The sequence below is a fragment of the Kitasatospora sp. NPDC034035 genome, from assembly GCF_055575755.1.
Genome location: NZ_JBVISA010000009.1, coordinates 1 through 115,343, shown reverse-complemented (window position 1 = coordinate 115,343; position 115,343 = coordinate 1). Strand labels below are relative to the sequence as shown.

83 protein-coding genes and 1 pseudogene (1 of these 84 running past the window's edge) are annotated in these 115,343 nt (G+C 74.0%); 36 read left to right on the top strand and 48 right to left on the bottom strand.

Annotation, left to right across the window (positions count from 1 at the left end; genetic code table 11):
• On the bottom strand, positions 1-511 hold the 5' portion of the coding sequence (locus ACZ52J_RS15195) for a universal stress protein (protein ID WP_465618929.1). Its footprint begins 368 nt before the window's first position; 511 of the gene's 879 nt are visible here — the first part of the coding sequence; the start codon lies at positions 509-511; its stop codon lies off the left edge, out of view.
• Positions 512-868: 357 nt separating this feature from the next.
• On the opposite strand from ACZ52J_RS15195, the gene ACZ52J_RS15190 reads away from it, so the two are divergent.
• Positions 869-2,566: a sensor histidine kinase gene (locus tag ACZ52J_RS15190; protein ID WP_465619228.1), complete on the top strand. Its 1,698-nt coding sequence runs from the start codon at positions 869-871 to the stop codon at positions 2,564-2,566.
• A 138-nt stretch (positions 2,567-2,704) separates the two neighbouring features.
• Here the strand turns inward: ACZ52J_RS15190 and ACZ52J_RS15185 are convergent, their stop codons facing one another.
• The 4 genes from ACZ52J_RS15185 to ACZ52J_RS15170 form a co-directional block, all read right to left on the bottom strand.
• Positions 2,705-4,975 carry a hypothetical protein gene (locus tag ACZ52J_RS15185; protein WP_465618927.1) on the bottom strand — a complete coding sequence of 757 codons (2,271 nt, stop codon included), beginning with the start codon at positions 4,973-4,975 and terminating at the stop codon, positions 2,705-2,707.
• Entirely contained in the window at positions 4,972-5,667 is a 696-nt protein-coding gene (locus tag ACZ52J_RS15180) for an ABC transporter ATP-binding protein (protein WP_465618925.1), read from the bottom strand. Before ACZ52J_RS15180 ends, ACZ52J_RS15185 begins: the two co-directional genes overlap by 4 nt.
• Positions 5,668-5,891: 224 nt before the next feature.
• Entirely contained in the window at positions 5,892-6,266 is a 375-nt protein-coding gene (locus tag ACZ52J_RS15175; protein ID WP_465618923.1) for a hypothetical protein, read from the bottom strand.
• A gap of 313 nt (positions 6,267-6,579) precedes the next feature.
• Entirely contained in the window at positions 6,580-7,317 is a 738-nt protein-coding gene (locus ACZ52J_RS15170; protein ID WP_465618921.1) for a response regulator, read from the bottom strand.
• A gap of 610 nt (positions 7,318-7,927) precedes the next feature.
• On the opposite strand from ACZ52J_RS15170, the gene ACZ52J_RS15165 reads away from it, so the two are divergent.
• On the top strand, positions 7,928-9,787 hold the full coding sequence (locus tag ACZ52J_RS15165; RefSeq protein ID WP_465618919.1) for an AfsR/SARP family transcriptional regulator: 1,860 nt from the start codon (positions 7,928-7,930) through the stop codon (positions 9,785-9,787).
• Positions 9,788-9,806: 19 nt separating this feature from the next.
• Here ACZ52J_RS15165 and lanKC read toward each other — a convergent pair whose 3' ends face one another.
• The 3 genes from lanKC to ACZ52J_RS15150 all read right to left on the bottom strand — a co-directional run bounded on the left by lanKC (position 9,807) and on the right by ACZ52J_RS15150 (position 13,942).
• A complete protein-coding gene (gene lanKC, locus ACZ52J_RS15160; protein ID WP_465618917.1) occupies positions 9,807-12,377 on the bottom strand; it encodes a class III lanthionine synthetase LanKC in 2,571 nt (856 codons plus the stop codon).
• Positions 12,378-12,432: 55 nt separating this feature from the next.
• On the bottom strand, positions 12,433-13,653 hold the full coding sequence (locus ACZ52J_RS15155; protein WP_465618915.1) for an MFS transporter: 1,221 nt from the start codon (positions 13,651-13,653) through the stop codon (positions 12,433-12,435).
• Positions 13,654-13,756: 103 nt separating this feature from the next.
• Positions 13,757-13,942, bottom strand: a complete 186-nt coding sequence (locus ACZ52J_RS15150) for a hypothetical protein (protein ID WP_360503011.1) — start codon at positions 13,940-13,942, stop codon at positions 13,757-13,759.
• 357 nt (positions 13,943-14,299) lie between these two features.
• Here ACZ52J_RS15150 and ACZ52J_RS15145 point away from each other — a divergent pair, with 357 nt between their 5' ends.
• Genes ACZ52J_RS15145 through ACZ52J_RS15135 form a run of 3 tightly spaced genes read left to right on the top strand, consistent with a single transcriptional unit; the run spans position 14,300 to position 18,826 of the window.
• Positions 14,300-17,416, top strand: coding sequence for an adenylate/guanylate cyclase domain-containing protein (locus ACZ52J_RS15145; RefSeq protein ID WP_465618913.1), 3,117 nt, complete (start codon positions 14,300-14,302; stop codon positions 17,414-17,416).
• Complete coding sequence (locus tag ACZ52J_RS15140) at positions 17,413-18,291, top strand: S8 family peptidase (RefSeq protein WP_465618911.1); 879 nt, start codon at positions 17,413-17,415, stop codon at positions 18,289-18,291. Before ACZ52J_RS15145 ends, ACZ52J_RS15140 begins: the two co-directional genes overlap by 4 nt.
• Complete coding sequence (locus ACZ52J_RS15135; RefSeq protein WP_465618909.1) at positions 18,275-18,826, top strand: GAF domain-containing protein; 552 nt, start codon at positions 18,275-18,277, stop codon at positions 18,824-18,826. Before ACZ52J_RS15140 ends, ACZ52J_RS15135 begins: the two co-directional genes overlap by 17 nt.
• A gap of 14 nt (positions 18,827-18,840) precedes the next feature.
• Here the strand turns inward: ACZ52J_RS15135 and ACZ52J_RS15130 are convergent, their stop codons facing one another.
• The 7 genes from ACZ52J_RS15130 to ACZ52J_RS15100 all read right to left on the bottom strand — a co-directional run bounded on the left by ACZ52J_RS15130 (position 18,841) and on the right by ACZ52J_RS15100 (position 25,084).
• On the bottom strand, positions 18,841-19,722 hold the full coding sequence (locus ACZ52J_RS15130; RefSeq protein ID WP_465618907.1) for a Vgb family protein: 882 nt from the start codon (positions 19,720-19,722) through the stop codon (positions 18,841-18,843).
• Between the two features lie 81 nt (positions 19,723-19,803).
• Positions 19,804-20,895, bottom strand: a complete 1,092-nt coding sequence (locus tag ACZ52J_RS15125; RefSeq protein WP_465618905.1) for an AI-2E family transporter — start codon at positions 20,893-20,895, stop codon at positions 19,804-19,806.
• An 80-nt stretch (positions 20,896-20,975) separates the two neighbouring features.
• The gene (locus ACZ52J_RS15120; protein ID WP_465618903.1) at positions 20,976-22,073 is read right to left on the bottom strand and encodes a winged helix DNA-binding domain-containing protein; all 1,098 of its coding nucleotides are present in this window, start codon (positions 22,071-22,073) and stop codon (positions 20,976-20,978) included.
• Positions 22,070-22,780 carry a glycerophosphodiester phosphodiesterase gene (locus tag ACZ52J_RS15115; RefSeq protein ID WP_465618901.1) on the bottom strand — a complete coding sequence of 237 codons (711 nt, stop codon included), beginning with the start codon at positions 22,778-22,780 and terminating at the stop codon, positions 22,070-22,072. The genes ACZ52J_RS15120 and ACZ52J_RS15115 overlap by 4 nt, the downstream gene beginning before the upstream one ends.
• A complete protein-coding gene (locus ACZ52J_RS15110) occupies positions 22,777-23,250 on the bottom strand; it encodes a hypothetical protein (RefSeq protein ID WP_465618899.1) in 474 nt (157 codons plus the stop codon). Before ACZ52J_RS15110 ends, ACZ52J_RS15115 begins: the two co-directional genes overlap by 4 nt.
• 46 nt (positions 23,251-23,296) lie before the next feature.
• Positions 23,297-23,713, bottom strand: a complete 417-nt coding sequence (locus ACZ52J_RS15105; RefSeq protein WP_360502987.1) for a TOBE domain-containing protein — start codon at positions 23,711-23,713, stop codon at positions 23,297-23,299.
• A gap of 126 nt (positions 23,714-23,839) precedes the next feature.
• Positions 23,840-25,084 (bottom strand): ROK family transcriptional regulator, encoded by a 1,245-nt coding sequence (locus ACZ52J_RS15100; protein ID WP_465618896.1) that lies wholly within the window; start codon positions 25,082-25,084, stop codon positions 23,840-23,842.
• Between the two features lie 153 nt (positions 25,085-25,237).
• On the opposite strand from ACZ52J_RS15100, the gene ACZ52J_RS15095 reads away from it, so the two are divergent.
• The 8 genes from ACZ52J_RS15095 to ACZ52J_RS15060 all read left to right on the top strand — a co-directional run bounded on the left by ACZ52J_RS15095 (position 25,238) and on the right by ACZ52J_RS15060 (position 32,451).
• On the top strand, positions 25,238-26,476 hold the full coding sequence (locus ACZ52J_RS15095) for an MFS transporter (protein WP_465618894.1): 1,239 nt from the start codon (positions 25,238-25,240) through the stop codon (positions 26,474-26,476).
• Between the two features lie 205 nt (positions 26,477-26,681).
• Positions 26,682-27,239 carry an RICIN domain-containing protein gene (locus ACZ52J_RS15090; RefSeq protein WP_465618892.1) on the top strand — a complete coding sequence of 186 codons (558 nt, stop codon included), beginning with the start codon at positions 26,682-26,684 and terminating at the stop codon, positions 27,237-27,239.
• A 201-nt stretch (positions 27,240-27,440) separates the two neighbouring features.
• A complete protein-coding gene (locus ACZ52J_RS15085; RefSeq protein ID WP_465618890.1) occupies positions 27,441-28,001 on the top strand; it encodes an RICIN domain-containing protein in 561 nt (186 codons plus the stop codon).
• 26 nt (positions 28,002-28,027) lie between these two features.
• Positions 28,028-28,723 (top strand): TVP38/TMEM64 family protein, encoded by a 696-nt coding sequence (locus ACZ52J_RS15080; RefSeq protein WP_465618888.1) that lies wholly within the window; start codon positions 28,028-28,030, stop codon positions 28,721-28,723.
• 136 nt (positions 28,724-28,859) lie between these two features.
• On the top strand, positions 28,860-29,375 hold the full coding sequence (locus tag ACZ52J_RS15075) for a DinB family protein (RefSeq protein WP_396287958.1): 516 nt from the start codon (positions 28,860-28,862) through the stop codon (positions 29,373-29,375).
• Positions 29,376-29,658: 283 nt separating this feature from the next.
• Entirely contained in the window at positions 29,659-30,051 is a 393-nt protein-coding gene (locus ACZ52J_RS15070) for a cell division protein SepF (protein ID WP_360502971.1), read from the top strand.
• Between the two features lie 154 nt (positions 30,052-30,205).
• Positions 30,206-30,832, top strand: a complete 627-nt coding sequence (locus ACZ52J_RS15065; RefSeq protein ID WP_465618885.1) for a TetR/AcrR family transcriptional regulator — start codon at positions 30,206-30,208, stop codon at positions 30,830-30,832.
• On the top strand, positions 30,829-32,451 hold the full coding sequence (locus ACZ52J_RS15060) for an MFS transporter (protein WP_465618883.1): 1,623 nt from the start codon (positions 30,829-30,831) through the stop codon (positions 32,449-32,451). Before ACZ52J_RS15065 ends, ACZ52J_RS15060 begins: the two co-directional genes overlap by 4 nt.
• Positions 32,452-32,598: 147 nt before the next feature.
• Here the strand turns inward: ACZ52J_RS15060 and ACZ52J_RS15055 are convergent, their stop codons facing one another.
• The 3 genes from ACZ52J_RS15055 to ACZ52J_RS15045 all read right to left on the bottom strand — a co-directional run bounded on the left by ACZ52J_RS15055 (position 32,599) and on the right by ACZ52J_RS15045 (position 37,650).
• Positions 32,599-35,124, bottom strand: a complete 2,526-nt coding sequence (locus ACZ52J_RS15055; protein ID WP_465618881.1) for a SpoIIE family protein phosphatase — start codon at positions 35,122-35,124, stop codon at positions 32,599-32,601.
• Between the two features lie 148 nt (positions 35,125-35,272).
• Positions 35,273-35,893 (bottom strand): TetR/AcrR family transcriptional regulator, encoded by a 621-nt coding sequence (locus ACZ52J_RS15050; protein ID WP_360502962.1) that lies wholly within the window; start codon positions 35,891-35,893, stop codon positions 35,273-35,275.
• Positions 35,894-36,051: 158 nt separating this feature from the next.
• On the bottom strand, positions 36,052-37,650 hold the full coding sequence (locus ACZ52J_RS15045; RefSeq protein WP_465618879.1) for a 4-coumarate--CoA ligase family protein: 1,599 nt from the start codon (positions 37,648-37,650) through the stop codon (positions 36,052-36,054).
• Between the two features lie 211 nt (positions 37,651-37,861).
• Here ACZ52J_RS15045 and ACZ52J_RS15040 point away from each other — a divergent pair, with 211 nt between their 5' ends.
• Positions 37,862-38,491, top strand: a complete 630-nt coding sequence (locus tag ACZ52J_RS15040) for a hypothetical protein (protein ID WP_465618877.1) — start codon at positions 37,862-37,864, stop codon at positions 38,489-38,491.
• The gene (locus ACZ52J_RS15035; protein WP_465618875.1) at positions 38,478-39,179 is read left to right on the top strand and encodes a class F sortase; all 702 of its coding nucleotides are present in this window, start codon (positions 38,478-38,480) and stop codon (positions 39,177-39,179) included. Before ACZ52J_RS15040 ends, ACZ52J_RS15035 begins: the two co-directional genes overlap by 14 nt.
• 22 nt (positions 39,180-39,201) lie before the next feature.
• On the opposite strand, the gene ACZ52J_RS15030 is transcribed toward ACZ52J_RS15035, so the two are convergent.
• Genes ACZ52J_RS15030 through ACZ52J_RS15015 form a run of 4 tightly spaced genes read right to left on the bottom strand, consistent with a single transcriptional unit; the run spans position 39,202 to position 45,819 of the window.
• Entirely contained in the window at positions 39,202-40,374 is a 1,173-nt protein-coding gene (locus tag ACZ52J_RS15030; protein ID WP_360502951.1) for an acyl-CoA dehydrogenase family protein, read from the bottom strand.
• A gap of 31 nt (positions 40,375-40,405) precedes the next feature.
• Positions 40,406-42,382: an acetyl/propionyl/methylcrotonyl-CoA carboxylase subunit alpha gene (locus ACZ52J_RS15025; protein WP_465618873.1), complete on the bottom strand. Its 1,977-nt coding sequence runs from the start codon at positions 42,380-42,382 to the stop codon at positions 40,406-40,408.
• Between the two features lie 24 nt (positions 42,383-42,406).
• Positions 42,407-44,005, bottom strand: coding sequence for an acyl-CoA carboxylase subunit beta (locus ACZ52J_RS15020; RefSeq protein WP_360502945.1), 1,599 nt, complete (start codon positions 44,003-44,005; stop codon positions 42,407-42,409).
• Positions 44,002-45,819: an acyclic terpene utilization AtuA family protein gene (locus ACZ52J_RS15015; protein WP_465618871.1), complete on the bottom strand. Its 1,818-nt coding sequence runs from the start codon at positions 45,817-45,819 to the stop codon at positions 44,002-44,004. Before ACZ52J_RS15015 ends, ACZ52J_RS15020 begins: the two co-directional genes overlap by 4 nt.
• Positions 45,820-46,034: 215 nt before the next feature.
• Here ACZ52J_RS15015 and ACZ52J_RS15010 point away from each other — a divergent pair, with 215 nt between their 5' ends.
• Entirely contained in the window at positions 46,035-46,448 is a 414-nt protein-coding gene (locus ACZ52J_RS15010; RefSeq protein ID WP_465618869.1) for a VOC family protein, read from the top strand.
• A gap of 168 nt (positions 46,449-46,616) precedes the next feature.
• Positions 46,617-49,013 (top strand): ATP-binding cassette domain-containing protein, encoded by a 2,397-nt coding sequence (locus ACZ52J_RS15005; protein ID WP_465618867.1) that lies wholly within the window; start codon positions 46,617-46,619, stop codon positions 49,011-49,013.
• Between the two features lie 113 nt (positions 49,014-49,126).
• On the opposite strand, the gene ACZ52J_RS15000 is transcribed toward ACZ52J_RS15005, so the two are convergent.
• The 4 genes from ACZ52J_RS15000 to ACZ52J_RS14985 form a co-directional block, all read right to left on the bottom strand.
• Positions 49,127-49,651 (bottom strand): GNAT family N-acetyltransferase, encoded by a 525-nt coding sequence (locus ACZ52J_RS15000; protein ID WP_465618865.1) that lies wholly within the window; start codon positions 49,649-49,651, stop codon positions 49,127-49,129.
• A 158-nt stretch (positions 49,652-49,809) separates the two neighbouring features.
• Entirely contained in the window at positions 49,810-51,678 is a 1,869-nt protein-coding gene (locus ACZ52J_RS14995; RefSeq protein WP_465618863.1) for an endonuclease/exonuclease/phosphatase family protein, read from the bottom strand.
• Positions 51,679-51,914: 236 nt separating this feature from the next.
• Positions 51,915-52,871, bottom strand: coding sequence for a Gfo/Idh/MocA family protein (locus tag ACZ52J_RS14990; protein WP_465618861.1), 957 nt, complete (start codon positions 52,869-52,871; stop codon positions 51,915-51,917).
• A gap of 160 nt (positions 52,872-53,031) precedes the next feature.
• Complete coding sequence (locus tag ACZ52J_RS14985) at positions 53,032-53,574, bottom strand: TetR/AcrR family transcriptional regulator (RefSeq protein ID WP_360502927.1); 543 nt, start codon at positions 53,572-53,574, stop codon at positions 53,032-53,034.
• Positions 53,575-53,681: 107 nt separating this feature from the next.
• Here ACZ52J_RS14985 and ACZ52J_RS14980 point away from each other — a divergent pair, with 107 nt between their 5' ends.
• Positions 53,682-53,885, top strand: coding sequence for a hypothetical protein (locus tag ACZ52J_RS14980; protein WP_465618858.1), 204 nt, complete (start codon positions 53,682-53,684; stop codon positions 53,883-53,885).
• A 203-nt stretch (positions 53,886-54,088) separates the two neighbouring features.
• Here the strand turns inward: ACZ52J_RS14980 and ACZ52J_RS14975 are convergent, their stop codons facing one another.
• Positions 54,089-55,000, bottom strand: coding sequence for a LysR family transcriptional regulator (locus tag ACZ52J_RS14975; RefSeq protein ID WP_360502921.1), 912 nt, complete (start codon positions 54,998-55,000; stop codon positions 54,089-54,091).
• 228 nt (positions 55,001-55,228) lie between these two features.
• On the opposite strand from ACZ52J_RS14975, the gene ACZ52J_RS14970 reads away from it, so the two are divergent.
• Together ACZ52J_RS14970 and ACZ52J_RS14965 are read left to right on the top strand one after the other, a co-directional pair.
• On the top strand, positions 55,229-56,674 hold the full coding sequence (locus ACZ52J_RS14970) for a hypothetical protein (RefSeq protein ID WP_465618856.1): 1,446 nt from the start codon (positions 55,229-55,231) through the stop codon (positions 56,672-56,674).
• Between the two features lie 256 nt (positions 56,675-56,930).
• Positions 56,931-58,529, top strand: a complete 1,599-nt coding sequence (locus ACZ52J_RS14965) for a TolB family protein (protein ID WP_465618854.1) — start codon at positions 56,931-56,933, stop codon at positions 58,527-58,529.
• 281 nt (positions 58,530-58,810) lie between these two features.
• Here the strand turns inward: ACZ52J_RS14965 and ACZ52J_RS14960 are convergent, their stop codons facing one another.
• Together ACZ52J_RS14960 and tdh are read right to left on the bottom strand one after the other, a co-directional pair.
• A complete protein-coding gene (locus tag ACZ52J_RS14960) occupies positions 58,811-60,004 on the bottom strand; it encodes a glycine C-acetyltransferase (protein WP_360502912.1) in 1,194 nt (397 codons plus the stop codon).
• A 30-nt stretch (positions 60,005-60,034) separates the two neighbouring features.
• On the bottom strand, positions 60,035-61,063 hold the full coding sequence (tdh, locus tag ACZ52J_RS14955) for an L-threonine 3-dehydrogenase (RefSeq protein WP_465618852.1): 1,029 nt from the start codon (positions 61,061-61,063) through the stop codon (positions 60,035-60,037).
• A gap of 636 nt (positions 61,064-61,699) precedes the next feature.
• Here tdh and ACZ52J_RS14950 point away from each other — a divergent pair.
• Positions 61,700-63,061, top strand: a complete 1,362-nt coding sequence (locus ACZ52J_RS14950; RefSeq protein WP_465618850.1) for a serine hydrolase domain-containing protein — start codon at positions 61,700-61,702, stop codon at positions 63,059-63,061.
• Positions 63,062-63,172: 111 nt separating this feature from the next.
• On the opposite strand, the gene ACZ52J_RS14945 is transcribed toward ACZ52J_RS14950, so the two are convergent.
• The gene (locus tag ACZ52J_RS14945) at positions 63,173-64,234 is read right to left on the bottom strand and encodes an ATP-dependent DNA ligase (protein WP_465618848.1); all 1,062 of its coding nucleotides are present in this window, start codon (positions 64,232-64,234) and stop codon (positions 63,173-63,175) included.
• Positions 64,235-64,376: 142 nt separating this feature from the next.
• Here ACZ52J_RS14945 and ligD point away from each other — a divergent pair, with 142 nt between their 5' ends.
• Complete coding sequence (ligD, locus tag ACZ52J_RS14940; protein WP_465618846.1) at positions 64,377-65,384, top strand: non-homologous end-joining DNA ligase; 1,008 nt, start codon at positions 64,377-64,379, stop codon at positions 65,382-65,384.
• A 43-nt stretch (positions 65,385-65,427) separates the two neighbouring features.
• The gene (locus tag ACZ52J_RS14935; RefSeq protein WP_465618844.1) at positions 65,428-66,120 is read left to right on the top strand and encodes a GNAT family N-acetyltransferase; all 693 of its coding nucleotides are present in this window, start codon (positions 65,428-65,430) and stop codon (positions 66,118-66,120) included.
• On the opposite strand, the gene ACZ52J_RS14930 is transcribed toward ACZ52J_RS14935, so the two are convergent.
• The gene (locus ACZ52J_RS14930; RefSeq protein ID WP_465618842.1) at positions 66,106-66,615 is read right to left on the bottom strand and encodes a ubiquitin family protein; all 510 of its coding nucleotides are present in this window, start codon (positions 66,613-66,615) and stop codon (positions 66,106-66,108) included. The two genes, ACZ52J_RS14935 and ACZ52J_RS14930, sit on opposite strands and share 15 nt — an antisense overlap.
• A 40-nt stretch (positions 66,616-66,655) precedes the next feature.
• Complete coding sequence (locus tag ACZ52J_RS14925; protein WP_465618840.1) at positions 66,656-67,855, bottom strand: 8-amino-7-oxononanoate synthase; 1,200 nt, start codon at positions 67,853-67,855, stop codon at positions 66,656-66,658.
• A 316-nt stretch (positions 67,856-68,171) separates the two neighbouring features.
• On the opposite strand from ACZ52J_RS14925, the gene ACZ52J_RS14920 reads away from it, so the two are divergent.
• The gene (locus ACZ52J_RS14920) at positions 68,172-68,684 is read left to right on the top strand and encodes a hypothetical protein (RefSeq protein ID WP_465618838.1); all 513 of its coding nucleotides are present in this window, start codon (positions 68,172-68,174) and stop codon (positions 68,682-68,684) included.
• Between the two features lie 63 nt (positions 68,685-68,747).
• Positions 68,748-71,240 (top strand): DEAD/DEAH box helicase, encoded by a 2,493-nt coding sequence (locus ACZ52J_RS14915; RefSeq protein WP_396287965.1) that lies wholly within the window; start codon positions 68,748-68,750, stop codon positions 71,238-71,240.
• A 142-nt stretch (positions 71,241-71,382) separates the two neighbouring features.
• Here ACZ52J_RS14915 and ACZ52J_RS14910 read toward each other — a convergent pair whose 3' ends face one another.
• Complete coding sequence (locus ACZ52J_RS14910) at positions 71,383-72,261, bottom strand: hypothetical protein (RefSeq protein ID WP_465618836.1); 879 nt, start codon at positions 72,259-72,261, stop codon at positions 71,383-71,385.
• 270 nt (positions 72,262-72,531) lie between these two features.
• On the opposite strand from ACZ52J_RS14910, the gene bioB reads away from it, so the two are divergent.
• The 6 genes from bioB (at position 72,532) to ACZ52J_RS14880 (ending at position 81,005) form a co-directional block, all read left to right on the top strand.
• Entirely contained in the window at positions 72,532-73,767 is a 1,236-nt protein-coding gene (bioB, locus tag ACZ52J_RS14905; protein ID WP_465618834.1) for a biotin synthase BioB, read from the top strand.
• A gap of 30 nt (positions 73,768-73,797) precedes the next feature.
• On the top strand, positions 73,798-75,102 hold the full coding sequence (locus tag ACZ52J_RS14900) for an adenosylmethionine--8-amino-7-oxononanoate transaminase (protein WP_465618832.1): 1,305 nt from the start codon (positions 73,798-73,800) through the stop codon (positions 75,100-75,102).
• Positions 75,099-75,833, top strand: coding sequence for a dethiobiotin synthase (bioD, locus tag ACZ52J_RS14895; RefSeq protein ID WP_465618830.1), 735 nt, complete (start codon positions 75,099-75,101; stop codon positions 75,831-75,833). Before ACZ52J_RS14900 ends, bioD begins: the two co-directional genes overlap by 4 nt.
• A 77-nt stretch (positions 75,834-75,910) precedes the next feature.
• The gene (locus tag ACZ52J_RS14890) at positions 75,911-76,357 is read left to right on the top strand and encodes a hypothetical protein (RefSeq protein ID WP_465618829.1); all 447 of its coding nucleotides are present in this window, start codon (positions 75,911-75,913) and stop codon (positions 76,355-76,357) included.
• Positions 76,358-76,517: 160 nt separating this feature from the next.
• Positions 76,518-77,867 carry a serine/threonine-protein kinase gene (locus tag ACZ52J_RS14885; protein WP_465618828.1) on the top strand — a complete coding sequence of 450 codons (1,350 nt, stop codon included), beginning with the start codon at positions 76,518-76,520 and terminating at the stop codon, positions 77,865-77,867.
• A 201-nt stretch (positions 77,868-78,068) separates the two neighbouring features.
• Positions 78,069-81,005 carry an AfsR/SARP family transcriptional regulator gene (locus ACZ52J_RS14880; protein ID WP_465619226.1) on the top strand — a complete coding sequence of 979 codons (2,937 nt, stop codon included), beginning with the start codon at positions 78,069-78,071 and terminating at the stop codon, positions 81,003-81,005.
• 295 nt (positions 81,006-81,300) lie between these two features.
• Here the strand turns inward: ACZ52J_RS14880 and ACZ52J_RS14875 are convergent, their stop codons facing one another.
• The 4 genes from ACZ52J_RS14875 to ACZ52J_RS14860 form a co-directional block, all read right to left on the bottom strand.
• Complete coding sequence (locus ACZ52J_RS14875) at positions 81,301-81,699, bottom strand: hypothetical protein (RefSeq protein WP_465618827.1); 399 nt, start codon at positions 81,697-81,699, stop codon at positions 81,301-81,303.
• An 87-nt stretch (positions 81,700-81,786) separates the two neighbouring features.
• On the bottom strand, positions 81,787-82,185 hold the full coding sequence (locus ACZ52J_RS14870) for a hypothetical protein (RefSeq protein ID WP_465618826.1): 399 nt from the start codon (positions 82,183-82,185) through the stop codon (positions 81,787-81,789).
• A gap of 450 nt (positions 82,186-82,635) precedes the next feature.
• Complete coding sequence (locus ACZ52J_RS14865; protein WP_465618825.1) at positions 82,636-83,637, bottom strand: ArsR/SmtB family transcription factor; 1,002 nt, start codon at positions 83,635-83,637, stop codon at positions 82,636-82,638.
• A 227-nt stretch (positions 83,638-83,864) separates the two neighbouring features.
• Complete coding sequence (locus ACZ52J_RS14860; RefSeq protein WP_465618824.1) at positions 83,865-84,542, bottom strand: helix-turn-helix domain-containing protein; 678 nt, start codon at positions 84,540-84,542, stop codon at positions 83,865-83,867.
• 165 nt (positions 84,543-84,707) lie between these two features.
• Here ACZ52J_RS14860 and ACZ52J_RS14855 point away from each other — a divergent pair, with 165 nt between their 5' ends.
• Positions 84,708-86,144, top strand: a complete 1,437-nt coding sequence (locus ACZ52J_RS14855) for an aminopeptidase P family protein (protein WP_465618823.1) — start codon at positions 84,708-84,710, stop codon at positions 86,142-86,144.
• Positions 86,145-86,212: 68 nt separating this feature from the next.
• On the opposite strand, the gene ACZ52J_RS14850 is transcribed toward ACZ52J_RS14855, so the two are convergent.
• The 7 genes from ACZ52J_RS14850 to paaK form a co-directional block, all read right to left on the bottom strand.
• Complete coding sequence (locus ACZ52J_RS14850; protein ID WP_465618822.1) at positions 86,213-86,371, bottom strand: hypothetical protein; 159 nt, start codon at positions 86,369-86,371, stop codon at positions 86,213-86,215.
• Positions 86,338-86,775 carry a GNAT family N-acetyltransferase gene (locus tag ACZ52J_RS14845; protein ID WP_360504004.1) on the bottom strand — a complete coding sequence of 146 codons (438 nt, stop codon included), beginning with the start codon at positions 86,773-86,775 and terminating at the stop codon, positions 86,338-86,340. The genes ACZ52J_RS14850 and ACZ52J_RS14845 overlap by 34 nt, the downstream gene beginning before the upstream one ends.
• Positions 86,776-86,878: 103 nt before the next feature.
• Positions 86,879-87,550, bottom strand: a complete 672-nt coding sequence (locus ACZ52J_RS14840) for a class I SAM-dependent methyltransferase (protein WP_465618821.1) — start codon at positions 87,548-87,550, stop codon at positions 86,879-86,881.
• 89 nt (positions 87,551-87,639) lie between these two features.
• On the bottom strand, positions 87,640-88,908 hold the full coding sequence (locus ACZ52J_RS14835) for a sugar ABC transporter permease (RefSeq protein WP_465619224.1): 1,269 nt from the start codon (positions 88,906-88,908) through the stop codon (positions 87,640-87,642).
• Positions 88,909-88,979: 71 nt separating this feature from the next.
• Positions 88,980-89,759 (bottom strand): ATP-binding cassette domain-containing protein, encoded by a 780-nt coding sequence (locus ACZ52J_RS14830; RefSeq protein WP_396287959.1) that lies wholly within the window; start codon positions 89,757-89,759, stop codon positions 88,980-88,982.
• A gap of 67 nt (positions 89,760-89,826) precedes the next feature.
• Positions 89,827-90,945 carry a sugar ABC transporter substrate-binding protein gene (locus ACZ52J_RS14825; RefSeq protein WP_465618819.1) on the bottom strand — a complete coding sequence of 373 codons (1,119 nt, stop codon included), beginning with the start codon at positions 90,943-90,945 and terminating at the stop codon, positions 89,827-89,829.
• A 231-nt stretch (positions 90,946-91,176) separates the two neighbouring features.
• Positions 91,177-92,511 carry a phenylacetate--CoA ligase PaaK gene (paaK, locus tag ACZ52J_RS14820; RefSeq protein ID WP_465618817.1) on the bottom strand — a complete coding sequence of 445 codons (1,335 nt, stop codon included), beginning with the start codon at positions 92,509-92,511 and terminating at the stop codon, positions 91,177-91,179.
• 287 nt (positions 92,512-92,798) lie between these two features.
• Here paaK and ACZ52J_RS14815 point away from each other — a divergent pair, with 287 nt between their 5' ends.
• The 3 genes from ACZ52J_RS14815 to ACZ52J_RS14805 all read left to right on the top strand — a co-directional run bounded on the left by ACZ52J_RS14815 (position 92,799) and on the right by ACZ52J_RS14805 (position 96,359).
• Positions 92,799-94,442 (top strand): hypothetical protein, encoded by a 1,644-nt coding sequence (locus tag ACZ52J_RS14815; protein ID WP_465618815.1) that lies wholly within the window; start codon positions 92,799-92,801, stop codon positions 94,440-94,442.
• A gap of 34 nt (positions 94,443-94,476) precedes the next feature.
• Positions 94,477-94,839, top strand: a complete 363-nt coding sequence (locus ACZ52J_RS14810; protein WP_465618813.1) for a hypothetical protein — start codon at positions 94,477-94,479, stop codon at positions 94,837-94,839.
• A 356-nt stretch (positions 94,840-95,195) separates the two neighbouring features.
• Positions 95,196-96,359 carry an ROK family protein gene (locus tag ACZ52J_RS14805; RefSeq protein WP_465618811.1) on the top strand — a complete coding sequence of 388 codons (1,164 nt, stop codon included), beginning with the start codon at positions 95,196-95,198 and terminating at the stop codon, positions 96,357-96,359.
• Between the two features lie 133 nt (positions 96,360-96,492).
• Here ACZ52J_RS14805 and ACZ52J_RS14800 read toward each other — a convergent pair whose 3' ends face one another.
• Positions 96,493-97,266 carry a GntR family transcriptional regulator gene (locus ACZ52J_RS14800; protein WP_465618809.1) on the bottom strand — a complete coding sequence of 258 codons (774 nt, stop codon included), beginning with the start codon at positions 97,264-97,266 and terminating at the stop codon, positions 96,493-96,495.
• 321 nt (positions 97,267-97,587) lie between these two features.
• On the opposite strand from ACZ52J_RS14800, the gene ACZ52J_RS14795 reads away from it, so the two are divergent.
• Entirely contained in the window at positions 97,588-98,391 is an 804-nt protein-coding gene (locus ACZ52J_RS14795) for an exodeoxyribonuclease III (RefSeq protein ID WP_465618807.1), read from the top strand.
• On the opposite strand, the gene ACZ52J_RS14790 is transcribed toward ACZ52J_RS14795, so the two are convergent.
• The 3 genes and pseudogenes from ACZ52J_RS14790 to ACZ52J_RS14780 all read right to left on the bottom strand — a co-directional run.
• Positions 98,379-98,570, bottom strand: a complete 192-nt coding sequence (locus tag ACZ52J_RS14790; RefSeq protein WP_465618805.1) for a hypothetical protein — start codon at positions 98,568-98,570, stop codon at positions 98,379-98,381. The genes ACZ52J_RS14795 and ACZ52J_RS14790 overlap by 13 nt on opposite strands.
• A 51-nt stretch (positions 98,571-98,621) precedes the next feature.
• Positions 98,622-102,059, bottom strand: a pseudogene (locus tag ACZ52J_RS14785) (type I polyketide synthase); the annotation flags it as partial.
• A gap of 124 nt (positions 102,060-102,183) precedes the next feature.
• A partial coding sequence (locus ACZ52J_RS14780) for a type I polyketide synthase (RefSeq protein ID WP_465618803.1) occupies positions 102,184-115,343 on the bottom strand: 13,160 nt, incomplete at its 5' end.

Below are 115,343 nucleotides of genomic sequence, written 5' to 3'. Positions count from 1 at the left end.
AGGCCGACACCTCCTCCGCCGGGCTGTGGCCGTCGACGCCGACCACCACCTCCTCCGCCGCCGCCTCCACACCCTCCTGGGCGTCGCGCACCACGACCACCGGCACCGGGCTGCGCCCGGCCGCCGACCTGCTGACCGAACCGAGCAGCAGCCCGGTGAAGCCGCCGAGGCCGCGCGAACCGAGCACCAGCAGGTCGGCGTCCGCGGCGGCGGCCACCAGGCCGTCGACCGGCGCGTCCAACACCGCGTCGGTCTCCACGGCCAGCTCCGGGTGGCGCCCGCGGATCTCCTCGGCCGCCGCGGCCAGGGTCCGCTGGACGGCGTCGGGCAGGTCGTCGGGCTCGGCGTAGGAGGACACCCCGTCGGTCAGCCACGGCCACGCGTACACCAGCCGCAGCGAAGAGCCCCGGCGCACCGCCTCCGCCGCAGCCCAGTGCACGGCGGCCGTGCTCTGCTGCGAACCGTCGACTCCGGCCAGCACGGTCGACGTCGACTCGCTCCGCTCGCTCATGAACGTTCCTCCAGGTGTCGTCAGTCGGCGGTTCGGCACCGGACACGGCGCGCGCTGACGCCTCGTCCGCTCCTCCCCATCCTGGCAGCGGCGCCCGGCCCCACGACAGAGGCCGCAGGGCCCTCGGCCACGGGACGAAAGGCCCGCCCGACGGAGCCTACGACCGACCCCGCCGTGCACCCCGCCGACACCCGGGCACTACCGTGAACGGGACATTCCCGCTGGTCGGACGGCGCCCGCGCCGGGCGGGGGCGGGGGCAGAGGTGGGCCGGTCGACGCAGGGCCGGGTCGGGGCGGGACACGAGGAGGACAGCGGTGGGCGGAGCGGACGGCGGCGCGGCGGGTGGCGGCCCTCGGATGCCCCGGCTGCGCCTGGACGAGCTGCTGGAGGAGCTCCAGTGGCGGATCGACGCGGCGCGCGGCACGCAGAACCGGGTGCACAGCCTGCTCGAGGCGGTGCTCGCGGTCGGCCGCGAGCTGGACCTGGCACAGGCGCTGCACCGGATCGTCGAGGCCGCCGTGGACCTGGTGGACGCCCGGTACGGCGCGCTGGGGGTGATCGGGCCGGACGGGCACTCGCTGTCGCAGTTCCTGACGGTGGGTCTGACCGACGAGGAGATCGCCGAGATCGGCCCGCCGCCCTCGGGCCGGGGCATCCTCGGCGAGCTGATCCGCGAGCCCCAGCCGCTGCGCTGCCCGGTGCTGTCCGACCATCAGGCCTCGGTGGGCTTCCCGTCGAACCACCCGCCGATGCACACCTTCCTGGGGGTGCCGGTGCGGGTGCACGGCGAGGTGTTCGGCAACCTCTACCTGACCGACAAACGCGGCGGGCTGGACTTCGACGAGGACGACGAGGCGGTGATCGCCACCCTGGCGGTCGCGGCCGGGGTGGCGATCGACAACGCCCGGCTGTACGAGGAGGCGCAGCAGCGCCAGCGCTGGCTGCGGGCGAGCACCGAGATCACCCGCAGCCTGCTGTCGGGCGCGCCGCGCCTGGAGGTGGTCGAGCTGATCGCCCGGCGGGCCCGGGAGATCTCCGGCGCCGAGCTGGCGGACGTGTCGGTGGTGCTGGCCGGCCCGCGGGAGCGGGCCGAGGAGCTGACCGTGGAGGTCGCGCTGGGCGGCACCCCGTCGGCGCGGCTGGGGGTGACGGTGCCGGTGGACGGCACGCTGTCCGGCGCCGCGTACGTCTCCGGTTCGCCGGTCACCAGTGACGAGCCGGCCTGCGACGCGCGCTTCCCGGCCGGCCCGGCGGGCCGCTTCGACGGGTTGGGCGCGGCGGTGGCGGTGCCGCTGGGCACCGGCGCCGGGTACGGGCGGGGCGTGCTGCTGCTGGCCCGGGCGCAGGGGCAGCCGGCTTTCGGGCCGGAGGAGACCGGCCCGCTGCTGGGCTTCGCGGACCAGGCCGCGCTCGCTCTGGAGTTGGCCGAACGGCGGCGCGACGCCGAGCAGTTGAACCTGCTGGAGGACCGTGACCGGATCGCCCGGGACCTGCACGACCTGGCGATCCAGCGGCTGTTCGCGACCGGGATGACGCTGCAGAGCGCGGGCCGGCTGATCGAGAGTCCGGCGGCCGCGGACCGGGTCGCCCGGGCGGTGGCGGACCTGGACGAGACCATCAAGATCATCCGCTCGACCATCTTCGGCCTGCGCGCCCACAGCGAGCCCGACCACGGCCTGCGCGCCCGGGCCACCCGGGTGGTCACCGAAGCGCAGGGACCGCTCGGCTTCGCACCCCGACTGAGCATGGAGGGCCTGCTGGACACCGACGTGCCGCAGGAACTGGCCGAGCACGTGGTGGCCGTCCTGGCCGAGGCACTCAGCAACGCCGCCCGGCATGCCCGCGCCTCCCGGGTCGAGGTGACACTGCGCGCCCTCGCCGGGCGGGTGGTGCTGACCGTCACGGACGACGGCGTGGGCGTGCCCGAGGGCGGACGGCGCAGTGGCCTGCACAACCTCGCCGAGCGCGCCGCCCGGGTCGGCGGGTCCTTCACCGTCGGCCCGGGCGAGGACGGCGGAGCCCGGCTGGTGTGGGAGGCCCCGATCGGGCCGTGAGGCCCCCGTGGGAGGGCCGGAGGGCGGGCGTTCTCCCGCCGGAGCCGGTCCCGGTGCGATCGGCTCCGACGAGAGAAGAACATGACGCCTGGGGAGTTGGCGCTGCGTCCAGCTCCCTGCCACTCAGGCCCCGGCCGGTCAGTCCCCCGTCGGTGTCCAGCGCCTGCCGAGGCCGGCCGCGGCGGTTCCGGCGGCGGCGGCGATGACGGCGGCGAGCAGCGCGGCCGTGCCGAGCAGCACGCCGTAGTCGGTGAGCGACCGGGCGGGGGTGGCGAGCATGGCGGGGGTCTGGATCCGGGGCAGGGCCAGCACCGTGTCCAGGGCGATCGCGAGCAGGACGGCGGTCAGGACCGGCAGGCCCAGCAGGTGCCGGGCGGCGGCCCGGACCAGCGTGCCGTCACCTCCCAGGGGTGTGAGCGGCGCGACCGCGGTGGCGAACTGGAGGGCCTCCGCCAGGGCGCCGAACCCGATCGCGAGCAGCAGCACCAGGGCGCCGGCCCCGCCGAGGAAGGTCACCCAGCGGGCCTGGTGGGCGCCGGCCGCGGATTCGTCGCGCTGACCGGGGACGTCGACGTTGGCGGTCACCCCGAGGTGCCGGTACGCGGCGGCCTTCACCGCCGGGACGTCCAGCGGGCTGTCGCTGTCGCGGTCGTGGTCGCCGATGACGGCCAGCCAGAGCGAACCGTCGTCCCGTAGACCGGCGAGCGCCCCGGCGCGCACGGTCACACCGGCCGGCGTGGCGCTCCCCCGGTCGTCCAGCACGGCCTCGCGCAGCCGCCGGTCGAGGCTTCCGGCGGGGACGGTGGCGCTTCCGCCCCCGGCGGGGCAGGGCAGGGCGAGCGCGGTCAGTTCCGCGCAGGGTGCCTGGATCAGCAGGCTGCCGGCCGGGCCGGAGCCGAAGGAGACGGTGTGCGCACCGGGCGGGAGCGCGGCGAGGAAGCGCTGGTCGGGTCGGGCGGCCGCCGAGGCCTGGATGACCGCCGCCCTGCCGACCCCGGCCGCCGCCACCCGGGAGGGGCCGCCGGAGGACATGGTGGTGTAGTCCGTGAGCAGTTGCGCCTCGCCGAGCAGGCCGACGCAGATCAGCAGGGCGCTGGTCAGCCTGGTCACCAGGCCGGGGTTGGCGGCGGCCGTCCGGGCCGCGATCAGCGCGGGGCCGCGGCTGCGGCGGGCAGCGGCCGCCGCGAGCGGGCCCACCGCGCGGGAGACGCCCCAGGAGACGGCCGCGGGCAGCGTGGCGAGCAGTCCGGTGGTGGCCACGATGAACACCTGCGCGCTGAGGTGGCCCCCGTCGAACAGGGGGCCGGCGCACCAGGCGAGCAGGAGGAAGCCGCCGCACATCCCGAGCCCCGGCGCCCGGAGCAGCCCCTCCGTTCCCCGGCCCGGCCTGGCCGCCCCGGTACCGGCGGGCCGCGTCGGACGGCCGGTGCCGGTGGCGCTCCGCGGCCGGACCAGGACGAGGACGGCGCCGACGAGCGCGGTGGCGAGAACGGTGGTCGCGCCGAGCCAGGGCCAGGCCCGCCGTAGGTCCACGGCGGCCAACCGGTAGTGGATCCATGGCAGTTCGACGTCGACGGCCAGGAACGGCAGGAGCAGCACGGTGCCGGCCACGGCACCGGCCGCGACGGGCCGGACCGCCGCCGCGAGCACGGACTTGGCCCGATCACGGCGGCGTGCGCCGAGGACGGTCAGCAGGGCGAGCCGCCGGTCCTGCCGGACGGCGCCCATCCGGGCGGCGGCGACGGCCAGCACCAGGGCGGGCAGCGCGAGGAGGACCGCCATCGCGGCCGCCAGCTCGGCGGCCGGACGGACGATCCGGATGTCGCCGAACGCCGCTTTGGAGCCGTCGCCGTAGCCGGTGATGCCGACCCACCGCTTGGTGGTCGCGGCCATCTCGGGGGTCGGCCGGACGTAGGCGAGCCGCTCTCCGGGGGAGGCCAGGCCCTGCTGCGCGATGGTTCCGGCGACCGTCCCGTAGCGGTGGGTGAAGTCCTCCTCCGGCGGCCCGTCACGCAGGGCCGGGGAGAGCAGCACCTCGCCCGGGGCGGGCCAGTGGGCGACACCGGGGGGCAGGGGTGCGGCGTCGGTCAGCGGGGAGATCAGGACGACGGCGAACTGGCGCCCCCGGTAGGAGTCCCAGTGGCTGGTCCACAGGGCGGTGGAGTGCTCTCCCTCGGCGGCTATCACCGGGTTTCGGGCATCCGAACGGGTCTCGCGTCCGGTGTAGGCGGCCGTGGTTGCCACGAACGCGCCGCCGGTGAGGACCAGCACCGCCGTGGCGCAGAGCAGGGCGACGAACCGCGTCCACGCGCCCGCGCCCGCCCACTCCCCCGGCCGACCGGTCGGCCGGCCGTCCGGCCGCTCGACCCGAGGGGTGCCGCTCCCGCGCGGCCCGGGCCCGCCGTTCACCGGGCGCCACCGATCAGGGCGGAGTCCTCGACCAGTTTCCCTGCCCGGAGCAGCACGGTCCGGTCGGCGGCGGAGGCCACCGCCGAGTCGTGTGTGACGACCACCAGGGCGCAGCCGCGGCTCCGGGGCAGGTCGAAGAGCAGTCGCGTGATCCGGTCGCGGGCCGGTTCGTCGAGGGATCCGGTGGGCTCGTCGGCGAGCAGCACGGGCGGGGCGCCCATCAGGGCCCGGGCGATGGCGGTCCGCTGGCGTTCGCCGCCGGACAGCGCCGCCGTCGTCACGCCCGCGCGATGGGTCAGGCCCACGTCGGACAGCAGTGCGCGTGCCTCGGCCAAGGCGTCCCGCCGGGACCGGCCGGCCAGCAGACCGGCCAGGGCCACGTTCTCCACCGCCTCCAACTCCGGCAGCAGTTCACCGAACTGGAACACCATGCCGACCCGGTTCCGGCGGAAGGCGGCGAGACGGGCACCGCTCAGCCGGGGAACGTCCTCGCCGGCGACCCTGAGCTCGCCGGCCAGCGGCCGGGCCAGGCCGATCATCAGGGCCAGCAGCGAACTCTTGCCGGTACCGGACGGTCCCATCACCGCCACCGATTCGCCTGCCCCGACGGACAGTTCGGCCCCGTCCAGGAGTCGGCGGTCGCCGATGTGGTAGCTGAGCCTGCGGATGACGACCGGCGGTTCGTCAGTCATGTACGGTCCGGGCCTTTCGTAGCCGCTGTGTGTTCACGAATGGTGGAGTTCCGCCTCGGGCGGCGGGGGGGTGGGAATTCGGAGTTCAGTGGGCTGGGGGGAGTTGGGGTCCGGCGGGACGGGCAGCGCTACCCGCCCCGCCGGACGTCACCGGAAGGTCACCGGGACACCGCCGGGGGATCCCCGGGACGTCGCCGGGGATTCACCTAGGGGTCGCCCGGGGATCAGTGGTCGTCGGACCACCAGATGCTGCAGTAGTCCTCCGCTGCGGGCATGGACACGCAGGTCTTCATGTCCCAGATGACGCCGCCCGCGCCGCTGTAGCTGGTGGTGCCCTCACCGCTCTTGTTCCACAGCGAGTAGAGCTCGGTGCTCGGGTAGTTGCGGTTGTACCGGGTGTAGACGGGGTTGCCGTCCGCCTTGGTGTCCATCACCGCGGCCATGGCGTTCGGGGCGCCGGCGCCACTGCCGGTCCGCCACGAGTGCGAGCCCGTGGTGTAGCGGTCCATGTCGGCGTGGGCGACGCCCGCGCCACCGGCGACGACGGCAAGGCCGGCCGCCATCAGGCCGATCCGGGAAGCGGTTTGACGGAAGTTCATGACTCTTTCCTCCATGGGTGGTTCGGGCATTCCCCAGGGGCGCTCCTGCCGCGCCCTGCACACATCCGACGGATACCGGCGATCGAATGTGACGGCACGGAAGAGAAATTCGAAAGTTCGGGGAAGTACCACGGGAGGCAATGCATCCGTCACGGACAGCTACGCCAGGCGGCCGATGACGGCCGGGAGGGCGTCAATGATGTGGACCACCCGTCCGACGGCGCCCCGGGCCGACAGCTCCAGCGCCCGCTTCCGGTCGAGTTCACGGAGAGCGGGCAGGTCATCGGGCCGGCCCTACGAAGAGTGCCGCCCGTCAGCCCCGGCCGCCGCGCAGCGGGGACGGCCGCGCGGCGGCCGCGCGGCGCAGCTCGGTGGCGATCAGGGCCGCCTGCACCCGCCGCTCCACGCCGAGCTTGGCGAGCAGCCGCGAGACGTGGTTCTTCACCGTCTTCTCGGCGAGGTAGAGCCGTTCCCCGATCTGCCGGTTGGTCAGGCCCTCGCCGATCAGCGCCAGCACCTCCTGCTCGCGCACGGTCAGTCCGGGACCGGCGGTGACCGGCTGGGCGGGTTCGGCGTCGCTGCGCAGCCGGTTGAGCAGGCGGGTCGTCGCGCCGGGGTCGAGCATCGAGCGGCCGGAGGCGACGGTGCGGACGGCGGTGACCAGGTCGGTCCCGCTGATCTGCTTCAGCACGTACCCGGCGGCGCCCGCCATCACGGCGTCCAGCAGCGCTTCCTCGTCGTCGAAGGAGGTGAGCATCAGGCAGGCGAGGTCGGGCAACCGGGAGCGCAGCTCGCGGCAGACCGAGACACCGTCCCCGTCGCCCAGGCGGACGTCCAGCACGGCGACGTCGGGCCGCAGCGCCGGCACCCGGACCAGCGCCTGCTCGGCGGTCGCCGCCTCGCCGACCACCTCCAGGTCCGGCTCGCCGTCCAGCAGGTCGTGCACGCCTCGGCGCACCACCTCGTGGTCGTCCAGCAGGAACACCCGTACGGGTGCCGGGGCCCGGCACCCTCGGCCTTGGTCGCCATCGCGCGGCTCCACCTTCGTCACCCCCGCCCACTCCCAGCGGGGCCCCGGGGCATCATCGCCCACCGCGCGGCCGGGTCCCAGGGCCGAAGGGCCCCATTGCGTCGGGCTCGGTGGCTCTGCCAACACCTACCCAACACCCGCCCGGGACCGCCCCCGGCCCCGGGCCCCGCCCGGGACCTCCCGACCGAGACCTCCCGACCGGGAGCTCCCGGCCACACCCCCATCCGCTCGGGCTGCGCTCGCCCGGCTGCGGAGGCCCGGTCGAGAACCACCGGAACGCCGCCGTCCCGACGTCCCCGGACACCCGGCCGACGAACGCCCCCACACCACCCGCGCCCCGGGTCCCGCCGCCGCCCCGCACCCCGCCCGGCCTGCCGGAACGCCATCCGCACACCCCTACGGAACCACCCACCGATCCCATCCTCGGGCGCCCGAGCTGTGAGGGCGGAGTGCGCGAACCCGCCCGATTCCGTGCCCTTCAGTGCCGATCGACCGTCAAGTAGCCTGCGCGCACCGACGAACCGCCATCGCCGCTTTCGACGGACCGCCATCGCACCGCCCTCGGACCGCCCTCGAAGCGCCTTCGCACCGCCGAACGGTCACGCCCCGCCCTCGCCCCGGAGGTACGCCGATGCCCCTGGCCCAGACCGCCGCCCCCGCCCGGCTGCGCTTCTCCGTCCTCGGCCCGCTCGCCGGCGAGGCCGGCGGCCGCCCGCTGGCCCTCGGGCCGCTGAAGCAGCGGCTGGTGCTGGCCGTGTTGCTGAGCCGCGTCAATACGGCCGTGCAGGTCGACCTGCTCACCGACGCGGTCTGGCCCGAGGAGCCGCCGCGCACCGCCCGGAAGAACCTCCAGGTCTACATCTGCACCCTGCGCACCCTGCTCGGCCGTGAGGACGGTCCCGACCGGCTGGTCCACTCGGCCGGCGGCTACCTGCTGCGGGCGGCTGAGCCCGAGCTCGACCTCCTGCGGTTCCGCGCCCTGGCCCGGGCCGGCCGGGCGGCCGCCGACGGCGGTGCGCTGGCCCCGGCCGCCCGGCTGCTGCGTCAGGCCCTCGACCTGTGGCAGGGCGCGCCGCTCGCCGACCTGCGCTCCTCGCCCGCCGTCGAGGCCGAGGCCCGGCGGCTTGAGGCCCGCTGCCTGGGTGTTCACGAGGACTGGGCGGAAACGGAGTTGGAGCTGGGCAACGCCGCCGCCGTCGCCGAGGAGCTGGCCGAGCTCGCCGAGCGCCACCCGCTGCGCGAGCGCCTCCAGGCGGCCCGGATGAACGCGCTGCACCTCTCCGGCCGACAGGCCGAGGCGCTCGCCGTGTACGACACCCACCGTCAGCTGCTCGCCCGCGAGTTGGGCCTGGAACCGAGCCCCGCCCTGACCGCTCGCTACCGGGAGCTGCTCGCCCGTGGCCGGAGCGGGCCCGCTGCGGCCCGCCCGGAGCGCGGCGCCGCCCCGCACGGCGTCCTGCTGCCCGCCGACACCGCCGACTTCACCGGGAGGAGCGTCGAACTGCGGGAGCTGGTCGCCGAGTTGGGCGAGGCTAGTGGGCGCGTCACGGTGCTCTCCGGGCCGGCCGGCAGCGGCAAGACCGCGCTCGCCGTGCACGCCGGCCATCTGCTCGCCGACCGTTTCCCGGACGGCCGGCTGCTCGTCCGGCTGCGCACCGGCGACGGCGCCCCGCGCCCGCTGCCCGAGGTGCTCGCCGAACTCGCCACCCTGACGGCCCTCTCCACCCTCTCCACCCGATCCGGCGCCGCCCCCGTGGATCCCGCCCCGGCCGACCCCGGCCAGGCCGCCGCCCTGTGGCGGGCCTCGCTCGCCGGACGCCGGATGCTGCTGATCCTGGACGACGCCCCGGGCGAGTCCGTGGTCCGTGAGCTGCTGCCGGGCCACGGCCCGAGCGCCGTCCTGGTCACCTCCCGCAGCCAGCTCGCCGGCCTGGCCTCGGTGCACCGGATCACCGTCCCGCCGCTGGCCCCCGCCGAGGCCCTGGAGCTGCTCGGCCGCATCGTCGGCACCGGCCGGATCGGCACCGACCGTGCGGCGGCCGCCCGGATCGTGGACGCCTGCGGGCTGCTGCCGCTCGCCGTCCGGGTGGCGGGCACCCGGCTGGCCGTGCTGCGCCACCTCCCGCCGGCCGAGTACGCGGCGCGGCTGGAGGATCCGGCGGGCGCCCTGGACGAGCTGGTCGCCGGGGACGTCACCGTCCGCGCCCGCCTCGACTCCGGCTGGCGTGACCTCACCGACCAGGGCCGGCTCGCCCTCGCCCGGCTCGCCGCCCTGCCGCTGTCCCTGCTCTTCACCCTCCCGGAGGCCGCCGCCGCCCTCGGCCGCCCCGAGCGGCTGGCCCTGCGCACCCTGGAGTCGCTCACCGACACCGGGGCGGTCACCTCCCCCGTCGGCGAGGTCACCGCCCACGCCGCCCTCTACGCGCTCCCCCGGCTCACCCACCTGCACGCCCGCGAGCGCGCGGCCGCGCACCTGGACATCACCTCCTGACGCGCCGTCAACATCCTGATCACCCCAGCGTCAGCAGGTCCAGCACGTCCCCGCGCTCCTCCTCCAGCCCCCACAACCCCAGCAGCACGCCCGCCGCCCCCGTGTGCAGGTCCGCCGAGAAGCGCCGCAGCCGCATCCCCGGCACCAGCAGCCCCTCGGGCCGTGCCGCCAGGTGCCACTGCAGACGCGCCACCTGCCCGGCCACGGCCTCCGGCGTCCCGCCCAGCCGGTCCAGCGCCAGCGTCAGCCCGGCCCGCCCCCGGAACAGCCCGGGCTCCCGGATGAACCCGGGCGCGCAGACCTTCCGGACGTCCGCCAGGAACGCCTCCCCGCCGGGCAGTTCGGCCGCCTCCAGGTACTCCCGCAGCACCAGGGCGATCCCGCTGCTCCCCCGGTCCAGGTACGCCAGCCGCCGTCCGGCCTCCAGCACCTGCAGCGACCCGTCCGGCACCCGGACGCACTGCGCCGTCGCCCGTTCCAGCGCGAGGCGCGCCGAGTCCAGCAGCCACGGCTCACCGGTGCGGCGGTACAACCGCAGCTGCAGCAGCGCGATGCCCGCCAGCCCGTACAGCAGCCCGGCCGCCGGGGGCGCGTCCAGCCCGTCCACCGTCTCGCCCCGGACCACCGCCGCCAGCTCGCAGGCGTCGGCCAGCGCGTCCGCCGCCTCCCGCCGGCTGTCCAGTGCCTCCGCCAGCCGTAGCCGGGCGAGCGCGGCGCCGGCCCGGCCGCCGAACAGGCCGGCCTGGCGCGCCGGACGGGCCGTGCGCGCCCGGGCGACCAGTTCCTGCGCCGCCTCCGGCCGCCCCACCCGGGCCAGCACGACCGCGACGCCGAGCGGGCCGTCGTACAGCCCGGCCGTGCCCGGCCGCGCTCCGCGCCGGCGCAGCGCGGCGACCAGCCAGTCCGCGTACTCCTGCGGCCAGTCGGCGCCCGCGCGGTGCAGCGCGTACAGCACCCCGGCGGCGCCGTGGGCGACGCCCGTACCGCCGTCGGCGAACCCGGCCACGTCCCCGGGGAAGAGCCGGTCCGGCCGGTCCGGGGTGGCTCCCGCGTGGATGCCCGCGATCAGCTCGCGCCGCGCCGGGGTCCAGGAGGGGCCGTCCAGCAGCTCACGGCCCCGCCGCTCGCTCGCCGACTCCGTGCACGCCGTCAACGCCGTCCGCGCCCCTGCCGCTGCCCCTGCCCCTGTTCCTGTTCCTGGCCGCACCGGCCCCTCCTCCGGCCCGAGTCCGAACCACTCCCGCGCCCGCCGTTCCAGCGCCGCGAGCTTCCCCGGGTCGCGGTCGGCCAGCTCCAGCACCGGCATCAGCAGCATCAGCCAGGTCGCCCACAGCATGAACCGGTCCGCCTCGGCGCCGTCGAGGCCCGGCGGGATCCGCAGCCCGGCCGCGCCCGCCGTCGGCACCCGCCGGTCGTCCAGCTCCGCCGCGTACTCGAAGTCCACCAGCACCACCGAACCGTCCGGCCGGAGCATCACATTGGCCGGGTGCAGGTCCCCGAACCGCACGCCTCGCCCGTGCAGCGCGCCGAGCGCCCTCTCCAGCGCGGCGACCACCCCGCCGACCCAGTGCGCGTACTCGGCGCGCTGCTCGGCCGTGCAGTTCTGGTGCACCAGCGGATAGCGCCGGATCGCCTCGGTGAACAGCTGGACGCCCTCGATGTGCTCCTGCACCAGGAAGGTGTGCTCCCACACCGTCCGCACCTCGTGCAGCCGGGGCACGCAGTCCAGCCCGGCCAGCCGTTCCAGCGCCCACTGCTCGCGCCGCAGCCGGGTCGGCGCGTCCGCACCGGCGGCGTCCAGTCCGGCGTACGGGCGGGCCTCGCGCAGCACCACCCGCTCCCCGGTGCCCGGGCGCTCGGCCAGGTAGATCCCGCCGGCGCCGGAGAACTGCAGCACCTCGAGGATCCGGTACGGCAGGTCCCCGGCGGCCGCGTCCCGCGCGGCCAGGTGCGGGCGCAGCAGCTCGGGCGGCTCGACCCACTCCGGCAGCCGGAACACCGGCTCCCGCGAGTCCGGCACCAGTTCCCCGGCGGGGTCGCGCAGCGCGGGCACCGGCCGGCCGGTCTCGTCCTGGCACCACAGTTCGACGAACGCGCCGTAGCGTGCGTACACCGGGGCGGTGCCGATCCGCAGGTCGGTCAGCACGTACGGCCCGGGGCGCCCCTCCAGTTCTTCCGCCAACTCCGCTGCCAGCCGCGCGAATTGCTCATCGGATTCCGGGTAGACGGTGATGAACTTGCCGCCGCTGCCGCGCCCGGTGAACTTGCCGTTCGCCACCCGCAACGCCGCCGCGCTGCGCAGGAACTTGAACGCCACCCGGTGCGTCCGGCAGATCCGCGCGACGACGGCCAGTGTGCCCTCGGCGCCGCCCTCCACCGCCGACACGTGCAGCTTCCAGCCCTGCCCCGGCAGCCGGACACCGTCGGGCCGCAGCACCGTCCACAGTCCGCGCTGCTCGCGCCGCCAGCCGTCGGGCGGCTCGCCGAGCCCCAGCGGGTAGCGGCTCGCCCGGTCACGCAGCCGCCCGGGGGTGTCGTAGTACGTCGGGTCGGCGAGGCAGTACAGCTGGGTCTCGTGGGCGCCGGCCATGGCGCGCCTCCTCTTCCGGTTCCGGGCGGGCCTGGGGACGGGGTCCGGGGATGGGTCAGACGGCGGGGATCGGCACCGGCCCGCGCCGTACCGGCGGCGCCCAGGTGACCACGGCCGCGCAGACCGCGATGGCGATCGCCAGCAGGCCGAAAGTCCGGGTGCCGCCGAGGGAGCCGAGCAGGATGCCGCCCACCAGCGGGCCGAACGGCTGGATCAGGGTGGACAGGAAGCCGGCGGCGCTCTGCACCCGGCCGATGCGGTCCGGCGGCGCGGCGAGCAGCATGCCGGAGACGAAGCCGATGCTGGCGACGGTGGACAGGCACATGCAGGCCGCGCAGAGCAGCCCGATCAGCAGCGGCACCCTGGTCACGGTCAGCACCCCGGCCGTCAGCGCGGACGTCCAGCAGGCGAGCGCCACCAGGCTGCCGTCGCGCGCCCGGGCGCCGAGCCGGGGGGCGAGCAGCGCACCCGCCAGGGCCCCGGCGGCGGTGCAGGAGACGACCGTGCCGCCGCCGACCCCGGAGTGTCCGCCGTCGGAGGCGACGGCCAGGGTCGCGAACATCAGCGCACTGAACGCGAAGTTCATCCCCAGGCCGAAGATCAGCAGCAGGGTCCGCAGGTAGGGCTGCTGCCAGATGAAGGCCAGCCCGGCGGTCAACTCCTGCTTGCTGAACACCGATCCGCTCTTCTCGGCGGGCATCGAGCGGGTCCGCATCAGTGCCACGCAGATCGTGGACAGCAGCAGTCCGATGCCCTCGGCGAGGAACGGCAGCACCGGGTGCCAGGCGAACAGCGCGCCGCCGCCGAGCGGTCCGATCAGCCGGGCCGCGGCGCCGCGGGCCTGCATCCGCGAGGAGGCCTCCCGGGCCTGCTCGCGCGGCACCACGGCGCGCAGCAGGGCGCCGGCGGAGGGCCCGTAGACGCTGGAGATCAGTGCCCCGGCGGCGGCGACCGGCAGGACCAGCACCAGCGGGGCGTGCCCCCGCAGCACGGCGACGACCAGGGCGCTGACCGCGAGCAGGCTGCCGACGTCGCAGATCCGCATCAGCCGGCGCCGCTCGATCCGGTCGGCGAGCACACCGCCGGGCAGCATGGTGAGCAGCAGCGCGCCGACCGAGACGGTGCCGATGGCGCCCGCTCGGGCGGCCGATCCGGTCTCCCGCAGGACCAGCAACGGCAGGGCGATCGATGCGAGTTGGGAGCCGAGCGAGGCCAGCAGGCCGCCGACCCAGAGCAGCCGGAAGTCCCGGTTGCGGGCGAGCGGGGTGGGCTCCATGGCCGTCCTCCGGGGTGGGGGTGGTGGCAGATCGGGCCGGGGCGGCCCCGTGTCGACGGGACCGCCCCGGAAGCCTTGCGCTACGGCCGGCGACCGGTGCCGGTCAGGCAGAGGTCTCGGCGCCGCCGACGTAGCTGATCAGGCTGAAGCAGTTGCCGTCCGAGGACTCGGCGAGGACCTTCATCGACTGCAGGTCCAGGACGTTGGCGGCGTGCGCCTCGACCTCCGGGGTCTCCTCGCCGTTCTCGCCGATGTTCTGGTCGACGTTCTGGTCGATGTTCTCAGCCATGGTCGAACTCCCTTCCACAGGTAAGCCGTTACGGTGGCGACGGGCGGCTGCCCGCCGTGCCGACCACATGGTGGGCGGGGCCGGCTGCGCCCGGCTTCGGAGCCGGTTGGGCACCGGTATGCCCGCAGGTCTTGGATGCCACCGACGACGCCGCCCCACGCCACGGGGCCCGGCCCGACCCCGCCGAACCCCGCCCCGCCTGCGGCCATACCGGTCGCCAGGCGGTCCCGAACCGGGCCCGAAGCCGCCCCCGCAACCCTGACCCGGCACGCCCGAACGCCTCGCACGGCCGCGAACACCCGCATCGCCCGCGCCCCGTACGCCCCGCACAGCGGAGGACGACCGAAGGACGGCCCCATGCCCTGCCCACTCTGCGCCCAACTCGTCGCCACGAACGACCAGTTCTGCCCCTCCTGCGGCACACCGCGGGCCGCCGCCCTCGACCTGGTCGCCGAGGAGCGCAAGCTGGTCACGGTGGTCTTCTGCGACCTGGTCGACTCCACCGCCCTGTCCGGCGCGCTCGATCCGGAGACGCTGCGCGAGGTGATCCTGCGCTACTTCGAGCGGATGCACCGACAGATCGAGGCGCACGGCGGCACCCTGGAGAAGTTCATCGGCGACGCCGTGATGGCCGTCTTCGGCGTCCCGGTGATCCGCGAGGACGACGCCCACCGGGCGCTGGCCGCCGCGCTCGCCATGCTGGAGGACCTGGAGGATCTCAACACCGAGCTGGACGCCACCCTCGGGGTCCGGCTGGACGTCCGGATCGGCGTCAACACCGGTCAGGTGGTGGCGGGTTCGGACGCCTCGGCGCGTCAGGCGCTGATCTCCGGCGAGACCGTGAACATCGCCGCCCGGCTGCAGACCCAGGCCTCCCCCGGCCAGGTGCTGATCGGCCCGCAGACGCTGCGCGCGGCCGGCCCGGCCGCCCAGGTGGACGAGGTCGGCCCGCTGCGGCTCAAGGGCAAGGCCGAGCCGGTCACCGCCTACCGGCTGGTCGGCCTGGACGAGGACGACCCGGAGCTGCTGCGCCGTTTCGACGTCCCGCTGGTCGGCCGGGAGCGTGAACTGGCCGAGCTGGACGCCGCATTGGCCCGGGTGGCGGGTGGCTCGGGTGCCGAGCTGCTGCTGGTGGCGGGCGAGGCCGGGATCGGCAAGACCCGTCTGGTGCGCGAGTGGCGCGAGCGGGTGGGCCGGCGTACCGCGCGCTGCGGCACCGCCCGCTGCCGCAGTTTCGGCGAGCAGGGCGTACTGGCGCCGCTCGCCGAGGCCGTCCGCACCCTGCTGGACGAGCCGGAGGGCGCCGCTCCGGCCGAGGCGCTGGCCCGGCTGGACGAGGCGACCGCGCCGGGTGTCGGCGCCCGGCAGTCGCTGGAGCTGCTGGCCGCGATCCTGCGCGGACGCACCGTGGAGCGCCCCGCCGTCCTCGTCCTGGACGACTGCCAGTGGGCCGGTCCGGCGCTGCTGGACGCCGCCGAGCGGCTGACCGCCGCGCTCGGTTCGGCCCCCGTGCTGCTGCTGTGCCTGGCCCGCCCCGAGCTCCCGGCCGTCCGGCCGGAGGTGCCGACGCTGCCGGTCGGCGGCCTGTCCTGGGACGAATCCGCGCTGCTGGCAGCGCAGTTGACCGAGCTGAGTGCCCACCAGGAGGCGGTGCCCACCCGGCTACTGGAGCGCGCCGAGGGCAACCCGCTGCACCTGGAGGAGCTGCTGGCCGCCCTCACCGAGGCCGAGGGGCCCACCCTGGTCGACGAACTCCCGCCCGCCGGAAGGGCGTTGCTCAGTGCCCAGATCGACGGGCTGGAGCGCGACGAGCGTGCCACGCTGGACCTCGCCGCCGTGCTCGGCCGCGCCTTCACCGCCGCCGAGCTGGCCGAACTCGCCCACGGCGGCACCGACCAGGACGCTTTCGCCGACCCCGAGGACGATGTCTTCACCGGCCCGATCGACGGCCTGCCGGTCGGCCCGCCGGCCGACGGCGACGACACCCCACCCCGGCTGCACGCCGCGCTGGCCCGGCTGGCCGAGCGCCGCCTGGTCGAACCGACCGGCACCGGCTACCGGTTCAGCAGCGGCCTGGTCCAGGAGTCGGTCTACCAGTCGATGTCCAAGCGGGCCCGCGCCGAGCGCCACGAGCGCGCCGCCGACCTGCCGGCCGTCCGCTCCGCCGGGGACGCCGCCGTCGGCGGCCACCTGGAACGCGCCCACCGCTACCGGCTGGAACTCGGCCTGCTGGACGCCCGCACCGACACCCTGCGCACCCGCGCGGCCGCCGCCCTCGGCGCCGCCGGGGCGGGCGCCCTGGCCCGCGCCGACCTGCCCGCCGCCACCGACCTGCTGGAGCGGGCCGTCCGGCTGCACTACCCGAACGAGCGCGCCGCCGGCCCCGTCCTGCGCCGCCTCGGCGAGGCCCGCCTCGCACTCGGTCGCGCCGACGAGGCGCTGCCCGTCCTCGCCCAGGTGCGCGACGCGGCCGCCGACCCGCTGGACGCCGCGCACGCCCGGCTCGCCCTGGCCGCCCGGGGCCTGCCGCCCGGCCAGGACCAGCCCGCCGCCACCGCCCGCGCCGTGCTGCCGCTGTTCAGCGACACCGGGGATGACCTCGGCCAGGCCCGCGCCCGGCTGCGGCTGGCCGAGGAGCACCTGCTGGCGGGCCGGCACACCGAGGCCGGGCAGCTGCTGGACCAGGCACTCGACCAGGTCTCCCGCACCGACGCCGAGCTGGACCGGGCCGCCGTGCTGGCCGCGCTGGCCGCCGCGCTGCTGACCGGCCCCGAGCCCGTCCCGAACGCCACCTTCCGGCTGCGGGCCCTGCTCGCCGAGCACGGCACCGGCCGACGAACCGTCCGGGTCGCGCTGAACGGCCCGCTGGCCGTCCTGCTGGCCCTGCGCGACCGCCCCGCGGAGGCCGAGCTGCTGCTCGCCGAGGCCAACGGCCTGGCCGGGGAGCTGTCGCTGGCCGAGGCGATGGTCGCGCTGCCCGCGCTGACCGCCCAGGCCGCGGCCGCCACCGGCCAGTCCGGCCAGGCCCTGGACCTGCTGGCCGACGCCGCCGAGATCGCCCGCCGTCAGGGCACCGCCGCCCCGCTGCCGCGCCTCGCCCTCGCCACCGCCCGGGTCCTGCTGGACATCGACCGCCCGGCCCAGGCCGCCCGCCACCTGGACGGCGCGGACGCCACCGCCGCACTGGCGCCGGTGCTCGCCATCGAGCTGGACGCGCTGCGCGGCCGGCTCGCCGCCACCCGGGGCGAGGCCCAGCCGGCGCTGGACCTCACCGCGGCCGCCCTGCGCGCCGCCGAGGCCACCGAGTCGCTGCTGCTCCAGGCGCTCACCGCGCTCGACCGCGCGCACGCCCTGCTGCTGCTCGGCCGCTCCGCCGAGGCCGCCGCGGCCGCCGCCACCGCCCGGGACCGGTTCGCCGCCAAGGGCCACCTGCCCGGCGTACGGCGGGCCGAGCGGCTCGGGGGCACCCGGTGAACGGCCCGGCCGGCCTCACCTGGAGCCTGCGCGACCGCGCCCCCGCCGACCTGCCGGTGCTCGCCGACCGCCTCACCGACGACACCGACGACACCATCGGCAGTGACGGCGGCAACGGCGGCAACTCCACCGGCAAGGGCGTGCGGGTCTGTGTGGTCGACTCCGGCGTCGAGCCGGACCACCCGCTGGTCGGCCCGCTGCAGGGCTCCTGGGCAGTCGTCAAGGACCCGGTCACCCGGGAGCTGACCGTCCGCCCGGACACCGCCGGCGACACCTGCGGCCACGGCACCGCCTGCGCCGGCATCATCCGCCGCACCGCCCCGGACTGCGAGCTGTACAGCGTCCGGGTGCTCGGCGAGCGCTTCACCGGCACCGGCGACATGCTGATCGCCGGACTGCGCTGGGCCGTCCGGCAGGGCTTCGACGTCGTCAACCTCAGCCTCTCCACCACCCGGACCCGCTTCCTGGAGGAGCTGCACGCGATCGCCGACGACGCCTTCTTCGCCCGCACCGCGATCGTCGCCTCCGCCCACAACACCCCGGTGGAGAGCTACCCCTGGCGGTTCTCCTCGGTCATCTCGGTGGGCAGCCACCAGGAGGACGACCCGGCCCTGCACCTGTACAACCCGGCGCCGCCGGTCGAGTTCTTCGCCCCCGGCCAGAACGTCCGGGTGCCCTGGCTCGGCGGCGCCACCATCCGCACCACCGGCAACAGCTTCGCCACGCCGTACGTGGCCGGGCTCTGCGCCCGCATCCTGTCCCGGCGGCCGAGGCTGACCACCTTCCAGCTGAAGAGCGCGCTCTACCTCACCGCGGCCAACGTCCAGGTCCCGACCACCCCCACCCCGGAGGCGCCCGATGACCCTCAGCACTGACCCCGCCGTCGATCCGCTGGCCCGCGAGCTGCTGCAGTCGGTGGTGGACGTCGCCCGGGCGATCTTCGGCGCCCAGGCGGGCTCGGTCTGCCTGCTCGACGAGACGGCCGGGGAGCTGGTGTTCCAGGCCGTCTCGGGGCGCGGCGAGGAGTCCCTGGTCGGCCGCCGTTTCCCGGCCGGCCGGGGCATCGCCGGCTGGGTCGCCGCCTCCGGCGAGCCGATGGTGGTCGACGACCTGGGCGCGAACCGCACCTTCGACCGGGACTTCGCCCAGTCCACCGCGTACGTCCCGAATGCCCTGATGGCCGCGCCGCTCACCCACGGCAACCGGGTGCTCGGCGTCCTGGAGGTCCTGGACCCGGCCCCGCAGGCCCGCGCGAGCCTGCCCGAACTGGACCTGCTGGCCATGTTCGCCCGCCAGGCCGCCGCCGCCCTCCGGGTGATCGCCGACCGCGCCCCCGCCCCGCAGCCGGTCCCCGACCGCGCCGCCGCCCTCGGCCTCCTCGCCGACCTGGAGGAACTGCTGCGCCGCTGAGGCGGGTGCGGGCCTCAGCCCCGGGCCGGGGCCAGGCGGAGGATCTCGCCGCGCTCCAGCGCCGCGTACACCGTGCCGTCCGGGGCGACGGCGATGCCGTGTGGCTCGGCGCCCTCGCCCGGGATCGGGTGGCCGTCCAGCCGCCCGTCCGGGGTGAGCACCCCGATCCGTCCCGCGCCCCACTCGGTGAACCAGAGCCGGCCGTCCGGCCCCGCCGCGATGGCGTGCGGCTTGGCGGCCCGGTCGGCCAGCGGGTACTCCGTCACCTCGCCGTCCACGGTGATCCGCCCGACCAGCCCGCCGCCGATGCCGACGTACCAGAGCGCGCCGTCCGCCCCGGCGGTGATCCCGACCGGTGCGGTGCCCCCGGTGGGCAGCCGGTGGACGGTCACCTGCCCGTCCGTACCGACCCTCGCCACCGCGTCCGCCTGGTTGAGCGTGCACCACAGGGCGCCGTCCGGCCCGGCCGTGATCAGCGACGGAAACGCCCCGGCGACCGGCAGCGGGTACTCCGTCACCTCCCCGTCCGGCGTGCTCCGCCCGATCCGGTTCGCGTGCATCTCGGTGAACCACACCGCCCCGTCCGGCCCGGCGGCGATCCCGTACGGTCCGGCGTTCTCGCCCGGCAGCGCGAACGAGCCCGCCGTCCCGTCCCCGTCGATCCGCCCGATCCGGTGGTCCCGCATCCGGCTGAACCACATCGCCCCGTCGGGGCCGGCCGTGATCACCGCCGGCCCGCACCCGGGCGCCCCGAGCCCGTACCGCCGGACCGCCCCGTCCGCCGCCAACCGCCCGATCTCCCCGGCATGCACCAGCGTGAACCAGACGCTCCCGTCCGCCCCCACGGCCACCCCGTACGGCCCGGCCCCCGCTTCGGCCACCTCGAACAGTTCCATCCGCACCCCTCCCGGCACTATCGCGACTGCCGTCGCATTAGTGATGTTCACACAGGGACCGCAGGCCTGGCAACCGGCTTCTCACCCCCCGCCGCCCGCCCGCCCCGGGACGCCGCGCAGGACCGAGATGACACCCGTCGCCGCCGCGCAGACCGGGACGGCGAGCAGGGCGCCGATGATGCCCGCGATGCCGGAGCCGGCCACCACGGCGACCATGATGGTGGCCGGGTGCAGCTCGACGGTCCGGCTCTGGATGACGGGCTGGAGGATGTTGCCCTCGATCATCTGCACGGCGAGCACCACGCCGAGGGCCCACAGGGCCGTGCCGAGGCCCCCGTCGGCGAGGGCGACCAGGACGGCGACCGTGCCGGACAGGAAGGCGCCGACGAAGGGGATGTAGGCCCCCATGAAGACCAGCGCGCCGAGGCCGGGGGCGCCGGGCACGCCGAGGGCGACCAGGCCGATGGTGATGAAGCCCGCGTCGATCAGGGCGATCAGGGTGGTGCCACGCATGAAGCCGGCCATCGCGTCGAAGGCCCGCTCTGCGCAGGCGACCACGGTCTCGGCGCCGGGTCCGGGCAGGTAGGAGCGGATGGCGTCGGCGGTGCGGTGGCCGTCGCGGAGGAAGAAGAAGACCAGGGCGAGCGCCAGCACCCCGCCGGTGATCAGTTGGGTGAGCAGGCCGAGCCCGGAGAGCACACCGTTCGTCAGCGTCGAGACCAGCGAGTTGGTCTCGCCCTTGGCGTTGTTCAGGGCGTGCTGGATCTTCTCCCCGAACGGGCCGAGCCACTCGGCCAGCCGGTGCCCGGCCTGCGGCAGCGAGGTGGCGATCTGCGGGGCACTGTGCACCAGGGAGTTGACCAGCAGCGCGAGGACCCCGCCGACCGCCACGACCAGCACCATGCAGGTCAGCCCGGCGGCGAGGCCCCGACTCACGCCCCGCCCGACCAGCCAGGGCACCACCGGGTAAAGCAGTGAGGCTCCGAGCAGCGCCAGGACGAACGGCACGGTGGCGGCCCGCAGTTCGACCAGCGCGAAGACCACCAGCGAGGCGACCGCGATGAGCAGGATCACCGCCATCGCCCAGGCCGCCGCCTGTCGCAGCGCGGGCGGCAGCATCAGGTAGGGCCTGCGGTGGTCGGGCTGCCTGCCGGGCGGGCGCTCCACGGACACGGCCACCTCCGCCGGGGATCGTCGTTGGGTCCGAACCGACCCAGCTCAGCAGAGAATGTGACGATCTGCCCGTTGTATCGCTATTCGGGGTCCTCGATCAGAACCGCACCGCCCGCGCCCGCGAAGGCCAGCACCCGCTCCGCCTCGGCCTGCGCCGCCTGCCGGTCGGCCCGCCGCAGCGCCACGAACGGCTGCACGACGACCTCCTGCTCACCCGTCAGCCGCCAGGACCCGGCGACCATCCCGTCCACCAGCAGCGTCCCGAGCACGATCCCGTTCTGCGTCATGACCCGCCCCCGGTACTCCTCGGGCAGCACCCGGGTGCGGTCCGCGTGCGACAGCAGCAGATTGTCGAACGGCGCGACCAGCCGCACCGGCGCCGGGGTGTCCGCGTCCGGCCGGGGCGCCTCCGGCAGGTCGTACAGCAGCCGGCCCTGCTCGTCGCGGAAGGTCACCAGCCGCGGCGCGAGCCGTGCCAGCACCGGGGAGAGTCCGGTGCGGCCCGACCACTTCTTCAGGTCGGCCGCGGTGGCCGGGCCGAACGCGGCGAGGTAGCGCAGGACGAGGTCGTCGAGCACGGGCGCCGGGTCGAGCGGGCGGCCGAGCCAGGCTTCGGCGGTGGTGTGCGCGGCCGGGCCGCCGCGCCCCCACAGGCCGCGCGGCGGCACCTGGACGAGCGGCAGCAGGCAGCGGGCCGCCTGGGCGAGCACGGCCGGGTCGCGGTCCGGGCGGGTGGCGGCGAGTAGCGCGCCCAGCTGTTGGAAGGTGCGCGGCTGCTCCTCGACCAGCTCCCGGGCCTCGGCGGCGAGCGCGTCCGGGTCGAGCCCGGCGAGCCCCTTGCCGAAGGTGGTGCGCAGCCCCTGGTCCAGGACGGGCTGGAGCAGCGGGCGCAGCGTCAGGCAGTCGTCGGCGGTGACCAGGTGGATGGTGCCGCGCTGGAGGGCGATCCGGACCACCGACCGCTGTTCGATCAGCGTGCTCAGCGGCTCGGGTGTGAAGCCGTCGAGTCGGGCGAGCAGCCCGAGGTAGGGCGGCTGGGGTGCGGCCTGGGCCTGGAGGCCGGCGAGGTGGTGGACCATCGCGGCGGGTTCCAGGTCGGTGCGGGCGAGCAGGTGCTGACGGGCCAGCAGGGCGCGGCCCAGCTCCCGGGTGCCGAGCACCTGCCCGGGTTCGGTCACCGGCGGCCGTCCAGCACCGAGCGCAGTACGCCGATCCGGTTGGTGGTGATGGAGGCCACCCCGGTGTCCCGCAGTCGGCGCATGGTGCGGCGCAGGTCGGCGGTCCAGGTGGAGACGGCGAGTCCGGCGTCGGTCGCGGCGGCGGCGAACTCGGGGGTGACGAGGCCGAACGGCGGGTTGAGGTAGCGCGGGCGCAGGTCGTCCAGCAGGGTGCGGACGGGCATCCGCGGCTGTTTCCAGGTGAGCGCGATCTCGGCGTCGGGGGTCAGTTCGCGCACCGCGAGCATGGCGGTGACCGGGCCGCAGAAGGCGACCTGCCGTTCGGCGCCGAGTCCGGTGACCACGGACCAGGTGGCGGCGGCCGGCCCGGGGTCGTCCAGGTCGATCAGCAGTCGGCGGCCCTCGGTGGCGGTCACCGCCTTGATCGCCTCGGCGAGCGTGGGGATGGCGAGCCGGCCGTGCCGCAGCTCGTCCAGCTGCTCGGTGGTGACCCGGTCGATCGACCGCGGGTCGTTCCAGAGCCGTTCCAGGGTGCGGTCGTGCAGGAGGACGGGCACCCTGTCGCGGGTGAGCCGGATGTCCACCTCGACGGCGTCGGCGCCGGCGGCCAGCGCGGATTCGATCGAGGGCAGGGTGTTCTCGCGGTGGCGGTACGGGTCGCCGCGGTGGGCGACGGCCAGTACCCGGGGGCTGCGGTCGGTGGTCATCGGATCCTCTCCGCGAGCCAGGGGGTGAGGTTGTGGACGCCGACGTCCTCGCGGTGACTCGGCTCCCCGGGGACAGTGACGATCAGCGTGGTGGACGGCGGGAAGGCGCGCGCCCTGACGTGCACGAGGTCGGTCCAGACCGCGTCCAGGAAGCCCGGGACGCGGTCGCGCTCGACGTCGAAGGCGATGCCCTCGACGGTCACCGTGACCTCGTCGTGGGTGAACAGCCGGACGGCGACACGGGGGCGGCCGTCGAACTCCAGCAGCGCCTCGTGCGGAATCCCGTCGAACTCGCCGCCCGAGCCGCCGGAGCTGCCCGAGCCGACTGGCCCGGGCGGCCCGACCAGGCCGGCGAAGGTCTGGTCGCGGCCGATGTCGTGCCGGGCGCGGACGGTCCGGCCGTGCCGGTCCGCCACGGTCTGGATCGCGAGCACGGCGCTCTGGGTGGTCGGCAGGTGCGGGGGTGGCATCCGGGCCTCTCGGTCGGTTCGACGTCCGGGACTCGTCGGTGGGGCGTCAGCGCCGCTCGATCATCACATTGGTGGACTTGATGACCGCCGTGGCGGGTGCGCCGGGCACCAGGTTCAGCTCCTCCGCCGACTCCCGGCTGATCAGCGACACCACCCGGAACGGCCCGGCCTGGATCTCCACCTGCGCGGCCACGTCGCCGAGCACCACGTGGGTGACGATCCCCGGGAAGCGGTTGCGGGCCGAGGACGGGCGGCCCTCGGCCTCGGCGTTCTCCGGCCGGGCCAGCTCGCGGGCGAAGGCGGCGAGCTCGGCGCCGGGGATGATCCGGTGCCCGTGCTCGTCGCGCGCGGCGGCAAGCCGCCCGGCGTCCACCCAGCGCCGCATGGTGTCGGCGCTGACGCCGAGCAGCGCCGCCGCCTCGCCGATGCGGTACGGGTTCGCCGGCACCTCGGGCTGGCCCATGAGCGACTCCTGACGGTGGTTCGAGGAACAAGGGTCGTGGCGGAACGCGCCCCCGTCCGCCATCCTGCCGTACCGGGTACGGCAACGGGCAAGTCAGGGGCTGCTACCGCTCGAAACCAGGGGCCGCTACGGCTCGCCGAAGAGGTCCCGCCGCACCGCGTCCCCGGCGGTCAGCACCGCACCGGCGAGCACCGCGCCGCCACCCGCCGTACCGGCCCGCACCTCGGTACTCAGCGGGGAGAGCCGGGCCAGCCGCCGCTCGACCCGGCCGGCCAGCTCGGCGCCGCCGGCCCGGCCGATCTCCCCGCCGAGCACCACGCAGCCGGGGTCGAGCACGACGCACACGCTCGCCGCGCCGAGGGCGATCCGCGCGGCCAGCTCGTCCAGGAAGCGCCCGCCCGCCTCGCCCGCCTGGCCCGTGCCCGCCGTCGGCGCCGCCACCTCTGTCACCGCCGCCACGGCCGCCACCGCTGCCACCGCCGCGCGGACGACGGCCTCGGCGGCGGAGGCGTCCCCGGCCGGGTCGGCGGGCAGCCCGTGGGCGCGGGCCAGGTCGCAGATCGCCGCGCTGCCGACCAGGCCGTGGAAGCCGCCTTCGCAGCTGTCGGCGCTGGGCGGCCCGGCGGTCCCGGGGACGGGCAGGAAGCAGATCTCGCCGGTGCCGCCGGAGAAGCCGCGGCGCAGCCGCCCGTCCAGGATGACGGCGGCGCCGACGCTGTGGCCGAGCCACATCAGCACGAAGGTGTCGCGGTCGCGCGCGGCACCGACCCGGTACTCGGCCCGCCCGGCGAGGTTGACCTCGTTCTCCAGGATCACCTCGGTGCCGGGCAACTCCTCCAGTGCGGCGAGGAGTTCGGCGTGCCAGGTGGGGAGTTTGCCGGTGCTCTGCAGCCGCCCGGTGGCGGGGTCGACCAGTCCGGGGGCGCCGACCGCGACGGTGTGCAGCCGCTCGACGCCGGCGCCGCGCGCGGTCTCCAGCAGGGTGGCGGTGATCGCCGCGGCGGTGTCGGGCCCGCCGTCGCCGTCGACCGGGATCTCGGCGGTGGCGAGGACGTGCCCGGCGAGGTCGGCGACGACCAGGCTGACACCGCCGGAGCGGACGTCGAAGGCGGCGATGTGCGCCCGGGAGGCGACCAGTGCGTAGACCCGGGCGTTGGGGCCGCGCCGCTGTTCGCCGCGTTCGCCGACGACCGCCACCAGGCCGGTGCGCTGGAGGCGTTCGAGCAGGTCGGCGACGGTCGGCCGGGAGAGGCCGGTGAGGTCGCGCAGCTCGGTCGCGGTCAGGGGGCCCTGCTCGAGCAGGAGGTTGAGTGCCAGCCGGTCGTTGATCGCCCGGGCAGTGCTCGGCGTGGCCGTACGCGCGGTGGTCATGGCCGCTCATCCTTCCAGAGTGTTTCTATCAGGGTCCCTTCCTGATAGTTTATCGAATCGTCGACCGGCCGGCTGTACCTGCGTTTGACTGTCAGCAAGGCCACCCACAGGGCACTGTCGCGCCCCGCACCGCGCGACCGGGAGGGAACGCCGATGAACCGCACCACCGCACCCCCGCCGGACCCACGGCCGGAACCGCTGGCCGCCCCGCGCCGGGCGCGGGCGAGCATCGCCCTGGTCTTCGGCGTGCACGGCGCCGTCAGCGGCAGCTTCGTCACCCGCATCCCGTGGATCCAGGACCGCCTCGACCTGTCCACCGGACAGCTCGGCCTGGCCCTGGTCATGCCCGCCATCGGCTCCTCCCTCGCCATGCCGCTGGCCGGCCGCTTCGTCCACCGCTACGGCGGCCGGGCGGCGGTGCGCGGCCTGATCGCGCTCTGGTGCCTGGCCCTCGCCCTGCCCGCGCTCGCCCCCTCGCTGCCGGTGCTGTGCGTGGCACTGCTGGCGTACGGGGCCACGGCCGGCATGGCGGACGTCGCGATGAACGCGCAGGGCGTGGAGATCGAGGAGCGGCTCGGCCGCTCGATCATGTCCGGACTGCACGGGATGTGGAGCGCCGGCGGCCTGCTGGCCTCCGGCTTCGGCATCCTCGCCGCCCACCTCGACCTCGACGCCCGGCTGCAGCTGGCCGTCACCGCACTGGTCCTGCTCGCCCTCGCCCAGCCGGTCTGCCGCCGCCTGCCCGACCTGCGGGCGCACGAGGGCGCGGAGGAGCCGCCGAGGTTCGCGCTGCCACCGCGCAGCTCGCTGGTGATCGGGCTGGTCGGCTTCTGCGCGGTCTTCGCCGAGGGCGCCTCGATGGACTGGAGCGGCGTCTACCTGCGGGACGTCACCGGCGCCTCGGCCACTGTCGCCGCCGCCTCGTACACCGCCTTCTCGCTCACCATGGCGGTCAGCCGCCTCGCCGGGGACGCCGCGATCCGCCGCCTCGGCGCCGTCCGCGCCACCCGGATCGGCGGCGCCGTCGCCACCGTCGGCGGCCTGCTGGTGGTCGCCGCCGACAGCCCAGTGCTGGCCATCCCCGGCTTCGCCCTCATCGGCATCGGCATCGCCGTCATCGTCCCGCTCGCCTTCGCCGCCGCCGGCCGGATCGGCACCAACGCCAGCCAGGCCATCGCGGGCGTCGCCACCGTCACCTACACCTCCGGCCTGATCGCCCCCGCCGTCATCGGCACCCTCGCCGAGGCCACCTCGCTGACCGTCTCCTTCGGACTGGTCACTGCCCTCGTCTTCGCCCTGCTGCTGAGCGCCGGGGCGCTGCGCCAGGCCGAACGGCATTCCACCGGCAGAACCGCGACCGCCGTGGAATCGGACATGACGGCGAGTTCCTGAAGGAGTTCCCCGCCCGCACCGCCGACCCCCGGCCGACTGCCCGCACGACTTTCTCCGCCATCCGGGTGCTCCGCACAACCTCCTCGAACTCTCGGCGGTCGAACAGGCCGCCGCGGCCCGGGACTCCCGGCAACGCCTGCCGGGTTTCCTCGCCGGGTCGCGCCGGACCGCACCACCGCCGAACCGCACCACCGGAGGTCGACCGATGTTGTGCCGCACGCGGCTCGTCGCCGCAAGTACCGTCCTCGCCACCGCCGCCGTGGCCTTCACCGCCCCGGCGGCGCCCGCAGCGCCCGCCGCCGCCACCACCGCCACCACCGACTTCGGCCCTGCCGAGATCCGCACCGGCATGTACGCCGGGACGAACGACCTCTGCCTGGAGGTCGCCGACTGGCGCACCGACGACGGCGCCCCGGTCCGGATCTGGACCTGCACCGGCGGCGACAACCAGAAGTGGACCCAGACCGCCAACGGCTGGATCAACCTGCACAGCGGCAAGTGCCTGGAGATCCCCGGCTACAGCACCGCCTGGGGCACCCAGGCCGACCAGTGGACCTGCAACGGCGGCTCCAACCAGCAGTGGAGCGACCCGCCCGCCAGCCACCCCGGCACCCCGCGCCGCATCGTGAACGCCCACAGCGGCCTCGTCCTCGACGTCGCCGGCGGCGCACTGACCGACGGCACCCCGGTGATCCAGTGGGAGTACCTCGCCGGCGCCAACCAGTTCTGGCACTACAACCCCGAGAAGGACCCGTACAGCTGATCCCCCGGCCGGCCGGCGGCCACCGGAGAGCAGCACCACTCGCCCGCCCGTCGTCAGCCTGCCATCGGACACATCCGATGGCAGGCATCCATGGCCACCTCCCAGGCGAACCCGTGACCACGGTTCGCGTCCGGAACCGGTACGTCACCGAATAGGGTTTCGACGCACGTCGTCCCATGACCACGCTCCCAGGGGGAATCCATGACCACGTCGTCACGTGTCCGGCACCGCAGACCCGTCCCGCCCGCCGCAGCCCGCCGCGTGCTCGTTGCCGCCGCCGTCGGGCTCGCCACCGCCGCCGCGACCGTACTCGCCGCCCCGTCGGCCTCGGCGAGCCAGGCCGGGCAGTACCGGATCAGCAACGTCGCCACGGGCAAGTGTCTGGAGGTGGCCGACTGGCGCACCGACGACGGTGCCCCGGTCCGCCAGTGGACCTGCACCGGCGGGGCCAATCAGCAGTGGACGAGCGGACCGGGCTCAACGATCATCAACGTCCACAGCGGCAAGTGCCTGGAGGTCCCCGGGTACAGCACCACCGTGGGCACCCCGATCGACCAGTGGAGCTGTAACGGGGGGTCCAACCAGGGCTGGCGCGACGAGACCCTGGGCACCGGCTTCCCCCACGACTACCCGAACGTGAACAGCGGCCTCTGGCTCGACCTGTACGGCGGGAGTCCGGCGGACGGGACGCCGGTGATCCAGTGGCCGGGCAATAACAGGCCCAACCAGGCCTGGTTCACCAACGGCCCGGTGGCCCGGTAGCCCGCGGCCCCGGTTAGGCTCGGCCGGTGTCCGAGCCCGATGTCATTCCCGCACCCCCCGCCGCGCCGCGTTCGTCCCGGTGGCGGTTGGCGCTGCTGATCGTGCTGCTCGGCGCGGCGGCCGGGTCGCTCCTGCTGTGGAACCCGACGGAGCTGCTGTCCGGGGGGCTGGCGGACCGGATGCCCGGGTACTGGTTCGGGCCGCTGTTCGCCCTGGTGTACGCCGTGGGGACGCTCGCCTTCGTGCCCCGGCCGGCGCTCAACGCGGCGGCCGGGCTGCTCCTCGGCATCCAACAGGGCGTCGCGCTGGCGGTGCTCGGCACCACGCTGGGCGCCGCCCTGGCCTTCGGGCTCGGCCGGAGCCTCGGCCGGGACGCGCTGCGCCCGTACCTGCGCGGGAAGGTACTCGGCGCCCTGGACCGGCGGTTCACCGAGCAGGGGTTCCGCAGCGTGCTGGTGCTGCGGCTGCTGCCCGGCATGCCGTTCCAGGCGGTCAACTACGGCGCCGCCTTCTCCGGGACCCGCGCCCTGCCGTTCGTCCTCGCGACCGCGATCGGCGCGGTGCCGACCACGGCGGTGTACGTGACGGCGGCGGCCAGCTCGGGCAAGCCCGGGTCGGCGGCGTTCCTGCTGTCGGCGGGCCTGATCGCGCTGCTGGGGCTGGGCAGCGTGGCGGGGCTCTGGCGGGCGGCGAGGGCACGGCGCCGGGCGGCGGCCGCCTGAGCGGTCGGCCCGGATGTCGGCCCGCCAGTCGGCCCGGAAGACCTCCCCGGCCGACCTCCCGGTAGACCACCCGACCCGACGTCCGGCCGAACAAATCGTTCGCGCCCCTGCGGCCGCCGGCGCCAGGATGGCCCGCATGACCGGAATGAACCCGCGGGTGGACCCGCCGATGGCCGCCGACGAGGCCGCCACCCTCACCGCCTTCCTCGACTACCACCGCAGCACCCTCGCGCTCAAGTGCGAGGGGCTGAGCGACGACCAGCTGCGCCTGCGCTCCGTCCCGCCGTCCGGCCTCTCGCTGCTCGGCCTGGTCCGGCACATGGCCGAGGTCGAGCGGTACTGGTTCCAGGGGATCCTGCGCGGCGAGGAGGTCGCCACCGGCCACTACTGGACCAAGGCCGACCCGGACGGCGACTTCGACAACGTCGACACCGCCGACGTCGCGGCCGACTTCGCCACCTGGCGCGCCGAGATCGAGGCCGCCCGCCGGGCGGCCGCCGGCCTGCCGCTCGACACGGTCGGCAAGCGGCCGCGCCGCGGCGAGGAAGTGACGCTCCGCTGGATCCTCGCCCACATGGTCGAGGAGTACGCGCGACACAACGGCCACGCCGATCTTCTGCGCGAATCGGTGGACGGCGCGACCGGCGAGTGACCGGCCGCGCGAAATCGTTTCCGCATTGTTGACAGAAGGTCAATTACGCGGCGACCGCTACCGATATGGTCTACGCGCGCAACCGTACGGCGCTACGCCGCGTCTGCTCTCTTTGCCCGGGTCCGCCCGGGTTTCCGGCGCGGCACGACTCGTACGGGGGTCGCGAGCGGGCACGGGACCGGTGAACAGTGCGATACTCGGACAGTTCCGACGAGTGGATGACGTGTCAAAAAGCGACACGCGCCCCCGGGGGACCAGACGGGACGAGGCAGGGAGGCGCGGCATGGGAGCACTTCGCGACGAGCACCACAACGGGTGGCTGATGCCCTCGGGGAACTACCCGGCCGCGGTGTACGACGACGAGTGGGTGGATCAGGAGACGGTACCGGCCGTCGCCGCGCCCGCGAAGATCGTCTCCCTGCGGCCGACGGGCTTCGAAGCGGCCCGCACGGTCGGTGAGCACATCCGGGCGAGCATCCCGGTGGTCATGGACCTCACCGAGATGGAGGAGGCCGAAGCGAAGCGCATGGTCGACTTCGCCTCCGGGCTGATCTTCGGCACCCAGGGCGGCATCGAGCGGATCGCCCGCCGGGTCTTCCTGCTGACCCCGGCCGAGGTCGAGGTCATGGTGATCGACCGCCCGCTCGACGAGACCGGCTTCTACAACCAGAGCTGAGCCGCGGCGCCCATGGCGCAGCGGCACCCCTGACCGGGGACGGCACCCGCCGTCTCCGGTTTTTGCTGTCCGGACACGCTTCAGCCCGTGGATCATTTGAGACTGGAACTTCAATTCTGAGACATCCGTGTCTCATGTGAACTAGACTCCCCTCATGGCCACCGACCGCGACACCGTCCTCGAAGCCGCCGTCGGCGTGCTCTCGCGCCGCCCGACCGCCCACCTGGACGAGATCGCACGGGCCGCCGGCATCAGCCGCGCCACGCTGCACCGGCTCTTCCCGGGGCGCGAGGCGCTGATCCGCGAGGTCGGCCTGCTCGGCCTGCGCCGGTTCGCCGGCGCACTGGACACCGCCGGGGTCGAGGAGGGCGACGCCGAGGCCGCACTGCGCCGCCTGGTGGACGCCTCGGTCCCGGACGCCATGCTCTGCGCCTTCCTGACCGGCGAGAACCAGCTCTACGAGAACGACGAGATCAACGACCTCTGGGAGCTCCAGATCGCCCGGCTGCACGCGCTCTTCCTGCGCGGCCAGCAGCAGGGCGTGTTCCGCATCGAGCTGAGCGCCGCCTGGCTGAGCGAGGCCTTCTTCGACCTGGTCGCCGGCGTCGGCTGGTCGATCCAGGACGGCCGGCTCGCCCCGCGCGACGCCGCCTTCTCGCTCACCGAGCTCTTCCTGGGCGGGGCGCTGCGCAGACCGGACGCCGCCGCCCACGAGTCCACCACCCACAGCACCTCGGACCGCAGCACCTCTGACTGCAGACCGGACACCGATAAACCATGAGTACCCCGACCGCCCGCCAGCGCTGGACCGGCCTCGCCGTCCTCGTCCTGGCCGTCACCGTGGTCGCGCTGGACGCGACCGTCCTCTCCCTCGCCATCCCGTCGATCAGCGAGACGCTGCGCCCCAGCGGCACCCAGCTGCTCTGGATCGGCGACTCCTACTCCTTCGTCCTGGCCGGTCTGCTGGTCAGCATGGGCGCGCTGAGCGACCGGATCGGCCGCAAGCGGCTGCTGCTGGCCGGTGCCTCCGCCTTCGGTGCGGCCTCGCTGCTGGCCGCCTACGCGCCGAGCCCGGGCTGGCTGATCCTGGCCCGCGGGCTGCTGGGTGTCGCCGGGGCGACCATCATGCCGTCCACCCTGTCGCTGATCCGCAGCCTCTTCCCGGACGACCGGGAGCGGGCCACCGCGATCGGCATCTGGGGCGCGGCCGCCACGGCCGGTGCCGCGCTCGGGCCGGTGGTCGGCGGGGTGCTGCTGGAGCACTTCTGGTGGGGTTCGGTGTTCCTGCTGAACATCCCGGTGCTGCTCCTGTTGCTGGGCTTCGGCGTCTGGCTGCTGCCGGAGTCCAAGGACCCGAAGCCGGGCCGCTGGGACGTGCTGAGCGTCGTCCTGTCGATGGCCGGGGTGATCGGCGTGGTGTACGCGGTCAAGGAGGCGGCCGCGCACGGCGTGGTCCGCTGGGACGTGCCGGTCTCGTTCGTTGTGGGTGCCGCGGCGCTGACCGTCTTCGTCCGTCGCCAGCTGCGGCTGGAGACCCCGCTGCTCGACGTCCGGCTGTTCCGCGACCGGCGGTTCACGGCGGCCGTCTCGGCCTCGCTGATCTCCCTGGTCGGGCTCTCCGGTGTGATCTTCGTGGTCTCGCAGTACCTGCAGCTGGTCCGCGGCTACCACCCGCTCCAGGCGGGCCTGGCCGAGCTGCCGGCCTTCGCGGGCTCGGTGGTCGGCGGTCTGCTGACCGTCCGGGTGGCCCGGCGTTTCGGCGCCCGGAAGGCGCTGACGGCCTGTCTGCTGGCGATGGGTCTGGGCGTCGGCGTGCTCGGCTGGCTGGAGCAGGACACCACCTACCTGCTGCTGGCCGTGTCCTTCCTGCTGGTCGGAACGGCCGAGGGCGTGGTCTACACGCTCGGCGCCGACCTGGTGCTGAGCGCCGCGCGCGCCGACAAGGCCGGGGCCGCCTCGGCGGTCTCGGAGACGGCGTACGAGCTGGGCACCGCGCTCGGCATCGCACTGGTCGGCTCGGTGGTCGGCTCGATCTACGCGAGCGGGCTGGCCGTCCCGGCCGGGACGGACCCGGCGGTCGCCGCCCGGGCCGGCGAGTCGCTGGGCTCGGCGGTCGAGTCGGCGCAGGGGCTGCCGCCGGAGGTGGCGCAGCCGCTGCTGGCGAGCGCGAAGCAGGTCTTCGTCGGCGGCATGAACAGCGCCGGACTGCTGGCCGCCGCGCTGCTGGTCGGCGCGGCCGTGATGGCCTGGCGCCTGCTGCGCGGGCTCTCCGAGCCGGCCGGCGCTGCGGCAGCGACCGACGGGGCACCCGCCGAGGCGCCGGTCGGGGCACCCGCCGAGGCACCGGTCGGGGCGCCGGTCGACGCGCCCGCCGAGACCTCGGAGAAGGTCCACGCGTGACCCGCTCCCCCGTACCTCCTCGCCGTCCCGACGGGGGTACGGGGAACGGGCCTTCTCCGATGGCTTCCCTGTCGCTCCGCCGTCGCTCCCCTGCGGAAACGGCCGTTCTCCTCACGGGAACGGCCGTTCCTGCGTGGTCGGGCGCCGCTACTTCGCCCCGAAGGGCAGCTCCAGCTCGGCCCAGACGACCTTGCCGTCCCGGGTGAGCCGGCTGCCCCAGCGCTGGGCCAGCTCGCTGACCAGGAACATCCCGCGCCCGCCCTCGTCCTGCTCGGCGAAGGGGCGCAGCTGCGGGGTCTGGCCGCCGGCGTCGGCAACCTCGACGGTGAGCACCCGGTCGCGGAACAGCCGCAGCCGGCGCGGGGCGTCGGCGTGCAGCAGGGCGTTCGTCACCAGCTCGCTGACCAGGAGTTCGGCGTAGTCGGTGAGCGCGGTCAGGCCCCAGGTCTCCAGGGTGGCACGGGTGAAGCGGCGGGCCCGGCCGGGCAGTCGGCCGCCGCCGCTGAGCGGGAGGGTGGCGATCCGGTCGGCGGGCAGCGGCAGCACCCGCGCCATGATCATCGCGATGTCGTCCTCGGTGCCGTCGGTGACCAGGGCGCTGAGGACGGCGTCGCAGTTCTCCTCCAGGGTCCGGCCGGGCCCGGAGAGCGTGCGGGCGAGCAGGTCGATCCCGGTGTCCAGGTCCTGGCCGCGCCGTTCGACCAGGCCGTCGGTGTAGAGCGCGACCATGCCGCCCTCGGGGATGGTGAACTCGATCGACTCGAAGGCCACCCCGCCGACGCCCAGCGGCACGCCGGGCGGCACCTCGACCATCTCGGCGGTGCCGTCGGGGGCGACCCGGACCGGCGGCAGGTGCCCGGCCGAGGCGACCTGGACGGTGCGCTCCAGCGGGTCGTAGACCGCGCAGATGCAGGTGGCGAACTGGCCCTCGCCGATTCCTGAGGCGGTCTCGTCCAGCCGGGTGAGGACCTGCTCGGGCGGCATGTCGAGGGTGGCGAGGGTCCGGGCGACGGTGCGCAGCTGGCCCATCGTGGCGGCGGCCCGGATGCCGTGGCCCATCACGTCGCCGACCACCAGGGCGACCCGTCCGCAGGACAGCGGCACCACGTCGAACCAGTCGCCGCCGACCTCGCTGACCACGCTGCTGGGCAGGTAGCGGTAGGCGATCTCCAGGCCGAGGGTGCGGTGCACCTCCTGCGGCAGCAGGCTGCGCTGCAGGGTGAGGGCGGTCTCCCGCTCGCGGCGGTAGAGCCGGGCGTTGTCGAGTGCCAGCGCGGTGCGGGCGACCAGTTCCTCGGCGAGGGCGACGTCGGCGGCGGTGAACGGCTCGGGGTTGCGCATCCGGATGAACTCGGAGCCGCCGAGCACCATGCCCCGGGCGGTGATCGGCACCATCAGGTACGAGTGGATGCCCGCCGCCATCCCGGGGGCCACCCGGTCCTCGCTGGAGACCAGTCCGCGCAGCACCTCCTCGTCCACGTGGGCCCGCAGCAGCGGCTTTCCGCTGCGCAGGCACTGGGTGTAGCTGCGGTCGGGGGCGTACTCGGAGGTCTCGCCGACGACGTCGACGGCGCTCGCGAGCCCGGTCTCGTAGGACTCCCCGACGGCGACGGCGCGCAGGGTGGCGGTCCGGTCGGCGGGGATCGGGGTGGGCTCGGCGCCGCGCAGGACCGGCTCCAGCAGGTCGACGGTGGCGAAGTCGGCGAACCGGGGGACGACGGCCTCGATCAGTTCCTCGGCGGTGCGCTGGAGGTCGAGGGTGGTGCCGATCCGGGCGGTGGCCTCGGCGATGGTGGCGAGCCGTTCCTGGGCCCGGGCGGCGCGGGCCTCGGCCTGGAAGCGTTCGGTGACGTCGATGATCGAGGAGCAGACGCCGAAGACCCGGCCGGTGGGGTCCTCGAGGCGGAAGTAGGAGGCGGACCAGGCGCGGTCCCGCTTGGGGTCGCCGGGGACGCGGCCGTGCGAGCGGGCGTCCACCACGGGCTTGCCGGTCTTCAGCACCTGCCGCATGGTCTGCTCGATCTCGGCGCCGTTGATGCCGGGGAGCACCGCGGATATCCGGCGGCCGAGGTGGGCGGCGACCGGCACGCCGTTCATCCGGGCGAGCGCCTCGTTGAGCCGGACGTAGCGCAGGTCGGTGTCGTAGACGGCCATGCCTATCGGGGAGCGGCCGAAGATGCCGTCCAGTACCGCCAGGTCGGCCTCGACGGCGTGCAGGGCACGGCTGTCGGAGGCGGTGGCGAGGAGCAGCAGGGTGCCGGCCGGTCCGGCGACGGGGTAGGTGCGGAACTCCAGGTCGACGGTGTGGCCGTCGCGGTGGCGGACCGGGAAGACGCCGGACCAGCCGACGCCGCCCATGATCCGTTCGAAGAGGGCCAGTACCTCGGCGCGGTTGCCGCCGTCGGTGAGCAGCTGGGCGGCGTAGCTGCCGACGGCTTCCTCGGTGGTGTAGCCGAGCAGGGCTTCGGCGTCCTCGCTCCAGTGCAGGATCAGGCCGTCGTCCTGGAGCAGGGCCGTCGCGAGCGGGACGAGCCGATGGCCCTCGGGGCGCGCGCCTTCGAGGTGTGCGCCCTTGGGACGTGCGCCCTTGGGACGTGCGCCCTCGGGACGTGGCTGAGTGCCACCCGGTGCCGGGTCGGCGGCGTCGGTCGCGCCCCACTCGTGTCCGTGCATGATCAGGCAGCACCCCGGTTCGGCTCGTGCCCGGCCGGGTGGGCCTCGCGGTCCGTGCCGGCCGGGATTCTTCTCCAGACTGCACGGACATCGGCCGCCCGGCGACCCCTTGGTCAGAGGTTCTCCGGCCGCTCCGGGTGTACGGGCGTCATGGGCCTACCGGGCGCAGCGTACTCTCCAGAATGCCCGCCCACTGCCGGATCACTCCGGATCGTCGAAGGCTGTCGTCGGTGAGCAGGTTGGCCAGGCCCAGCCCGCGGGCGAGGTCCAAGGTGGCCTGCACCGATTCGCGCACGCCGGGGCGGGTCTCGTCGGCGTCCAGGAACTCCACGGCGGCCCGGTGGGCCTCCCGGCCGACGTGTCCCTCCAGGGTGATGATCCGCTCGCGCAGCGCCTCCTCGGTGGCGGCGGCGGTCCACAGGTGCAGGGCGGCGCGGAACAGCGGGCCGGTGTAGAGGCGGACGATCATGTCGACCACGGCGCGGGTGCGGTCGGGGCCGGCGGCCGGCAGCTCGTCCGCGTGGGCGCGGACGGCTGCCAGCCGCTCGGCGGTGACGTGCTCGACGGCCGCGGTGAAGAGGTCCTCGCGGGTCGGGAAGTGGTGCTGGGCGGCGCCCCGGGAGACGCCGGCACGCTCGGCGACGACGGTGACGGTGGAGCCGTTCCAGCCGCGTTCGGCCAGGCAGTCCACGGCCGCCGCGAGCAGCCGGGCCCGGGTCGCGCGGCTGCGGTCCTGCTGGGGGGTGCGGGCGGCGGCGTGGCTGGTCATGGCGGCGGGCGGCTCCTGTTCCGGTGGGGGCGCGGCGGGTCGATCCTCACAGACGGGCGCCGGTCTTCGCCCGCCGGGGCCCGGCCCGCCCGGGTCGGCGGCGGGCCCGGTGGGCGGCGGGCCCGGGGCGGCGGCGCACTCAGCCGACGGCGACGCACTCAGCTGACGGCGGCGCGCTCGGCCTCGCGGGCGCGCAGTTCGCGGCGGAGGATCTTGCCGGCCGGGGACTTGGGGACGGCGTCGACGAACTCCACCGCGCGGACCTTCTTGTACGGAGCGACCTGCCCGGCGACGTACCCGGTGACCTCCTCGGCGGTCAGGCCGCTGCCCGGGACGCGGACCACGAAGGCCTTGGGGCACTCGGTGCCCTCGGCGTCCGGGACGCCGATCACGGCGGCGTCGGCGATCTGCGGGTGGCCGAGCAGAACGGCCTCCAGCTCGGCGGGGGCGACCTGGTAGCCCTTGTACTTGATCAGTTCCTTGACCCGGTCGACGATGTGCAGGTAGCCGCGTTCGTCCACATAGCCGACGTCGCCGGTGTGCAGCCAGCCGTCGGCGTCGATGACGGCGGCGGTCTCGGCGGGGCGGCCGAGGTAGCCCTTCATCACCTGGGGGCCGCGGATCAGCAGCTCGCCGCGCTCGCCGGCGCCGAGGTCGCCGTCGGAGCCGTCCAGGGCGGTGATCCGCAGTTCCGTGGAGGGGACCATCCGGCCGACCGAGCCCAGCGAGGGGTCGCCCTCCCGTGGGGAGACCACGTGGGTGACCGGGGAGAGCTCGGTCATGCCGTAGCCCTGGAGCAGGTGCGGCAGGCCGAGGCGCCGGGCGCAGGCGTCGGCGAGCTCGCGGTCCAGCGGGGCGGCGGCGCACAGCAGGTACTCGACGGAGGAGAGGTCGAAGCGCTCCACGGCCGGGTGCTTGGCCAGGGCGAGGGCGATCGGCGGGGCCACCACCAGGGCCTGTACCCGGTGCTCCTCGACGGCGCGGCAGAACTGCTCCAGGTCGAAGCGGGGCAGCACGACCACGGTGGCGCCGCAGCGCAGCGGCTGGTTGAGCAGCGCCGCGAGGCCGTAGATGTGGAAGAACGGCAGGACGGCGAGCACCCGCTCGCCCTCGGCGGGGCGGTAGAGGGCGTCGCACTGGGCGAGGTTGGTGGCGATCGAGCGGTGGGTGAGCATGACGCCCTTGGGCAGGCCGGTGGTGCCGCTGGAGTAGGGCAGCACGGCGACGTCCTCGCCGGGGTCGATCGCGACCTCGGGGGCGGGGCCGGGCGCGGCCAGCAGGTCGGCGAGCGAGCGGTGGCCGTCGGCGCCGTCCAGCACGACGATCTCGGTCAGCGGGTGGCCCTGCTCGGCGAGCAGTTCGGCGGCCGTACGGGCGGTCGGCAGGAACGGGGAGACGGTGACCAGCCGGCGGGCGCCGCTGTCGCGCAGCTGGCCGGCGAGTTCGGCGGGCGTGGCCAGCGAGGAGACCGTGGTCACGGTGGCGCCGGCCCGGGTGGCGCCGTAGTAGGCCATCGGGTAGGTGATCGAGTTGGGGCTGAAGAGGGCGACCACGTCGCCCCGGCGCACGCCCGACTCGGCCAGCCCGGCGGCGACCCGTTCGACGGCGGCGGCGAGCTGCGCGTAGCTGACCCGCTCCCCGGTGAGGCCGTCGATCAGAGCCGGCCGGTCGCCGTACCGGGCCGCGGCGCCGAGGACCGCGTCATGGATCGGCAGGTCGACCACGGGGACGTCCGGGAAATCGCTGCGGAACACCAAGGTAAGCCTCCAGTAAGGAAGTTGACGCGGCAACAAAACCTGCGAGGGCGTGTTCAGGAGCATACGGACAGTCAGGGGGGAGGCTGGGCCATTGTGGGGAACCGGGGGCGGAGCTCGCGTGGCACAGTTGCTCCCGGGGGGCGCCCGCGCGGACGGTGTTGCACCACGGCCGCCCAGCCCAGGGCGGCCTCGGACCCTGGAGCACCCCACCGTGAGCACCACCTCCCCTCCCCTGCCCCCGGCCCGCCGGCTGCTCGCCGCCGCCGGCGCCGCCCTCGCGCTCACCCTCGGCGCGGCGCCGGCCGCGCTGGCCGCGCCGGGCGACAACGGTGACGTCAAGATCCACGACAGCACCACGCCGGTGGCCAGCCAGAACGACGACCCGAAGGTCTGCCAGTTCTACCTGGACGCCTTCAACTTCGACACCGTCACGCTGGTCAACTGGACGATCTCGCAGCAGCCGCCGACCGGCACCGCGCAGGTGCCGGCCGGGTCGATCGTGCTGGCCACCGGCACCGGCTCGACGCAGACGTACAGCCTGCCCGACGGGCACTACAAGCTCGAATGGACGTTCGTCGGCGATAACGGGAACGCGAAGCAGAAGGTCTTCGAGGTTTCCTGCGCCACCTCGTCGCCGTCTCCCTCGACCTCCTCCTCGCCGTCCTCGTCACCGAGCCACTCGCCCAAGCCCGGCCCGCACGGCGGGGTGGGCACCGGCGGTGGCGGCACCTCCGGGGCGAACACCGCCGAGGTGGTCGGCGGCGTCGCACTGGTAGTCGGCGCCGGCGGACTCACCATCCGCGCGATGCGCCGCCGCCCCGGGCGCAATGCCGAGTCCTGACCGCCCCACCCGCGCGCCGCGCGGCGGCCCCCTGCCCTGGCGGGCGGGGGTCGCCGCGCTGGCGCTCGCGGCGTGCGGCGTCTGGCTGGTCCACAACGGCACCACCGGCCGGAACGGGCCACCACTGCCGCCCGCGTCCTCGGCACCCGCCGCCTCGGCACCCGCCTCGCCGGCCGCCGCCCCGACGCCGGCCCCGGTTCCGGCCCCCGTGCCCGCGCCGCCGCTGCCGGCCTCGGTTCCGACCAGGATCCGGATCCCCGCGATCAAGGTCGACGCCCCGGTCACCGGCGTCGGGCTGACCGCCGCCCGGCAGCTCGCCACCCCGCCGATGGAGCAGCGCAACCTGACCGGCTGGTACCGGGACGGCGCCGCGCCCGGGGCCGCCGGGAACGCGATCGTCGTCGGACACGCGGACAACCACAGCGGGCCGGCCGTCTTCTACCGGCTCGGACTGCTGCGCCCGGGCGACACCGTCGAGGTGACCCGCAAGGACCGGCACACTGCCGTGTTCACCATCGACTCCGTCCAGGTGTTCCCGAAGAAGGACTTCCCGGACGCCCTGGTGTACGGCGCCGACAGCGCCGACCGCGCGGAGCTGCGGCTGATCACCTGCGGCGGGAAGTTCGACCGGAAGACCGGGTACGAGTCCAACACGGTGGTGTTCGCCCACCTGTCCTCCTCGCGGTGAGCAGCGGTCACGACGGCCCGGCTCAGTACGACTTCGGCAGGCCGAGGGTGTGCTGGGCGACGTAGTTGAGCACCATCTCGCGGCTGACCGGGGCGACCCGGCCGACCCGGGTGGCGGCCAGCAGCGCGCCCAGCCCGTACTCCTGGGTGAGGCCGTTGCCGCCGAGGGTCTGCACCGCCTGGTCGACGGTGCGGGCGGCGGCCTCGCCGGCGGCATACTTGGCCATGTTGGCGGCCTCACCGGCCGCGAGGTCCTCGCCCGCGTCGTAGAGCAGCCCGGCCTTCTGGGTCATCAACCGGGCCAGCTCGATCTCCACCGCGCACTGCGCCAGCGGGTGGGCCAGGCCCTGGTGGGCGCCGATCGGGGTGGACCAGACGGTGCGGGTCTTCGCGTACTCGACGGCCTTGCCGAGCGCCTGGCGGGCCAGGCCGAGGGAGAACGCGGCGGTGAGGACGCGCTCGGGGTTGAGGCCGGCGAACAGCTGGAGCAGGCCCGCGTTCTCGTCACCGACCAGGGCGTCGGCGGGCAGCCGGACGTCGTCCAGGAAGACCTGGAACTGCTTCTCGGGGGCGACGAGTTCCATCGGGATCGCCCGGTACTCGAAACCCGGGGTCTCGCGCGGGACGACGAACAGGCAGGGCTTCAGCTTGCCGGTGCGAGCGTCCTCGGTGCGGGCCACGAACAGGACGGCGTCGGAGTGGTCGATGCCGGAGACGAACACCTTGCGGCCGGTGAGCAGCCAGTCCTCGCCGTCGCGGCGGGCGACGGTGGAGATCCGGTGCGCGTTGGAGCCGGCGTCCGGCTCGGTGATGCCGAAGGCCATCTTGCGGCTGCCGTCGGCGAGGCCGGGCAGCCAGCGCTGCTTCTGCTCCTCGGTGCCGTAGCGGGCGATCACGGTGCCGCAGATCGCCGGTGAGACGATGAGCAGCAGCAACGGGCAGCCGGCGGTGCCCAGTTCCTCGAGGACGATGGCGAGGTCGGTGATGCCGCCGCCTCCGCCGCCGTACTCGGCGGGCAGGTTGACACCGAGGTAGCCGGCCTTGCCGGCCTCCGCCCACAGTTCGTCGGCGGGCTCGCCGGCCCGGGCCTTGGCGAGGTAGTAGGCGGAGCCGTAGCGACGGCCGAGGTCGCCGACGGCCTGGCGCAGGGCCCGGCGTTCGGGGGTTTCGAGGAGCTGACTGCCGATGGCGGACATGCGGTGGTTCCTTCCTCAGGCCTCTGGGGGCTCAGCCTCTTGGGGGCTCAACCTCTTGGGGGGACTTGACGACGGCCAGCAGGGTGCCGAGTTCGACCTGCCGGCCCGGGGTGGCGCGGAGTTCGACGAGGACGCCGTCGGCGGGGGCGGTGACGCGGTGCTCCATCTTCATCGCCTCCAGCACGAGCAGCGGCTGTCCGGCGGTGACGGTGTCCCCGACGGCGGCGGTGGTGCGCACGACCGTGCCGGGCATCGGGGCGAGCAGGGCACCGGGGTCGGTGCGGACGGTGGGGTCGGGGAAACGCGGGAGGGCGGTGAGCACGCTGCCGCCGGCGGGGGTGTCGACGTACACCCGGTCGCCGTGGCGGGCCACGCGGTAGGTGCGCCGCAGCCCGCCCTCGCGCAGCACGACCCGGTCGGGGGTGGCCTCGACCAGCTCGACGTCCGGGTGGTCCTCGGCCCGCAGACCGGTGCGGGTGAGGCGGTAGCGGACCTCGAACTCGGCTCCGTCGTCCGCCCGGTAGCGCTTGAGCGGCGGCTGGGAGGGCAGGTTGCGCCAGCCGGACGGGAACGCCGCCACCCGCCGGGCGGCGGCGTCGGCGAGGGCGGCGGCCAAGGCGGCGCGTTCGGCGCCCTTGGTGTCCGGCGCGGTGAGCTCGGCGCCGTGCTCGGCCAGGAATCCGGTGTGCAGGCACTCACCCAGGAACGCCGGATGCCGCAGCGCGCGGACCAGCAACTCCCGGTTGGTGGCGGGCCCGTGGATCCGGGCCCGGGCCAGCGCGTCGGCCAGTCGGCGGGCGGCGGCCGCGCGGGTCGGCCCCCAGGCGATCACCTTGGCGAGCATCGCGTCATAGTGCGGGGTGATCTCGCTGCCGGCCTCGACTCCGGAGTCCAGCCGCACGCCGGAGTCCGGGTGGATCCCCCGGCCGGTGAACTGCTGGTGCGGGACGGTGAGTTCGAGGCGGTGCAGGGTGCCGGTGGCGGGCTGCCAGTCCTTGGCCGGGTCCTCCGCGTACAGCCTGGCCTCGATCGCGTGGCCGTGCGTCGCCGGTGGCTCCGGCGGAAGCTTCTCCCCTTCGGCGACGGCGAGTTGGAGCGCCACCAGGTCCAGTCCGGTGACCGCCTCGGTGACCGGGTGCTCCACCTGGAGCCGGGTGTTCATCTCCAGGAACCAGAACCGGCCGTCCTCGGCGAGCAGGAACTCGGCGGTGCCGGCGCCGACGTAGCCGATCGCCCGGGCGGCGCTCACCGCGGCCGCGTGCAGCTCGGCGCGGACCTGCGCCGGCAGGCCGGGGGCGGGGGCCTCCTCGATCACCTTCTGGTGCCGCCGCTGCAGCGAGCAGTCGCGGTCGCCGACCGCCCGGACCGTGCCGTGCGCGTCGGCCAGCAGCTGGACCTCGACGTGCCGCCCGGCGGGCAGGTAGCGCTCGCAGAACACCTCGTCCGAGCCGAAGGCCTTGGCCGCCTCGGCACGGGCGGCCGCCAGTTCGCCGGGCAGGTCCGCGAGGCTCCGGACGACCCGCATGCCCCGGCCGCCGCCGCCCGCCGCCGCTTTGACCAGGACCGGCAGGTCGGCCTCGGTCGGCTCGGCGAGCGCGCCCAGGACGGGCACCCCGGCCTCGGCCATCAGCCGCTTGGCGGCCGTCTTGGAGCCCATCGCGGCGATCGCGGCCGGCGGCGGGCCCACCCAGACCAGGCCCGCGTCCAGCACGGCCTGTGCGAACTCGGCGTTCTCGGACAGGAATCCGTACCCGGGGTGGACGGCGTCGGCCCCGGCCGTGAGCGCGGCGCGGACGATCAGCTCGGCCCGCAGGTAGGTGTCGGCGGGCGCGGCACCCGGCAGCCGGACGGCCGCGTCGGCCTCGCGCACGTGCGGGGCGTCGGCGTCCGGGTCGGAGTGGACGGCGGTGGTCGCGATGCCGAGCTCACGGCAGGTGCGGAAGACCCGGCGGGCGATCTCGCCCCGGTTGGCGACCAGCAGATTGCCGATCGATGTCTTGGAAGTCATTCGTGGCTCCGTCACAGGACTGGCTCACATTCGGAAGACGCCGTAGCCACGCGCGCCCTCGACCGGCGCGTTGTGGATCGCGGACAGGCACAGGCCGAGCACCGTACGGGTGTCGCGCGGGTCGATCACGCCGTCGTCGTAGAGGCGGCCGGACAGGAACACCGGCAGCGACTCGGCCTCGATCTGCTGCTCGACCATCGCCCGGATCGCCGCGTCCGCGTCCTCGTCGTAGGGCTGGCCCTTCGCCGCGGCCGACTGCCGGGCGACGATCGAGAGCACCCCGGCGAGCTGCTGCGGGCCCATCACCGCGGACTTGGCGCTCGGCCAGGAGAACAGGAAGCGCGGCTCGTAGGCCCGGCCGCACATGCCGTAGTGGCCGGCGCCGTAGGAGGCGCCCATCAGGACGGACAGGTGGGGCACCGTGGAGTTGGCGACGGCGTTGATCATCATCGCGCCGTGCTTGATGATGCCGCCCTGCTCGTAGTCCTTGCCGACCATGTAGCCGGTGGTGTTGTGCAGGAACAGCAGCGGGGTGCTCCGCTGGTTCGCCAACTGGATGAACTGGGCGGCCTTCTGGGACTCCGCGCTGAACAGCACGCCCTGCGCGTTGGCCAGGATGCCGACCGGGTAGCCGTGCAGGCGGGCCCAGCCGGTGGCCAGGCTGGCGCCGTAGAGCGGCTTGAACTCGTCGAAGTCGGAGCCGTCGACCAGCCGGGCGATCACCTCGCGCGGGTCGAAGGGCACCTTGAGGTCGCCGGGGACGATGCCCAGCAGCTCCTCCTCGTCGTACCTCGGCGGCTCGGCCAGCGGGTCGGGGCCCGGGCCGGGCTTGCGGTGGTCGAGCCGGGCGACGATCCGGCGGGCCAGCCGCAGCGCGTCCGCCTCGTCCACCGCGAAGTGGTCGGCGAGGCCGGAGGTGCGGGCGTGCATCGCGGCGCCGCCGAGCGACTCGTCGTCGGCCTCCTCGCCGGTGGCCATCTTGACCAGCGGCGGGCCGCCGAGGAACACCTTGGCGCGCTCCTTGACCAGCACCGTGTGGTCGGACATGCCGGGGACGTACGCGCCGCCGGCCGTCGAGTTGCCGAACACCACGGCCACGGTGGGGATTCCGGCGGCGGACAGCCGGGTGAGGTCGCGGAAGAGGGCGCCGCCGGGGATGAAGATCTCCTTCTGGCTGGGCAGGTCGGCACCGCCCGACTCGACCAGGTTCACCAGCGGGAGGCGGTTGTGCAGCGCGATCTCGTTGGCGCGCAGGGCCTTGCGCAGCGTCCAGGGGTTGCTGGCGCCGCCGCGCACGGTGGGGTCGTTGGCGGTGATCACGCACTCGACGCCCTCGATCACGCCGATGCCGGTGACCAGCGCGGCGCCGACCTGGTAGTCGCTGCCCCAGGCGGCCAGCGGGGACAGCTCCAGGAACGGCGAGTCCGGGTCGATCAGCAGCTCGATCCGCTCACGGGCCGGCAGCTTGCCGCGCTTGCGGTGGCGCTCCAGGTACTTGGGGCCGCCGCCGGCCAGCGCCTTGGCGTGCTCGGCGTCCAGGTCGGTGAGCTTGGCGAGCATCGCGGCGCGGTGTTCGGCGTACTCGGGCCCGGCCGGGTCGACGCGGGTGGGCAGGACGGTCACAGCGGCCTCTCCGGGCTGTCGAGACGTACGGTCGGGCTGTCGGGTCGCGGTTCCGAGGTCCGGGGCGGTTCCGGGGCCAGGAACGGTTCCGAGGCCAGGAGCGGTTCCGGGGCCAGGAGCGCCGTCGGGATGTCGAGGTGGCGGGAGCGCAGCCACTCGCCGAGGGCCTTGGCCTGCGGGTCGAAGCGGTGCCGGGCGGCGACGCCCTCGCCGAGCAGGCCGGTGATGGTGAAGTTGACCGCGCGCAGGTTCGGGAGCAGGTGCCGGGTGACGTCCGACTGCTCTGCTTCAGGGAGGAGTTCGCGCAGCCTTTCCACCGTGAGGGCGTGCGCGAGCCAGCGCCAGCCGGCCTCGGTGCGGGCCCAGACGCCGAGGTTGGCGTCGCCGCCCTTGTCGCCGCTGCGGGCGCCGGCCACCAGGCCGAGCGGGGCCCGGCGGGTCGGCCCGGCGGTCAGCGGTTCGGGCAACCGCTGTTCGGCGGTGGTGACTTGGCCGGTGACCGGCGCGGGCGGGACGGCGATCCGGCGGCCGTCCGGCAGGACGGCGGCGTGCTCGACGGTCTTGGCGTCGACGTAGGCGGCGGTGAACACCCCGTACGGCGCGCCCGGTCCGGGTGGGGCGGTGAGGTGGAAACCGGGGTAGCCTGCCAGGCCCAACTCCACTGCTGCCTTGCCGAGTTCGCGGCCGACCCTGGCCGGGTCGGGGTCGCGGGCGGTCAGCCGGAGGAGGGCGGAGGCGGCTTCCTCGGTCGGGGCGTCCGGGTGGTCGGTGCGGGCGAGCGTCCAGCGCAGTTCGGCGGGGCGGGCCTCCGGCGGCAGGGCCGCGGCGAACTGCCGTTGCACCAGGGCGGCTTTGGCCTCGATGTCCAGGCCGGTGAGGACGAACACCACCTCGTTGTGGTGGCCGCCGAGCGAGTTGAGGCCGACCTTCAGCGTGGCCGGCGGGGCCTCGCCCCGTACGCCGTCGATCCGGACCCGATCCGGTCCCTCCTCGGTGAGCCGGACGGTGTCCAGTCGGGCGGTGACGTCCGGGCCGAGGTAGTGTGATCCGCCGGTCTCGTACAGGAGTTGGGCGGTGACGGTGCCGGTGGTGACGGCGCCGCCGGTGCCCGGGTGCTTGGTGATCACGCTGGAGCCGTCGGCGTGCAGCTCGGCGATCGGGAAGCCGGGGCGGGTCACGTCGTGCTCGCGGAAGAACGCGTAGTTGCCGCCGGTCGCCTGGGCGCCGCACTCCAGGACGTGCCCGGCGACGACCGCCCCGGCGAGGGCGTCGAGGTCCTCCGTTGTCCAGCCGAACCGGGCGATCCCGGGGCCGGCGACCAGCGCCGCGTCCGTCACCCGGCCGGTGACCACCACGTTCGCTCCCGCACGCAGACAGGCCGCGATGCCGAAGCCGCCGAGATAGGCGTTGGCGGCCAACAGGCCTGTCGGTAGGCCGAGTTCCTCCCGGCGCGGCAGCAGGTCGTCGCCCTCGACGTGCGCGACGGCCGTCTCGACTCCCAGCCGCCGGGCCAGCTCGCGCAGTTCGTCGGCGAGCCTGGCCGGGTTGAGGCCGCCCGCGTTCACCACGATCTTCACGTCGCGCTCGCGGGCCAGGCCGAGGCACTCCTCCATCTGCCGCAGGAAGGTCCGGGCGTACCCGCGCGACGGGTCCTTCAGCCGGTCCCGCGCCAGGATGAGCATGGTCAGCTCGGCCAGGTAGTCCCCGGTGAGCACGTCCAGCGGCCCACCGGTGAGCATCTCCCGCACCGCCGCGAAGCGGTCCCCGTAGAACCCCGAGGCGTTGCCGATCCGCAGTACCGCGCGTTCGCGCATCAATGCGCCTCCCCTGACGGTGAGTTGGCGGCACTCCCGCACGAGCGCCGTCGGGCAGCAGCGTGGCACCGCCCGAAGAAAAAAGCAATCATGCCTGCTTGTTTTCCTGAGATCACGGCCACCCGCCGCGATCACCCGGCTCCGGTTCGCCGCCCGCGGGGACCGATCAGTTTTCGAGAAGCACCCGGTCGGGGGCCGCGCCTAGCGTTGCGGTCATGAGCGACATCACCATTCACTGGTCCTTCCTTCCGCACACCGACCCCGAGGCCTCCCTCGCCTTCTACCGCGACCTGCTCGGCTTCGAGGTCCGCAACGACGTCGGCGGCGGCGCGATGCGCTGGATCACCTTCGGGGCGCCCGGCCAGTCCGGCGTCTCGGTGGTGCTGGAGCCCCCGGCCGCCGACCCCGGCGTCACCGAGGAGGAGCGCAAGACGATCACCGAGATGATGGCCAAGGGCACCTACGCCCGGCTCGTCCTGGCCACCGCCGACCTGGACGCCACCTTCGACCGGCTGAAGTCCGGCGGCGCCGAGCTGGTGCAGGAGCCCACCGAGCAGCCGTGGGGCCTGCGCGACTGCGCCTTCCGGGACCCGGCGGGCAACATGGTCCGCTTCAACGAGGTGCGCTGAACCGGTCGGCACCCCGACACCAGCCGAAGCCCGGCAGCCGTAGCCCCGACGGGCCCGCCCCCGGCACCGGCCGGACCGGACCCCCTCGATTCTGGTTGGATCGAGGGGTGCACCGCCGACCGTGACCGCGGGGACGGGCCCGCCCGATCGACAGGGAGAGACCGAACGATGCCCAAGAGGACGGACGCGCACCCCGCGTCGCACGCCGCCGACAGCCACGACCTGATCCGCGTCCACGGCGCGCGCGAGAACAACCTCAAGGACGTCAGTGTCGACCTCCCCAAGCGCCGGCTGACGGTGTTCACCGGCGTGTCCGGCTCGGGAAAGAGCTCGCTGGTCTTCGACACCATCGCCGCCGAGTCCCAGCGGCTGATCAACGAGACCTACAGCGCCTTCGTCCAGGGCTTCATGCCCACCCTGGCCCGCCCCGAGGTGGACGTCCTCGAGGGCCTGACCACCGCGATCATCGTCGACCAGCAGCGGATGGGCGCCGACCCGCGCTCCACCGTCGGCACCGCCACCGACGCCAACGCGATGCTGCGCATCCTCTTCAGCCGCCTCGGCACCCCGCACATCGGCTCGCCCAAGGCCTTCTCCTTCAACGTCCCCTCGATCAGCGGGGCAGGCGCGGTCACCGTCGAGCGCGGCGGCAAGACCGTCAAGGAGCGGCGCAGCTTCAGCATCACCGGCGGCATGTGCCCGCGCTGCGAGGGCCGGGGCAACGTCTCCGACATCGACCTCACCCAGCTGTACGACGACAGCAAGTCGATCTCCGAGGGCGCGATCACCATCCCCGGCTGGAAGACCGACAGCTGGTGGACCGTCGGCATCTACGCCAACTCGGGCTTCCTCGACCCGGACAAGCCGATCCGCAAGTACACCAAGAAGGAACTGCAGGACTTCCTGTACCGGGAGCCGACCAAGGTCAAGGTCAACGGCGTCAACCTCACCTACGAGGGCCTGATCCCCAAGATCCAGAAGTCGATGCTCTCCAAGGACAAGGACGCGCTGCAGCCGCACATCCGCGCCTTCGTGGAGCGCGCCGTCACCTTCACCACCTGCCCCGACTGCGAGGGCACCCGGCTCAGCGAGGCCGCCCGCTCCTCCAGGATCGCCGGGATCAGCATCGCCGACGCCTGCGCGATGCAGATCAGCGACCTCGCCGCCTGGGTCCGCGGGCTCGACGAGCCCTCGGTGACGCCACTGCTCACCACCCTGCGGCAGACCCTCGACTCCTTCGTGGAGATCGGCCTCGGCTACCTCTCGCTGGACCGCCCGTCCGGCACGCTGTCCGGCGGCGAGGCGCAGCGGGTCAAGATGATCCGCCACCTCGGCTCCTCGCTCACCGACACCACGTACGTCTTCGACGAGCCGACCACCGGCCTGCACCCGCACGACATCGACCGGATGAACAAGCTGCTCCTGCGCCTGCGCGACAAGGGCAACACCGTGCTGGTGGTTGAGCACAAGCCGCAGACCATCGCGATCGCCGACCACGTGGTCGACCTCGGCCCCGGCGCCGGTACGGCGGGCGGCACGGTCTGCTACGAGGGCGGTGTCGACGGGCTGCGGAGCAGCGGCACCGTGACCGGCCGCCACCTGGCCGACCGGGCCCCGCTGCGGGAGAGCGTGCGCAAGCCCACCGGGCACGTTGAGATCCGGGGAGCGAACACCCACAACCTGCGGGACGTGGACGTGGACGTGCCGCTGGGGGTGCTCACGGTGGTGACCGGGGTGGCCGGTTCCGGCAAGAGTTCGCTGATCCACGGCTCACTGTGTCGACAGTCGGGGGCTGCGGGCGAGGGCGTGGTCTCCGTCGACCAGGGCGCGATCAAGGGCTCGCGGCGCAGCAACCCGGCCACCTACACCGGGCTGCTCGAACCGATCCGCAAGGCCTTCGCCAAGGCCAACGACGTCAAGCCGGCCCTGTTCAGCGCCAACTCCGAGGGTGCCTGCCCGACCTGCAACGGCGCCGGGGTGGTCTACACCGACCTGGCGATGATGGCCGGGGTGGCCACCACCTGCGAGGACTGCGAGGGCAAGCGGTACCAGCCCGCCGTGCTGGAGTACCGGCTGGGCGGCCGGGACATCGCCGAGGTGCTGGCGATGTCGGTGACCGAGGCCGAGGAGTTCTTCGGCTCGGGCGAGGCCAAGCTGCCGGCGGCGCACCGGATCCTGGAGCGGCTGGCGGACGTCGGGCTCGGCTACCTCAGCCTCGGCCAGCCGCTCACCACGCTCTCCGGCGGCGAGCGACAGCGGCTCAAGCTGGCCACTCACATGGCGGACAAGGGCGGCGTCTACGTCCTGGACGAGCCGACCACCGGCCTGCACCTGGCCGACGTCGAGCAACTGCTCGGGCTGCTGGACCGGCTGGTCGAGTCCGGCAAGTCGGTCATCGTGATCGAGCACCACCCGGCGGTCATGGCGCACGCCGACTGGATCATCGACCTCGGCCCGGGCGCCGGCCACGACGGCGGTCGAGTGGTCTTCGAGGGCACCCCGGCCGACCTGGTCGCCGCCCGCTCCACGCCGACCGGCGAGGCCCTGGCCGAGTACGTCGGCTGAGACGCCGAGTACGTCGGCTGGGACTGTCGCAGGGCGGCAGCTGGGACTGTCGCAGGGCGGCGACTGGGGCTGGGCTGTCGCAGGAGGTCGGCTGAGGCTGCCGCAGGGCGGCATCAGCCCAGCGGGAGGGCCATCTCCAGGATCCGCGCCGAGGCGTCCAGCACGTACGGCGTCTCGCCCCCGGTGTACGCGAACCCGCGCCGCAGGTAGAAGGCGGCGGCGCGGGGGTTCGCCTCGTGCACCCCGAGGAGCATCCGGTCGGCGCCCAGGCCGCGCGCCCAGGCGAGGGCCGCGTCCAGCATGGCGTCCGCGACGCCGCGCTCGCGGCCGCGGTGCGCCGGGTCGACCCAGACGCCGATCAGGTCGACGGCGCCGGGCTGCTCCTTGGTGACGACCGACAGCATCGTGCCGACCCACTCCCCCTCGGCGTCGACCGCGACCAGGCCGACCTTGTCGGGTTCGTTGACCCAGTTCGTCCGGGCCCGCCAGTTGCCCTCGCCCTGGTGGCTCGCGTACTCGTGGGTCTCGCCGAACGCCATGGGCGTGTCGAGGAGTTGGGCGAGGCGCACCTCCCGCAGGCGCTGCCAGTCCTCGCGGCCGATCCGCTCGATCCGGTACTGCACGTTCTCCCCCGTCACCCGGGCCGTCACAACGACGCTGCCTCCGCCACCGGTGATCACCGGTGGCGGAGGCAGGATAACCGCAGCTCACGCCGCGATGCGCACGACGGCCCGCACTGCGGCTCGCATCACAGCCGGCACTGCGGCTCGCATCACAGCCCGTGTCACGGCCCGCGTCACGGCTTGATGCGGACCACCTGCGGGTCGTGGTCGCTCGCCTGCTGGGCGAACTCGGAGTTGATGTGGACCACGTCGTACTTGGCGTAGCCGACCTCGGGGCTGACCAGGATGTGGTCCAGCACCTGGGAGTTGCCCTGGTAGACGTAGGAGTACTGCTCGGTCTCCGGCAGCTCGTTCACCAGGTCGCGCAGCACGCCGCCCTTGGTGAGCGTCGCCAGGGCGGGCGAGAACTGGTAGTCGTTGAAGTCGCCGAGGGAGACGACCTTGGCCTCCTTGTCGGCGGCCAGCAGCTGGGAGAGGAAGGCCTGCTCGACGGTGGCCTGCTTGACCCGCTGCACCTCCGAGCTGCGGGTCGGCTGCTGGAACCGGCTGTCGATGCCCTGGTCGCCGCCCTTGCTGTTGAAGTGGTTGGCGATCACGAAGACCTTCTGGCCGCGGAAGACGAACTGGCCGACCAGCGGCTTGCGGCTGTTGGTCCACGCCTCGTCGCCGGGCTGGATCCGGCCGGGCGAGGCGGTCAGCGCGGCGGCGGCGCCGGTGCCGGTGACGCCGACGGCGGTGGTGGCGTTGCCGCCCGCGATGTCGGTGAAGGAGACCCGCTGCGGGTTGAACAGGAAGACCTGGCGGATGTTGCCGCCGGGCTCGCCGCCGTCCTTGCCGTCCTGCGGGTCGATCGAGCGCCAGTCGTAGGCCGGGCCGCCGGCCGCCTTGATCGCGGCGATGAACTTGGCGACGGTCTGGCTCGCGTCGACCGTGCCGTCGTTCTTGGAGCCGTTGTCGTCCTGGATCTCCTCCAGGGCGACGATGTCGGGCGAGCGCAGGTTGGTGACGACGCCCTGGGCCAGCTGGGCGAACTTGGCGTCCGGGTTGTTCGGGGCCAGGTTCTGCACGTTGTAGGTGGCGAGGGTGAGTTCGCGGTCGCTCGCCTGGGCGGTGACCTCGCGCTGGAGGTGGTTGTCCTTCAGCGTTCCCACGGTGCCGGCGACGAGCGTGTAGCCGCCGAAGTTGTTGTAGTCCAGCGGGCCGGTGGTGGCGCCGGTCAGCTCGTCGCCGACGTTGGCCACCGGGAAGGGCTGCTGGGAGACCGGCGCCTGCTGCTGCACCATCAGGCGGCCGACGTTGGGCTCGCGGTAGGACTCGTACAGGACGCCGCCGCGCTTGCTGCGCTGGTCCTGGCGGTCGGCGGCGACCCACAGCTCGTTGTACTGGTCGGTCGCCTGGACCACCCGGACGTCCTTGACCTGGACGAGCATGCCCTCCAGGGACTCGTAGAAGTCCAGGGCGTACTTCTCCGGGTCGAGCTTCACGGCGTCGATGGTCCCGTCCGCGCCGGCCGCCGGGGAGTAGGTGCCGGGGATGTTGCGGGTGTCCACGACCACGGGGGCGGGCAGCGGGTTGCCGGCGGAGACAACCGTGATGCCCGGGGCGGAGATCTCGGTGACGGACTGCGAGCCGCCGGAGTAGCTCGGGTAGTACTCGGTGACCTTGCCGCTGACCAGCACCGAGTCGCCGACCTTGACGGTCGGGTTGCCGCCGGTGAAGACGAAGATGCCTTCGCTGGTGGCCGGGTCGGCGTCCGGGTTCGGGTCCTGGATCCAGAAGCCCTTGGAACTGCCGTACGCGCGCACGCCGGTGACGATGCCGGGCACGCCGGTGACGGGCTTGCCGGCCTGCGGGGATATCCGGGTGGTGCCCTGGACGTCGTGGATCCGCAGCGGGCCGGCCTCGGTCGGGGCGGGGGTGGCGGCGCCGGCGGCGTTGGCCACCGGGAGCGGGACGAGCACCAGCGAGGCGGCGAGCGAGGCCGGGACGAGGGCGGCGCGCAGCAGGGTTCTGTGCGGGCGGGATGCGGGGGCGGTGGTCACCGGGGCAGGTCTCCTAGCTCCGTCGTGCGGCACGGTCGTGGCACGGCGGTCCGGGCGGAGGCGCGGTCGAAGCGCGCGCTACTCGCGTAGAGGAAGAGCAGGGGACGGACGCCCGCCCCCCGCGGCGCCCCTCAAGATACGCGCGTAGAAAAAGCCCCGACAAGACCTCGTCAGTGAACTGTCGGTTCCGCCCAGGTGACTTGACCGACGGTCAGCCCGGCCTGCTCACAGCCTTCTCACAGCCCGCTCCCGGCGGACTCCCAGGAAGCCTCGACGCGCTCCACGACCAGCTCGCACAGCTCGTGGGTGCGCAGCGCGTCGTGGGCGTCGAGGGTCCGCCCGGCGCGGACGGCGTCCAGGAATGCGAGCACGCACTGCTCGATGCCGCGCTGGCGGGCGACCGACACCCAGTCGCCACGGCGGCGCACGGTCGGCTGGCCGCGGTGGTCGATCACCTCGGCCAGGTTGTGCACCTCGCGCTTGGAGTCGCCGCCGGAGACCTCCAGGACCTCCTCGGTCGAGCCGGAGACCCGGTTCATGATGCCGAGCGCGGTGAAGCCCTGCCCGCCGAGGGTGAGCACCACGTGCTCGACCAGGCCGTTGCGGCTGCGGGAGCGGACGTCCACGTGCTCGATCTCGCCGGGGACGAGGAAGCGGAGCAGGTCCACGACGTGGATGAAGTCGTCGTAGACCAGGGTGCGGGCCTCCTCGGGCAGACCCTCGCGGTTCTTCTGCAGCACGATCAGGTCGCGCGGGCGCTCCTTGGCCTGGACGTAGCCGGGCGCGTGGCGGCGGTTGAAGCCCACCATCAGCGAGCGGCCGGTGCGGTCGGCGAGGTCGACCAGTCGGCGCGCGCCGTCGAGGGTGTAGTCGAGCGGCTTGTCCACGTAGACGTCCACCCCGGCGGTGAGCAGCCGCTCGACGATCGGGACGTGCTGGTCGGTGGCGGCGTGCACGAAGGCGGCCCGGATGCCGGAGCCGATCAGCGCGCCGAGGTCGGTGAACCGGCGCTCGGCCGCGATCCGGTACGCGTCACCGATACGGTCCAGCTTCGCCCCGTCCCGGGTCATCAACCGCAGATCCAACCCCGGCAACCCGCCCAGAACCGGCAGATACGCCTTCTGCGCAATATCACCGATCCCGATGACCCCGACCGGAAGAAGGCCGCTGTCGGGAACAGAGGTCGAACTCATCGGATTCTCCACACGCACGTCGACACCATCACCCCCACTCTATTCACCGGCTCCCGCACGCCACCAACCCGTCACAGTGCTTCACATGGGAGACACCGGACGCCGGGACACCCGTCGAGTGGGCTGGTGGGTCAGCAGGGCCCGGCGGTGCGGCCGGGGCTCAGGCGGCCAGCAGGGATTCCGCGATGCCGCGGGCCCGCCAGGCGGCGTCCGCGGTGCCCTCGCGCAGGGCGGTGACGATGGCGCCGTCCATCAGCAGGGCGAACTGCCGTGCGCGGCGGTCCGGTTCGGGGATGTCCGCGTCCCGCATGAGCTGCTCGACCAGCTCGATGACGCGCCTCTTGTGCAGCGCCGCCATCTCGCGGGCCGGGCTGGCGCGGTCGGCGATCTCGGTCATCGTGTTGATGGCGACGCAGCCGCGGTAGTCCTGCGCGGCGAACCGTTCGGCCAGCGCGTCGAAGACGTTGAGCGGGTGGCCGCCGTGGGCCGCGACCCGCTCGGAGAGCCAGGCGCGCCACCGCGCGTCCCGGCCTTCCAGGACGGCGGTCACCAGGGCCTCCTTGCCGGCGAAGTGCCGGTAGAAGGAGGCCCGGCCCACACCGGACTCGGAGAGGATGCGCTCCACGCCGACCGCGTGGATCCCGTTGGCGTAGAAGAGGGACTCTGCCGTGCTCAGCAGGCGCGCCCGTGCGTTGACTGCCATGGAGGCGATCCTAACCGCTCTTGACGCCAAACGGCACCGGTCGGTACCGTCCTCCAGTCGGTACCGATCAGTACCGTTTTTGCGGGACATTCGTACACGGGGGACGCATGAACGAGGACTGGGCCGAGGCCGCCGTCGAACTGGTCGCCGGCTACACGGTGGTGAACGCGGACGGTGAGGCGGTCTCCTCGGTGCCCAAGGCGCTGGTGGCCTTCCAGGGCGGCTTCGCCAAGCTGCGCCTGCCCGACACCGAGACGGTGCAGGTGGTCTCCGCCCCCGCCGTCCGCCTGATCACCCTCACGACCGGGTGACCCCGGCGGTCGGGCCCTCCGACCGCCCCCACCGACCAGCGGCTGCACGGCCGCCCGGGCCGGGACGCCACGCCACCTGCACACGGCGCGGCCGCCCGACCCGGGACGCCGAGCAGCCGCACATCCCTTTCCGGACCCCTCGCTGACGGACCCTCCCGCTTTCCGGACGCCCCGCCACAGCCCCCGCCACAGCCCCCGCCGCGCTACGCGCCCGCGGCGGCCGCCTCGGCGAGGGCGTCGAGGACCGGGCGGATCAGCGGGTGCCCGTCGGCGCCGGCCCGGACAGCCGCGAAGACCCGACGGGTGGCGAGCTCGCTGTCCACCGGGCGGACGGCCACCTGGCCGAGGTCGACGCCGCGCAGCGCCGAGCGCGGGACGAGGGCGACCCCGGCGCCCGCCGAGGCCAGCGCCACCACGGCCCGGAAGTCGTCCGAGGAGTGCAGCAGCCGCGGCTGGAACCCGGCGTGCTCGCAGGCCAGCAGGACCACGTCGTGGCAGGGGTTGCCCGGGTAGGGGCCGATCCAGGGCTCGTCGGCCAACGCGGCGACGGCGAGCGGTCCGGCCTCGCCGGCCAGCCGGTGGCCGAGCGGCAGGACGGCCTCGAAGGGCTCGGCGTACAGCGGCACCCGGGTGAGCCGCGCGTCGTCGGCGCGCAGAGCGCCGCGGTACTCGACGGCCACCGCTAGGTCGGCCCGCCCCTCCAGGACCATCGGCAGGCTGGCGTCGCCCTCGGCGTCCAGCACCTTGAGCCGCACCCCCGGCGCGCGCTCGCCGAGCAGGCCGATCGCGGGGGCGAGCACCAGCCCGATGCCGGTGGCGAAGGAGGCCACGGTGACCTCGCCGGAGACGCCCGCGCTGTAGGCGGCGAGGTCGGCCTCGGCGCGTTCCAGCTGGGCGAGCACGACATCGGCGTGGCCGAGCAGGATCTCCCCGGCGGCGGTCAGCCGCACACCCCGGCCCTCGCGGGCGAGCAGGTGGTGCCCGGTCTCCTGCTCCAGGGCGGCCAGCTGCTGGGAGACCGCGGAGGGGGTCAGGTAGAGGGCGGCCGCCGCGGCGGTCACGGTGCGGTGGTCCGCCACGGCCCGCAGGGTCCGCAGCCGTCGTGCGTCGATCACAAGCCAATTCTGCCAGCGCGGCGGACCGGACCGGGCGGGCCGGGGTTCCCGACCGGAAGGATCGGCCCGCGGCGGGAGCGCGAGGTCGGACGGAGGTACCACCGGTGACGTATTTCCGGACGAGATCGCTTCACTTCGTTGACCGCCGGGCCGGGCGGCGCTTGGCTCGTGCCCAACGGGCCGCGGGGGTCGAGCGGGCCCGGCACCGTCATCTGGGGAGGATGATCGATGACCACCGCACGCACCCGCCGCCGGCTGGCCCGCGCCGCCTGCGTCCTGGCCGCCGCCACCGCGGTCGGCGCCGTGATGCCCGCCGCCGAGGCCCGGCCGCCCAAGGGCGATACCGCCCGGGTCAGCGAGGGGCCCAAGGGCGAGGGGCTCGACGGCGACTCCTACGGCCTCGGGCTGACCTCCGACGGCCGCTCCGTGCTGTTCAGCTCGACGGCGACCAACCTCGTCCCCGGTCACACCGATGCCACCGAGGGCCTCTACGTCAAGGACCTCCGGAACGGGCACGTCCACCAGGTCGACCTGGCCGACGACGGCTCCCGGCTGGACGCGAGCGTCTACGACGCCTCGATCAGCGGCGACGGCCGGTACGTGGCGTTCAGCACCGCCGCGACCAACGTGGTGCCCGGCCAGCAGAAGCACGAGTACGACGTCTTCGTCCGCGACCGGTGGACCGGCCGCACCGAGCTGATCAGCGCCGGCACCGGCTCGACGTCCGACGACCAGTCGATCCGCAGGGCCATCAACCCCAGCCTGAGCTGGGACGGCCGCTACGTGGCCTTCGCCTCCGACCGCACCGACCTCGGGGCGACGGTCAAGCGCGGCAAGGTGAACGTCTACGTCACCGACCGCTGGACCCACACCACCCGGCTGATCACGGTCGGCGCCGACGGCACGCCCGCCGACCAGAACTCCTTCGAGCCGACCCTGAGCGCGGACGGCCGGACCGTCGGTTTCACCTCGCGCGCCGGCAACCTGCTCCCACCCGGGCAGGACCCCGCCGGCACCTCCGGCACCTCCGCCGACACCTCCGGCACCTCCGACCCGGCCGACGACGCCACCGCACCCGCACCCGCAGCCACCACCGGCGCGCAGCCCCGGCTGGCGGTGCCCCGGTTCTACCCCTTCTACGTCTGGGACGCCCGCACCGGCCGGATCAGCGGCGCCAGCTACGACGAGACGGGGGCCTTCCGGGCCTCCGGCCAGGACGGCCGGATCAGCCCCGACGGCCGCTACGCCGTCTACAGCGTCCCCCAGCCCGGCGGGCGGCCCGGCTCGCACGGGGTCCACCTGGTGGTCTACGCCCGCGAGTTGGCCACCGGCACCGTCACCCGGGTCAGCACCCCGCTCCCCGGCACCACGACGGACCTCTCCTCGTCCGAGCCCGTCATGACCTACGACAGCCGCTGGGTGTACTTCACGTCCGACGTCGAGACCCTGGTGCCGGACGACACCAACCAGCAGACGGACGTCTTCCGCCGCGACCTGTGGACCGGACGCACCGAGCGGGTGAGCCTCACCCAGGACGGTTCGCAGAGCACCGCCTCGTCGTTCACGCCGTCCGTGGACGCCTTCGGGGGCACCGTGGTCTTCAACGCCACGGACGGCGACCTCGTCCCGGGCGACACCAACAACCTCACGGACGTCTTCCGGCGCCGCCTCTGACGACACCGGCTTCGGCGGCACCGGCGTCGATGGCACCGACGTCGATGACACCGGCTTCGGCGGCATCGGCGTCGATGGCCTGATCCGATGCCGTCGATGGCCTGACTCCCTTGCGGGATACGTCCGTTGACGTATTTTCCGCCGAGATCACCCCCGGCCGTTGACCGTCGCGCCCTCCCGGCGATTGGCTCTCCAGGAGCCCGTCGTCGGGAGGGAGCCCGGCGGCAGGGGCGATCACTGGGGGAGGACAACACCCATGACCCGCAACACCCGAACCACCCGCAACCGGTGGTTGGCCGGCAGCGGCAGCATCCTGGCGGCCGCCGCCGTGCTGGCCACGGTCGCCGTTCCGGCCCAGGCCGCCCCGGCGCCGCGCGGCACCGTCCAGGTCAGCGTCGGGCTGAACGGCGCCGTGCCGGACAACCAGTCGTGGAGCAAGGGGATCAGCGCGGACGGCCACTACGCCCTGTTCACCTCCTGGGCCACGAACCTGGTGTCCCAGCCCGCGAAGAGCGGACGCGACGCCTACGTCCGCGACCTGCGGACCGGCGGCACCGAGCGGGTCAACCTGGCCGACGACGGCTCGGTGCTGAACGGCTTCACCGACTACGTCGCGATCAACGCCGACGGCCGCTACGTCGTCTTCGAGAGCGACGCCGACAACGTGCTGCCCGGCCTGCCGGTCCAGGGCCGGACCGAGGTGTACGTCCGCGACCGCAAGACCGGCCGCACCGAGCTGGTCAGCGGCGGGCTCACCAGCACCGACACCGACAAGTTCCACGCCTCGTACGCGCCCTCGATCAGCGCGAACGGCCGCTACGTGGCCTTCGTGTCCTCCCGGACCGACCTCGTTCCGGGCCTCCAGGGCGGCGACCCCTCGCTCGCCAGGCCGTACACCTGGGACTACAACATCTACGTCACCGACCGCTGGACCGGGAAGACCCGCCTGGTGTCCCTCGGCGTGGACGGCAAGCCGGGCGACAGCATGTCCCTCAACCCGACGATCAGCGCGGACGGCCGCACCATCGGCTTCACCTCCTTCGCGTCCAACCTGCTGCCGGCCGAGCAGACCCCGGCCCTCGCCGCCCCGGCCGCCGAGGCCGCCACCGCCACCACCACCGCCACCGCCACCGCCACCACCGCCGCCGGGCCCGCCGCGCCCGCCGACGTCGAGCTCGCCCCGGGCACCGCCCCGGCCCTGCCCCGCGGCGCCCGGGAGGGCCTGGCGCAGCCGAACCTGGCCCGGCCGACCACCGGCGCCTACTACACGTACGACGTGCAGTCCGGCCACATCTCCGCCGCGAGCCTCGACCTCGACGGCAAGCTCGGCTACGCGAGCTTCGACGCGACGATCAGCCCGGACGGGCGGCGCGCGGTGTACGGCCTGCCCGAGCCCGGCGGGTCGACCGACGGCCACCGGTACCACCTGGTGCTGTACGTCCGGGACCTCAGGAAGGGCACCGTGACGAAGGTCAGCGGCGGTCTGCCCGGCACCACCTCGGTCGGCACCTCCGACCACGGCAGCATCACCGCCGACAACCGCTGGATCTACTTCTCCTCCGCCGCCGACAACCTGGTGGCCGGCCCGCAGCACCCGGGCTGGGACGTCTACCGCCAGGACCTGCGCACCGGCCGCACCGAGCGGGTCGCCACCGCGCCGGACGGCTCGTTCGGCGACGGTTCCTCGGTCGACCCCTTCGTGGACGCCCACGGCGACACCGTGGTCTTCGGCTCGACCAGCGGCAACCTGGTCACCGGCACCAAGGGTCCGGCGGCCGGCGGCTACCAGGTCTTCGCCCGCCCGTCCGGGCACCACGGCGACGGGGACGACGACCAGGGCCAGGACGACGACTGATCCCGCCGACCCGGCCGCTCCCGCCGACCCGGCCGATCCGGCTGCTCCGGAAACCGCGAACGGGGGCGGGACGTCGGCCGGGCCGGCGTCCCGCCCCCGAAGCGGGAGGGTGGGGCGGATGGTCTGGTGAGCCGTGCGGCGGAGAGGCATCGACGCGCCTCCGCCGCACGGCGGTCGTGAGCCCGCGGGCCGGTCCGGTTCCGAGCGGACCGGCCCGCGGGCAGTCTCGGTGGGGTTGCTCCCCCAGCGGGTAGCTCCCCGGCGGGTAGCTCCCCGGCGGGTTACTCCCCCAGCGCGGCGCGCGCGTCCACGAAGGCGGCGACGGCGCGCTCGACGTCCTCGGTGGAGTGCGCGGCGGACAGCTGCACCCGGATCCGGGCCTGGCCGTGCGGGACCACCGGGTAGGAGAACCCGATCACGTACACGCCGCGCTCCAGCAGCAGTTCGGCGAGCCGGCCGGCCTCGGCCGCGTCGCCGATCATCACCGGGGCGATCGGGTGGTCGCCGGGCAGGATCTCGAACCCGGCCTCGGTCATCTTCGTGCGGAACAGCGCGGTGTTGGCCGCCAGTCGCTCGCGCAGCTCGTTGGACTGCTCGACCAGGTCGAGCACCTTCAGCGAGGCGGCCGCGATCACCGGGGCCAGCGAGTTGGAGAACAGGTACGGGCGGGAGCGCTGGCGCAGCAGGGCGACGATCTCCCGGCGGGCGGCGACGTAACCGCCGGAGGCGCCGCCGAGGGCCTTGCCGAGGGTGCCGGTGATGATGTCCACGCGGTCCATCACGCCGTGCAGCTCGGGGGTGCCGCGGCCGCCCGCGCCGACGAAGCCGACGGCGTGCGAGTCGTCCACCATGACCATGGCGTCGTAGCGGTCGGCCAGGTCGCAGATCTCCCGCAGCGGGGCGACGTAGCCGTCCATCGAGAAGACGCCGTCGGTGACGATCAGGCGGCGGCGGGCGTCCTGGGTCTCCTGGAGCTGCTTCTCCAGGTCGGCCATGTCGCGGTTGGCGTAGCGGTGGCGGCGGGCCTTGCTGAGCCGGATGCCGTCGATGATGCTCGCGTGGTTCAGCGCGTCGGAGATGACGGCGTCACGGTCGTCGAGCACGGTCTCGAAGACGCCGCCGTTGGCGTCGAAGCAGGAGGAGTAGAGGATCGTGTCCTCCTGGCCGAGGAACGCCGAGAGGCGGTCCTCCAGCTGCTTGTGGACGTCCTGGGTGCCGCAGATGAAGCGGACCGAGGCCATCCCGTAGCCCCAGCGGTCCAGGGCGTCCTTGGCGGCGTCCAGCACCTCGGGGTGGTCGGCCAGGCCGAGGTAGTTGTTGGCGCAGAAGTTCAGCACCTCGCCCGGCTTGCCGCCGCCGGTGACGGTGACCGCGGCGCTCTGCGGGGTCCCGATCACCCGCTCGGGCTTGAACAGGCCGGCCTCGCGGATCTCGTCGAGGGTGGTGGCGATGTCGGCGCGCACGTTGTCGAACACAACAGGCTCCTTTTGCGTCGGCGGGGTGGCTCAGGCGGTCCAGTCGAGGATGATCTTGCCGCAGTTGCCGCTCGCGGCGTCGTCGAAGGCGGCGGCGAAGTCGTCGGCGGCGTAGCGGCCGGTGATCACCGGGCTGAGGTCCAGGCCGCCCTCCAGCAGCACGGACATCGCGTACCAGGTCTCGAACATCTCGCGGCCGTAGATGCCCTTGATGGTGATCATCGAGGTGACGATCCGCGCCCAGTCGACGGCGAAGTCGTCGGCCGGCAGGCCGAGCATGGCGATCTTGCCGCCGTGCGTCATGTTGGCGATCATCGACTGCATCGCCTCGGGGCGGCCGGACATCTCCAGGCCGACGTCGAAGCCCTCGCGCAGGCCGAGCTTCTGCTGGCCCTCCTCGATGGTGTGCTCGGCGACGTTGAGCGCCAGCGTCACACCGACCTCGCGGGCCAGGTCGAGGCGGTACGGGGAGACGTCGGTGATCATCACGCTGCGGGCGCCGGCGTGCTTGGCGACGGCGGCGGCCATGATGCCGATCGGGCCGGCGCCGGTGACCAGCACGTCCTCGCCGACCAGCGGGAAGGACAGCGCGGTGTGCACGGCGTTGCCGAACGGGTCGAAGATCGCGGCCACGTCCAGGTCGACCGGCACCCGGTGCACCCAGACGTTGGAGGCGGGCAGCGCCACGTACTCGGCGAAGGCGCCGTCGCGGTTGACGCCCAGGCCGACGGTGTTGCGGCACAGGTGGCGGCGGCCGGCCAGGCAGTTGCGGCACTTGCCGCACACCAGGTGGCCCTCGCCGCTGACCAGGTCGCCGATCGCGATGTCCGCGACGCCGGCGCCGATCTCGGCGACCTCGCCGACGAACTCGTGACCGAGCACCAGCGGGGTCTTGATGGTCTGCTGCGCCCAGCCGTCCCACTTGCGGATGTGCAGGTCGGTGCCGCAGATGCCGGTCCGCAGCACCTTGATCAGCACCTCGTTGGGGCCGATCTCGGGCTTCGGGACATCGATCATCCAGAGGCCGGGCTCGGCCTTCTGCTTGACGAGTGCCTTCACGGGGGCGGCTCCTGACGCGCGGGGGGACGGCCTTCGGGGGTCGGGCAGGCCGAGGTGGCCCGGTTCGGCCGGTCCTGGCGGACGCACTCCGGGCAGGCAGAAATCTGCCTGGTGGGAGGGGGTGCGGTCCATCGAGGAATTCTTAAGGACGGCCACAGCTGGGCTAAACGATCGTGCCCGAGCGGCGGCCGGCAGGGGGTGCGGCATGCCGGTGCTCACTCGTTCGGCCGAGCGCGGAGCGGCGGGCGCGACTCCAACCGGCGGGTGGACGGGGACATTTGGAAGGGCTTGACCGGTTCTAAGCGGGTTTGACGGTTCCTGATGGCGGCCGCCAGCCGGATTGGGGCACTCGGCTGACGACGGGCCCGTTCGGATCAGCCGGGAACCGACCCGCGCGCGGCCCGGCGGCAGCGGTGCTTACGGTGGCGACGCTTCCCCCGCGCCCCGTGGAGCAGCACTCCGGGGCCCCAGCCCAAGGGGCCGACCGCCCCAGAGAGGCGCTCTCGCCACATGACCAAGACCCGACGGCCGCGACCGGCCGCCATCCGCCCGACCGTTGCGCGACCGGCCGGTGCGCACTCCGCCGGTGCCGGCTCGGCCGTTGCGCGATCGACCGCTGTCCGTTCGGCAGGGCGCGTGACCGCCGCCGCCCTGGCCCTGACCGGCCTGCTCGCCACCGCGGCCTGCTCCGGCGACTCGAAGCCCGCCCAGCCGGCCGGCGGCCCGGCGGTCGCCGGCGAGCCGGCCGCGCTCAGCCCGTCCCCCACCACCTCGGTGAACGTGTCCCCGGGCGCGGTGGTACCGCTGACCCCGGCCGTCACCTCACAGCTGGACTCCGCGATCCAGCAGGTGATGAGCCAGGCCTCCGTCCCCGGCATCTCGGTCGGCATCATCACGCCCGGCGGCACGTACCAGAAGTCCTTCGGCGTCGCCGACAAGACCAGCGGCGCGGCGATGGACCCCGGGCTGTACTCGCGGATCGGCAGCGAGACCAAGACCTTCACCGCGACCGCCGTCCTGCGACTGGTGGACCAGGGCAAGGTGGCCCTGGACGACCCGATCTCCAAGTACGTGGACGGCGTCCCCGGCGGCGACGGGATCACCGTCCGCCAGCTCGGCGAGATGCGCAGCGGCCTGTTCCCGTACAGCTCCGACCCGGACTTCGTGAACACGCTGATCAGCAACCCGAACCACGTGTTCACCCCCGACCAGCTGCTCGCCTACGGGTACAAGCACCCCGCGGTCTCCCCGCCCGGCACCCAGTTCCAGTACAACAACAGCAACTACATCATCCTGGGCAAGCTGATCGAGAAGGTCGGCGGGCAGCCAGCCGGCGCGTTCCTCAAGGACCAGGTGTTCACCCCCGCCTCGCTCGCCAAGACCAGCTTCCCCGTCGACGCGAGCATCCCCGACCCGCACTCCCACGGCTACACCGACCAGACGCCCACCGGGGCGATCGAGGACGCCACCAACTGGAACCCGTCCTGGGCCTGGACCGCCGGGGCCGTCATCACCACCCTCGCCGACCTGGAGAGCTGGGCCAAGACCATGGCCACCGGCACCCTCGTCAAACCGGCCACCCAGGCCGAACGCCTGAAGACCCTGCCGACCGGCGACCCCGGCGTCACGTACGGCTTCGGGCTGTTCAACAACTACGGGTGGATCGGACACAACGGCTCGATGCCCGGCTACGAGAGCGTGGCCGTGTACCTGCCGGAGGCGCAGAGCACGCTGGCGATGCTGCTCAACACCGATGTGCTGTACCAGGGTTCGGAGCCGTCGTCGCTGTTCGCGAACGCGATCACCAAGATCATCTCGCCGAAGAACGTCTACTCGATCCCGCCGGCGACCGCCGCGCCGTCGGCGCCGGGCTCGGGGTCGGCGTCCGGTTCGACCTCCGGCTCGCCGTCCGCCTTCGCCACGATCACCGGCGGCACGGGCTCGCCGTCGGGGCCCTCGGCCACCGCGAGCGGCACCGGCTCGCTGCGCGTCTCCTGACCTCCCGCACCCACACGCCGGCGGCCCGAACGGACCCTTTCCGTTCGGGCCGCCGGCGTTCCGCCCGTGTTCGGCCTTTCAGTGTCAGCAGTGTTGACGACTGACGATCCGTCAGATTCCGAGCACCTTGCCGAGGTCGTACGAGACCGGCTCCTCCAACTGCTCGTAGGTGCAGCTCTCCGGGGTGCGGTCCGGCCGCCAGCGGCGGAACTGCGCGGTATGCCGGAAGCGGGTGCCCTCCATGTGGTCGTACGCGACCTCGACCACCCGCTCGGGACGCAGCGCGATCCAGGACAGGTCCTTGCCGCCGGTCCAGCGGCTGACCGCGCCGGGCAGCCGGCCCTCGGCGTGCGCGGCCTCGTCCGCCCAGGCGCCCCAGGGGTGCCGGGCGAGGTCGTCCATCCGCAACGGGGCCAGCTCCTCGACGAGTTCGCGGCGGCGGGCCATCGAGAAGGCGGCGCAGACGCCGACGTGCTGGAGCTTCCCCTCGGTGTCGAAGATGCCCAGCAGGAGGGAGCCGACCACCGGGCCGCTCTTGTGCTCGCGGTAGCCGGCCACCACGCAGTCGGCGGTGCGCTCGTGCTTGATCTTGTACATGGTCCGCTCCCCCGGCCGGTACGGCTGGTCCAGCGGCTTGGCGACCACCCCGTCCAGCCCGGCGCCCTCGTACTCGGCGAACCAGGTCTGCGCGAGGTCCCGGTCGGTGACGGCAGGGGCGGTGAACACCGGGTCGGCGGCCTCGGCGAGCGCCGCCTCCAAGGCCGGGCGGCGCACCGACAGCGGCTCGTCCAGCAGCGAGTCGTCCCCGAGGGCGAGCAGGTCGAAGGCGACGAAGGAGGCCGGGGTCTGCTCGGCGAGCAGCTTCACCCGGCTCGCGGCGGGGTGGATGCGCTCCAGCAGCTCCTCGAAGCGCAGCCGGCCGTCGCGGGCGATCACCGCCTCTCCGTCCAGCACGCAGCGGGGCGGCAACTCGCGCCGGAAGGCCTCGACCAGCTCGGGAAAGTACCTGGTCAGCGGCTTTCCGGTGCGGCTGCCGAGTTCCACCTCGGCACCGTCGCGGAACACGATGGTGCGAAAGCCGTCCCACTTGGCCTCGTACTGCATCCCGGGCGGGATCTTGGCCACCGACTTGGCGAGCATCGGCGCCACCGGCGGCATCACGGGCAGGTCCATGCGTCCGATCCTCGCCCCGTTCCCGCCGGGGCGCGCGCCAGGCTCGGGGGGCGTTCGCCGGGCTCGGGACGTTCGCCGGGGTCCGGGGGTGTGCGCGGGACTCGGGGGGCGCACGGGGCCCCGCGCGCTTAGCGTGAATGGCATGGGCTCAGCCGTGGAACTGGAAGTCGCCGGGCGCACCGTCCGACTGTCGAACCCGGACAAGGTGTACTACCCCGAGCGCGGCTTCACCAAGCTGGACGTCGCACAGTACTACCTGGCCGTCGCCGACGGAGTACTGCGCGGCCTGCGCGACCGCCCCACCACACTGCAGCGCTTCCCGGACGGCGTCGACGGCGAGTTCTTCTACCAGAAACGCGCCCCCAAAGGCCTGCCGGACTGGCTGCCCACCGCCCGGATCAACTTCCCCAGCGGCCGCTCCGCCGACGAGATCTGCCCCACCGAGCCCGCCGCCGTCCTGTGGGCGGCCAACCTCGGCTGCCTCACCTTCCACCCCTGGCCCGTACGGCGCACCGACACCGACCACGTGGACGAACTGCGCATCGACCTCGACCCGCAACCCGGCACCGACTTCCACGACGCCGCCCGCGCCGCCCACGAACTGCGCGCCCTCCTCGAAGAGCACGGACTGCGCGGCTGGCCCAAGTCCTCCGGCGGACGCGGCCTGCACGTGTACGTGCCGCTCGAACCCGAGTGGACCTTCACCGACGGCCGGCACGCGGTCATCGCCCTCGGCCGGGTCCTGGAACAGCGGATGCCCGGCAAGGTCACCACCGCCTGGTGGAAGGAGGAACGCGGCGAACGGATCTTCGTCGACTACAACCAGATGGCCCGCGACCGCACCATCGCCTCCGCCTACTCCCTGCGCGCCCGCCCCCGCGCCACCGCCTCCACCCCGCTGCACTGGGACGAACTCGACGACGCCACCCCCGAGGACTTCGACCTGCGCACCGTCCCGGCCCGCTTCGCCGAACTCGGCGACCCCAACGCGGAGATGGACGGCCAGGCGTTCCGCCTCGAAGGCCTCCTGGAGCTGTACGACAAGCAACTGCACGACGAGGGCCTCGGCGAACTCCCCTACCCGCCCGACCACCCCAAGGCGGCAGGCGAACCCACCCGCGTCCAGCCGAGCCGGGCCCGCAAGCAATGAAGGCAGCGGCATAGGCTGGCCCTTTCGACGGTTGGGGGCGCGGATGGGCGTGGAGACGGGCGTGCGGGGGCTGGCAGAGATCCTGGCGGACGCGGCAGGCGGGGTGTTCCCCCCGCCGGACGGATCGGTCACGGTGGTGCCGCAGCCGTCACCGCGCGAGACCGGAGTGGTGTCCTTCGCCGCCCACGCGGTCCTCTTCACCGACGAGGACCCGGTCTGGGTGCACTCGACGCTCGCCGCCACCCCCGGCGACCCGCTGTCCGCCCCGCTCTGCCCGCCCTTCCTGACCGCCTTCGGCGAACGCACCGGACGCACCGTCAACAACATCGACCTGCTGACGGTCGCCGACCGCCTGCCGGGTGAGCCGCCGCTGCCACTGACCGAAGTCCGGGACCGCGAGCACCCCCGGGTGCTCCGGGCCCTGCGCTACCGCGAGGACGTCCGCGTCTTCACCACCGACGGCGGCGTCAACGACGGCGGCGTCACCGACGGCGGCGTCCTCATCCTCGGTCGCGGCGTCGCCGGCCGCTGGGAGTGCGCCGTCGAGGTCGACCCCCACACCCGGAACCGGGGCCTCGGCCGCACCCTCGCCGGCGCCGCCCGCCACCTCCTCCCCGAAGGCGACACGATCTGGGCCCAACAGGCCCCCGGCAACGCCCCCAGCGTCCGCGCCTTCCAGGCCGCCGGCTACCGCCGGATCGGCGCGGAAGCGCTGCTGGTGTCAGGGCCGGTCTGATCCACTCCCGCCGGACGGCGGCTCCCACAGCAGCCGGACCCGGTCTGCTGCCACGTCGTACCCGAGGAACGGCGGCTGCGCGACGCTGCTCTCGAAGAACATCGGAACCGACTTGCCCAGCCGCCGCCCGATCGCCGCCAGGAACCCGCAGAGGACGTCCAGCCGCTCCTGCCCCTGGAGCTCCCGGAGGTCGACGTCGAAGTCGATCTCCTCGTCCGAAGTGAACCGGAAGATCGCGCACACGTCGGGCACGGGCCACACCGACAGGCTCGGGCACTCGGCACCGGCCGGCCTGGACAGCACGACCTCGGCCGGTGGCAGCGGCCGCGCAGAGCGACCCTCGACGTATGCGGACTCCCAGCCCTGTTCCTCGACCAGATCGAGCACGGCCTGCCAGTCCGCCACCGTCGTGTCCGCGATGAACACGTCGGGGAGGTAGCCCCCGCCGGAGGGGTCGAGCAGCCACGCGACGTCGTCCCACAGCAGATCCGGCATGCCGCCATCCTGCCCGGGCACGCCCGGCCGCGCCGAGCGATTAGTCGGGCCGGGCGCCCGCCGGGGCCAGCTCGGCGATGATCCGCACCGCGTCGGCGATCTGCCCGTCGGTCAGGTCGCCGCGGGCGGTCAGGCGCAGGCGGGAGATGCCGTCCGGGACGGACGGGGGGCGGAAGCAGCCGACCGCGAGGCCGGCGCGGCGGCAGTCGGCGGCCCAGGCGACGGCGGCCTCGGGGCCCGGGGCGCGGACGGAGACCACGGCGGCGTCCGGCTCGCAGGCGTGCAGGCCGGCGACAGTGAGTTGCCGGGCGAGGGCGCGGGCGACCTCGCGGGCGCGTTCGGCGCGGGCCGGTTCGGCGCGCAGCAGGCGCAGGGCGGCGAGGGCGGCGCCGGCGGCGGCCGGGGCGAGGCCGGTGTCGAAGATGAAGGTGCGGGCGGTCTCGGTGAGGTGGCGGATCACCCGGCGCGGGCCGAGGACGGCGCCGCCCTGGGAGCCGAGGGACTTGGAGAGGGTCGCGGTGGCGACGGTGTCCGGCCGCCCGGCGAGCCCGGCCGCCGCGAGGGCCCCGGTGCCGCCGGGGCCGAGGACGCCCAGCCCGTGCGCGTCGTCCACGAGCAGGGCGGCGCCGTGCGCGCGGACGGCTTCGGAGAGCGCGGCCAGCGGGGCGGCGTCGCCGTCCACCGAGAACACCGAGTCGGTGACGACGAGCGCCCGCCGCTGCGTCCGGGCGGCGAGCACTTCGGCGACGGCCGCCGGGTCGCTGTGCGGGGCGCGGTGGACGTCGGAGCGGGAGAGCCGGCAGCCGTCGATCAGGGAGGCGTGGTTGTAGGCGTCGGACACGATCAGGGTGTCCGGGTCGGTGAGCGCGGTGAGCGCGGCCAGATTCGCCGTGTACCCGGAGGAGAACACCAGTGCCGCCTCGGCCCCGCAGAACTCGGCGAGTTCCTCCTCCAGTTCGGTGTGCAGCGCGGTCGTCCCGGTCACCAGCCGCGAGCCCGTCGCCCCGCCGCCCCAGCGCAGCGCGGCCTCGGCAGCCGCCCGTGTCACCACGGGGTGCCGGGTCAGCCCCAGGTAGTCGTTCCCGGCGAGGTCGAGCACCGGGTCCTCGGCGGGCCGGCTGCGCAGCGTACGCGTGAGGCCGGCCTCGGCGCGCAGCTCGGCGGCCTCGTCGAGCCAGTCGAAGACGTTCGCCGGAGCGAGCTCGGCGGTGTGCGGTTCGGAGGCAGGCGGGTGGACCATGCCCGGCACTCTGGCACGGCCCTCGCGGGCCAGGCAATGTGCCGCTCGGCACAGCTTCGGGGCACAAGCCCCGTGTCGTTCACTCAGACTTAACCTCAATTCCATCTCTCGGACCTTTAAACCCTTCCCCTCGCAAAGGCTTCATGTCGCCCACATCATCCCGCCGTCCCCGGACGACCCGCCCCGGCGGCCGTCCCGGATCCGCCCCTGGCACGCCGCCGTCGCCCTCGTGGTGGCGGCGGCGGTCGGTCGGGGTTTGTGGGCGTGGAAGCCGTGGCAGTCCGCGGACCTGCCGGAGCACGCGTGCTGGTCGCTCGTGGACGAGAACGATCTGAAGCCGCTGGCCGGCCCGGACGGGAAGGCCGTCGAGCCCAAGCCGGCCCGGGAGATCGCCACCCTCGAGAAGCCCGAGTCCGGGGACCGCGACTACCGCTGCACCGTCACGTGGACGGGCGGCGCCTTCCTGCTCGACGTGGACATCAGGCCGCCGTGGAACGGGGTCGACGCGGACCGCGCGAGCGACGCCCGCCTCGGCTCGGTCACCCCGCTGGATTTCGGGCCCGGTGCGACCGGCTGGATCGTGAACCACGACAGGGTCCGGCTCTACGTGTCGTGCGACTTCCAGGGCACGCGGCCGGACACCGGCCGCGCCGCGCCGCCGTACGTCGGCGTGCAGGTCAACGGGGACCACATCGACGGCACCTCCCCGGCTGGGGTGGGGCAGGCGTACGCGGACATCGCCCTGAAGGTCGGCCGGGCCGCCGCGACCGCGTACGAGTGCCGCAACACCGTGCAGCTGCCCGCCGCCGCCCCGCGCGTCCCCTCCTAGCCCCGGGCTTTGCCCGGGGTGGCCGCGAGCAGGCAAGATAGCCGGGTGACCCTCCTTGATCTGATGCCGAAGCCCGCCACGCCCGACGCGCTGTACGAGACGTTCGCCGCCTGGGCGGAGGAGCGGGGGATCACGCTGTACCCGGCGCAAGAGGAGGCGCTGATCGAGTTGGTGTCGGGGAACAACGTGATCCTGGCGACGCCGACCGGGTCGGGCAAGAGCCTGGTGGCGGCGGGGGCGCACTTCGCGGCGCTGGCGGAGGGGCAGCGGACCTTCTACACCGCGCCGATCAAGGCGCTGGTGTCGGAGAAGTTCTTCGACCTGGTGAAGATGTTCGGCACCGAGCAGGTCGGCATGATGACCGGCGACGCGAGCGTGAACCCGACCGCGCCGATCATCTGCTGCACCGCCGAGGTGCTCGCCCAGATCGCGTTGCGCGACGGCACGCGGGCGGACATCGGCCAGGTGGTCATGGACGAGTTCCACTTCTACGCCGAGGCGGACCGCGGCTGGGCCTGGCAGATCCCGCTGCTGGAGCTGCCGCAGGCGCAGTTCCTGCTGATGTCGGCGACGCTCGGCGACGTCCGCCGCTTCGAGGAGGACCTGACCCGCCGGACCGGCCGTCCGACGACGGTGGTCCGCAACGCGACCCGCCCGGTGCCGCTGTTCTACGAGTACCGCCGCACCACGATGCACGACACGCTCGAGGAGCTGCTGCAGACCGGCCAGGCGCCGGTCTACGTCGTGCACTTCACGCAGAAGGAGGCGGTGGAGCGGGCGCAGTCGCTGATGAGCATCAACATGTGCTCGAAGGCGGAGAAGGAGGCCATCGCCGACCTGATCGGCAACTTCCGCTTCACCACCAAGTTCGGCCGCAACCTGTCCCGTTACGTGCGCCACGGCATCGGCGTGCACCACGCGGGCATGCTGCCGAAGTACCGCCGACTGGTCGAACGCCTCGCCCAGGCAGGCCTGTTGAAGGTGATCTGCGGCACCGACACGCTGGGTGTCGGCGTCAACGTGCCGATCCGCACGGTGCTGTTCACGGCCCTGTCCAAGTACGACGGCACCCGGGTGCGCATCCTGCGTGCCCGCGAGTTCCACCAGATCGCCGGGCGGGCCGGCCGGGCCGGCTTCGACACCGTCGGCCAGGTGGTGGCGCAGGCGCCGGAGCACGTGATCGAGAACGACAAGGCGATCGCCAAGGCCGGGGACGACCCGAAGAAGAAGCGCAAGGTGGTGCGCAAGAAGGCGCCGGAGGGCTTCGTCGGCTGGACCGAGGAGACCTTCGAGAGGCTGATCGGCGCCGACCCGGAGCCGCTGGTGTCCCGGTTCAAGGTGACCCACGCGATGCTGCTGTCGGTGATCGGCCGCCCCGGCAACGCCTTCGAGGCGATGCGCAAGCTGCTCACCGACAACCACGAGGACAAGGTGGCGCAGCGCCGGCACATCCGCACCGCGATCGCCATCTACCGCTCGCTGCTGCAGGGCGGTGTGGTGGAGCGGCTGCCGGAGCCCGACGCCGACGGCCGGATCGTCCGGCTCACGCTGGACCTGCAGGAGAACTTCGCGCTCAACCAGCCGCTGTCGACCTTCGCGCTGGCCGCCTTCGAGCTGCTCGACCCGACCTCGCCGTCGTACGCGATGGACGTCGTCTCCGTCGTCGAGGCGACCCTCGACGACCCGCGCCAGATCCTCGCCGCGCAGCAGAACAAGGCGCGCGGCGAGGCCGTCGGCGAGATGAAGCGGGACGGCATCGAGTACGAGGAGCGGATGGAGCGGCTCCAGGAGATCACCTACCCGAAGCCGCTGGAGGAGCTGCTCACCCACGCCTACGAGGTGTACCGAGGGGCGCACCCGTGGATCGGCGACCACCAGCTGCAGCCGAAGTCGGTGGTCCGCGACCTGTACGAGCGGGCGATGACCTTCTCGGACTACGTCGGCTTCTACGAGCTGGCGCGCACCGAGGGCATCGTGCTGCGCTACCTGGCCGGCGCGTACAAGGCGCTGGAGCAGACCGTCCCCGAGGACGTGAAGACCGACGACCTCAAGGACGTCATCGCGTGGCTCGGCGAGCTGGTCCGCCAGGTCGACTCGAGCCTGCTGGACGAGTGGGAGCAGCTGGCCAACCCGACCGATCCGCAGGCCGCCGAGGTGCGGCTGGACGACAAGCCGGCGCCGGTCACGGCCAACGCGCGCGCCTTCCGGGTGCTGGTCCGCAACGAGATGTTCCGCCGGGTCGAGCTGTGCGCGCTGGAGCACTACGAGGAGCTCGCGGCGCTGGACGGCGAGTACGGCTGGGACGCGGACCGCTGGGCGGACGCCATGGACGGGTACTGGGACGAGTACGACGACCTGAGCACCGGCCCGGACGCGCGCGGCCCGAAGATGCTGATCATCGAGGAGGAGGACTCCGCCTGGCGGGTCCGGCAGATCTTCGACGACCCGGAGGGCGACCACGACTGGGGCATCAGCGCCGAGGTGGACCTGTTCGGCTCGGACGAGGAGGGCCGGGCGGTGGTGCGGGTGACCGCGGTGGACCGGCTCGGCGGCTGACGGATCGTCAACAGCGAAGGGGGGCCGGCTTTTCCGGGCCCCCCTTCGGCTTTCGCCCTCGGCGGGCCCGTCCGGACGGAAGGGGCCGCGAGCGGGGCCGTCACGTCCAACGAACGGGCCCGTCATCCAACGGACGGGACGGTCACATCCAGACGAACGCCGAGCCCGCCGCGTAGGAGAGCGCGCGGGTGGCCTCGTCCAGGGTCTGCTCGGTGCCGGGCGCTGCCGAGCCGGTCGGCGTCGGGGCACCGGCGGCGGGTGCCCCCGTGGCGGGCGCGCCCGTGCTGCTCGGGGTGGAGGCGGCCGGGCGGCCGTCGCCGGTCCGCGAGCCGGTGACCGTCACGTAGTGCCCGACCGCCTCGACCCGCGGGTCGCCGCCCGGGTTGGCGCCGGCGGGCTGCGCGGGGGCGGCGGTGGCGTCCGCGAGGATGAAGGCGACCGATCCGGGCTTGGCCCGCAGGGCCTCGGCGGCCTTGGCGGCGGAGGCCAGGTCGGGGAAGCGCAGCAGGGTGACGTTGCTGAGCACCGGGCGGTCCTGGCCGGTGAAGCTGACGGTCAGGTACGCCTGGCAGCCGCTGTCCTTCAGCGGGTCCTGGGCGCGGTCCTGGAGCACCTCGGCGCAGTTGTCGCCCTGCCGGGCCCCGTTGCGCCGCGCCTTGAAGGTGCCGACCTCGACCGGGCGCTGGGCCGGGAAGAAGTTGTCGACGTTGAGACCCTCGGGGTCGGTGCGCGGCGGCGGGGAGCCCACCACCGGCGGCGTCTTCGCGGCGTCCTTGGCGGACGGGCCGAGCCCGGGTATGTAGTCGCCGGGCATCGGGCGGGTGATGATCCATCCGCCGGCCACGACCACGCCGACCACGACGACCCAGCCCACCGCCCGACGGCCGGTCAGTCGTCGGCCCCGCCTGGGACCGGCCCCCTCGGCGACCTGCTGTCCCGCCTGGCCTGCCCGGTCTTCCCGCCCTGCCCGGCCTTCCTGGCCTTCTCCCGGAGTCGGGGTGCGCTCCCCCTGCGTGGTCATGGCGCAGATTCTAAGCATCCCGGGGGTGGCGTGGGTCACGGGGGCGGGGGTTGTGGATCATCGTCCGCGCCGGGCTTGCGCTCCGCTCCCGTGCGGCCCGTCCACCCCTGAGCGCTACCCGTCGGTAACCTTCGTCCGGCGTCCGCGTCAAGCTCGTGACCAGCGACGGAGCCGTGACCTTCGACACTGTGGCAATCGGCACATCCTCACACCGATCTTCTGGCGGGTTTGCTCTGGCGCCGCTCGATCACCAGCAGGCAGGATCGCCCCATGGATCTGCTCGATACCCTCACCGCCAAGGGCCTGCGCGGCGACGTCCCGACCCGCGAGGAGGCCCTGGCCGTCCTCGCCACCACCGACGACGAGCTGCTCGACGTGGTCGCCGCGGCCGGCAAGGTGCGCCGACGCTGGTTCGGCCGCCGGGTCAAGCTCAACTACCTGGTGAACCTCAAGAGCGGGCTCTGCCCGGAGGACTGCTCGTACTGCTCGCAGCGGCTCGGGTCCAAGGCCGAGATCCTCAAGTACACCTGGCTCAAGCCGGACCAGGCCGCCGACGCCGCCCGCGCCGGGGTGGCCGGCGGCGCCAAGCGGGTCTGCCTGGTGGCCAGCGGCCGCGGCCCGACGGACCGCGACATCGACCGGGTCACCGACACGATGGCCGCCATCAAGGACGCCGACCCCGCGGTCGAGATCTGCGTCTGCCTCGGCCTGCTCTCCGACAACCAGGCGGAGCGGCTCAAGGCGGCCGGCGCCGACGCCTACAACCACAACCTCAACACCTCCGAGAGCACCTACGGGGCCATCACCAGCACCCACACCTACGCGGACCGGGTGGACACCGTGCAGAAGGCCCACGGCGCGGGCCTGTCCGCCTGCTCCGGCCTGATCGCAGGCATGGGCGAGAGCGACGAGGACCTGGTCGACGTCGTGTTCGCGCTGCGCGAGCTCGGCTCGGACTCCGTCCCGGTCAACTTCCTGATCCCCTTCGAGGGCACCCCGCTCGCCAAGGAGTGGAACCTCACCCCGCAGCGCTGCCTGCGCATCCTGGCGATGGTCCGCTTCGTCAACCCGGACACCGAGGTGCGCATCGCCGGCGGCCGCGAGGTCCACCTGCGCACGATGCAGCCGCTCGGCCTGCACATCGCCAACTCGATCTTCCTCGGCGACTACCTGACCAGCGAGGGCCAGGCCGGTCAGGCCGACCTCGACATGATCAAGGACGCCGGCTTCGAGGTCGAGGGCGCCGGCGAGGCCACCCTGCCGCGCCACCGCGCCGACATCGCCGACGCGGCCCAGGTCACCGGCGGCTGCGGCACCGCAGCCTCGGCCTGCGGCAGCGGCGGCGGCTGCGGCCCGTGCGGCGGCCACTCCCACGCCCCGGCGGAGGCCACCACCGCCCCGGCCGAGCCCGCCACCCCGGACGGCTCGGAGGACGACGAGCTCCGCAGCGACCTCGTCAAGGTCCGCCGACGCGGCGCCGGCACCGAACTCGCGCCCAACGCCTGACCGTTCCACCGCTCTGGAGAGTCGCCCACCATGCCCCAGCTGTCCGCGGACACGCTGCTCACCCTCGACCGCGCCCACGTCTGGCACCCGTACGGGCCGATGCCCGGCACCGTCACCCCGTACGTGGTCGAGTCCGCGTCGGGCGTACGGCTGCGCCTGGCCGAACCGGTCGCGGGCGGCCGGCGCGAGCTGGTCGACGGGATGTCGTCCTGGTGGGCGGCGATCCACGGCTACCGGCACCCGGTGCTGGACGAGGCCGTACGCGAGCAGCTGGGGCGGATGAGCCACGTGATGTTCGGCGGGCTCACCCACGAGCCCGCCGTCCGGCTGGCCGCCAGGCTGGTCGAGATCACCCCGGAGCCGCTGCAGCACGTCTTCCTCGCCGACTCGGGCTCGGTCTCGGTCGAGGTCGCGATGAAGATGTGCCTGCAGTACTGGCAGTCGATCGGGCGGCCGGGCAAGCGCCGGCTGCTGACCTGGCGCGGCGGCTACCACGGCGACACCTTCCACCCGATGTCGGTCTGCGACCCGGACGGCGGGATGCACCACCTGTGGGGCGGGGTGCTGCCCGGCCAGCTCTTCGCGCCGCAGCCGCCGGCCGGGTTCGACGCCCCGCTCGACGCCGAATACGCCGCCCAGTTCGAGGAGCTGATGGCGCGTCACGCGGACGAGCTGGCCGCCGTCATCGTCGAGCCGGTGGTCCAGGGCGCGGGCGGCATGCAGTTCCACTCCCCCGCCTACCTGCGGATGCTGCGCGAACTCTGCGACCGGTACGGGGTGCTGCTGGTCTTCGACGAGATCGCCACCGGATTCGGCCGCAGCGGCGCCCTGTTCGCCGCCGACCACGCGGGCGTCTCCCCGGACGTGATGTGCCTCGGCAAGGCCCTCACCGGCGGCTACCTGACCCTGGCCGCCGCCCTGTGCACCGGCGAGATCGCCGACGGGATCAGCCGCGGCGAGATGCCGGTGCTCGCGCACGGCCCGACCTTCATGGGCAACCCGCTGGCCTGCGCCGCCGCCAACGCCTCGCTGGACCTCCTGCTCGGACAGGACTGGGCGGTGCGGGTCAAGCGCATCGAGGGCGGGCTGCGCGACGGCCTCGCGGTAGCCGCGACGGTGCCGGGCGTCCACGACGTACGGGTCCAAGGCGCCATCGGCGTCGTCCAGTTGGACCACCCGGTGAACGTCCCGGCGGCGACCGAGGCGGCCGCGCGGGAGGGCGTCTGGCTACGCCCCTTCCGCGACCTGATCTACACGATGCCCCCCTACGTGACGGAGGACGAGGACGTGGCACGGATCGCTGCCGCCGTGACCGCCGCGGCGGTGGCGGGATGAGCGCGCGCATCCTCTTCGTGACCGGGACGAACACGGACGTCGGCAAGACCGTCGCCACGGCGGCCGTCGCCTCGGCGGCGCTGCAGGACGGCCGCAGGGTCGCCGTGCTCAAGCCGGGCCAGACCGGTGTGACCGCCGAGGAGCCGGGCGATGCCGCTGAAGTCGCCCGCCTGGCAGGCGAACTGACGCTCCGCGAGCTCGTCCGCTACCCCGAGCCGCTGGCCCCCGACACCGCCGCCCGGCGGGCCGGGATGCCGTACCTCTCCCCCGCCGAGGTGGTGGCCGAGGTCGCCGAACTCGCCGCCACGCACGACCTGGTGCTGGTCGAGGGCGCCGGCGGCCTGCTGGTCCGCTACGACGACGAGGGCCGCACCCTCGCCGACCAGGCCCGGGCCGTCCTCGACGCCGGGCTCGACGCCGAGGTCCTGCTCATCGCCTCCGCCGGACTCGGCACGCTCAACATCGTCTCCCTCACGGCGGAGGCCCTGGCGGCGCGCGAACTCCCCCTCACGGGCGTCCTCGTCGGCTCCTGGCCCGCCGCCCCCGGCCTCGCCGAACGCTGCAACCTCGCCGACCTGCCGCGCTCCGCCGGCGCCCCCCTGCTCGGCGCCCTGCCGGAACGCGCGGGCTCGGCCGAGGACTTCGCCGCCCTCGCCCGCACCTCCCTCGCCCCCGAGCTGGGCGGCAGCTGGAACGCGGAGCACTTCGCACACCTCCACCGGCCCGAATAGGCCCGGCTTCGCTCGAAGGTGTGATCTCTGCGCCCGAACCATGGGTACGGGCACTACGGCTCAATACCGTTCCTTCCATGACAGACGGGCTCACCGTGGACGAGGCCCTGCGGGCCTTGGCCGCCCTGGAGGCGGCGTGGAAGGACGACGACGAGGCGCTGTCCGCCCTGGCGGCGGGCAGCGCCCAGGAACAGCCGCTGCCGGCGCTGGTCGCCGCGTACGGCGAACACGCGATGGACACCCTGATGGCGCTGGCCTTCGGGCTGCGCTCCACCATGAGCGACGAGGAACTCGCCGAGATCTCCGATGCGGTCAGCTCCAACATCGGCGCCCGGATGAGCGCCCTGCTCACCCAGACCCTCAAGGCCTGGGGCACCCTCGCCGACCCGGAAGACTTCGCCATCACCAAGATCATCGCCCACACCGTGATCGACGCGATGCGGGCCGTCACCGAAGACCCCGGCAAGACCGAAGTCCTGCCCCTGCTCGCCACCTTCCGCAGCTACGCCCTCAACGACAGCTGAGAGCCGTACGATCCGGCGCGGGCGTCGAACCCGCTCGAAGCCCGCACGCGTCGGCTCCGGATCCAGAGCACCGACTGCCCTTGTCGGCCCGATGCGGCCCCAGTTGGTGTGTAATCACGCTGAGTCGGGGGCACACCGGCGTGGGCGAGGGGAGATCCTGGTGGACGAGCTGCAACCGACCGATCCGCGGCAGGTGGGGCGGTACCGGATCACCGGGCTGCTCGGCGCCGGCGGGATGGGCCGGGTCTACCTCGGGCACTCGCCGAGTGGCCGGTCGGTCGCGGTGAAGGTGGTGCGGCCGGAACTCGCCCAGGATCCCGAGTTCCGGCGCAGGTTCGCCCGCGAGGTGGCCGCCGCCCGGAGGGTCAACGGCTTCTTCACGGCCGCCGTCGTCGACGCCGACCCGGAGAACGCGACCCCGTGGCTCGCCACCGCGTACGTCCCCGGAACGGCCCTCGACCAGGCGATCGCGGCCCACGGCCCGTGGCCGGTGGAGAGCGTACGAGCCCTGGGCGCGGGCCTCGCCGAGGCGCTGGAGGCCATTCACGCGGCCGGCCTCGTCCACCGGGACCTCAAGCCCTCCAACGTCCTGCTCGCCCCGGACGGCCCCCGGGTGGTCGACTTCGGCATCTCCGTGGCCGCCGAGGCCACCGCGCTCACCCGCACCGGGATGATCGTCGGCACACCCGGCTTCATGGCCCCCGAACAACTCCTCGGCAGGCCCGTCACACCGGCCACCGACGTGTTCGCCCTCGGTGCCGTCCTCGCCTACGCGGCCACCGGAACCGGCCCCTTCGGCACCGGCTCGGCGCAGGCGCTCAACTTCCGTATCGCGTACGAGGAACCCGACCTCTCCGGACTCCCGCAGGGACTGGAGGTCATCGCCCGCTGCCTGGCCAAGGAGCCCGCGCAGCGCCCGTCCGTGACCGCGCTCATCGAGGAACTCACCCTGGTCCCGGTCGACGGCCGGCCGCCCACCGAGGCCGCTCCGCCGATCACCGCCTGGCGTCCGCCACCGGTCGCCCACCCGATGCCCGGCGCCGTGGCCGCTCCGACGGTCTCTCCAGTGGTCTCTCCGCCGGTCACGCCACCCGCGGGCGCGGCCCCACCGGTCCGCAACGTCTTCCCCTTCTGGATTGCCATCGCGGCACTGGCACTCGCCACGGTCCTGCCCCCGGTCGAAGGGTCATCGGTCGCCATCACGAGCCTGGCCCGCGGCTCCTGGCCGGTCGTCGCGGCCGTCGCACTCGGCGTCGGCACCTGCGCGGCAGCGTTGTTCCTCGCGCGCCGCACCCGCACGCTTCCCGTCCCACGCTGGCCCCGGTACGTACACGCTCTCGCCGCCGTCCTCAATACCGGGCTGTTTCTCTACTACCTGGACAGGATTGCAACGGCACGGGGCTTCGACACCCTCAGCTCCGGCGCCTACAGCTACGGCCTCGGAGCCGCGATGCTCATCCACGGCCTCGTCCGGTTCCCCACCTCGACGAGGCGTGAACGGAAAGACTGAGCGCGAGGAAAGAGCCGGATCCGTGCCCTCGCAAGGACTTACGATTGGCTCTCATTCCGTACCCGTCCCAAGGAGTTCCACGCCGTGTCTCCCATCGCGCTGGTCACGCCCAGGTCCTGGACGAAGTCCTCGCACAGCGTGTGGCAGTGGCAGTCGTTCCTCGCCGGCGTCAAGGCAGGCGACTCCGATGCAATCTGACTTATCCTCAACTCCGGTACCGCCCTCGATCTCGGGACTCCGCGGCAGCGGGCGGTGTTGGCCGCACTTCTGTTGCGGCCCGACGCGGTCGTGACGGTCGATCAGTTGACCGACGACCTCTGGGGCGACCAGCCGCCCGGTTCGCCCGTCGTCACCTTGCGGTCGTACATCTCGCAGCTGCGCAAGCTCCTGGAGCCGGTGCGTGAGACGCCAACCGTCCTGCTGTCCCAGGCCGGCGGGTACCGGCTGGCGATCGACGCGGACCGCGTCGACCTGTGGCGGGTCAAACAGCTGCAGGAGGCGGCCGGGAATTGCTTCACCGAGCAGCCGGAGCGTGCCCGGGGTCTCCTGGCGGAAGCGCTGTCGCTATGGCACGGGGAACCGCTCCTCGACCTGCCGGGGCCGCTCATGCAGCACGAGCGGGAACGGCTTTCGGAGCTGCGTCTCACGCTCCTGGAGGAGCGCCTCGCCCTCGACGTGACGATCGCCGATCCCGCCGCCTACCTGCCGGAGCTTGAAGCACTCGCCGACGCCCACCCGTTCCGCGAGCGCCTGCAAGGTCTGCTCATCCGCGCACTGCACCGGTTGTCCCGCACCCCCGAGGCCCGCGCGGTCTACGACGCGCTGCACTCGCGGCTGGTGGACCACCTGGGGATCGAGCCGGGGCCCGAGCTCGCCGCCCTGTTCCACGAGCTCGACGGAAGCGGAGGACCGGACCAACTCCCACCGGCACCACCGTACTTCACCGGCCGACACGACCACGTCGCCCAGATCGGCCAAGCCCTGACCGCACAGACCGGCCCGGGCCTGCGGCTGGTGACCGTGACCGGCATGGCCGGGGTCGGGAAGACGGCCCTCGCCGTGCAGGCCGCGCGCACCGTGCGCCCCGACTTCCCCGACGGCCGCCTGTACGCGGACCTGCGGGGCGCCGACCTGGTCCCTGCCAGCCCGTCCGACATCCTCGCGGAGTTCCTGACCACGCTGGGCGTCCGGCCGTCAGCCGTACCCAAGGACCTCGCGGGCAGGTCCGCCCTCTTCCGAACCGCCAGCGCCGGCAAGCGACTTCTCATCCTCCTCGACAACGCACGCGACGACGCCCAGATCCAGCCCCTGCTCCCCGGCTCGTCGGACTGCGCGGTCGTGGTCACCAGCCGGACGGTGCTCTACAGCGTGCCGTCGGTCCTGAACGTTCCGCTGGACGTGTTCAGCGAGCACGAGGCGATCGGCCTGCTCGACTCCGTCATCGGCACGGCGCGCCGGTCCGCGCAGAGCGGCCAGGCCGAGCTGCTGGTCGAGGCCTGCGGCCGGCTCCCCCTGGCCGTACGGATCGCCGCAGCCCGACTCGCCGCGACTCCACGCCAACCGATCGCCGATCTCGTCCAGCGGCTGGCCGAGGACCGTGAGGGCATCGCCGCGCTCCGCACGAGCGACCTCGCCATCGAGCAGGTCTTCGACCTCAGCTACCGCCTGCTCCCACCACCCCTGGCGACGGCCTTCCGGCTGCTCTCCTGGGTGGAACCGGACATCGGCCTCGCGTCGGCGTCCGCGGCCCTCGCCCTGACGGAGGACCAGGCGGAGCGGCTCGCCGAATCGCTGGTCGACCAGGCGCTGCTGGAGTCGATGAGCGCCGGTCGCTACCGCTTCCACGACCTGGTGCGTGCCTTCGCCCGCCGAGCCTCCCTGCGGCTCGGCGACGACGAGCGGGCCTCGGCCCACCACCGGCTGCTGACCCTGCTGCTCGGCCGCGCCCGGACGGCCTTCGCCCTCGCCGTACCCGGCGACCCCGTGGCCGACGTCTTCGGCGAGCCGAGCCCACCGGCGACCCCCCGGCCGAACCCACAGCCGACCCCCCTGTCGAGCCCCCAGCCCACCCCACCGGCGACCCTGCGCCCGCCCGCCCGATCACCCTTCACCGACCTGGCGGACGCCCGCCGGTGGGCACGGACCGAGACACCCGGCGCCGTGGCACTCGCGGCCGCCGTCGCCACCGCCGCCCTGCGCGATGCGGAATGCGGCACCGCCGTGCGATCGGCCATCGACCTGCTGATCGCCCTCAGCCCGCTCGGCCTGGGCGCCTTCGGCGGCCGCGCGGAGGAGGCCGCCCGCCTCCTCATCACCGCCGCCGTCGCATCCGGCGATCGCGCCGCTGAGGGCCGCTCCCGGTTCCTCCTGGGCACGATCCTGCTGGCCCGCGCCCGGCTGGACGAGGCGGGCGCACAGGCCCGCCAGGCCGCGCAGGCCTGCCAGGAGGCCGCCGACCTGCCCGTTCTCCGGCAGGCGCTGAACGACCTGGGCCTGATCGCGCAAGCCGAGGGGCGGCACGAGGAGGCGATCGCCGCGTTCGACGAGGCGGCGGCTCTCGCCCGGCGGCTCGGCCACCGGTCGGGCGAGGTGGCGAGCACCGCGAACGCGGCCCTGTCCCGGATCCGCAGCGGCCACGCGGCAACCGCGGCAAAGACCTGCCGACTGCTCCTCGCCGAACCCGCCGGCGGAACCTCCGACCCCGCGATGACCGCGTACGTGCACTACGTCCTCGGCCTCGCCTACCAGGTGCTGGACCGACTCGACGACGCCGCCGCGCAGATGCGTTCCTGCATCGACTGCGCGAACCCCGCCCGCGACCTGGACCGCGAGTCGGCGGCCCGCAGCCGCCTGGCCGACCTCCTGCGCCTGCTCGGACGGGTCGACGAGGCCGTGCAGGAGGCGGAGCGGGCACTGGCCCTGGCGACGGAAGGCGGGCGACAGCGCGAACGCGCCCTCGCTCACCTGGTGTCGGCCAATGCGATGACCGCCCGTGGCGACCACCGCGCGGCGCGGCATCACGAGGCGGAGGCCCACCTGCTGCTCAGCCGGCTGAGCGCTCCTGAGTCCGCCGACGCGAAGCTGCTGCTGACCGCGCTGGCCACCGCCGATCGCGCCCTCACCTGCCGCGAGGAATGACGATCACAAGGCCGGTCCCGTTCCACGCGACCGTACTCGCCAGACAGTGCACGTCGGCCGACCCGCCGCAGGCCTGCGCCGGCGGCTCGGCCGGCGAGCCGTGCCGCCCGGGATCTCCCGCGACCACGGCGACGGCACCCATCACCGACGCCAGGACCGCCGCACCGGCAACCACCGCGCGGACAACAACCTTTCGACCCACTGAGGACGCTCCTTACTCGTGTCCGACCAAGCGTCCGAACCCTCGCAGGAGTCGGTGGACAGCCGATCAACACGACGACGGCCCCCTGTTGCCTCAGCCGCCTTCCCGGACCATGAACGGGCCGGTCTTCCACCCCAGGCGGGCCGGCCCGCCGCTGGGCCAGTCCTGGTTCAGGTGGCGGCGGTTGTGGCCGAGGGCGCCCAGGTCGAGGGGGCGCAGGCTGCCGGATACCAGGCCGGCGGCCTCGGCGTCGGTCAGCGGCATGATGGTGTTGTACTGCGCGTCGTCGCCACCCCGCCAGTCGATGAACTCGGTGAAGATCCAGACGAACCGCTGCGCGCAGGCCCGGCAGCGCCGCAGGGCGACGGAGAAGTGCGAGTCGTCGACGACCTCCGCCACGCGCTCGAACCCGTCGCCCTGACGCTCCCACGCCTCCCGCGCGTCCTCGCCGTAGCACAGCGCGCAGCCGAACTCGCTGATCGCCTCACTCATCCCGTCCCCCTGGTCCCCGCGGTCGTCTCCAGGGGCCCATTATTCCGACGGGCATTTCCGCAGGCCGGGCCGGGGCTTCAGCGGGCCTCAGCGGGCCTCCGCGACCCTGAACGTGCCGGAGTTCCAGTGGAGGCCGGCCGGGCCGCCGGTGGGCCAGTCGTGCTCCAGGCGGCGGCGGTCACGGCCGAGGGCGCCCAGGTCGTGCGGGCGCAGGGTGCCGGATACCAGGCCGGTGGCCTCGGCGGTGGTGAGCGGCATGACCGTCACGTACTGGGCGTCGTCCCCGCCCATCCAGTCGACGGACTCGGTGAAGATCCAGACGAACCGCTGCGAGCAGGCCCGGCAGCGCCGGACGTCGACCGAGAAGTGCGAGCCGTCCACCACCTCGCTCTCCTGCTCGAACCCTTCCCGCTGCCCCCGCCACACGGCTTGCGCGTCCTCGCCGTAACAGGTCGCGCAGCCGAACTCCATCATCGGCCTTCTCATCGGTCGACTCCTTGTTCCGCCTGTTCCGCGAACGTCCCGTCGCGGCCCATGATGCCCGGACCGGCGGCGGACGGCAGTGGTTCGCCGATCATCGCCCGGCGCCGGTCCCGGATTTCCCCGGGGGCGGCCGACGGACCGGCCACCGGATCGTGTCAGCCGGAGCCGCGTCCCGCAAGAGTACTCATGGCCCGTACGCAGGCCTGACGCCCCGCCGGGCCCGCCGCGCACACCGGGGCACCGGACGCCGAAAGCACCGCGCCGTCGCGCACAGCAAGCCCGATGAGGCTGGTCGGACGCGAATCCCGGCGGAGGAACAATTCACCGACCATTTCCTCACCGTTCACATACGGGGGAAGGAAGGCGAGGAGAGGCGAGGCGATTGATGCCCGGCAAGTCTCCCGTCTCTCCTACCGGGCCACCGTGCGGGTGCCCGGCCGTGCGGTCAGGCGGTCAGGCGGCGGGGGCCGGGGGTGCCGGGTTGTCGACCAGGAGGTCGTGGCCGACATCGGTCAGGGTGTGGCGGACCTGTTTGCCCTGGCGCTGGGTGACGATCAGGCCGGCTCCGCGCAGGGCGGCGGCGTGCGCGGAGGCGGAGGGCGGGGTGACGCCGAGCTGGTGGGCGAGTTCGGTGGTGGAGCAGGGGCTGCCCGCGATGGCGCGCAGGACGCGGGCCCGGGCGGGGCCGAGGACGGCGGCGAGGCCGTCGGCGGTCGGCGGACGGGACGGCGGCTCGGCGGTCGGGGCGCCGACCGGGTGAAGCAGCACGCTCTGGCGGTTCTGGTCGGCCAGCAGGCCGATGCCGTGCTGGAGGAAGTAGTTGGGTCGCAGTTCCAGGCCCCGGCCGCCCAGTTCGAAGGTGCCGTCCAGATCGGCGACGGTGCACTCCAGCACTCCCTCGTCCCGCCAGACCGCGTTCGGGTGCAGCGAGTCGAGCATCGCGCCGATCCCGGAACGACCGGTGGTGCGGGTGTGGGCGGCGATGTCGGCTTCCAGGACGCGGCGGATCTCGGGCCAGTCCGGGGCGAGGCAGGAGCGGAACAGTGCCCAGGCACCGTCGCTGACCTCGCGCAGGCCCCGGGTGCCGTCGTCGCGCAACCGGGCGAGGGCGGTGGGGAGTTCGGTTTCGCTGCCGAACATCGCGAGGTCCTGCTCGACGGCCTGTTGCGGTACGGCGAGGATCGCGTCGAGCTCGTCGGTCAGCTGCCGGCGCACGGCGTCGAGGTCCGCTGCCATGAAGCTGGGAACGCCGATCGCGCTCGCGTTGACGAGGTCGAGGAAGCGCCCGGCCCGGTGCGGCACATGGCGGCGGACCCCCCGCCACCAGCGTTCGCTGCGCAGCCCGACGCAGTCGTGCACGCCGAGGCGCGCGGCTCCGGTCATCAGGTGGTCGAGCGGTGAGATGACGAACCGGGTCTTCGCGAGGTCCGCGACCCCGAATCTCAGTGTGATCACGAACCCTCCCCCGGCTCTTGCAACCACTGTGACCTGGCCCGTTCTTGACCATTAGGCCCAGAGGCTAATGCATGGCCGCCCGCCCGCCGCGCTTGGCATGCTCTCCCGGGTCGGCGCGGATCGGCGCGGCGGAGTCCCGCTCCGGCCCCCACCACGAGGGGAGTGGGGGCCGGGGCACCTCGTTCGGTATTCCGAACAATACGGCTCGGGTAGCGACCCGCAGCCGATCAGTGCCGGTGCCCGAGCGAGGGCCCGGACGCCGGCCCGGACGCCGATCCCAGCGCGGGCCGCGACACGGACTGCAGGGCCGGCTCGTCCGCCGCGTCGGCGAGGTGCAGCCGCTGCTCCGCGCGGTACTGCAGCAGGAGCACCGAGCGGACCGGCTCGCCGCCCACGGCGGTGTAGGAGTGCGGCAGCGTGGCGTCGAAGCCGACGTAGTCGCCGGGGCCGAGTTCGACCTCGCGGCGGCCCGCCCGGACCCGCAGCCGGCCGGCCTGGACGATGGTGTGCTCGGTACCGATGTGGCCGCCGGAGATCTGGGTGCCGTCGGTGCGTACCTGCTGGTCGTAGACCTCGAACACCACGTCCCCGGCTTCGATCCGGCGCAGCGGGCGCAGGTCGACGCCCCGGCCGCTCAGCACCTCGGCGTCGGCCGCCCGCACCACGGTCACCTCGTCGGCGGGCCGCGCCTCCACCAGGTCGGAGATCGGCACGCCGAGCTCCCGGGATAGTCCGAGCACGGTCTCCAGGGTGGGGTTGCCGGCCCCGGACTCCAGCTGGGAGAGCGTGGCCTTGCCGATTCCGGCCCGCCGGGACAGCTCGGACAGGGAGAGCCCGCGCTGCGCCCGCACCCGCTTCAGGTTGGCGGCGAGGACGCCCCGGACGGATTCCTCGGCGTCGTTCACGCTCGACCTCTTCTCTCCCGGCACTTGTTCGATATACCGTACGGGACGCATGCCGACGGACGAGGCAGCGTAGCGAAGCACGTCGCATCCACCACCCCTCCGCCGCCTTCCACCGCCGCCCACCACTCCTCCACCGCCGTCCACCACCCTCGCCAGGAGACCGTAGTGACCGAGCCCGCCGACACCATCAAGTACCGGAAGAACGGCCTCACGCGCGGCGTCACGGACGAACTCGCCGAGAACATGAAGCAGGGCTGGGCCGACACCGAGCGCACCGCCCTGGAGCCGGTCCCGCAGGCGGTGCACACCGCGCGCCGCCGCGCCGAGCTGTCCGCCGCCTTCCCCGGCGAGCTGCTGGTGGTCCCGTCCGGCAACCCCAAGGTGCGGGCCAACGACACCGACTACCCGTTCCGCCCGTCCTCCGACTACGCCTACCTGACCGGCGACCAGTCCCAGGACGCGGTGCTGGTGCTGGAGCCCACCGGTGAGAGCGGGCACACCGCCGTCCTCTACCTGCGCAACCGCTCGGAGGTCGACAACGGCGAGTTCTGGCTGGACACCCACGGCGAGCTGTGGGACGGCCGCCGCAACAGCCTGACCGAGAGCGAGCAGCTGCTCGGCCTGCCCTGCCGGGACGTGCGCGCGGTGCACGCCGACCTGCGCGCGGCGACCGGCCCGGTGCGCGTGCTGCGCCGCCACGACGCGGGCGTGGAGGCGGCCCTGGCGGGCCGGGCGGTCGCCGCGCGGGACGAGGAGTTCGAGGTCTTCCTGTCCGGACTGCGCCTGGTGAAGGACGAGTTCGAGATCGCCGAGCTGCGCTTCGCCTGCGCGGCCACCGCCCGCGGCTTCGAGGACGTGGTGCGCGTCCTCGGCACCGACACCGAGACGGCGGAGCGGCTGATCGAGGGCACCTTCTTCGTCCGGGCCCGGGTCGAGGGCAACGACGTCGGGTACGGCACCATCGCCGCGTCCGGCCCGCACGCCACCACCATGCACTGGGTGCGCAACGACGGCCACGCCAAGCCCGGCGACCTCCTGCTGCTCGACGCGGGCGTGGAGACCAACCACCTGTACACCGCCGACATCACCCGCACCCTGCCGGTCAGCGGCCGCTTCACCGACCTGCAGCGCAAGGTCTACGACGCCGTGTTCGCGGCGCAGGAGGCCGGCATCGCCGCGGTGAAGCCGGGCGCGGACTTCCGCGACTTCCACCGCGCCGCCCAGCGCGAGCTCGCCGAACACCTCACCTCCTGGGGCCTGTTCGGCGACCTGACCGCCGACAAGGTGTACGAGCTGGGCCTGCACCGCCGCTTCACCCTGGCCGGCACCGGCCACATGCTGGGCATCGACGTGCACGACTGCGCTCACTCCCTCACCGAGGTCCACGTGGACGGCCCGCTGAAGCCGGGCATGGTGCTGACCGTCGAGCCGGGCATCTACTTCCAGCAGAACGACCTGACGGTGCCGGAGGAGTACCGCGGCATCGGCGTGCGGATCGAGGACGACATCCTGGTCACCGAGGACGGCAACGAGAACCTCTCCACCGCCCTCCCCCGCCGCGCCGACGAGGTCGAGGCCTGGCTGGCCGCCCTGCGCGGCTGAGACAACCTGCGCGCAGCCGAGAGCGCAGCGCGGCACCCGGGGAGCCCGCCCCGGGTGCCGCGCACCGGTCACTTCAGCTTGCCCAGCGCCGTGCCCACCCGGGCCACCGCCTCCACGACCTCCTTGGACTGGCGGGCGGTGAAGCAGAGCCGGTAGAACCCCGGGGCGGGGTTGTGCGTGACGCCGGACCGGGTCAGGCCTCCAGCGGCTTGACCCAGCGGCTCCACTGCGGCTCGGGCCGGTAGCCGGCGGCCTGCCAGGTGCGGTGGCCGAGGGCGTTGTCGTCCAGCACCATGGCGTCGATCCGGCGGCCGCCGAGCGCGACGAAGCGCTCCTCGGCGGCGGCCAGCAGGGCCGCGCCGATGCCCCGGCGGCGGTGCTCGGGGTCGACGGCGAGGCGGTACAGGTGGCAGCGCCAGCCGTCCCAGCCGGCGATCACGGTGCCGAGGAGGGTCGCCGGGTCGTCGGCGGGGGTGGCGACGATCAGGCACGCGGGGTCGCGGGCGAGCAGCGCGGCCACGCCCGCCTCGTCGTCCGTGATGCTGGTGCCCTTGGCGGCTCGGGCCCAGAGGGCGAGCAGGGCGGGGATCTCGTCGGGGGCGGCGGGGCGCAGGGCGATCTGGTCGGTCATGCGGGCCTGTCTAGCAGCCGTTCCCGCCGCTGCGCCGGGAATTCCGCGGGCCGGACGCGCCGGGGAAGGGCCGCCCCCGCCGGAGGTACCGTCAGCCGAGCCGTCAGCCGAGCCGCCACACCGTGGTGGTCTTGACGGCGGTGTCCTCCAGGTCCGCGACCACCGGCACCTGGTACGCCGCCACCGCCGTGAACCGCTCCCGTGGCAGGTAGGCACGGCCGGGGTCGCCGACGATGACGGTGGCGCCGCGCGCGGCGGCCCGTTCCAGGAAGGGCAGGAAGCGGGCGGCCATGGCCCGTTCGTAGAAGACGTCGCCCGCGAGCACCACCTCGGCGGGGGCGCCGTCCCCGTCCACCAGGTCCACCAGGGCGCCGTCCACCCGTACCCCGTTGGCCTCGGCGTTGAGGCCGATCGCGGCCACCGCGTAGGCGTCGATCTCGGCGGCGCGCACCGAGGTCGCGCCGCGCAGCGCGGCGGCCACCCCGACCAGTCCGGACCCGGCGGCGACGTCCAGCACCGTTCGGCCCGCCACCAGGTCGGGGTGGTCCAACACGTAGCGGGTGACGGCCACGCCGCCCGCCCAGGCGAAGGCCCAGAACGGCGGCGCCAGTCCGGCCTGCCCGCGCGCCCGCTCAGTGGTCTCCCAGAGGGCGATGGCGTCCTCGGCCATGTGCAGGCTGATCTCGGGCACGAAGGGGACGGGTTTCAGCTCGGTCTCGCGCCGGATGAAGGCGAGGTCTTCGGCCGGCTGAAGAGTACGCAGCTCACTCGGCATGTCCGCAGCATAGAGCCCGCGCGGGGGTGCTCACGCCCGCGCGGGCCCCGAACCGCCCGCGCGGGGTGCTGACGCCGCCGCGACGGTGCTCACGCCCGGCCGGCGGCCTTCTGGGTACGCCGGGCCAGCGAGTCGACCACGACGGCGGCCAGCAGCACCGCACCGGTGATCATGAACTGGATGGCGTTGCTCAGGCCCTGGATGTTCATCCCGGACTGGATCGAAGCGATCACCAGCGCGCCGAGCAGCGCGGACCAGGTCTTGCCGCGCCCGCCGAACAGGCTGGTGCCGCCGATGACGGCGGCCGCGATGGCGTTCATCAGCAGGTTGCCGCCGCCGGAGGTCTGGCTGGCTGACTGGATCTGCGCGGCCAGGAACAGGCCGCCGACCGCCGCCATCGTGGAGCAGATGGTGAACACGGTGATCCGGATCCAGGACACGTTGATGCCCGCGCGCCGGGCGCCCTCGATGTTGCCGCCGAGCGCGAACACCTGGCGGCCGTAGGAGGTGCGGCGCAGAGCGAAGTCCAGCACCACGATGAAGATCAGGAAGATCAGCAGCGCGAGCGGCAACCCCTTGTACTGGTTGAGCGTGTAGGCGGCGAGGAAGCCGACGATCGCCAGCAGGACGGTCCTGAGCACGATGTCGGTCATCGGGCGGGACGGGACGCCCGCGGCCTGGCGCCGGCGGGCGTCGAACAGCGAGGCGCCCAGGAACAGCAGGACGCCGATCGCCGCCGTGCCGTAGGCGGCGATCTCCTGGCCGTAGATGGTGCTGTAGAGCCGGGAGACGATGTCCGTGCCGGGGAGGTTGACGGTGCCGGTGCTGCCGAGGATCTGCAGCATCAGGCCGTTCCAGCCGAGGTTGCCCGCGAGGGTGACCACGAAGGCCGGGACACCGACCTTGGCGAAGAAGACGCCCTGGATGCACCCGACCACCGCGCCGCCGACGAGGGCGGTGAGCAGCGCGAGGTACTGGTTGACGCCGTCCGTGACGCTCAGGACGGCGTAGATCGCCGCGCACAGTCCGCTGACCGAGCCGACCGACAGGTCGATCTCGCCGAGCAGCAGGACGAAGACCACGCCGATCGCGATCATGCCGGTGCCGACGATCTGCTGCGACAGGTTGGAAAGGTTCTGGGCGGACAGGAAGCTGCTGTTCAGACTTCCGAACACGGCCCAGATCACGATCAGGGCCAGCACCACCGGCACCGAGCCGAGTTCACCACTGCTCAGGCGGCGGCGGAACTCGCCGAGGTAGCCCTTGACGCCCTCCTGGCGCACGATCAGCCGGGGGTCGACCGCGGGGGTGGCTTGGGCCGCCACCGGCACCGGCGCGTTGACGCCGCCCGTGGGCATGCTGTCCTCGGGCAGCGGGACGTGGTGGCGTTCGGGCTCGCCGCCCGGGGGGCTCCCGGGAATGTTCTCGCTCACTCGGAACCCTCCTGGCCACGGGCCTTCCGGCGGGTCACGGCGTTGTCCGTGGCTCCGGTGATGGCCGAGATGATCTCTTCCTGGTTGGTGTAGTGCTTGTCGAAGACGCCGTTGTTGCGGCCGAGGCGCAGCACCGCGACGGTGTCCGCAACGGCCATCACGTCCGCCATGTTGTGGCTGATCAGGATCACGCCGTGGTCCTGCTCGCGCAGCCGCTCGACCAGGTCGAGCACCTGGGCGGTCTGCTCGACGCCGAGGGCGGCGGTGGGTTCGTCCAGCATCACGACCTTGGGCGAGCCGATCAGCGCGCGGGCGATCGCCACCACCTGGCGCTGGCCGCCGGAGAGCGAGGCGACCGGGATCCGCACGCTGGGGATGCGGATGGAGAGGGTGTCCAGCAGCGTCTGGGAGCGCTTCTCCATCGCGACCTCGTCGAGGACGGTGAAGCGCCGGATCTCGCGGCCGAGGAAGAGGTTCCCGACCACGTCGAGGTTGTCGCAGAGCGCGAGGTCCTGGTAGACCGTCGCGATGCCCAACTGCTGGGCGTCCTGCGGCCGGTGGATGGTCACCGGCCTGCCCTGCCACTCGATGACGCCCTCGTCGGGCTGGTGTACCCCGGCGATCGCTTTGACCAGGGTGGACTTGCCGGCGCCGTTGTCGCCGACCAGGGCCACCACCTCGCCGGCGTGCACCTCCAGTTCGATGTCGGTGAGCGCCTGGACGGCGCCGAACCGTTTGGAGACCCCGCGCAGGGCCAGTACGGTCTCACCTGCCACAGTGACCAACTCCCTTGCCCCGCCTCCGTCGTGGAGGCGGGGCGCACTCGTGTCGGGTGTCGCGGGACTACTGGAGGCCGGCGGCCTGGCAGGCGGCGGCGTAGTCCGGCGTGCAGATCTGGGCGACGGTGTAGAGGCCGTCCTGGACCACGGTGGTCTTGATGTTGTCCTTGTTGACGACGATCGGGGTGATCAGGTTGGCCAGCACCTTGTTGTTGCTGCCGTTGGTCGCCGTCGTGGGCACGAGGCTGGGTGCGGGGGTCATCCCGGCAGCCATGGCGATGGCCATCTCGGCCGCGGCGTCGGTCTCCGGCTTGAACGGCTTGTAGATCGTCATGGTCTGGGTGCCGGCCACGATCCGCTGGATGGCGTCGAGTTGGGCGTCCTGACCGGTGAGCGGAGTGTTGATCCCGGCCGCCTTCTGCGCGGTGGCGATACCGGCGGCCATGCCGTCGTTGGCGGAGTAGATGCCGACCACGTTGGCCGGGCCGATCGCGGTGATGCCCGCCGCGGCCTCCTGGTTGGCCAGGTTCGGGTCCCACTGCGGGGTGTCGTACTCCTTGCCGATCTTCAGCTTGCCGTCGATCGCGCTGTGCGCGCCGGCCTTGAAGTCGGCCGCGTTGGGGTCGGTCGGCGAGCCGTTGATCATGATGATCTGGCCGGCGTTGGCCTTGCCGCCCACCGCCGCCACCAGGGCCTGGCCCTGCAGCTGGCCGACCTTGTGGTTGTCGAAGGAGACGTACGCGTCGACCGGGCCCTGGGCCAGGCGGTCGTAGGCGAGCACCTTGACGCCCGCATCGTGGGCCTTCTGGACCGAGGACTGGATCGACTTGGAGTCCACCGCGTCCAGGATCAGCACCTTGTCGCCCTTGGTGAGGGCGGTGTCCACCTGGGTCTGCTGGGTGGTCGCGTCCTGGTTGGCGTTGTAGTAGTCGATCTGTGCTTCCGGCGCCAGCTCCTTGATCTTCTGCTCGATCAGCGGGCGGTCGAACTGCTCGTAGCGGGTGGTCTTGGTCTCCGGCAGCAGCAGGCCGATCCGGACGGCGCCCACGGAGGCGCTGCCGCTCGCAGCCGCGCCGCTTGTGGTGCCGCCGGAGGACTGTTTGGCGCTGCCGCAGGCCGCGGCGCCCAGGCCGAGGGAAACCGCTGCGGTGACCGCGAGGACGCGGCGAAGCCCGATGCTCATGAGGATGCCTCTCCGGTTGGGTCCTCCCCCTTCTCCTCTCCGAGTCTGGGAAGCATCGGCCCCGCCCACGATTCCGGTGAGCCGAACGGGTATCCGGGGAGGCGGCTGGACTCGCCCCCGATCAAGCGTCTACATTTCTGTAGACGTCGGAGGCGCACGGCATCACCCCCCGGACAGCCGTGCGCCTCCGACCTCCTCCTTCAGCACTGCCACGCGTTCAGCCGGGCGCGTTCACCCGCGTGCGTCCACCACCCGCTTGATCTTCCCGACCGAGCGCTCCAGGGTGTACGGCTCGACCACCTCGACCGCGACCGTGACGCCGACCCCGTCCTTCACCGCGCGCACGATCGCCTCCCGCGCCGCGTCCCGCTGCTCGGCGGGCGCATCCGGCCGGGCCTCGACCCGGACGGTCATCCGGTCCAGCCGCCCCTCGCGGGTGAGCCGCAGTTGGAAGTGCGGCGCAACGCCCGGGGTACGCAGCAGGATCTCCTCGATCTGGGTCGGGAAGACGTTCACCCCGCGCAGGATGATCATGTCGTCGCTGCGCCCGGTGACCTTCTCCATCCGCCGGAAGGCCGGGCGCGCGGTGCCGGGCAGCAGGCGGCTGAGGTCGCGGGTGCGGTAGCGGATGACGGGCAGCGCCTCCTTGGTGAGCGAGGTGAAGACCAGTTCACCGCCCTCGCCCTCGGGCAGCACCTCGTCGGTGAACGGGTCGACGACCTCCGGGTAGAAGTGGTCCTCCCAGATGTGCAGCCCGTCCTTGGTCTCCACGCACTCCTGCGCGATGCCCGGGCCGACCACCTCGGAGAGGCCGTAGATGTCGACGGCGTGCAGGTCGAGCCGCTCCTCGATCTCGCGCCGCATCTCCTCCGTCCAGGGCTCGGCGCCGAAGATGCCCACCTTGAGCGAGGTGGCGCGCGGGTCGATGCCCTGCTTCTCGAACTCGTCGAGCAGGGTGAGCAGGTAGGACGGGGTGACCATGATGATGTCGGGCTCGAAGTCGCGGATCAGCTGCACCTGCCGGGCCGTCATGCCGCCGGAGGCCGGGATCACGGTGCAGCCGGCCCGCTCGGCGCCGTAGTGGGCCCCGAGGCCGCCGGTGAACAGGCCGTAGCCGTAGGCGATGTGCACCTTGTGGCCCGGCCTGCCGCCGGCCGCGCGGATCGAGCGGGCGACCACGTCGGCCCACATGGAGAGGTCGTTCTCGGTGTAGCCGACCACGGTCGGCAGGCCGGTGGTGCCGCTGGAGGCGTGGATCCGGCGGACCTGGTCCATCGGGACGGCGAACATGCCGAAGGGGTAGCCCTCGCGCAGGTCGGCCTTGGTGGTGAAGGGGAAACGGGCGAGGTCCGCCAGGGTGCGGCAGTCCTCGGGGCGGACGCCGGCCGCGTCGAACTTGCGGCGGTAGAGCTCCACGTTGTCGTACGCGTGCCGCAGGGTGGCCCGCAGCCGGGTGAGCTGGAGGGCGCGCAGCTCGTCCACACCCAGGCGTTCGCCGGCGTCCAGGAGGTCGGGTGGGACCGGTTCCCCGAGGTGTCGGCGCGGGACGGGTGCGGTGCCGGTCATCGTCGCTCCTTCGCTGGTCGGCCGATCCGGAGCAACCTACCGATCGTTCGGTCAGGCACGCTCAGGCCCAGTAATCCAGTACCCGAACCGACTGTCAAGGGATCGCGCCGGACTCCCGGAATGGGAGGTTCCAGCACCTTTGGGTCGACTTGACGCCGACCTCGGCCACCCGCTTGGCTGTCCGATATGAAAATCATTACAGAATCTTGACCCGCAGGCGGGCTCCCCCACCCCACCAGCATGGTTCAGTAGTGCGGTTTCTCCCCCGCACCCCGGAAGTGATCACCGTGCCCCCCACTCCTGCCCTGGTCAGCGCGCTGCGCGAGCTCGGCGACCGGCCCGCCGTCGTCGCCGACGGGCGCGCGATCAGCGGCATCGGCCTGCTGCTCGGCGTCTCCCCGCCGGGCGGCCTGCCGCGGGCCCTCGCCGAACGCGTCGCCCAACACGCCGCACTGGCACCCACCGCCGCCCGCGCCGCCGAACAGCGGCTGCGGTACTGGGCCGGCGTCCTCGGCCCGCCGCCGATCCGCCACACCGTGCTGCACCCCGTCACCGACCTCGCCGTCGAACTCGCCCTCGCCACCCTGCTCGCCGGCGGCACCGTCCACTGCGGCGACCCCGACCAGCAGCCCGACGAGCAGCTCGCCGCCATCGCCGTCAACCGCACCACCCACCTCAGCCTGCCCTCCGCCCTGCTCTGGCGCCTCAGCCGACAGCCCGGGCCCGGCGGGCCCGGCCCCGGCACGCACGACGTCGGCCCGCGGGACCTCGACGCGCACGACGTCGGCCGGCGGGACCTCGACGCGCACAACCCCGCCGCCCATGACCTCGGCTCGCTGCGGCTCGTCCTGCACGTCGGCCCCGAGCCCCGCCAGGAGGACGTGTACGCCGCCGTCGACGCGCTCGGCGCCGTCCTCGCCCACGTCCGCGCCCCCGACAGCAACACCGAGGCCGCCGACCGCCGACTGCGCGCCGCCACCGAAGCCGCCACCGCCGCCGCCTGGAAGCACAGCATCGGCGTCACCGCCGAGCAGATACGCGACTTCGGCGCCCACCTCGACCAGGCCGTACTCTCCTCCCTGCTGCTCACCCTCCAGCAGAGCGGAGTCCTCACCGACCCCGAGCGCGGCTACCCCGAAGCCGAGGTACTGGCCACCGCCATGGTCACCCCCGCCCAACGCCCCCGCGTCACCCGCTGGCTGGACGCGCTCGCCCGGCACGGCCTGATCACCCGGCACGACGGCGGCGCGCAAGGCGCGATCTTCCACGGCGGGCCCGAACTCGACGCCGCCGAGGTCCGGGAGTCCTGGCGACCGGTCATCGAGGCCTGGGCCGACGGACTCGGGCCGGCCGCCGCCCTGGACCGGGTACGGCGCGGCGCGCTACGGCTCCCCCGGCTGATCACCGGCGAGGCGACGCCCCATCCGGCTGCCACCCCGGTCCGCTGGGCCACCGCCCGCGGCTACCTCGGCACCGCCCTCGGCACCCTGGTCCGCGGCACCGCCGAGACCCACGACGGGCAGGCGCCGCTGCGCGTCCTCGAACTCGACCTCGAGCTCGACGGCGCCGACACCGCGGTCGCCCGGGCCCTCGCCACCCGGCCCCGCCCCAACGCCGACCACCACGTCACCCCCGACGGCGGCCGCTACGACATCGTCGTCGCCACCGCGACCCGGCGGCCGGAGGACGAGATCCCGGCACTGGTCCGGCTGCTCGCCCCCGGCGGCCGACTCCTGCTACTCGCACCCACCGCCGAACAGCTCGACCTGCTGATCACCGGCGACGCCCGGGGCCGCCTCACCGCTCACCCGGCGGAGCACTGGCAGGCCGCCCTCGCGGCGGCGGGCTGCCCGACCGTCCACACGCTGCCGGAGGACGGACACCCGATGGGGCTGCTGGGACAGCGGCTGTTCGCGGCCCGGGTGGACTGAGCCGAGGGGTCGCGGCGCCGATACGATCGGGGCCATGCCTCGGACCTCCCGCACCGCAGACCCGATCGCGTCACCCGGTTCAATCGCATCGATCGCGTCGCACGCATCGCACGCATCGCACGCATCGGCCCAGTCACTCGGGTCACTCGCGTCGCTCGCGTCGCTCGGTTCGATCCTCTCGATCGGGTCCGTCGGATCCTTCCTCTCGATCGGCTCGGTGGGCTCGTTCCTGTCCATCGGCTCGATCGGGTCCTTCGGATCCGTCGGCTCGATCGGCTCGTTCGCGTCCGTGGGCTCGATCGGGTCCGCGATGTCCGCCTTCTCCGTGGGCTCCTGGCGCAGCGTGAGCGCGCTCGGCCGGGCCCGCTCCCGCCGGTCCACCCCGTCCTGTCGGTGACCCGGCCCGTCCCACCACCCCGGGGGGCGAACCATCCGTGGCCATCCCTGGCCATGCCTAGCCGTCCACGACCGTCCATGACTGCCCACGACCGCCCATGGCCGTGCGGTGAAGCCCGGTCAGCCACCGCCACCCGATCCGTACCATTTCGATACCGAAGCCTGGGTGAGCTGCGAGGATCCTCGCCGCCCGGGCCGCTGCCCGGGTAGGCTCCGCTTGTCCTCCGGCCCTCGCGCAGGCGGCCCCCTGCCGCCGTGCCGCGTTCCGGGGGCGCACTCCCCGCGGGCCATTCGGTGGGCACCGCGCACTCGACATCGCGCGCCAGGGCAGTCGCGCGAACGGCGAAGGGCATCGCATTGGCGGATCGGCTCACCGGAGGAGACTCCTCGCTGCTGCGGCGGATCAACGCGGCGGTCACGCTTCGGGCGCTGCGCAACGGCCACTCCGTGACCCTCACTCAGCTCGTCGGCGAGACCGGCCTCTCCCGGCCGACCGTCGAGGGCGTGATCGAGGGTCTGGTCGAGACCGGGCTGGTCGCCGAGGTCGAGCAGCCGAGGGAGGACGGCCAGTCGGGCACCGGCCGCCGCGGCCGCCCGGCCCGCTGGTTCCGCTTCCGCGCCGAGGCCGGGCACATCCTCGGCATCGAGATCGGCGTGCACGACATCCGGGTCATCCTGGCCGACCTCACCGGCGAGGTGCTGGGCAGTCACTTCAAGCCGGTCGACGAGACCCTGGAGGCCGAGGACCGGCTCACCGCCCTCCGCACCGCCGTCGCCGAGGTGCTGCGCAAGGCCGGCGTCTCCCGCGACAACCTGTGGGCCGTCGGCATCGGCACCCCCGGCATCGTCGACCGCGACGGCACCATCCGGCTCGGCACCGCGATGCCCGGCTGGACCGGCCTCGACCTCGGCGCCCGCCTGCGGCGCTCCTTCCGCTGCCCCGTCCTGATCGAGAACGACGCCAACCTCGCCGCCATCGCCGAGCACTGGCAGGGCGCGGCCCTCGGCGCCGACGACGTCGTCTTCGTGATGGCGGGCCTCAGCCCGGGCGCCGGCTCCCTCATCAACGGCAAGCTGCACCGCGGCTACGGCGGCGCGGCCGGCGAGATCGGCGCCCTGCACCTGCTCGGCCAGGAGGTCACCCCCGAGCGCCTGCTGTCCACCACCGGCAAACCGCTCAACCCCCTGGACGAGGCCGCCGTCGCCCGCGTCCTGCGGCTGGCCCGGGAGGGCGACGAGGTCGCGAAGGTCGCCATGGACCGCTTCCTCACCCGCCTCGTCCAGGGCGTCGCCGCGCTCGTCCTCGCCATCGACCCCCAGCTGGTGGTCATCGGCGGCTGGGCGGCCGGCCTCGACGGCGTCCTGGACCCCCTGCGCGAGCGCCTCGCCCAGTTCACGCTGCGCGCCCCCGAGGTCGCCCTGGCGGCCCTCGGCTCGGAGGTCGTGGCGATGGGCGCCCTTCGCGTCGCCCTCGACCACGTCGAGGAGCAACTCTTCGCGGTGGACCCGCCGCGGGCCTGACGCCGGTCGAGGCGTGGTGCCTGCTCCCGGTCTCGTCACCCAACGGCAAAGGCCCGGACGCCAGTTGGCGCCCGGGCCTCGACCTGAGGGTTTCCGGAAATGGTTCAGAAGGCGGTGCTTCAGGACGCGTGCTTCAGGAAGCGGTGCGGACCTCGGTGGTCGCGGCGACCGGGGTGACCTCGACCAGTCCGGTCTCGCCGAAGGTCAGCTTGCAGGTGTCCGCCCGGTAGGTGGAGACGGCCACCGCGACGAGGCGGCCGGCCGAGGCGTACTGGGTGGTCATGACCAGGACCGGGGTGCCGGGCGGACGCTCCAGGAGGGCGGCCTCCTCGGCCTCTGCGACACCGAGCTCGACCGAGCGCGACTCGCCGTCGACCTCCAGGCGCTCCAGCTGGCGCAGCACCGAGCGGGCACGGTCGCCCTCGGCGCGGAAGCCCGGCAGGTGCGGCAGGGCGGCGGCCGGCACGTGCAGCGACTCGCCGGCCATCGCGCGGCCCTCCACCATGCGGACCCGGCGGACGGTGTGCACGGTGGCGCCCTCGGCGATGCCGAGGCTCTTGGCCAGCTGCGCGGTCGCGGGGGCGGTGGTGCAGTCGACCGTCCGCCAGGACTGGCTGCGGCCGGCGCCGGGCCAGCCCTCCTCCTGCCGGTTGACCGGGACGCCGACCCGCGGGGCGGCGATCAGGGTGCCGATGCCCCGGCGGCGGACCAGGCGGCCCTCCAGCTCCAGCTGGTCGAGCGCCTGGCGCAGCGTCGCCCGCGCCACACCGAAGCGGGCGGAGAGCTCGCGCTCGTTGGGCAGGACCTGACCGATGGAGAACTCCGAGTCGATGGCCCGCAGCAGCACCGTGCGCAGGTGCCAGTACTTCGGCTCCGGCACCGAGGAAAGCCGTCCTGTCGTCCCCACCGCGTCCTCCACCTGTGTACCTGTCCGCCCTGCGACAACGAGGGCGGATGCCGGGCCCACTGTCCGCTGTCGCGGCAGGTGGGAGAGCGGGCTTTTATCCGTCCTTCTTTATTAAAGGTCCTTGCAGTAAGCGACCCTAGGTGCTCCGTCCGGAGATGGTCAAGACCAATGGCGCGGCTCGACGCGACTGTCACACATATTCATGCCGCGTTCACGACAGCTCCTGTCAGTCGCTGCCGGAATCCGGCGGGCCCGGCCTGCCCGGCCGCCCGCAGCGCGTCACGGCACCGGTCGGCTACGGCGAGTCGGTAGGCTGCCCGGGTGATCGTGGTGACAAGTGTGAATGTGAACGGAATCCGGGCGGCGGCCAAGAAGGGCTTCGTCGAGTGGCTGGCCGGCACCGAGGCGGACGTGATCTGCCTGCAGGAGGTGCGCTCCGAACCCGAGCAGCTCCCCGTCGAACTCCGCGACCTGGACGGCTGGCACGCGGTCTGGGCCCCCTCCGTCGCCAAGGGCCGCGCCGGTGTCGCCATCCTGTCCCGGAAGGAACCGCAGCGCACCACGATCGGATTCGGGTCGGAGGAATTCGACAATTCGGGCAGGTATGTGGAAATCGACCTTCCCGGCCTGACCGTCGCCAGCCTCTACCTCCCCTCCGGCGAGGTCGGCACCGAGCGCCAGGACGAGAAAGAACGCTTCATGGCGGAATTCCTCGTCCACCTCACCGCCCTGCGCACCCGCGCCGCCGCCGACGGCCGCGAGGTCGTCGTCTGCGGCGACTGGAACATCGCCCACCGCCCCGAGGACCTCAAGAACTGGAAGGCCAACCAGAAGTCCGCCGGCTTCCTCCCCGAAGAGCGCGCCTGGCTGTCCCGCGTCTACGACGAGGCCGGCTACATCGACGTCGTCCGCGCCCTCCACCCCGACCGCACCGGCCCCTACTCCTGGTGGTCCTACCGCGGCCGCGCCTTCGACAACGACTCCGGCTGGCGGATCGACCTGATTTGTACGACGGAGGGTATCGCCCGTCGCTGCACGGAGGCATACGTCGAGCGCCCGGCCTCCCATGCGGAGCGCTGGTCCGACCACGCCCCCGTCACGGCGGTCTTCGATCACGAGCTCTGACTCGGTGACCCGGCGCCGCCGAGCGCCGGGGGCGCCCGGCAGTACGGCAGTTCGGCGTCGGCAGCCGGCGAGTCCTTCTCCTGCACCCGGAGTTCGAGTTCGTCGGTGACCCGCTCGGGTTCGTCGCAGTGGCCGCGGGCCAGGGGAGGAGTAGGACGGCGGTGGGGCGCCCGGTGCAACGGATGCACCGGTCGCCCCGGGTGGTTCCGTTCGCGGAGCGGAGCGGTCGGTCAGGCGAGGCTGTCGTCGATGAAGGCGAACAGTTCCTCGTCGGAGGCGGCCCCGAGGGCGTCGACAGCGGTCAGGTCGACGGCCGTGCCCTCACCGGCGGTGGTGGGTGACGGGCTGTCGGCCCAGTGGGCGGCCAGCGCCTGCAGCCGCATCTGCACCCGGGCGCGGGTCACGCCGTCCGGCGCGGCCGCCGCCATCGCGGCCTCCAGCCGGTCGATCCCGGCCAGCACGTCGGCGCCCGCGCCGCTGCCGTCCGGGGCGAGCTCCTGGCGGATGTGCGCGGCGAGCGCGGCCGGCGTCGGCCGGTCGTAGACCACCGAGGCCGGCAGGACCAGTCCGGTGGCCTCGGCGAGGCTGTTGCGCATGTTCACCGCCGTCAGCGAGTCCAGCCCGAGGTCGCGGAACGCCTGGCCGGGATCGACCTCCTCCGGGCCGGGGTAGCCGAGCACGGCGGCCACCTCGGCCCGCACCAGTGCCAGCACGGCGCCCTCCCGTTCGGCCTCCGGGAGGAGGGCCAGCCGGGCCGCCAGCGTCGGGCCCTCCTCGGCCTGGTCATGCGCCGGCGCCGCGGCCCGGGCCGGGGGCAGGGCGTCCTGCCGCCGGAACCAGGCGGCCAGCGCGGGCAGCGCCGCACCGAACGACTGCTCGCCGTCGACGCCGACGAGGGCCGTCAGGGTGGCCAGGTCCTCCTGCTCGACGGCGGCCCGGAACGCGGCGTCCACCCCCGCGCCGCTCGGCCCGTCCTCGGGCGCGGTCTCCGGCCAGTACCGGCGGCGCTGGAACGGGTAGGTCGGCAGCTCGACATGGTGCGCGCCGGTCCCCGCGAAGTACGCCGGCCAGTCCACCGACGCGCCGCGCACCTGGGCCGCACCGAGCGCGGCGGCCAGCGCCTGCGGCTCGGCCCGGCCGGCGCGCAGCGCGGGGACGAAGGCAGCCTCGGCATCCACGGCGTCCGGGCCCAGCGCCGACAGGACGGCGTCCGGGCCGAGCTCCAGGAAGGTGCGCACCCCCTCCGCGGCCAGCGTGCCGAGAGCGTCGGCGAAGCGGACGGCCTCGCGGACGTGGCGGACCCAGTACTCGGGGGTGCAGACCTCGTCCGCCTCGGCCGTCCGGCCGGTGAGGGTGGAGACGATCGGGATCCGCGGCGCCCGGTACGTCAGACTCTCCGCGACCTTGCGGAAGTCCGCCAGCATGCCGGCGATCAGCGGCGAGTGGAACGCGTGGCTGACGGTGAGCCGCTTGGTCCGGCGGCCCTGCGCGGTCCAGTCGGCGGCGGCCTCCAGCACCGCCTGCTCCTCGCCGGAGAGCACCACCGAGCGGGGGCCGTTGACGGCGGCGATGCCCACCTCGTGCTCGCGCCCGATCAGCAGCGGCAGCACCTCGCCCTCGGCGGCCTCGACGGCGACCATCGCGCCGCCGCTCGGCAGTGCCTGCATCAGCCGGCCGCGGGCCGCGACCAGCCTGGCCGCGTCGGGGAGCGAGAGCACCCCGGCGACGTGCGCGGCGGCGAGCTCGCCGATGGAGTGGCCGGCGAGCAGGTCGGGGCGCAGCCCCCACGACTCCAGCAGGCGGAACAGCGCCACCTCCAGGGCGAAGAGCGCGGGCTGGGCGTACGCCGTCCCGTCGATCAGGGCCGGGTCGGCGATCGCCTCGCGCAGCGGACGGTCCAGCAGCGGGTCGAGTTCGGCACAGACCGCGTCGAACGCCTCCCGGTACGCCGGGTACGCCGCGTACAGCTCCTCGCCCATGCCGGCCCGCTGACTGCCCTGGCCGGTGAACAGGAAGGCGAGCCGGCCCTCGGTGACCGTGCCGCGGACGAGGGCCGCGTCGGCGGTGCCCTCGACGAGGGCGTCCAGGCCGCGCAGCAGCTCGGCGCGGTCGGCGGCGATCACCACGGCCCGGCGGTCGAGTGCCGCCCGGCCGGTGGCGAGCGAGTAGGAGAGGTGGTGCGGCGCCCGGGTGCCGGCGGGGCCGGTGAGGTGGTCGCGCAGCTGGGCGGCGCGGGCGCGCAGCGCGGCCTCGTTCTTGCCGGAGAGCAGCCAGGGCAGCGGCCCCACCGGGGCGGTGGGCTCCGGCGGGGCCGGGTCTTCGGCGGGGGCCTGCTCCAGGACGGCGTGCGCGTTGGTGCCGCTGATACCGAAGGAGGAGACCGCGGCGCGGCGCGGTCGCCCGGTCTCCGGCCAGGGCCGGTGCTCCGTCAGCAGCTCGACGGCACCGGCCGTCCAGTCGACGTGCGGCGACGGCTCGTCCACGTGCAGGGTCCGGGGCAGGACGCCGTGCTCCATCGCCAGCACCATCTTGATGACGCCCGCGACGCCCGCGGCGGCCTGGGTGTGGCCGATGTTCGACTTCACCGAGCCCAGGTAGGCGGGCCGCTCCGCGGGGCGGCCCCGGCCGTAGGCGGCGATCAGTGCCTGTGCCTCGATCGGGTCGCCGAGGGTGGTGCCGGTGCCGTGGCCCTCGATGGCGTCGATCTGGTCGGGCGTCAGCCGGGCGGCGGCCAGGGCCTGCTGGATGACTCGGCGCTGCGAGGGCCCGTTGGGGGCGGTCAGGCCGTTGGACGCGCCGTCCTGGTTCACCGCACTGCCCGGAACGAGGGCGAGCACCCGGTGCCCGTTGCGGCGGGCGTCGGAGAGCCGCTCGACCAGCAGCAGGCCGACGCCCTCGGCCATGTTGGTGCCGTCCGCCGCAGCGGCGAAGGACTTGCAGCGCCCGTCGGCGGCGAGACCCCGCTGGCGGCTGAACTCGATCAACGTGCCGGGGTTGGGCATCACGGTGATGCCGCCGGCGACGGCGAGCGTGCACTCGCCGACCCGCAGGGCCTGCGCCGCCAGGTGCAGGGCCACCAGCGAGGAGGAGCAGGCGGTGTCGACGGTGACCGCCGGGCCCTCCAGGCCGAAGGCGTAGGAGAGCCGGCCGGACATCACGCTGGCGGTGTTGCCGGTGCCGAGGTGGCCCTCGAAGCTCTCCGCGGCCCGCATCAGCACCGGCACGTAGTCCTGGCCGTTGGTGCCGACGAACACGCCGGTGCGGGTGCCGGCGAGGGAGTGCGGGTCGATGCCGGCCCGTTCGAAGACCTCCCAGGTGGTCTCCAGCAGCAGGCGCTGCTGCGGGTCCATGGCGAGCGCCTCGCGCGGGGAGATGCCGAACAGGGCCGCGTCGAAGCTCCCGGCGTCGGCCAGGAACCCGCCCTCGCGGGTGTAGGCGGTGCCCTCCGCGTCGGGGTCGGGGCTGTACAGGGCGTCGAGGTCCCAGCCTCGGTCGGTGGGGAAGCCGGCGATCGCGTCGTCGCCGGCGCAGACCAGCCGCCAGAGGTCCTCGGGCGAGTCGACGCCGCCCGGGAAGCGGCAGCTCATCCCGACGATCGCGATCGGCTCGCGGGCCTGCTCGTCGAGGTCGCGCAGCCTGGTGTGGGCTTCGTCGAGGTCCTTCAGGACGCGCTTGAGGTAGTCGCGGAGCTTGTCTTCATTGGCCATCGGGGAGTCGCCCATTCGGTTCGTCGGGGTGCGGGCCGCGGGCTGTCCGCCGGGCCCGGCGGGGGTCGGAGTGGTGCACGGGCGCTCAGCCCCGCCCGAACTTCCGGTCGATGTAGTCGAAGATCTCGTCGTCGGTGGCGTCGTCGATGACCGCCGCACCGCCGTCGCCGTCGCCGCCGCCGTCCGTCGCCGCCGCCTCGTTCCAGGCGGTGAGCAGGCCCTGCAGGCGGGCCTCGATCCGGCCGTGCGCCGCACCGTCGGGGGCGAGGGCGGACACCTCGTCCGCGGCCAGCGCGGCGAGGGCGCTCTCCAGCCGCTCCAGCTCCGCGAGCAGCTGCGGGGCGGGCGGTGCGGGGGCGATCTCCTCGCGCAGGTGCTCGGCGAGCAGCGCGGGCGTCGGGTAATCGAAGACCAGCGTCGCCGAGAGTCGCAGCCCCACGGCGGCGCCGAGGCGGTTGCGCAGTTCGACGGCGGTCAGCGAGTCGAAGCCGAGCTCGCGGAACGCCTGGCCGGTGCCGATCAGTTCGGCCGAGGAGTAGCCGAGCACGGCCGAGACGTGGCTGCGCACCAGGTCGAGCAGCAGGCGCTCCTGCTCGGCCGGGTCCCGCCCGGCGAGCCGCGCGGCCAGGTCGGCGGCCGGGTCCGCGGCGGTGCCGGCGGAACGCGCCGCGGCACGGCGCGCCGGTGGCCGGACCAGGCCGTGGAAGAGCGTCGGCAGGGCACCGGGCGTGCCGGCGAGGGTGCGCAGCGCGCCGAGGTCCAGCCGGACGGGCAGCAGCACCGGCTCGTCCGGCACCGTCAGTGCGGTGTCGAGCAGGGCCAGGCCCTGTTCGGCACTCAGCGGGAGGACGCCGCCGCGGGCCGACCTGGCGAGGTCGACCTCGGTCAGCCGCCCGGCCATGCCGCGCCGTTCGGCCCACATGCCCCAGACCAGGGAGAGCGCCGGCAGTCCGGCCGCCCGCCGGTGCCTGGCCAGCGCGTCGAGGAAGACGTTGGCCGCGCCGTAGTTGGCGAGGCCGGCGCCGCCGAACGTGCCGGCGGCCGCGGAGAAGAGCACGAAGGCCGCCAGGTCCAGGTGGGCGGTGAGTTCGTGCAGGTGGACGGCGGCGTCCACCTTGGGGCGCAGCACCCGTTCGATCCGCTCGGGGGTGAGCGAGCCGATCACGCCGTCGTCGAGGACGGCGGCGGTGTGCACGACGGCGGTCAGCGGGTGCTCGGCGGGGACGGCGGCCAGGACGGCGGCGAGCGCCTCGCGGTCGGCGGTGTCGCAGGCGACCAGGTCGACCTCGGCGCCAAGGTCGGCGAGGGTGCGCAGGAGGTCGTCCGCGCCGTCGGCGGCGGGGCCGCGGCGGCTGGTGAGCAGGAGCCGGCGCACGCCGTGCTCGGTGACCAGGTGGCGGGCGAGCAGGGCGCCGAGTCCGCCGGTGGCGCCGGTGATCAGCACGGTGCCGGCGGGGTCGAGCGGGCGGGTCGGGGCGGTTTCCCCGGCCGTTCCCGGCGCGGTCCGTTCGACCCGGGCCAGCCGGGGCACCAGGACGGTGCCGGCGCGCAGCGCGTACTCGTCCTCGCCGCCGGCCAGGGCGGCGGGCAGCAGCAGCCGGGACTCGTCGTGGTCGTCGAGGTCGACCAGGACCAGTCGGCCGGTGCTCTCCGCCTGGGCCGCGCGGACCAGGCCCCAGACGGGGGCCTGCGCGAGGTTGTGGTCCGCGTCGTCGCCCGGTCCGGCGGCGACCGCGCCGCTGGTGAGCAGGACGAGGCGGGAGTCCGCGAGGGCGTCCTCGGCCAGCCAGTTCCGGACGAGCTCGAAGGTACGCGCGGTGGTGGCGTGGACGTCGCCGATCAGTCCCGCACCGGTGGCCCCGGCAGGGCAGGCGGCCAGGACGGTGGCGGGCGCCGGCCGGCCCGCGGCCACGGCAGCGAGCAGCCCGGCCAGGTCGGCGTGGGTGTCGACGTGCAGGCCGGCGCGTTCCAGTGTCGCCCCGACCTTGGAGTCGTCCGGCCCGAGGACGGCCCAGCTGCCCGGGGCGCCGTTCTCGGCGGCCGGCGGCGGCACGGTCCAGTCGACCCGGTAGAGCGCGTCGTGGTGGCCGGTCGGCGCGGCCTGCTCACGCGGGACGGGGCGCAGGGTCAGCGCCGCCACCGAGGCGACCGGTGCGCCGGTGCCGTCGGCGGCCGTGAGGGCGACGGTGTCCGCGCCGGTCGGGACGATCCGCAGCCGCAGGGTGCCGGCCCCGGCCGCGTGCAGCGCGAAGCCGCTCCAGGCGAACGGCCGCAGTTCCGTGCCGTCCCCGTCCGTCGTACCGTCCCCGTCCGCGGTCGCCGTGCCGCTCCCGTGGTGGGCGGCCGTGGCGAGCGCCTGCACGCCGGCGTCCAGCAGGGCCGGGTGCAGCGCGTACGCACCGGCCTGCGGCTGCTGGGCGTCGGGCAGCGCGGCCTCGGCGTAGACCGCTCCGCCGTGCTGCCAGACCCTCGTCAGGCCCTGGAAGGCGGGCCCGTAGGTCAGGCCGGCGTCGGCGAGCCGGTCGTAGTGGCCGTCCAGCGGCAGCTCCACCGCACCGGCCGGCGGCCAGGCCGCCGGGTCGAGCGGATCGGTCGGCACGGCCGTGCCGGGGGCCAGGGTGCCGCTCGCGTGCCGGGTCCACGGCTGCCCGGTGTCCTCGTCCTCGGGCCGCGCGTACACGGCGAGCGGGCGCCGGCCGGCCGGGTCGGGCGCGCCGACGGCGAGTTGCAGCCGGACCGCCCCGGTGGGCGGCAGTGCCAGCGGCGTCTGCAGGGTGAGTTCCTCCACGAGGGCGCAGCCGACCTGGTCGCCGGCGCGGACGGCCAGTTCGACGAAGGCGGTCGCGCCGAGCAGTGCGGTGCCGCCGACGGCGTGGTCGGCGAGCCACGGGTGGGTGCGCAGGGAGAGCCGGCCGGTGAGCAGGTGGCCGTCGGAGTCGGGGAGTTCGACGGCCGCGCCGAGCAGCGGGTGCTCGGCGGCGCCGAGTCCGGCGGCGGCCACGTCGGAGGGTGCCGCGTGCGCGGGCTCCGCCCAGTAGCGCTCCCGCTGGAAGGCGTAGGTGGGCAGCTGGACGTGCGGGCCGCGGCCGTCGCCGAGGAACGCCGTCCAGTCCACCGGGACGCCCCGGGTGTGGGCCGCGGCGAGCGAGGCGAGCACCCGGTCCGGGCCGCCGTCCTCGCGGCGCAGGGTGCCGATGGCGACCGCGTCGGCGGCGGCCTCCTCGATGTTCTCCTGGATCGCGGTGGTCAGCACCGGGTGGGCACTGACCTCGACGAAGGTGTCGACGCCGTCCGCGAGCAGGGCGGCAACCGCCTCCGCGAAGCGCACCGGCTGCCGGAGGTTGCGGTACCAGTACGCGGCGTCCAGGTCGGAGCCGTCCGTCGGCGCACAGCTGACGGTGGAGAAGAGCGGCACCGTCCCGGCCCGCGGGCGGAGGTCCGCCAGCACGGCCAGGACGTCCTCGCGGATCGCCTCGGCCTGCGCGGAGTGCGAGGCGAAGTGCGAGGAGACCAGGCGGGCCCGGACCCCCTGCTCCGCGCAGGAGGCCAGCAGTTCCGTCAGGGCGGCCGTCTCACCGCAGACCAGCACGGACGCGGGCCCGTTGACCGCACCGACGGAGAGCCGGTCCGCCCACGGGGCGAGGCGTGCGTGCACCTCGGCGACGGGCAGTGCCACGGACGCCATGCCGCCGCGGCCGGCCATCCCCTCGGCGATCGCGCGGCCGCGCAGCGCCACCGCACGGGCCGCGTCCTCCAGGGTCAGCGCACCCGACACGGTCGCGGCGGCCAGCTCGCCCTGCGAGTGGCCGAGGACGACGGCCGGTTCGACGCCCGCCGCCCGCCACACCTCGGCGAGCGACACCATCACCGCCCAGAGCGCCGGCTGCACCATGTCCATTCGGTCCGTCCAGGTGTCGCCCGCGACGCCGCGCACCACGTCCAGCAGCGACCAGTCGGCGGTGAACGGCGCCAGGGCGGCCGCGCACTCGGCCATCCGGGCCGCGAACACCGGGGAGGACGCCAGCAGCTCCACCGCCATGGCGGGCCAGGCCGAGCCCTGCCCGGGGAAGACGAACGCCACCTTCGGCGGCCGGCCCGCAGCGCCGTGGACCAGCCCGGCGGCCGGCCGGCCCTCCGCCAGCGCCGCCAGAGCGTGCACCGCCGACGCCCGGTCACCCGCGACCACCACCGCGCGGTGGTCGAAGCGGGTACGGGTCGCCGCCAGGGCACGGCCGACCTCCGCCGGCGACAGCTCCGGCTGCTGCGCCAGGAACGCGCCGAGCCTCGCCGCCTGCGCCCGCAGGGCCGGTTCGGTGCGGCCGGAGAGCACCAGCGGCACCGGAGCGCCGGCGGTGTCCGCCGCGCCCCGCACCGGTTCCGCCGCGGGCGGCTGTTCCAGGACGGTGTGCGCATTGGTGCCGCTCATACCGAACGAGGAGACCGCGGCCCGGCGCGGCTGCCCGGTCTCCGGCCACGGCCGGTGCTCCGTCAGCAGCTCGACCGCGCCGGCCGACCAGTCGACGTGCGGCGACGGCTCGTCCACGTGCAGGGTCCGCGGGAGGACGCCGTGCTCCATCGCCAGCACCATCTTGATGATGCCCGCGACGCCGGCGGCGGCCTGGGTGTGGCCGATGTTCGACTTGATCGAGCCCAGCCAGAGGGGCTCCGCCCCGGTGCGGTCCCGACCGTAGGTGGCGAGCAGTGCCTGTGCCTCGATCGGGTCGCCGAGCCGGGTGCCGGTGCCGTGCGCCTCGACGGCGTCCACCTGGCCGCCCGTCAGCCCGGCCGCGGCCAGCGCCTGGCGGATCACCCGCTGCTGCGCGGGCCCGTTCGGCGCGGTCAGACCGTTGGACGCGCCGTCCTGGTTGACCGCGGAGCCGCGGACCAGGGCCAGCACCTGGTGCCCGTTGCGCTGCGCGTCGGAGAGCCGCTCGACCAGCAGCAGGCCGACGCCCTCGCCCCAGCCGGTGCCGTCCGCGCCCGCCGCGAACGCCTTGCACCGCCCGTCCTCGGCGAGGCCGCCCTGGCGGCTGAACGAGACGAACGCACCCGGCGAGGACATCACCGTCACGCCGCCCGCCAGGGCGAGCGAGCACTCGCCGTTGCGCAGCGACTGGACGGCCCAGTGCAGGGCGACCAGCGAGGAGGAGCAGGCGGTGTCGACGGTGACCGCCGGGCCCTCCAGGCCGAAGGTGTAGGCGAGGCGGCCGGAGACCACGCTGGCCGCGTTGCCGGTGCCGAGGAACCCGCCGATCTCGTCGGAGGCCTCGATGGCCAGTTGGAGGTAGTCCTGGCCGTTGGTGCCGACGAAGACGCCGGTACGGCTGCCGCGCAGGGTCTCCGGGTCGATGCCCGCCCGCTCGAACGCCTCCCAGGCGGTCTCCAGCAGCAGCCGCTGCTGCGGGTCCATGGCGAGTGCCTCGCGCGGCGAGATCCCGAAGAAGGTCGGATCGAACTCGCCCGCCCCGTAGAGGAATCCGCCCTCCCGGGTGGCCGAGGAGTGCGCTTCGTCGCCGCTCTGGAGGGCCTCCAGGTCCCAACCACGGTCGGTGGGGAAGCCGGCGATCGCGTCGCCGCCGGTGGACAGCAGCCGCCACAGCGCCTCGGGGGTGTCGACGCCGCCCGGGAAGCGGCAGCTCATCGCGACGATGGCGATCGGGTCGTCCGCGGTGGGAACGGCGGTGGCGACCGGTTCCGCGGCGGCCGTGCCGAGGAGTTCGTCGCGGAGGTGGTCGGCCAGGCCGCGGACCGACGGGTAGTCGAACACGAGCGTCGCGGGCAGCGGGAGGCCGGTCGCGGCACCCAGCAGGTTGCGGAACTCCACGGCGGTCAGCGAGTCGAAGCCCAGCTCGCGGAAGGCCTTGCCGACCTCCACGCCCGCCGGGTCCGCATGGCCGAGGACGGCGGCCGCGTGTCCGCGCACCAGGTCGAGCAGCACGGCGTCGCGCTCGTCCACCGGCAGCCCGGCGAGCCGCTCGGCGAGCCCGGTGCCGGGACCGGCCGCGGCGTGCGCCGTGCGGTCCAGGACCTCCCTGGCCTCGGGCAGCGCGTCGAGGAGGCGGCTGGGCCGGGCAGCGGTGAACCCGGGGGCGAACAGCTCCCAGTCGACGTCGGCCGCGACCACCGCCGGAGCGTCCCCGTTCGGGGCGAGCTCCCGCCGAAGGAAGGACAGGCCGAGCTCCGGCGCCATGGCCGGCATTCCGCCGCGGCGCAGGCGTTCGGCCAGCCGGTCGTCGGTGGCCATGCCCGCCTCCGCCCACGGACCCCAGGCGATCGACGTCGCCGGAAGGCCGTCCGCCCGCCGCTGCTCCGCCAGGGCGTCCAGATACGCGTTGGCAGCCGCATAGTTACCCTGCCCCGCACTGCCGATCGTCCCCGCGATCGAGGAGAACAGCACGAACGCGGACAGATCGCGGCCGGCCGTCAGCTCGTGCAGATGACGGGCCGCATCCACCTTCGGACGGGCCACCGACGCCAACCGCTCCCCGGTCAGCGCGTCGATCACACCGTCGTCCAGCACACCGGCCGTGTGGAAGACCGCCGACAGCTCGTGCTCCGCCAGCAATCCGGCCAGCGCGTCCCGGTCCGCAACATCGCAGGCGGCAACGGTCACAGCTGTCCCGAGCGCGGTCAGCTCGTCCCGCAACTCGGCCGCACCCGGCGCCTCCAGGCCCCGACGGCTCGTCAGCACCAGACGCCCGGCCCCGTTCCGCGCCAGCCAACGAGCCACCTGCGCACCCAGCGCACCCGTACCACCGGTCACCAGCACCGTCCCCGACGGCGACCACGGCGAGCCCTCACCTCGCGGCGCACGCACCAGACGCCGACCGAACACACCCGAGGACCGGACCGCGACCTGATCCTCACCACCATCGGCCAGCACGCCGGCCAGACGCTCCAAGGCCCGCTCATCAGGAGAGTCCGGCAGGTCGATCAGACCACCCCAAAGCTCCGGATGCTCCAACGCCACCACCCGGCCCAGACCCCACACCTGCGCCGCCGCCGGATCCGCCAGCCGCTCCGAACCGCCGGTGGCCACCGCACCCCGCGTCACACACCACAACGGCGCAGCGACCCCGGCATCACCCAACGCCTGCACCACGGCCAGCACCGGGCCCGGCGCCACGGCCGGCAGCAGCACACCCGCCACCACCGCACCATCGGCCAGCACCGACCGCAACTCGCCCGCCAGCACGACACGGTCGGCCGCGCCGGCGTCGGCATCGAAGAACCGCACCTCCGCACCACGGCCGGCCAACACCCCGGCCAGCTCAGCGGCCCCGGCCGCCACCAGCCACACACCCGACAGCCCGTCCGCCGACTCCGCCACCGGCCGCCACACCACCCGGTAACGCCAGCCGTCGACCACCGACGCCTCACGATTGCGCCGCCGCCACGCCGAGAGCTTGGGCAGGAGGGCGCTCAGCTGGTCGCCGTCCTCGATCTCGAGGGCCGCCGCCAAGGTGGCGGTGTCCTCACGTTCGACGGCGTGCCAGAAGTGCGCGGCGGCCGGGTCCTCGGCGCCCACGGCGCCGGGCTGCGGCGCGGCGGACTCCAGCCAGTACCAGGCGTGCTGGAAGGCATAGGCGGGCAGGTCCACCGGGCGGGCGTCGTGGCCGGCGAAGACGGCCGGCCAGTCGACGTGCCCGCCGCGGACGTGGGTCCGGCCGAGCGCTGTCGCCAGCGACTGCGCCTCGGGGCGACCCGCGCGCAGCAGCGGGACGAACGCGCCCTCGGCCGCGGACTCCTGGCCCAGCGCCGACAGCACCCCGTCCGGGCCCAGCTCCACGAACGTCCGAACACCCTGCGCCGCCAACGCCTCCACCGCATCCGCGAACCGAACAGCCTCCCGCACATGCCGCACCCAGTACTCCGGATCCGTCAACTCCACGGAGACCAGCCCACCGGTCAACGTCGACACCACCGGAATCCGCGGCAGCTCGAACACCACCTGCCCGGCCACCGCACGGAACTCCGCCAACATCCCGTCCATCAGCGGCGAATGGAACGCATGACTCACGGTGAGCCGCTTGGACCTGCGTCCCGTCAGCTGCGCCAGCACGGCCAGGACGGCGTCCTCGGCACCGGACAGCACCACGGAGGTCGGGCCGTTGACGGCGGCGATGCCAACACCGTCACCCAGCAGCGGCAGGACCTCCGCTTCGGACGCCTGCACCGCGACCATCGCGCCGCCGCGCGGCAGCGCCTGCATCAGCCGACCCCGCGCAGCCACCAGCCGCGCCGCATCCGCCAGCGACATCACCCCGGCCACATGCGCAGCGGCAAGCTCACCGATCGAATGCCCGGCCACGAAGTCCGCCCGCACGCCCCACGACTCCAGCAGGCGGAACAGCGCCACCTCCACGGCGAACAACGCCGGCTGCGCCCAACCCGTCTCATCGATCAGCTCGGCGTCCGCGATCGCCTCGCGCAGCGGACGATCCAGATGGCGATCCAGCTCCGCACAGACCTCGTCGAACGCCGCGGCGAACGCAGGGTGGGCGGCAGACAACTCCTCCCCCATCCCGGCCCGCTGGCTGCCCTGACCGGTGAAGAGGAAGGCCTGCCGGCCGGCGGCGGCCACGCCCTGGACCAGCCCCGGGTCCTGCTCGCCCGCCGCCAGTGCGCGCAGCGCACGCAGGACGGCAGCACGGTCCTCGCCGACCACCGCGGCGCGCCGTTCGAGGACGGCGCGCCCGGTCGCCAGAGTGTGTGCCACGTCGGCGAGTTCGAGATCGGGCGACTCCTCCACCAGGGCCGTCAGCCGCGCGGCCTGCGCCCGCAGTGCATCCTCGCCGCGGGCCGAGAGCAGCCAGGGCAGCACCGGCGCCCAGCGCTCCGCCGGGCGGCGCTGCACGGTGCGGAGGTCACTCGGCGGCTCCTCGATGATGGTGTGGGCGTTGGTGCCGCTGATGCCGAACGAGGAGACGGCGGCCCGTCGGGGCCGTCCGGTCGCGGGCCACGGCCGCGACTCGGTGAGCAGTTCGACCGCGCCGGCCGTCCAGTCGACGTTCGGCGAGGGCTCGTCCACGTGCAGGGTCGGCGGCAGCATCCCGTGCCGCATCGCCATCACCATCTTGATGACGCCCGCCGCACCGGCGGCGGCCTGGGTGTGGCCGAGGTTCGACTTCACCGAGCCCAGCCAGAGCGGGAGTTCCTCCGTGTGGGCCTGCCCGTAGGTGGCGAGCAGTGCCTGCGCCTCGATCGGGTCGCCGAGCGTCGTGCCGGTGCCGTGCGCCTCCACCGCGTCCACCTGGTCGCCCGTCAACCCAGCGGCGGCCAGGGCCTCGCGGATCACCCGCTGCTGGGACGGGCCGTTCGGCGCGGTGAGACCGTTGGAGGCGCCGTCCTGGTTGACCGCGGATCCCCGGACGACCGCGAGCACCCGGTGTCCGTTGCGGCGGGCGTCGGAGAGCCGCTCGACGAGGAGCAGGCCGACGCCCTCGCCCCAGCCGGTGCCGTCGGCCGAGGCGGCGAACGACTTGCAGCGCCCGTCGGGCGAGAGGCCGCGCTGGCGGCTGAAGTCGACGAAGGTCTCGGGGGTGCCCATCACGGTGACACCGCCGGCGAGCGCCATCGTGCACTCGCCGCTGCGGAGCGCCTGGATCGCCAGGTGGAGCGCGACCAGCGAGGAGGAGCAGGCGGTGTCGACGGTGACCGCCGGGCCCTCCAGGCCGAAGGTGTAGGCGACCCGGCCGGAGGCGATGCTGCCGGAGTTGCCGGTGCCGAGGTAGCCCTCGACACCGTCGGGGAGTTCACCCAGATTGCTGGTGTAGTCGTGGTACATCACGCCGGCGAACACGCCGGTGCGGCTGCCGCGCAGCGTCGCCGGGTCGATGCCGGCCCGCTCGAACGCCTCCCAGGAGGTCTCCAGCAGCAGGCGCTGCTGCGGGTCCATCGCCAGCGCCTCGCGCGGCGAGATCCCGAAGAAGCCCGGGTCGAACAGCCCTGCGTCGTGCAGGAACCCGCCCTCCCGCGCGTACGAGGTGCCCTGGTGGTCGGGGTCGGGGTGGTAGAGGTTCTCGAGGTCCCAGCCGCGGCCGGTCGGGAAGCCGGAGACGGCGTCGCGGCCCTCCGAGACCAGCTGCCACAGGTCCTCCGGCGAGCCGATGCCGCCCGGGAAGCGGCAGGCCATGCCGACGATCGCGATCGGATCGGTGTCGGTCGCCTCGGCAGGGGCCGCGGCGGGGCCCTGCTCGACGGCGTCACCGACCAGTTCGGCGAGCAGGAAAGCGGCCAGGGCACCCGGGGTCGGGTAGTCGAAGACCAGCGTCGCGGGCAGCCGCAGACCGGTCTCACCGTTGAGCTGGTTGCGCAGTTCGACGGAGGTCAGCGAGTCGAAGCCGAGTTCCTTGAACGCCCGCCCGGCGTCGACCTCGCCCGCGTCGGCGTAGCCGAGTACCGCGGCGATCCGGGTACGGACCAGGCCGAGCAGGGTCTGCTCCCGGTCCGCGGCCGGCTGGGCCGACAGGCGGGCGGCCAGCTCGGAGCCGCCCGCCGCAGCCCCGACGCGGGCGGAGCGGCGGGTCGGCACCCGGACCAGCCCTCGCAGCAGCGGCAGCACCCCGGCGGTGGACTCGCGGCGGACGGCGGCGAGGTCGAGCCGCATCGGCACCAGGGTCGCGGCATCGGTGGCGACGGCGGCGTCGAAGAGCGCCAGCCCTTCCGCTGCGGCCAGCCCCTCGACACCCGACCGGGCCATCCGGTCGGCATCACCGCTCGCCAGGTTGCCGGCCATCCCCGCGCCGTCGGCCCACAGGCCCCAGGCGAGGGAGGTCGCGGGCAGCCCGGCGGCCCGGCGCTGGGCGGCGAGGGCGTCCAGGAAGACGTTCGCGGCCGCGTAGTTGCCCTGGCCCGGGCCGCCGAAGGTGCCGGCGGCGGAGGAGAACAGCACGAAGGCGGTCAGCGGGTGGCCGACCGTCAGCTCGTGGAGGTGGAGGGCGGCGTCGACCTTCGGACGCAGCACGGTGTCGATGCGGTCGGGAGTGAGCGAGGTGACGATGCCGTCGTCCAGGACACCGGCCGTGTGGACCACACCGGAGAGCTCGTGGTCGGCGAGCAGCGCGGCCAGCGCCTCCCGGTCGGCCACATCGCACGCCGCCAGGGTGACGGTGGCACCAGCCTCCGTCAGCTCGTCCCGCAGCTCGACCGCACCCGGCGCGTCCGCACCACGACGCGACACCAGCAGCAGACTCCGCACCCCGTGCCCGACCACCAGGTGACGGGCCACCAGCCCGCCCAGCAGACCCGACGCACCCGTCACCAGGACCGTGCCCGACGACCCGAACACCGACACCGCCTCCGAGGACGCAGCCGCCCGGACCAGACGCGGCACCCGCACCTCGCCACCGCGCACGACCAGCTCCGGCTCATCGGCGGCCAACGCCCCCGCCAGCAGGCCCTCCGCAACCTCCGGACCGTCCACGTCCAGGAGGACGAACCGGTCCGGGTTCTCCGTCTGCGCCGAGCGGACCAGGCCCCACACCGGGGCGTGTACCAGGTCCTCGACCTCGGCACCGACCGCCCCACGGGTCACCAGGACCAGACGCGACGCCGAGAACCGCTCATCAGCCAGCCACTCCCGCACCGTCCCCAAAACCCCGTGCAGCGCGGCGCGGACCGCGGCGGACACCTCGCCGTCGGACGTCGCGAGAAGCGGGAGGAGCACGGTGTCGGGGACGGACCGGCCCCCGTCGACCGCCTCGCGGAGCCGCACCAGGTCGGCGAACGGCTCGGCGAACGGCTCGGCGGACAGCTCGGCGCCGAGGCCTTCCCCGCCGAGCACGACCCAGTCGCCCGTCGGCGCCGGGGAGACCGGCAGCACGGTCCACTCCACCCGGTACGGCGACTCGGCAGGACCGCCGCGAACCTGGCTCTCGGAGACCTCACGCAGCACCAGCGAGCCGACCTCGGCGACGGCCCGGCCGCTCTCGTCAGCGAGTCCCAGCGTGATCGCGTCCGCGCCGGCGCGGGACAGCCGGGCCCGCAGCACGCCGGCGCCCGAGGCGAACAGGGTGACGCCGTTCCACGAGAACGGCAGGCGCCCGCGCCCGGTGTCGTCGAGCAGGTCGCCGAGTGCGACCGCATGCAGCGCGGAGTCCAGCAGCGCCGGGTGCAGGCCGAAGGACGAGGCGGAGTCCCGGGCGTCGTCCGGCAGCGCCACCTCCACGTAGGTGTCTCCGTCATGGCGCCAGGCAGCGCGCAGGCCCTGGAACACCGGTCCGTACCCGAACCCGGCCGCGGCCAGCCGCTCGTACAGGTCGTCGACCGGAACCGGCACCGCACCGCTCGGCGGCCACTCGACCAGATCGAACGACGGGACGGCGGCCGTGCTGTCGGGTGCGAGCACACCGGTGGCGTGCCGCGTCCACGGCTCGCCCTCCACGGCGTCCTCCGGGCGCGAGTGGACGCTGAGCGTCCGCCGGCCCGCCTCGTCCACGCCCGCGAGCGCCAACCGCAGCTGGACGCCGCCCTGCTCGGGCAGCACCAGCGGCGCCTCCAGCGTCAGCTCCTCCAGCAGCCCGCAGCCGACCTGGTCACCGGCGCGGATCGCCAGCTCGACGAACGCCGTGCCGGGCAGCAGCACGGAACCCATCACCGCGTGATCGGCCAGCCACGGGTGCGACTGCACCGACAGCCGGCCCGTGAACACCACACCGTCCGAATCCGGCAACTCCACACTCGCACCGAGCAGCGGGTGCCCCGCCGCACCGAGCCCGATCGACGCGACGTCACCGACCGACGTGCCGCCTTCCAGCCAGTAACGCCGGCGCTGGAAGGGGTAGGTGGGCAGGTCGACCCGGCGCGCGCCCGTGCCGGCGAACACGGCCGGCCAGTCGACCGCGAGGCCGCGGACGTGGGCCTGGACGAGGGCTGCCGTGAGCGTGCGGGCCTCCGGGCGGCCGGCGCGGAGCACCGGGACGAACACGGCCTCGGCCACGGACTCCTGGCCCATCGCCGACAGCACCCCGTCCGGACCCAACTCGACGAACGTCCGGACACCATCCGCCTCCAGGGCGGTGACCGCGTCGGCGAAGCGGACGGCCTCACGGACGTGGCGCACCCAGTACTCGGCGTCGGTCAGCTCGGCGGAGACAGGGGCGCCGGTGAGAGTGGAGACGATCGGAATCCGCGGGGACTCATAGCTGACCTGCTCGGCGACGGCACGGAAGTCCGCGAGCATGCCGTCCATCAGCGGCGAGTGGAACGCATGACTGACCGTCAGCCGCTTGGACTTGCGACCCT

What these genes read in the sequence shown, in the direction of transcription:
- ACZ52J_RS15190 (WP_465619228.1), top strand. Translation starts at nt 869, where the DNA reads ATGCCCCGGCTGCGCCTGGACGAGCTGCTGGAGGAGCTCCAGTGGCGG.
- ACZ52J_RS15180 (WP_465618925.1), bottom strand. Translation starts at nt 5,667, where the DNA reads ATGACTGACGAACCGCCGGTCGTCATCCGCAGGCTCAGCTACCACATC.
- ACZ52J_RS15175 (WP_465618923.1), bottom strand. Translation starts at nt 6,266, where the DNA reads ATGAACTTCCGTCAAACCGCTTCCCGGATCGGCCTGATGGCGGCCGGC.
- ACZ52J_RS15165 (WP_465618919.1), top strand. Translation starts at nt 7,928, where the DNA reads ATGCCCCTGGCCCAGACCGCCGCCCCCGCCCGGCTGCGCTTCTCCGTC.
- lanKC (WP_465618917.1), bottom strand. Translation starts at nt 12,377, where the DNA reads ATGGCCGGCGCCCACGAGACCCAGCTGTACTGCCTCGCCGACCCGACG.
- ACZ52J_RS15155 (WP_465618915.1), bottom strand. Translation starts at nt 13,653, where the DNA reads ATGGAGCCCACCCCGCTCGCCCGCAACCGGGACTTCCGGCTGCTCTGG.
- ACZ52J_RS15150 (WP_360503011.1), bottom strand. Translation starts at nt 13,942, where the DNA reads ATGGCTGAGAACATCGACCAGAACGTCGACCAGAACATCGGCGAGAAC.
- ACZ52J_RS15145 (WP_465618913.1), top strand. Translation starts at nt 14,300, where the DNA reads ATGCCCTGCCCACTCTGCGCCCAACTCGTCGCCACGAACGACCAGTTC.
- ACZ52J_RS15135 (WP_465618909.1), top strand. Translation starts at nt 18,275, where the DNA reads ATGACCCTCAGCACTGACCCCGCCGTCGATCCGCTGGCCCGCGAGCTG.
- ACZ52J_RS15130 (WP_465618907.1), bottom strand. Translation starts at nt 19,722, where the DNA reads ATGGAACTGTTCGAGGTGGCCGAAGCGGGGGCCGGGCCGTACGGGGTG.
- ACZ52J_RS15115 (WP_465618901.1), bottom strand. Translation starts at nt 22,780, where the DNA reads ATGACCACCGACCGCAGCCCCCGGGTACTGGCCGTCGCCCACCGCGGC.
- ACZ52J_RS15110 (WP_465618899.1), bottom strand. Translation starts at nt 23,250, where the DNA reads ATGCCACCCCCGCACCTGCCGACCACCCAGAGCGCCGTGCTCGCGATC.
- ACZ52J_RS15105 (WP_360502987.1), bottom strand. Translation starts at nt 23,713, where the DNA reads ATGGGCCAGCCCGAGGTGCCGGCGAACCCGTACCGCATCGGCGAGGCG.
- ACZ52J_RS15100 (WP_465618896.1), bottom strand. Translation starts at nt 25,084, where the DNA reads ATGACCACCGCGCGTACGGCCACGCCGAGCACTGCCCGGGCGATCAAC.
- ACZ52J_RS15095 (WP_465618894.1), top strand. Translation starts at nt 25,238, where the DNA reads ATGAACCGCACCACCGCACCCCCGCCGGACCCACGGCCGGAACCGCTG.
- ACZ52J_RS15090 (WP_465618892.1), top strand. Translation starts at nt 26,682, where the DNA reads ATGTTGTGCCGCACGCGGCTCGTCGCCGCAAGTACCGTCCTCGCCACC.
- ACZ52J_RS15085 (WP_465618890.1), top strand. Translation starts at nt 27,441, where the DNA reads ATGACCACGTCGTCACGTGTCCGGCACCGCAGACCCGTCCCGCCCGCC.
- ACZ52J_RS15075 (WP_396287958.1), top strand. Translation starts at nt 28,860, where the DNA reads ATGACCGGAATGAACCCGCGGGTGGACCCGCCGATGGCCGCCGACGAG.
- ACZ52J_RS15070 (WP_360502971.1), top strand. Translation starts at nt 29,659, where the DNA reads ATGGGAGCACTTCGCGACGAGCACCACAACGGGTGGCTGATGCCCTCG.
- ACZ52J_RS15065 (WP_465618885.1), top strand. Translation starts at nt 30,206, where the DNA reads ATGGCCACCGACCGCGACACCGTCCTCGAAGCCGCCGTCGGCGTGCTC.
- ACZ52J_RS15060 (WP_465618883.1), top strand. Translation starts at nt 30,829, where the DNA reads ATGAGTACCCCGACCGCCCGCCAGCGCTGGACCGGCCTCGCCGTCCTC.
- ACZ52J_RS15055 (WP_465618881.1), bottom strand. Translation starts at nt 35,124, where the DNA reads ATGCACGGACACGAGTGGGGCGCGACCGACGCCGCCGACCCGGCACCG.
- ACZ52J_RS15050 (WP_360502962.1), bottom strand. Translation starts at nt 35,893, where the DNA reads ATGACCAGCCACGCCGCCGCCCGCACCCCCCAGCAGGACCGCAGCCGC.
- ACZ52J_RS15035 (WP_465618875.1), top strand. Translation starts at nt 38,478, where the DNA reads ATGCCGAGTCCTGACCGCCCCACCCGCGCGCCGCGCGGCGGCCCCCTG.
- ACZ52J_RS15030 (WP_360502951.1), bottom strand. Translation starts at nt 40,374, where the DNA reads ATGTCCGCCATCGGCAGTCAGCTCCTCGAAACCCCCGAACGCCGGGCC.
- ACZ52J_RS15025 (WP_465618873.1), bottom strand. Translation starts at nt 42,382, where the DNA reads ATGACTTCCAAGACATCGATCGGCAATCTGCTGGTCGCCAACCGGGGC.
- ACZ52J_RS15015 (WP_465618871.1), bottom strand. Translation starts at nt 45,819, where the DNA reads ATGCGCGAACGCGCGGTACTGCGGATCGGCAACGCCTCGGGGTTCTAC.
- ACZ52J_RS15010 (WP_465618869.1), top strand. Translation starts at nt 46,035, where the DNA reads ATGAGCGACATCACCATTCACTGGTCCTTCCTTCCGCACACCGACCCC.
- ACZ52J_RS15005 (WP_465618867.1), top strand. Translation starts at nt 46,617, where the DNA reads ATGCCCAAGAGGACGGACGCGCACCCCGCGTCGCACGCCGCCGACAGC.
- ACZ52J_RS14990 (WP_465618861.1), bottom strand. Translation starts at nt 52,871, where the DNA reads ATGAGTTCGACCTCTGTTCCCGACAGCGGCCTTCTTCCGGTCGGGGTC.
- ACZ52J_RS14985 (WP_360502927.1), bottom strand. Translation starts at nt 53,574, where the DNA reads ATGGCAGTCAACGCACGGGCGCGCCTGCTGAGCACGGCAGAGTCCCTC.
- ACZ52J_RS14980 (WP_465618858.1), top strand. Translation starts at nt 53,682, where the DNA reads ATGAACGAGGACTGGGCCGAGGCCGCCGTCGAACTGGTCGCCGGCTAC.
- ACZ52J_RS14970 (WP_465618856.1), top strand. Translation starts at nt 55,229, where the DNA reads ATGACCACCGCACGCACCCGCCGCCGGCTGGCCCGCGCCGCCTGCGTC.
- ACZ52J_RS14965 (WP_465618854.1), top strand. Translation starts at nt 56,931, where the DNA reads ATGACCCGCAACACCCGAACCACCCGCAACCGGTGGTTGGCCGGCAGC.
- ACZ52J_RS14945 (WP_465618848.1), bottom strand. Translation starts at nt 64,234, where the DNA reads ATGGACCTGCCCGTGATGCCGCCGGTGGCGCCGATGCTCGCCAAGTCG.
- ligD (WP_465618846.1), top strand. Translation starts at nt 64,377, where the DNA reads ATGGGCTCAGCCGTGGAACTGGAAGTCGCCGGGCGCACCGTCCGACTG.
- ACZ52J_RS14935 (WP_465618844.1), top strand. Translation starts at nt 65,428, where the DNA reads ATGGGCGTGGAGACGGGCGTGCGGGGGCTGGCAGAGATCCTGGCGGAC.
- ACZ52J_RS14930 (WP_465618842.1), bottom strand. Translation starts at nt 66,615, where the DNA reads ATGCCGGATCTGCTGTGGGACGACGTCGCGTGGCTGCTCGACCCCTCC.
- ACZ52J_RS14925 (WP_465618840.1), bottom strand. Translation starts at nt 67,855, where the DNA reads ATGGTCCACCCGCCTGCCTCCGAACCGCACACCGCCGAGCTCGCTCCG.
- ACZ52J_RS14915 (WP_396287965.1), top strand. Translation starts at nt 68,748, where the DNA reads ATGCCGAAGCCCGCCACGCCCGACGCGCTGTACGAGACGTTCGCCGCC.
- ACZ52J_RS14910 (WP_465618836.1), bottom strand. Translation starts at nt 72,261, where the DNA reads ATGACCACGCAGGGGGAGCGCACCCCGACTCCGGGAGAAGGCCAGGAA.
- bioB (WP_465618834.1), top strand. Translation starts at nt 72,532, where the DNA reads ATGGATCTGCTCGATACCCTCACCGCCAAGGGCCTGCGCGGCGACGTC.
- ACZ52J_RS14900 (WP_465618832.1), top strand. Translation starts at nt 73,798, where the DNA reads ATGCCCCAGCTGTCCGCGGACACGCTGCTCACCCTCGACCGCGCCCAC.
- bioD (WP_465618830.1), top strand. Translation starts at nt 75,099, where the DNA reads ATGAGCGCGCGCATCCTCTTCGTGACCGGGACGAACACGGACGTCGGC.
- ACZ52J_RS14890 (WP_465618829.1), top strand. Translation starts at nt 75,911, where the DNA reads ATGACAGACGGGCTCACCGTGGACGAGGCCCTGCGGGCCTTGGCCGCC.
- ACZ52J_RS14875 (WP_465618827.1), bottom strand. Translation starts at nt 81,699, where the DNA reads ATGAGTGAGGCGATCAGCGAGTTCGGCTGCGCGCTGTGCTACGGCGAG.
- ACZ52J_RS14870 (WP_465618826.1), bottom strand. Translation starts at nt 82,185, where the DNA reads ATGAGAAGGCCGATGATGGAGTTCGGCTGCGCGACCTGTTACGGCGAG.
- ACZ52J_RS14845 (WP_360504004.1), bottom strand. Translation starts at nt 86,775, where the DNA reads ATGACCGACCAGATCGCCCTGCGCCCCGCCGCCCCCGACGAGATCCCC.
- ACZ52J_RS14840 (WP_465618821.1), bottom strand. Translation starts at nt 87,550, where the DNA reads ATGCCGAGTGAGCTGCGTACTCTTCAGCCGGCCGAAGACCTCGCCTTC.
- ACZ52J_RS14835 (WP_465619224.1), bottom strand. Translation starts at nt 88,908, where the DNA reads ATGCCCACGGGCGGCGTCAACGCGCCGGTGCCGGTGGCGGCCCAAGCC.
- ACZ52J_RS14825 (WP_465618819.1), bottom strand. Translation starts at nt 90,945, where the DNA reads ATGAGCATCGGGCTTCGCCGCGTCCTCGCGGTCACCGCAGCGGTTTCC.
- paaK (WP_465618817.1), bottom strand. Translation starts at nt 92,511, where the DNA reads ATGACCGGCACCGCACCCGTCCCGCGCCGACACCTCGGGGAACCGGTC.
- ACZ52J_RS14810 (WP_465618813.1), top strand. Translation starts at nt 94,477, where the DNA reads ATGCCTCGGACCTCCCGCACCGCAGACCCGATCGCGTCACCCGGTTCA.